We start from the raw sequence: 115,343 nt of genomic DNA, 5'->3' as shown, positions 1-115,343 counted from the left end.
GGCAGCTTCTCCGGCTTCTGCCGAGGTGAGACATCCTTTAAAGGAATCAAGGGCAATCACTATCTTTTTCATAAATGCGGTCTTTTATAATTTCGTCATGCTTCGGATGACAAGTTGTACAATTACAAAGGTATATACAAAATTTCATTTCTTTTTCATGCAAGCATGAAAGTTCTCTCTTCGGTTTGCATTATCTTTGCAGCATGAGCGAAGATACGTATAAAACCATCGTTGCCCCTTCCGAGGGCATTTACACTGAAAAGCGCAGCAAGTTCATTGCTATTGCCCTGCCGGTGCGTACAGTAGAGGAGGTGAAGGCGCATCTGGAAACTTACCAGAAGAAATACTACGACGCCCGCCACGTGTGCTATGCCTACATGTTGGGCCATGAGCGGAAGGACTTCCGTGCCAACGACAACGGCGAACCATCGGGTACGGCAGGCAAGCCGATTCTGGGACAAATCAATTCCAACGAACTGACGGATATTCTCGTCATCGTAGTGCGCTACTTCGGCGGTATCAAGTTGGGTACGAGCGGACTGATTGTAGCCTATAAGGCTGCCGCTGCCGAAGCCATTGCCGCTGCCACCATCATTGAAAAGACGGTAGATGAGGCGGTGACTTTCCTCTTCGAATACCCCTTCATGAACGATGTGATGCGGGTGGTGAAGGAGGAGGAGCCGGAAATTCAGGAACAGTCGTATGATATGGACTGCCGTATGACGCTCCGCATTCGTCAGTCCATGATGCCGAAGTTGCGGGCACGGTTGGAGAAAGTAGAAACATTAAGGTTTGAATAATACAACAAATGGGATAAGAGCCCCTTTTAATAGGGAAGTTGTTCGTTTCCTTTAACGGAACAAGTTGTTTTCCTATGAGGAACAGACTGTTTTCTTTGCGGAAACGGCATCACTCCTTATGAAAGGCTGACTCCCTCCTTTAAACAAAAGAAAATTTATGGCATTTAGTGCAACAAAAAGAGAACTGGGCGAGCTCTACACTTTCTTTCGCCTGCTGGCGGATGGCGCTGTGTCACCGGGCACACCGAAAGCTGAAAAAGACGAAACCCTGCGCTGGCCCGTTGCCTTGATACAGAGGGAAGAGCATGACGGTACGCGCCGTTACTATATCGAAGCGCAGGAAGTACGCGTTGTCAGCGGAACTACCGGGAAGGACGGTTCGTTTGTTCCGGGCGAGAAGGAGGAACTGCGTTTCCCCCGCGAAGACTTTAGTGATGCGGCAGAGTTGGTTCTGCATCTGCTGAAGAACGTTTCGGGCGAGGAAGTGGAAGTGACTGAAGGCTTGGAAGCCTTTCTGGATGCAGTCAATATCTTCGACCTGGAAGCAAAGACGGAGGACCGTACCGATTTCTCCGTAGCTTTCTGGTATCCCGAAGCTCCGCTAACGGGCTTCAATGTCCGTTGTCGTCTCGCCCCGATGAATCCGTTGCTGGACGGAGGGCGTACGGCGAATCTGAAGCTGGAGCAAAGCGGTGTCAAGTTTGCCGTGCCCACGGTGAACAAGGTGAATGCCCTGCCGGAATCTCCTACGGAAGTGGCAGAACGCATGATGATGATTGAGCGACTGGGCGGCGTGCTGAAGTATGCCGACGTTGCCGACCGCGTGTTCCGCTGCAACTTGCTGATGATAGACCTCCACTTCCCCCGTATGCTTGCCGAGATGGTACGCTTGATGCACTTGGACGGCATCACCCGCATCAGCGAATTGACGGAGCGCATCAAGGAGATGAATCCGTTGAAGATAAAGGACGAGTTGATAAACAAGCACCGCTTCTACGAGTTCAAGATGAAGCAGTTCCTGCTGGCACTTGCCCTCGGCATGCGCCCTGCCAAAATTTATAACGGTACGGACTCTGCCGTCGAAGGCATCTTCCTGACGGACGGCAGCGGGCAGGTACTTTGCTACCACAAATCCCGTCCGCAGGTCTTTGCAGATTTCCTCTATCAGAATACGCGTTTGGAGAAAGGTGCCGTAGAGAAAGATAAATACGGCTTCTTGGAGCGCGAGAACGGCGTCTGGTACTTCAAGCTGAATGTAAAGATTGGGCTGGTGAAACGGTGAAACAGCCCCACTGAACACGTACTGATGTGCATTATCAACTATCAATTCTCAAATAAACAAATGAACGAGACATTACAAACCATCAAGGCACGCCGCAGCGTCCGTGCCTATACGGAACAGCAAGTTTCCGCAGAAGATTTGAACCTTATCCTTGAGGCGGCTACCTATGCTCCCAGTGGTATGCATTTGGAGACGTGGCACTTTACCGCCATCCAGAATAAGGAGGTGCTGGAAGAGCTGAACGATAAAATCAAAGGTGCCTTTGCCAAGAATGACGACCTCCATACACGGGAGCGTGGACACAGCCAGACTTATTGTTGCTACTATCATGCCCCCACGTTGGTCATTGTCTCCAATGAGCCGGACAAGTGGTGGGCCGGTATGGATTGTGCCTGCGCCTTGGAGAACATTTTCCTTGCCGCCAAGTCCCTCGGCATCGGTTCCTGCTGGATTAACCAGTTGGGGCAGACCTGCGACGACCCCGATGTCCGCGCTTTCTTGACAAAGCTGGGTGTACCCGAGAGCCATAAGGTATATGGCTGCGCAGCCCTGGGATATGCTCCCGCCGATGCTCCGGTGAAGGAGAAAAAGGTGAAGGAAGGTACGGTGACCATCATCCGCTAAACAGAGATACCCGCAGGAGAGGTGGCGGTCAGGTAATTAATCATACATGAAGCAAAATAACGTATAATTCCGCCACTCTCCGTTGGGCTTCCTCTTCACAGAGGAAATGGGTTATCGCTGCATATTGATGATGCCGCTGTCCGTATCACTGTTGTTCAGCCCCTTGTTGCCTGCCTTGTGCTTGCGTCCGAACTCGAATGTATAACCCACGCGCAGCACGACCATCTGTCCCGTCTCCCTGACGAATGTCTCGGAACGGAAAGGAGCCACTTTGCTGATTCTTTCTTTTCCCACTTTATAGTTATTGGTGAAAGGAAACATAATACCGATTCCCGCCTGAAGGTTACGCCGGGTGTACATTGCCATGAATGCCGTCTGGTTTTCGTTCTTCTTGATGGTTTCGCCGAAGAAATTGTTCTGCACTTTCCGGAACTGCCCGAGCAGCGAGAAGTCTTTATATTGCACTTGTGCCATCACGCTGTAATAGAATTCATCGTACATATGGCTATAGTTCAGGCCTTCCGACCAACTGCGCGTATATCCTCCCGAAGCATAAAGCGTCAGGAAATCTTTCAGTCCGAACAGTGTAGCGCCATTTATGCCGGCCATCAGTTCCGTATTCAGGCTTTGGAACGACCGCTGGTTTTCATCCTTCAGTATCAGTTTGCCGTCCTCCACGAAGATGCTTTCCATGATGGGATTGTCATAATACTGGTGGCGTACGCTCAGATTGGCATTGAACTGCTTCTTCGAATAGCTGTAAGACAAGGAGTTCGTGAACTGTTGATACGTTTTCAGCAACGGGTTTCCGCGGACTATCTGTATCGTGTCCATCGCCTGCTCCACATCAGTCAGCGAGCCGAGCGACGGTATGGCAGGACTGATGTTGAACCGGTAGCGCAGGAATCCCGCCTTCTTCAGATTATAGCTCAACCGCACGGTGGGCGTGAAGGTATAGTAGGCATGGTCTTCCTCACTCTCCTTGAACCAGGCGCGCGTCATGCCTACGCTGCCCGCATAGCTGAAGTCCTTTACCTTGCCCTGCACCTCGAAGAAAGCGGATGTCTGCGACTGGTCCATCTTCGAAGTGGTAGGGTTGGAACCTTTATACTCATTCTCTGTCCGCATCTGATAGTGGCGGGCACCGCCGCTCAGCTTCACCTCCTTGAAGCTCTTTTCATAAATGGCTTCGCCGATGACGGAGCGCTTGTCGCCGTCCACTAATGTCTGGATGTCCGCCAGCGGTACGTTCTCGTCCTTGTACTCTTTGTATTTCCGGTTGTTCTTGGTATGGATGAGCGTTCCCGTCACATTCATCTGGATGCTCTGCTGATGGGGCAGGGTATGCTGGAAGTAAAGGTCGAGCGCCGGAGAGTAGCTGGATGTGTGGTTGTTGACGTACGAATAGATGGACTCCGTGCTGCCCACTGCCCACATCTTGTTGAGTTCATTCTGGTAGGGGGCATTGCTGAGGTTGTTACGGAAAATGGCATTGAATACATATTTGTCCGCTTTCGTCAGATTGTACGTCAGATTCAGGTTGTTGATGAAGCTCAGGGAGGGAGACTCGTCTTCGATGCCTTCCTTGATGCGGTCGATGGTACGGTCGCCCAGATAGAAGGTTTCATGGGATTCGAGGCGGCTGTGATACTTGCCGTTCTTGTTGAAGTAGTCGATGCCCCATTCGGAGTTCTTGTAATTGAACTTCGCGCTCAGGAAATTCTCTCCCCATAGGGTGTGGGGCGAATCGGAGAGTTGGAAGTTCACAACACCGCCCGTTTCGCGGCGGCGCAGGATAATGTTGACTACGGCGCCCAGTTCATCGTCTCCGTACTGCTTGCCGGGGTCTTCGATGAACTCCACACGCAGTACGTCTTTGGCTCTGACGGCCGCTATCTCCTTGTCTGTCACTTTAATGCCGTTGATACGGGTTTGTACGGACCCGCCACCGCTGACGCTCATGCTGTTGCTCAGATTGTCCACTTGCAGACGGGCAATGCCGAGATTGTTCAGCAGGTCGTAGGCACCGAACGAGCGTTTCAGCTGGCTTTCGGAAGGCAGGATGATTTGCCGGTCTACCCGCTGCAGCACATTGCTGGCGGATACCGTCACTTCACCGAGGCTTACGGCATCTTCCTGCAACTGTACATCGCCCAGGTCGAGGCTTTTATTCAGTTTCAGCAGTATGTTTTCACTTTGGAGGCCGATGAAGGAGATGGAAAGGCGGTAATCGCCTGCCTTGATTTTAGGGAGGGCGAACTTGCCTTGTGCATCCGAGGTTACTCCGGTCACCAAAGTAGAGTCTATGGTCCATAATGACACATTGGCGGCTATAACTGCTTCTTGCGAGGCGTCCGTGACGCGTCCTTTGATGGAGAGGCTCTGTGCCTGCGTACTGAGTACGGAGAGGGCAAGCAATAGTAAAAAAAGTTGGGTTTTCATAATCGTTTGTATTAGTCTGTTACTGTTGGATAGGGATGTAAAAGTCACTCTTCCCGCTAAGGGAAGATGCTGAAGCTTGTATGTCAGTTGTTTATACTTTCCTCGTCTGTCCGATGAAAGTCAGGAATGCATGAAGGAATAAATCTCGTACATCAGTGTCGAAACTTTGACAATCGTAAGTCCGAAGAGGAGTCCGAAGGTAATCCATAATGCAGTCTTTGCGTATCTCTTCATGAACCGTCTTTTTTAAGTTTGTTATATCGTTCTGTTATTTCTTCTATACTGATGCCGAGTAGCTCCATGCTGCGGAACATGTCGGCAAGCTGGTTGTCAAAAAACTCTTTCTTCTGTATTCGCATCACTTTCTTCACCGCATCTTTGGAGAGGTAGAACCCCATTCCCCGTTCCGGGTAGATGATGTCCTCCGTCTGGAGGTATTCATAGGCCTTCAGCACGGTGCGCGAGTTCACTGCCAGTTGTGTGGAGAGCTCCCTCACGGATACCACCCGCTCTTCTGCCCGCCATTCGCGGGTGAGAATCTTGCTGAAACAGAAGTCTACAATCTGCTGGTATATCGGCTTGTTGGTCTTGAAGTCCATAGGCTACAGTTGTTTTTCTTTGAGCAGGAAGTAGCTCGATACCCATGAACCGAGCAGCACACTGATGGGAGCCGCATAATTGCAGAAAGTCACGATGGCTTGTGCACCGGCCGACAACGGATAGTTGGTGTTGGGCCATGTGGCAATGTTGTCTATCCAGTATCCGTCCGCTCTGGCTTCGGGCATGAGGGAGGCCACAAAAGTTACAATTCCTATGCAGACGGCAATGGAGCCTACAAAGATGGTAAAGCTTTTCAGCAGGACTTGCCGGCTGAAGGCGAAGTAGCCGATGAAGGCGGAAGCATGCAGGATTACATAGGTCAGTATCTGGGTGTTGTGTATCCGGAACATCGTGATGTGCGTTGCAAAATACTGCAGGAACTCGCTGCCGCTTAAGGACAGCAGACCTTTGAGGCAGGCTATCAGTAGACCGCAGAATAGGGGAAGCAGCAGCAGGTATTTTATCCAGACATGCAGGAACTTCTCGAATGCCGATGCCGGCAGCAGTATATCGAGAGTGGAGCTGCGTTTGCTGAAATTTGTTTCCAGCAGGCAGGGGGCCATGAGGATAAACCATAGTACGTAGCGGGAGAATTCGGTGGCAGAGGTATGTTTGCCGTAGTAACTTCCACCGCGGTTTATGTCGTAGAGGATGCACAGGATGCAGATGAACGATACGACGGCTGCCGACCAAAGCAGGTGCCTGCCGGTCTCATTCCTTTTATATTGTTCCAGTAGCAGGAAGCGTTTCAGATTAAAAGTTGCGTTCATAGTTCTGTTTGTATGATGGATTTTCATTGAAACATGCTCTTTATCTTTTCCGGTTGTTGCAGCACCGCTTTATACAGCAGTTCGATGTCCGGTGTGTTCTCTTCTCCGTCCTCGTTGGGGAGAATGGAGAAATGGCCCGACAAGTCTTGTTCGCTGTAGATGCTTTCTGCCGGCAGGATGTCCGTACGGGCAAAGAGAAGCCGGTTACTGATTTCGTCCAGCGAACGGTTCAGTAATATTTCGCCTTTGCCAAGGATGACGAGATGGTCCAGCAGATTCTCGAAGTCGTGCGCCTGATGGGTGGAGATGAGCAGCGTGCTTTCATCGTCCATGCTGCGGCTGATGATACGTTTCAAGGCTTGGCGGGAGGTGATGTCCAGCCCGTTTGTCGGTTCGTCGAGCAGGATGTATGGAGTATGCAGGGCAAAGGCGTATGCCAGCATTGCCTTCTTCTGTTGTCCGTAGGAGATGGAAGAGAGTTTTTGTTTCCGGTTGATTTTCAGCTCTTCCAGGTTCAGCTTGAATTCTTCCTGATTGAAATGTGGATAGAATACGGAATGGCGTGCAGCGAAGCTGGCGATGCTTTCGGTAGGCATCTGCAACTCTTCGGGCAGGAAGAAGTAACGGGCCAACCCTTCGGACTGTCTCTCTGCCGTGTTTCTTCCGTCTATGCTGCACTTTCCGTTTTTGGGAAAGAGTAGTCCGCAGATGAGATGCATCAGCGTCGTTTTGCCTACGCCGTTTTCTCCCAGAAGTCCATATATACCGTTTCCTATTTCCAAAGATATGTTGTTGAAAATAAGTGGATTGGACTTGTATCCGTAGCTTGTGTTCTCTATCGTTATCATAACTTTATTAGTGTTGTACCGATGTACAACACTGCAAACGTAGGGTAAGTTATGGAGAAAAGCAAGGGAAAGAGATACTTATTAACTTCTTTTAGCGGTTGTGCGCTTGCCGTTTGCTTACAGCATCTTCACCAGTATGTCCCATACAGCCACCATGTGGCAGGCTGAACCGCCCAATACAAAGAAATGGAAAACCGAATGCATGTACCGTGCCTTGCGCAAGGAGTAGAAAGCAGCTCCCGTGATGTAGCATACTCCTTCGGCAATAATCCAGTAGCAGGCTGTAGGGGAGAGGGCGAAAAGCTGCTTGAATACTACCAGTACGGACAGTCCCATCAGGATGTAACACACTGTTTCCACGTAACTGTGCTCCTCCATCTTGCGGAAGCTGACAACAGTGCCGATGATGGCGCATAGCCAGACGAAGCCGAACAGTCCCCAGCCCCAACCGCCGTCCTCTCTCAATGCAATGAGTGTGATGGGGGAGTAACTGCCTGCAATGTGCCAATAGATGGCTGCATGGTCCCAATGCCGCAAGCGTCGTTTCCACGGATTATGATGTTTCAGGGAGTGGTAGAGTGTGGAGGCAAGATAGGAGCCGCCCATACCGAACAGATAGAGCCATACGCCGCATGCTGCCCAAAGATTCTGTGCCTGGTAGCATTTTATCAGGAATAGTGTACTTACAATTACTCCCATGGCAATGCCGATGCCATGGGAGATGGAATTGATGGTTTCTTCTTTTTTACTATAAAATAGTCCGTTACGCTTTCTTTTCATCAGTCGAAGCATCCATAGCATGTGGGCAACAGTTTACGGTCTCCCAACGTGTTGTCTACACGTGCCACGTTCACCCAGAACTTGTTTTCGCGCACGCTTTCTATCGGGTAGGCTGCCTTTTGGCGGGTATAGCTGTGCTTCCACGTGTCGGCTACCACTTCGTATTCGGGATGCGGGGCATTCACCAGCACGTTGTCCGTCTTGTCGGCTTCGCCGTTCTTCACTTCTTGAATCTCGTCCCAGATGGTCAGCATCACCTGCACGAAGTTATCCAGTTCGGCAAGGCTTTCGCTCTCCGTCGGTTCAATCATCAGTGTGCCGTGTACCGGGAAGGAGAGGGTGGGGGCATGATAGCCGTAGTCCATCAGACGTTTGGCGATGTCGTTTTCACTGATGCCCGTCTCTTCGTGCACCTTGCGGCATTCCAATATCATTTCGTGTCCCACGAAGCCGGTAGCACCGCGGTAAACAATGCCGTACGTATCCTTGAGGCAGGCTGCCAGATAGTTGGCGCTGAGGATAGCTATCTTCGTGGCACGCGTCAGCCCTTCTGTTCCCATCATGCGGATATAGCCGTAAGTAATGGGGAGGATACCTGCGCTGCCGAAGGGAGCTCCGGACACCTGGTTTGCTGCATTGCCGAACAATTTGTGTCCCGGAAGGAACGGAACCAGATGCTCTGCCACGCAGATGGGACCTACGCCCGGTCCGCCGCCACCGTGAGGAGAGGCGAACGTTTTGTGCAGATTCAAGTGGCAGACGTCCGCACCGATAAAGCCGGGATTCGTCAAGCCCACTTGGGCATTCATATTGGCGCCGTCCATATATACCTGCGCACCGCAGGCATGTATGATGTGGCAGATTTCCACTATTTCCGTTTCAAAGATACCGTGTGTGGAAGGGTAGGTAATCATCAAGGCGGCGAGGTCATCCTTGTTTTCTTCCGCTTTGGCACGCAAGTCGGCCATATCCACATTGCCTTGTGCGTCGCAGGCGCAGGTCACGGTGGTGAAGCCAGCTTGGATGGCGGATGCCGGGTTGGTGCCGTGTGCGGATGCCGGTATCAGCACCTTGTTGCGGTGTCCTTGCCCGATGCTTTCCAGATAGGCGCGGATGACGCGGAGTCCGGCATATTCGCCTGCCGCACCGGAGTTTGGTTGCAGGCTGACGCCGGCAAAGCCGGTAATTATTTTCAGCTCTTCACTGAGGTTGCTTATCAGTTCGCGGTAACCTTCGGCCTGGTCTTCGGGCACCAGGGGATGCATGTTCATGAATTCCGGACGGCTGAGCGGCAGCATCTCTGCGGCGGCATTCAGTTTCATGGTGCACGAGCCGAGGGAAATCATGGAGTGTGCCAGTGAGATGTCCTTACGATCGAGGCGCTTGATGTAGCGCATCATCTCCGTTTCCGTATGGTATTTGTTGAATACTTCGTGTGTCAGATAGGCACTTTGGCGCTTCATCTCCGCGCTGATGCTACTTGCCATGGGTACGTCGCTTGTCTTTTCCCAATCCCTTCCGGCGGCAATGGCAAAGATGGAGAGCAGTACATTGACGGCAGCTATATCCGTAGTTTCGTCAATGCTCATGCCTACATCTCCATTCTTGAAATAACGCAGGTTCACTTCCTTGCTTAGAGCGATGGTACGTATCTGCTGTGCCGAAATGGTGTCGGGTAGTGCAAAGCGGAGCGTGTCGAAATATTGTGCATTGACCTGCTTGTACCCCAGTCTGTTGATGCTCTTTTCCAGGAATACGGCAATGCTGTGGATGCGTTCCGCAATGGTGCGGATACCTTCCGGACCATGATATACGGCATAAAAGCCTGCCATTGTAGCCAGCAGTGCCTGCGCGGTACAGATGTTGGAAGTCGCCTTTTCACGCTTGATGTGCTGCTCGCGGGTTTGCAGCGCCATGCGGTAGCACAGCTTGCCGTATTTGTCTTTCGACCAGCCGATGATGCGTCCCGGCATATTGCGCTTGTACTCGTCACGGGTGGCAAAGTAGGCTGCCGACGGCCCTCCATAGAACATCGGGGTACCGAGCCGTTGTGTGGTTCCGAAGACGATGTCGGCTCCCCATTCTCCCGGAGGGGTGAGCAGGGTGAGGCTCAGTATGTCGGCTGCAACGGCCACTTTGCAGTTGGCCGCATGGGCTTTTTCCACGAAGGCGCGATAATCTTCCACGTTGCCGGCGGCGTTGGGATATTGCAGTACGCAGGCGAAGATGTCCGGCGTGAATTCCATTTCATGGTATTTTCCTATACGCAGCTCGATACCTTGCGGAATGGCGCGAGTAGTCATTACCGCCAGTGTCTGCGGGAAGACGGCTTCGTCTACAAATACCACGTTGGCACCCGATTTCTGCATGTCGCGCGGACGCAGGGCGTACATCATCGTCACGGCTTCGGCTGCGGCAGTCGCTTCGTCCAGCAGGGAGCAGTTGGCAAGGGGCATGCCGGTGAGGTCACATACGGCAGTCTGGAAGTTCATTAGGGCTTCCAGGCGTCCTTGTGAGACTTCGGTCTGATAGGGGGTATAGGAAGTGTACCAAACGGGGTTCTCGAATACATTCCGTTGGATAACGGCAGGAGTGATGGTATTGTACCATCCCATACCGATATAGGTTGTGTAAAGTTTGTTTTTGGCAGCCAGTCCTGCAATGTGCTGTCCGAATTCGTACTCCGTCATTGTCTTGGGCAGAGCCAGCGGTTCTTTCAGGCGGATGTTGGCAGGAATGGTTTTATCAATCAGCTCGTCCAGGCTTTTCACTCCTATTTTTTGGAGCATCTTCTCCTCGTCTTTTTCGCTGATGCCGATGTGGCGGTAGGCCAATAGGTCGTTTTTCATGGCTGTAATGATTTAAAAGTTTGCTGTATATTTACCGGAAGAACGGATTCTCCGCTTTTTCTATTCCTATGGTAGTCGGTGCTCCGTGTCCGGGATAGACAATCGTGTCGTTGGGCAGGATGAACAGACGGCTGCAAATATGCTCTATCAGTTCGTCGAAGTTGCCGCCGGCAAGGTCGGCACGGCCGATGCTGCCTTGAAACAGCACATCCCCCGAAAACATGCAGTGGTCTGCCGCGCAATAGTACACCAGGCTGCCCGGCGAGTGTCCCGGCACATGGATGGCTTCCAGTTTCGTATTGCCGAAGGTGATGATGTCTCCATCGTGCAGATAAGTGCCCAGGGGCACGGGGGCTTCCTGCAGTTGGAAGCCGAACATGCGGCTTTGTTTCGGCGCTTCGTCAATCCAGAACTCATCGGCCTGGTTGGCTTCGGCCTTCAGACCGAACTCTTTCAGCATGAAAGGATTGCCGAAGATATGGTCCAGATGCAGATGGGTATTCAGCAGATGTTTCACATTCAGCCCATTCTTGGTGATGAAGTTTTTCAAGGCCTGCTTTTCTTCTTCATAAAAACAGCCCGGGTCAATGACGACCGCTTCATTGGTTTCGTCCCAAAGCACATAACAGTTCTCCGGGAACATATTAAACTCAAATCTCTTTATTTTCATATTATGTATTTAGATTTATCCCCCTACATATACTACTTTCTTTGTCTCGAAGAACTCCTCTTCAAAGAACTCCTTCAGGTCCCACAGCGTAGTCTTGTTCTTGACGGGCATGGTTTCGTTTCCCAATTCGCCCCCCTTGAGGCAAATCAGTCCGTTGGGCAATGCATTCTGCTGTTTGGAGGAGATGTTCTTGCGGATAATCTTCAGTAGGTCTGTCAGTGGCATCACGGCACGGCTCACCACAAAGTCGAACTTCCCTTTTTCCTCTTCTGCGCGGGCATGGCGGAAGGTGACGTTTTTCAGCCCGATGCTGTTGGCTATTTCGGAGGCTACGCGTACTTTCTTTCCGATGCTGTCCACCAGATGGAATTGTACTTCGGGGAAAAGGATGGCAAGCGGGATTCCCGGAAAGCCTCCTCCCGTGCCGAGGTCCATAATTTGTGTCCCCGGTCTGAACCTGATTACCTTGGCTATGCCCAGAGAGTGCAGCACATGGTGTTCGTACAAGTTCTCTATATCTTTGCGTGAAATGACATTAATCTTAGAGTTCCAGTCCAGATAGAGGTCGTAGAGTGCGGCAAACTGCCGTTTCTGTTCTTCCGTCAGGTCCGGGAAATATTTGAGTATTAAATCCATTGTGAATTTTATGTTGATAGACAATTGATTACAGTTCCTATTCGCCGTCTGTTTTTATAGCGCTGCTTAATACAATGAATTTACCGTTCATCAGAGGGGCTATGTCCTCATAAGACAACGTGATTTTGGTTGCTCCCATTACGTATGGGGCAATTTCATATACATTATAATAGAAGGTGATTCCCGTTGGGTCCAGGTAGAAATTCTCGATAGGCTCCAGGTCACCGGTGGTGGCGTAGCCCATGTCCTCCAGCTCTTGGCGGGTGCTGACGTTGTTGTCTGCCATCAGCTGTTTCCAAAGCAAGTCGGTCAGCGCTTCCTTATAGTCGCCTTCAAAGAGGTCGTCCAGGCGGATGGGGCTTAGGGTCTTTAGGTCGAGGTTGAGGAAGGTGGACATATAGATGCCGTGTGCGCCGCCGGTATATTCGTTGTAATCTATACGGTAGGTCAGTACTAAGGTATTGCACAACTGCACATGGCTTTCGATTCCTTTATAATAGGAATACCAGGCTCCTATGCTCTGCTCGTCCTGCTTGTCCTCCTCGTCTTTCTTGTACATCGGCTCCAGGTCATTGCGGTAGTCGCCGACATATTTCTCCGTATATTTCTTGACAGCTTCTTCGGGTGTCATCGCCATGTACTTGTCGCCGAAGCAGGCAGAGAGGAAGAAGGTGTTCAGACTGTCTTTCAGCCTTACGTCGGATGACTGGCTGGCGTAGGCAACGTTGAGGATGAGGTTGCAGGCCGGCTTGGCTGTGTCTCCGAAGAGATGTACGGTTTCGTTTACTTGTATACTGTCGAACTCCAACGCGTATGCGTTTTTGTTCACGGTGTTACCGCAGGAAAAGAAAAAGCCGCTTGCCGCAAGCAGAAGGACAAGTAGGCTGACAGTTTGCTTTTTCATATTGAGTTTCGTTTATAAATCAACATATCAATCAAAAAACTTTATCGACAAATATAGAACTTATTAACGAACTGCACACATAAAAAAGGAAAAATTAATTCCGGCAAACGGTTAAAACTTTCTATCTTTGCAGCGCTTATGAAGGAACTCCGTTACATACTGGCTGTACTCTTTTCCTCCCTTATCATTATAAGCGGAGTGGGGATTTCTGTAGTTCAGTATTGCTGTGCCGGATGCGAGACGACACAAAGTTGCTGCACCTCCGGCTGTTCCAAATGCCATAATGCACATCGTGCCTCACGGCAAACATGCAAGGATACCGGCTGTACAGCCGTCTACTACAAGGTGGATTTCGTGAAGCATGCACACGAGTCTGTTTCGTTCGTGCCATTCCTTACACTGTTTTGCGAGCAACTGCCGCTGTTTGATCACTCCTTGCCGCAGGTGGCTTGTACTCCGAGAGTTGTTTCAGGAGCACCGCCATATGTCGTCGGCTCGCGTCATTATCTGGCGCTCTATTCCACGCTTCTCATTTAGTGTTGTTTTATACGGGGCAATGACATGAATTGTCCGGAGGGAACTGTTTGTTTTTTAATCACTTCTTTAAGTATAAAACAGAAATGAAATATAGTTTGATAGCCATTCTTCTGTTCTCTTTCACCGCCTTGCAGGCGCAGGTAAAGGGAACGGTAAAGGATAATTTGGGCGACCCGATTGCGGGTGCCAACCTCTTCTGGCAGAGAACCACCCAAGGTACCACCACTTCGGCGGACGGTACTTTCTCCTTGTCCAAACCCAATGACAAGCATATGCTTGTAGTCAGCTTTATCGGTTTTGAGAACGATACGATACACGTCAGTAACCGCAATGAGACGCTCGACATTGTCTTGCGCGAAGGGGTGGAACTGAGCGAGGTGAATGTGGTCAGCCGTAAGTTGGGCACCATGAAGCTGCGCAACAGTGTGATGAATGAAGATATGATAAGTAGCGCCGAGTTGAGTCGTGCCGCCTGCTGTAACCTGGGAGAGAGTTTTGTGACCAATCCCTCGGTGGACGTCACCTACTCTGACGCCGCCACCGGTGCCAAGCAAATCAAGCTTCTCGGCTTGTCCGGTACGTATGTGCAAATGATGACGGAGAATATCCCCAACTACCGCGGCTCTGCCGCCCCCTACGGACTGGGTTATGTACCCGGGCCATGGATGCAGAGTATTCAGGTGAGCAAGGGCAGTTCGTCCGTGAAGAACGGCTATGAGGCCATCACGGGACAAATTAATGTGGAATTCAAGAAACCCCAGTTGCCCGAGGCCGATTGGTTCTCCGCCAACCTCTTTGCCAGCAGCACCAACCGCTACGAAGCCAATGCCGATGCCACGGTGAAACTCTCCAAACGTTGGAGCACCTCTTTGCTGGCGCATTACGAGAATGAGACCAAAGCTCACGACAGCAACGACGACGGCTTTGCCGACATCCCCCGTGTGGAGCAGTACAACCTCTGGAACCGCTGGGCATACATGGGCGACCGCTACGTCTTCCAGGCAGGCATCAAAGTGCTTACGGAAGACCGCAACAGCGGGCAAGTCAGCCATGGCAAAACGTCCCTGGCAGACCCTTATAAGATAAGTATAGGTACCGACCGCTACGAAGCCTTCACCAAGAACGCCTATATATTCAATAAGGAGAAGAACACCAACCTGGCATTGATCCTTTCCGGCTCCCTGCACAAGCAGGATGCCTTGTACGGACGGAAAATCTACGATGTGGACCAGCACAACGCTTATGCCTCCTTGCTGTTCGAGACGGAACTGACCAAGCGTCAAAGCCTTTCTGCCGGACTGAGCTTCAACTATGACTCCTACGACCAGCACTATCGCCTGGACAATGACGCCGCACAGCCTTTGACGAAGAAATTCACCAAAGAAGCCGTCCCCGGCGCCTACGTGCAGTACACCTACAACTGGGACGATAAACTGGTGCTGATGGGTGGTATCCGCGGCGACCATAGCAGTGAGTACGGCTATTTCGTCACTCCGCGTTTCCATGTGAAGTACAATCCCAACGAGTATGTACATTTCCGTCTTTCGGCAGGAAAGGGATACCGCACAAACCATGTGCTGGCCGAGAATAACTACCTGCTGGCAAGCAGCCGCCGGATAGACATCGCCAAACGTCTTGACCAGGATGAGGCCTGGAACTATGGCGCAAGCGCTTCCGCCTATATTCCCTTGTTCGGCAAAACCTTGAACCTGAATGCGGAATACTATTACACGGATTTCCGCAAGCAGGTGGTGGTGGATATGGATACGGACCCGCATGCCGTTCTGTTCTACAACCTTTACGGCCGTTCCTATTCGCAGGTAGTGCAGGTGGAGGCAAGCTATCCGTTCTTCCCGGGTTTCACCTTTACCGCGGCTTACCGTTGGACGGATGCCAAAACGAATTACAACGGAGAGCTGATGGAGAAACCCCTTACCAGCAAGTATAAAGGTTTGCTGACGGCTTCTTATCAGACACCTTTGGGATTGTGGCAGTTTGATGTGACTTTGCAACTGAACGGTGGCGGGCGCATGCCGGCTCCATACGAACTGACAGACGGCAACTGGTCGTGGGAAAGGCGCTATGGCGGCTTCGAGCAGTTGAGTGCCCAGGTGACGCGCTATTTCCGTCGCTGGTCTATATACGTCGGTGGCGAGAACCTGACAAACTTCAAGCAGAAAAACCCCATCATTGATGCTTCCAATCCCTGGGGAAGCAACTTTGACGCTACGATGGTGTGGGGACCGATGCATGGGGCAAAAGCCTATGTAGGTGTCCGTTTTAACTTGCCGAGAATATAATATTATTTATTAAATCAATAGCGAAACAATGAAAACAAGAAGATTTTTAATGACTTTGGCAGTTGTACTCTTCTGTGCATCTGCCGCAATGGCGAAAGACATCCGTACAGCCGTGTTCAAGGTAGCACAGATGAAGTGTGAGAACTGTGTAAGGAAGATAAACAATAACATCCGTTTTGAGAAGGGACTGAAGGACTTCCACACAGACCTGAAGACAAAGACGGTAACCATCACGTATGATGCCGACAAGACCAATGTGGAAAAGTTGAAAGAAGGTTTCCAAAAGTTCCATTATGAAGCGGAGTTTGTCAAGGAAACCAAGCAGGACGATAAGAAGTAATTGAACAAACTGCTCATTCCAGTTGTTGCTTTATTAAAGCGGAACAACAACCATCTAAAAAATAAATCGAATGAGCAATATAATTACTAAGGCACATCCCGTGCCGGATATGCACAGCACGGGATTGCGCGTCGTCGGTGCATGGCTTTTTGCCATCGTACTGATACTGTTTTCTACAGTCTTTGTGCATGTACCCTATACCCGTGAAATACAGATGGTACTGGCAATTCCGGTACTGCTGTTTTTCGGCGCTCCTTTTTATGCCGGTGCCTGGAAGGGAACCCGGTCGGGCCGCAACAATATAGACCGTCTGGTGGCGCTTACCACCTCTGTGGCTTTTCTGTTCAGTGTGTTCAACACTTTCTTCCCGGATTATTGGCTGGGCATCGGGCTGGAACCGCATGTCTATTATGGGGTTGCCGCCGTCATCATCGCTTTTTCCCTGACTGGCGAGTTTATGGAGGAACGTGCCCGGCGAAATGTGTCGGCGGCTATCTGCCGGTTGGGAGGCTGGCAGCATAACGCAGCCCGCGTACTGCCGGAGAAGCAACGCATTGACGACCGCGTTGCCGAGCTTTTTGTCCCGGTCATTCTCATCATTTCCCTGCTGACCTTTTTTATATGGGTGTTCTTCGGAGGCATAGATGTAGTGTCACACGGTCTGTTTGCCGCTTTGTCCGTATTGGTGGTGGCTTGTCCGTGTGCGGTAGGGCTGGCCACTCCAGTAGCTTTGGCGGCGGGCCTTAATAAAGCTGCCCGCAATCATATCCTTATCAGGGACACTTCCGCTTTAGAGCAGATGCGCAATGTGGATGTGGTGGTATTCGACAAGACCGGGACCTTGACAGAAGGACATCCTACGGTAATAGGCTGGCTGTGGGCGCAAGGGCAGGAGGAGCATTATAAAGATGTACTGCTTGCTGCCGAGTCTACTTCGGACCATCCTCTGGCAGAAGCAATCGTTACGGCCCTGGAAGGGGAGGAGCAGGTTATCCCTGCCCACCTGGACGGTTTTGAAAACATTACCGGAAAAGGTGTCAGAGTGGTCTATCAGGGTGCGGAATATTGGGTAGGAAGCCATAAACTGCTGAAAGATTATCAAGCCAATTTGTCGGATATCCTGGCCGATATGCTGACACAATATGAATCGGACGGAAACAGTATTGTCTACTTTGGGCGTGAGAACGATTTACTTGCCGTTATTGCCATCAAGGACCAGTTGCGGGTGACTTCTATGGAAGCTATCCGGGAACTGCGTATCCAGGACATCGAGATATGCATGCTTACGGGAGACGGTGAGCGTACAGCTTCTTCCGTGGCCGGCAGTTTGGGTATCATGCGTTTTGTGGCTGATGCCATGCCCGACGACAAAGAGGATTTCATCCATAAGCTGCAGCTTCAGGGTAAAACGGTCGCCATGGTAGGTGACGGCGTGAACGATGCGCAAGCCTTGAGCTGTGCTGATGTAAGCATTGCCATGGGAAAGGGGACCGATACGTTGATGGACACCGCCATGATTACTCTCAGGACTTCAGACCTGCTGCTGTTGCCCAAAGTTTTCCGGTTGTCTCGCCAGACTGTGAGCCTCATGTACCGGAATCTGTTCTGGGCTTTCATCTATAATACAGTGGGTATCTTTGTCGCGGCCGGAGTACTCTATCCCGTCTATGACATCCTGCTGAGTCCTGCGCTGGCAGGTGCTGCCATGGCTCTTTCCTGTGTATCCGTGGCTTTGAGCAGCCTTCGTCTGAGTTCCAGGTTCTGACGGCTGTATTCTCAGCTGTTCCTATACTCCAGCGGACTCATGCCCATGTGCCTCTTGAAGTATTTTCCAAAGAAGGAAGCACTGGGGAAGTTCAGGGAATAGGCAATCTCCTGAATGGTCATGTTGGTTGATTTCAGCTTGGCTTTCACGTCTACGATGACGACGTGGGCGATGATGTCCAATACATTTCTGCCGGTCACCTGCCTCACGGTGGTGCTGAGGTGTTGCAGGGAGATGCCCAGTTTGTCGGCATAGAATTGCGCGCGGCGTTCGCGGGTATAGTTTTCGATGACGAGCTGCACCAGTTCGCGGCATATTTCCTCTTTCCGGCTCTTGTTCCCTTTTTGCATCTGCGGACGGTGGCAATACATTCTGTCTATGCCGCTGAGGAGCAAGTTCAATGTGCTTTGAGCCATTTTTGTATCGGGAGGATAGGGACCGGTCGTGATGCGTGCCCATAAGGCAAAATAGTCCTTGAAATAGGAGGCGACGGTAGGGTTGACAGCCAGTACCGGATACTCCAGTATGTTGGAGAAGGAGCTCAATGTAGACTGGATGAGGTTGACTCCATTGAGGCAATGGGAAGAAAACCCCACGAATCCCAGGCACACTTTTTCCTTTTGTTCGTAAAACTGTATGATGGTTCCGGGAAGCAGGGTGATAAAATCCCCTTGCTTGATTTCCGTATCCATCAAGTTGATGGATACCGTGATGGAACCTTCTATGCATAGTGCAAAGATGCATGCTTTCAGGCGGCACGACTGTTTGTATATGTTTAGAATGTCTTCCGTTACTTCAGTCCATGCAATCATGTCTACTGGCAGGTCGACTTGAGGAAATTCCATACGCTTTGTCGTTTAGAGTTCGCACAAAGGTAATTCTTTTCCGGGAAAAAGTAACGGAAGACATTCTGTTTTTAAAATGAAATGTTCTTTTTTTAAAATGTAACGTCCATCTTTACGACGAAAGTACGTGGCGCGCCCACTGCCATGGGACGATAGCTGTACTCCTTGTTCAGCAGGTTGTTTATCATGAACTGGAAAGCTACTTCCTTGGTGGCTTTCACCCCGAAGCGCATGTCCACTGTGGCATAGTCCGTATTATGCTTTTTCCAATAGGATGCCAGGGTTTCCCCGTTGGACGAGCCGAAGAGGATGCCGCGCACGTAGTCCAGCAGGTCAGGTTCACTTTTGCTGCGTTCGTCCAGCATAATATAGTCCACGGCAAGTATCTTGCTTTTCCAGTTTACGTTGGCACCTATGTTGATGCGTTTCCACTGAAAGTCCAGCGTGGCCTTGAAACTGTGTTTCGGACGATATTTCAAGTACTTGCCGTCATTGCTTTTCTCCTTCATCTGAAGCGGGTCGGTATAGGTGTTCTCCAGGGCATTGCGTTTCTTGTAGTCGGCATCCCTCGGTTCGGTATATACATATCCCAGGTTATAGAGCAGCTTGGCGTTTTTGTTGAAGGTGTACATGCCGTTGGTGCTGATTTCCATTCCATAAATCTGTGCTTTGGACACGTTGTGGAACTGTGCCCCGATGCCGAAACCCTTGCCGTTCTTCAGCATTTGTATGGCGTCTGTAACGCTGTTTATCATGCTCAGGTCCGCATTGTTGAATAGGCCGAACTGGAATTCCACCATATCCTTGTATTGGGTATAGAAAGCGGCGACATCTGCAAATCCTTGTAAATTGCCTGCCTTGTACCCTTGCTTGAATCCCAGCTCGGCATTGAATCCTTTTTCCGGCTGTACGTTGTAGTTGGGATATACACCTACACCTCCGATGTCTTTGCGAAGGTATTTCTCGGTGATGGAGGGATTACGGTAACCCTGGCCGAAGCTGGTACGCAGGAAGCTGTAATCGGCTAGCTGGTAGTTCAGCCCGGCACGGAACACGGGGCGGAAAGGAATCTTGCTCCCGAAAACCTTTGTGTCGGCTTCCCGGTAGTGCTTGTCTATCCGGTAGTATTCGGCACGTACACCGGCCGATACGCTGAGGCGGTCCCAGAAGCGCTGGTCGTATTGCATATAGGCGGCAACATTGTCACTTTGATGTACTTCTTCCGTTTCGCCGGAGAAGGTGCGGATATGTTCGTAAGTCAGACCCGTGGTGATTTGTGCGCCGCCGTCCCATTTCTTGTTGAACTGATAGTCCAGATAATAGTCGTAATTCTTGTCCGTCCGTGTTGGTGATTGATTGCGCTTCGGATTGAGTACACCGGATAGCCAGGGAACCAGGTCGCTGGGTAGTTTCCCTTCAAGCAGTCCTCCCATGTCAGACGGCAGGCCGTTGCTCATTACCCAGGAGATGAGGTCGCAATAGTCGGCAGTGGTGGCATTGGGGAATATGTTGTCCAGAGAGCCGAAGACACCGTCCATCAAATCACTCAGCTTGTTGCTTCCCAGCCATTTGATAACTCCGGTCATCAGTGGCTGGAGGGCTGTGTAGTCTCCATTGGCAATGTTCTGGATGACTTGTGCGTCGGTGCCCATGTTGCCCAGAATATCCGTAATGGAGGCGGATTGTGTAGGGCGTACCACATTGTCCGCACTGTAGTAGAAACGGCCCTTTACTTTGTGTGAAGTACCTCTTTCAGGATTGGTGAAGTTGAAGAAAGGGTCAATGCGGAAGTTGTTGGACTCACGTCCCATATTAGTAAAGGGAGAGGGGCGGTAGGCCTCGCCGGGCGAGCGCCAGATGAAGAAATCCCCGTACTTGTTGGAAAGGAAATCCACGTTGAAACCGTAGTTCATCAGTTTCATACCCATATCCGGCTGATAGTAGGTGAGGTTTCCGTTGATGTGGAAACGTTTGTTGTAACCTTGTTGGCGGTAGCCCTCGTCGGTAAAGAGATTCAGTCCGCCGCTGACGTCAAAGTTACCGATGCGGCGGGAGTGGGTGAGGTCGAAACCTTCGTAGAGCGGATTGCGTACACCGCTGAAAAGGCTGTTGCGCAACAAGGGCTTTACCGGATATTTGTCCTCTTTCCAGAAAGATTTGTCACTCCATTGGTAATCGCTGTTGTCGGGGTCGTCATAGATTCCTACATAGGCACTGAAACGGGTCTGAGGGGTCAGTCCCGGCCGTGCGGTGCGTATGTTGATGATGCCGTTCAGGGCCGACGAACCATAGAGCACGCTGGAGGCTCCTTTGATGACCTCTACCTGCTGCACATTTTCCAGAGGTACGCTGTTCCAGTTGATGACTCCGTTTTGGGGGCTGAGCACGCTCATCCCGTCTACCAGTACCAGGCTGCGGGCACCTACGCTGTAAGTCCAGCCGCCACCGCCTCGAATGCTGGGTTGCTTGTCGATGATATCCACCCCCGGAATGGTCTGCAGTGTCGAGGTGATGTCTGTGGGAGCCTGGCGGGCAATGTCACTGGCCTTTATCAAATCCATGGAGACCGTCACATCGCTCAGCTTCTGTTCAAACCGTCCGGCCGAGACCACGACATCTTCCAGCAGGTTGGTGCTTTCCTTCATGTACACGTCTTTCTGCATAATGTCTCCTTTGCTGATGACGATGGGCATTGGCACATCCTCATATCCCACGTAGCTGAATACCAAATCTACACCTCCCGCCGGCAGGTGTACTTCGTATGCACCGTTTATGTCGGTCACTACGCCTTGCGTGTCTTTCAGCTTGTAGGTGACCGATGCCCCTGCAAGCGGTTCATTGGTCGTTGCATCATATACGTGCCCCTTCAATATCTGTGCAGATATGGAAAAGCTGAACAGTAACGCTGCGAATAGCGTTATTAGAATTCTTTTTTTCATAAGTCTGTCTTTTTGTGAATAGTTATATCAGAATGTTTGCAAAGTACGTGAGATATTATCAGATTATCAAGGTGTATTTTTATGAATTGATGCTACATATTTAAGATAAATTCGGGGAGTGAATTCAAAAAAGTGCTATATTTGCTTGCATGAAACTGGAAATATCAGATTGGGACATGATTCCTTATGCCGGAGCATGGAGCCGGCAGACGGAATGGTTTGACGCACTTGTACACGCCAAGCAGGCAGGAGAGTGCTATGTCAATCATATTGTGCTCTGCGAGCATCCCCATGTCTATACATTGGGGCGTAGCGGAAAAGAAGGGAATATGTTGCTGGGAGAAGAACAACTGCGCAGGATAGGGGCTACGCTCTATCATATTGACCGTGGCGGAGACATTACGTATCATGGCCCGGGACAGTTGGTCTGCTATCCTATTCTGAACCTTGACGACTTTTCTTTGGGGTTGAAGGAGTATGTGCATCTGCTGGAAGAGGCGGTAATCCGTGTTTGTGCTTCGTTTGGCATCGCGGCCGGACGCCTGGAGAAGGCAACGGGCGTATGGCTGGAGGGCGATACTTCCCGTGCCCGTAAGATTTGTGCCATCGGCGTGCGCAGCAGCCATTTTGTCACCATGCATGGATTGGCACTGAATGTGAATACCGATTTACGTTATTTCAGCTATATCAATCCCTGCGGATTCATAGACAAGGGTGTCACTTCTTTGCAGAAAGAGCTGGGACACGAGGTGCCGATGGAAGAGGTGAAGGAGTGTCTTTGCAAGGAGCTGGTAAATCTTTTGTCATGAACTACCTGGCACATATATTCCTTTCCGGTTCGAACAGAAAAGTACAGTTGGGCAATTTTGTAGGCGATGCCGTAAAGGGAAGCTCCTATAAGAATTATCCGCCGGATATAGCCAAGGGTATTCAGCTTCACCGCGCTATTGACGACTATACCGACCGTCATCCGGCTGTCTGCGAGGTGGTACATAGGCTTCAACCTGAATTCGGACGCTATTCGGGGGTATTGCTGGATATTTATTTCGATTATTTGCTGGCTTCCCGTTTCGAGTCGTTCTCCGGAGTTTCCTTGAGGAGGTATACCCGGACTTTCTATCTTTCCCTCCTCATCAATTACCGCTATCTTCCGGTACGGTTCAAACGTTTCATCTGGCATTTTATCCTGACCGACCGTTTGCGGAAATACGCCACTCTGAACGGAATAAGAGAGTCTTTGAACATCATGGTGGAATATCATCATATTGATATATCCGTAGACAAGGCTATTCGTTACCTTGAAGAGCACGATGAGGAACTGTTTGCTGTGTTCCAGCCATTTTTTATTGAATTGCAGAGGTTTTGCACTGAATACCGGCATAATTATAAGGTACAGTTTTAAGGACGAAGAAGAAATTCATATCGTGTCGGCAAGGAATTAATTTCCTGCCGGCACGATATTTGTTTTTTGTATCACACGTTATTGATTTCCTGCATGACATGTTATTGATAGCTTGTGCCCTGTGGAATCAGCTTCCCGTACTCCGCTTCTCTCTTGCCAGTACCGAGATGATGTACCCTCCCTTGCTGTTCACCTTGCTCCAGTTCGTCCCATTGAATATTTTCCAGACGTAGTTTCCCAGCCTGCCGTAGTCCGATAACTTCAGTATCTTCCTGATTTCCTCCCGGTCGGTGATGTAGAGCTTTTCCAGATTCAGCATGAGGCATTCCAGGTTGTGCGTATTCCTGTTGTAGGCATATCCGGGAATGTCCAGATCAGGATTCCCCTGCGCTCCTCCGCTTTCCCCCGGGGGAGTAAGAGGGGGAAGTGCTTTACTTTCTTTTGCTTTACTTTCTTCTACTTTGCTTTGTTTGGAATTGTATGCATTTTCGGGGAAAATGTCCGCATCCTGCGTACAATTTTCCCGTTTTTGCGTACAAGTCTCGTCCTTGTCCGGTTTATCTTCCTCCGTCTCTACCAGCAGATAGGGTAGGGTGGTGAGGTCCCTTTTTCTTCTTTTGGTGGCTTCCAGCCATATTTTCTGTATCTCGGTAGAGGTCAGCACCCCTTGCTCCTTATAGGTTTTGGGGTCGAAAAAGGCTTTCTCCACCAGGATGTCCACGATTCCCTGCATCTCCTGCTCGTTGATGTCCTTTCCCGCCTTGTTTGTGAACAGTGTGCATTGCTCCGCGTTCCATTTCAGGTAATATCCGTTTTCCTTGTGTATCTTGCACAGCAGTTTCATTACCGCCGCCGTTCCTTTCAGTCCGAACCTGGCTTCCACCAGTTCCACTGCTATCTCTTCGAATAGATTTACTTTGAGGGGGAAGTATAGCATTCCCCCGTACATCATGGCCATTGTTTTTAGTGTTTAATGATTAGTGATTAATGGTTAATGGTTAGCATATGGGGCTCCATTCGAGGAAGTTTTCCAGCTGGAAGGTTTTCCATGCCTGCAGTTCCACGTCCCAAAAGGCTATGGTGCTTGTCACTCTTGTGATGTCATAATCTCTTCTGAAGTCTGCCTTGTAGGGCAGTAAGGTGGCTTTCGCCAGCCTGAATGTCCCGTCCTGCTTGTGGTAGGCTATGAGTGCGTGGCCGTATTGCATGTGGTCTATCAGGCTTTCTATCCGTCGGGCCATCCATGTGGCGCATGTTTCCGTGTAGTTCTTTTCCAGCATGATACGTATTTTCCATAGGTTTCTCAGTGCTTCGTGAAGTGAAGCGTTCTTTGTCGACTTTCTCATCTTGTTGTCTTTAAAATTAATAATTGTATTAGTTTGGCAGGAGGTACGCTTGTATATAAAAAAAGATGCCGCATTCGTTGAGAAAGCGGCATCTATAGGCGGTGTGGCTTCATCCTTACCAAAGTGGCGGCAAAGATAAGTGGTTTATTCCTTAAGTTGTTTATATTTAATTATTGTCAATAAGTTTCGTGGTTTCTGCCCTTTTTTGTTTTATTCCCTATATCTTTCCTGCTACCTTCATTTCCCGCCACACTTCACCGAACTCTTGTATTATAGTGTTTTCTGACAGTCTTTTATAGTCTGGCGTTCTAAAGTCGAAATGTGAGTATGCCCATTGTGCCAATGCCTTGTTGCTTGTCGGCTTTTCTTCTATAAAGTATCTTGATTTTTTCCATAGGATGATGTCTTTAATGACTTCTTTCCTATATTGTGGCAGTATTCCTATAACCTCCCCGCTTGAGGGACGTCCTACTCCTGCTTTAGGAGCTGATATGCCGTGCTTTACATCCGTTTTAAGGGTGTCTCTTTTTGTTTTTTTTCCTTACTTTGGAGTGTTTCTTTTGCCTTCATTTTCTAATGTTTTTGGGTTAATAATTAAAATTACTGTAGTTTGTAAAATAAATGCAAAGGTATATCAAGTTTTTTGTTTTTGTGGAGTAAGGATGGAGATAAAAAGCTGGGTTTTATCTTTATGATGGGTTAATGCGTTGATATATAAATGGAAATGACTTTGATTTGGAAGTGTTTTTTAAACGTTCGTTTAATGGACGCAAAGATAAGACTGTTTTTTATATCCTCAAAATGTTTAATAAAAATATTTTGGAAAACCCATCGTATATCAGTTTAATCTACAGTAATTCAGTATATTAAGTATCTTATTTAATATTTAAAATTTCCATTCCCTTTTATTAACTCATTCCCTATTTCATTTCCTGAAATTTGACGTCCATTAAACGAACGTTTAAAAAACGCTTTTTGTTTGTAATCCGTTCGTTTATAGTCTCTTACCAGAAGGTAATGACGAACTGCAAAAAAACTGTTGGCAAGAAGGGCACAATGCTTGCTGTATTTTACATAAGGTGCTCGCAAATGATTGGATACCAGGTATATACCGAGGGTTCAAAGCCCTAGAGGAACACTCTTTTGTGAACAAAACAACGAAAATGGAAACGGATAACGAGGTTGAAGTCTGGCATGCCATGCGTGCCACATACCGCAGAGAGCTTGATGCGGTGCATCTTCTCGAGAAGGAGAACCTCGGCTGTTTTGTCCCCATGCAATATAAGGTAAGTATCCGTAAGGGTAAGAAAGTCCGTACTTTGGTTCCCGTCATCCGTAATCTGGTTTTTGTCCATGCACGTCCTTCCGACGTACAGCGTGTTAAGTCTCAAATTACTTATTTGCAATATATAACCGATACTCGCAGTGGTCAGAAGATAATTATTCCCGACCATGAGATGCAGCGCTTCGTCGCCGTTGCCGGAACCTATAACGACCATTTGCTTTATTTCCAGCCCGAAGAGTTGAATCTGTCGAAAGGAACTAGAGTCCGTATTACGGGTGGTGACTTTGCAGGTCAGGAGGGTATTTTTCTGAAAGTAAAGGGTGCACGTGACCGTCGTGTGGTTATAGAGATACAAGGTGTCATTGCTGTTGCCATGGCTACCATCCATCCGGACCTTATAGAAGTGATCGGCTGAATTATAATTCATAATTTACAACTCATAGTTTACAATTCATAATTCAAAAAATGTCCTCCTCCCTTTTCGAAGAAGCAATTAATCTCCAGCGTGCTGCGCACGAACTGATGTATTTAGGTATGGACGGTAGTCCTATCTATAGTGATGACCTTTCCCGCCGCAACGGTGAGGTTTACCGCTTGACTGCGGCTTTGTATGGTTCCAGTGCTCGAGGTACTACTACGGAAGGACAGGCAAACGTCTGTCTTGCTCTCTTGATGGGTTATAACGCATCGTTCATTGACCATGGCGAGAAGCAGGATCACCTCCAGGAGATATTAAACCGTTGTTGGAATCTCCTTGATACCCTTCCCGCTTCGCTGTTGAAACTCCGTCTGCTTACTGCCTGTTATGGAGAAGTGTTCGATGAGCTCCTGGTCGACGAAGCCCGGAAGATTATTTCTTCCTGGGACTCCGCATCGCTCACTGCCGAACAGCAGGAAGCTGTCGAGGAATTCCGGAATGTAGTTGACAATCCCTATCCGTGGGAATATCTTGAGGACTAAAACAGGTGAAAGTTTTCTCGCAAGGCAAAAAAAAATGGAGTGGAGAATGTAAGAGACACGGGAAAAGTTAAAGACATATAGAGCTAAACATACAAGTGATATATTCATGTAATGAGTGAAAAGGATTCCACGCATTGTATTACGAAAAATAGCCTCCAGAGAAACGGATTATATGGCATTTCTGCCAATGAATATAGTAAAATAACTTATTATTTGATTAAAAATATAACTCAAAGTGGGTTATCCCCCCTTTAGTAGATGCCCAATATCTATTGAATATCCGGGAAGCGTGGTACTAACTCTTTCATTACTACGCGAAGTAATAAATATAAATCACCTTTGGTTCCACCTTCCCGGATTAGTTTGATTTTTTCAGTGTGTGACATATAAGAATCTAACAAACATTAAATTATGCGTCGAATCTTATTTCTGATTTTATGTCTTTTTATTTTCTTCGGTTCTGCCTATGCCCAGCGCATGTCCGACGAGCAAGTGGTTGAATATGTGAAACAAGCACAGGCAGCCGGAAAATCTCAGAAGCAGATGACTGCCGAACTGTTGCGCCGTGGTGTGACCCGCGAACAGGTGCTCCGCATCAAGGATAAATATGAGAACTCGGGTGTTGCTGTCCCGGGTTCCGAAGCTCCCTCACAGATGCGCAAGCGTTCGGTTGCTGTGGGAGAATCCTACGAGGCTGCCGAACTGGATGACCAGAAAGCGGTTGTTGATGAGAGACTTGAAAGCCAGTCCGCCCCTGAGGCTGCCGGCATACAGATTTTCGGTCATAATCTGTTCCAGAACCGTAATCTCTCCTTTGAACCTAGTGTGAATCTGGCTACTCCGGCAAATTATCGGCTGGGGCCCGGTGACGAGGTGATCATAGATATTTGGGGAGCTTCCGAGAATACCATCCGCCAGACCATCAGTCCCGAGGGTAGTATCCAGGTGAAAGATCTCGGTCCCGTTTATCTGAACGGCATGACTGTTAAAGAAGCCAACGCTTATCTGCAACGGGAACTGTCCAAGATCTATTCCGGTATCGGAGGGGGGGATCCCAATTCACAGATCCGTCTGACTTTAGGCGATATACGTACCATTCAGATTCATATTATGGGTGAGGTCACGGTGCCGGGTACTTATACACTTTCGGCCTTTTCTACGGTTTTCCATGCCTTGTACCGTGCCGGTGGTGTGAATAATATCGGTAGCTTGCGTGACATCCGTCTGGTTCGTAACGGAGAGACGATAGAGCATTTGGACGTCTATGAGTTCATCATGCAGGGCAAGATGAATGACGATGTCCGTCTGCAGGAGGGCGATGTGATTATCGTGAGTCCCTACCAGTCGTTGGTCGAGATAGTAGGTAAGGTGAAACGTCCCATGTATTATGAAATGAAGCCTGCCGAGACGGTTGCTTCCTTACTGAAGTATGCGGGTGGCTTTATGGGAGATGCCTATAAGAAGGCTGTACGCATCATCCGTAAAAGCGGACGTGAACATCAAGTATATAATGTGGATGAGATGGACTATTCCGTATTCCGTTTAGACGACGGTGACTTAATGACGGTTGACGCCGTACTCGACCGTTTTGAGAACAAGGTTGAGGTCAGTGGTGCCGTCTATCGTCCGGGGCTTTATCAGTTGGACGGTGAGGTGAATACGGTGAAGCAGCTGATAAAGAAGGCTGAGGGACTCCGGGGAGATGCTTTCCTTGCCCGGGTCCTTCTGGACCGTGAGCGTGAAGATCTTACGCACGAAATGGTTGCCGTTGATCTGGAGGGTATTATGAACGGTACGGTTTCTGATATACCCCTTCAGAAGAACGATCATCTGTATGTTCCCGGTATCCACGACCTGAAGGAGAGCGAGACGGTCTCCATTTATGGTGAGGTGCTCAATCCCGGTACTTTCCTATACTCCGACAACTTAACGATAGAGGATATGATTGTCCAGGCGGGAGGTCTTACTGAGGCTGCCGCCACTACCTGTGTGAGCGTGACGCGCCGCATCAAGGATCCCAAGAGTACTGCCTACAGCAGCAAGCTTGCGGAGACATTCACCTTTGACATCAAGGACGGTCTTCTGACGGGTGCCGGTAGTTTCTACCTGCAACCTTTCGATGTAGTCCAGGTTCGTCGCAGTCCTGCCTACCAAGTTCAGCGCATGGTGACGGTTGCGGGTGAGGTGCTTTTCAGCGGCAGCTATTCGTTGTTGAAAAAGAATGAACGTCTGAGTGATGTGATAGGTCGTGCAGGCGGAATTACTCCGGCGGCATATATAAAGGGGGGACGTTTGATTCGCAAGCGCAATGATGAGGAACGTCGGCGTGAGACGGATGTGCTTCGCATGGCACAGGGCGGTGAAGGTTCCGATAGCATTGCAGTGAACAAGCTTGCCATCTCTGAGACTTACGCAGTAGGCATCGATATGGAAAAGGCTCTGTTTAATCCGGGAAGTGACTATGATATTGTCCTGCGTGAGGGAGATATCGTTTATATTCCTGAATACGTCAATACGGTGAAGATCAGCGGTTCAGTGATGTATCCTAATACAGTAACCTGGGAGAAAGATGCCAAGCTGAAACATTATATCAATATGGCAGGTGGTTATGGCGAAAATGCGAAAAAGAAGAAAGCATACATCATTTATCTGAATGGTACGGTAGCCCGTGCTAAGAAGAGTGACAGTGATTTAATCCAGCCGGGTTGTGAGATTGTGGTTCCCACGAAGTCTGAGAGGAAGCGTCTCCAGCTTTCCGAGATTATGGGTATGAGCTCCATGACTGCGACGATTGCGGCGATGGTGGCTACGTTGACTAATGCTTTTAAATAAGAAACAAGTGGAAGATATAAAAAGAAAGGATGCTGATATGAATGACGGACAACAGAATAAACATCCACAGGAAGAGGAGATTGATTTGCTTGAGCTTGCTTTGAAGGTCTGGGCAGAGCGCAGGTGGATATTGAAGTGTTGCGGCTATGCAGTGATTGTGGGACTGGTGATTGCTTTTAGTATTCCCAAGGAATATACAGCAAGTGTAATGATTGCTCCGGAAGCTTCTGATAATAAGGGAGGAAGCCTTTCCTCACTGGCAAGTTTGGCAGGCATTAGTCTGAATACATCTTCTGGGTCTGATGCGATTTATCCTGATTTATATCCGGATATTGTGAGTTCCACTCCTTTTGTGACAGGGTTGTTTGATGTCCCTATCCGGGATATGGATGGGGAGATAAACACCACACTTTATGATTATATGGACGAATACCAGCGTGTGCCATGGTGGTCGTATATCATATCTGCCCCATTCAAGGCTTTAGGCTGGATTGTTTCTCTGTTTAAGGAATCAGAAGAAGAGGTGGAAAAATTAGATCCTTTTCAGCTGACAAAAGAGCAGACTGATATTGTGAAAGCACTGAGTGATCATATAGGTGTTTCGGTAGATAAAAAGACCGGGGTTACTACAATTTCTGTCACGATGCAGGATCCCCGTATTTCAGCATGTCTGACAGATACTGTTGTAAATAGGTTGCAGTCTTACATTATTGATTATCGTACTAATAAAGCCCGTAAGGATTTTCATTTTCAAGAAAAGCTTTTTGAACGTAAGAAGAAAGAATATGAGATGGCGCAGGAGAATTATGCCAAGTTTGCCGATGCCAACAAAAATATCATCCTCCAGAGTTATCGTGCCGAACAAGTGCGTCTAGAAAATGAGATGAATCTTGCTTATCAAGTCTATACATCCGTTGCACAGCAATTGCAGATAGCAGAGGCAAAGGTGCAGGAGATAACCCCTGTTTATACAATTGTTGAGCCTGCTACTATTCCTGTAAAGGCGTCAAAACCGAGTAAGGCTATGATTCTGATAGGAGTCATTTTTCTGACAGGGATGGGATGTATTGGCTGGATTCTTATGGGAAAGGATTTGTTGTATAGCATGAGGAAGAAAAATATTCCGAAGGTTTAAGGTGATAATTCTGTCTATTGCATGCAGGGATCTTTGAGAGATAAGACCGCCCGTGGAGTAGGGTGGAGTTTTATTGACAACATAGCCAACTCGGGCATAACCTTTCTGGTAGGGCTTGTCTTGGCACGTTTATTGACACCGGAAGAGTATGGGGTTATGGCCATGATTGCTATTTTTATAGCGGTGTCCGATTCGATTATAGACAGTGGCTTTTCCAATGCGTTGATACGTAAGGTGGATATTGAACGTATTGATTATAATACTGTCTTCTATTTTAATCTTATAGTTAGTATTTCACTCTATATTCTTTTATTTTTTGTTTCTCCTGCTATTAGCGCTTTTTTCAGAGAGCCTGTTTTGGTTGATGTTATGAGGGTCATAGGTTTTGTGCTGATTGTAAATGCATTGGCTATTATTCCCCGTACCATATTTATTCGGAATATAAACTTTAAGACACAAACTAAAGTTTCTTTGATAGCTTCCATCAGTAGTGGTGTTGTCGGCATAGGGATGGCTTTATCTGGAATGGGAGTCTGGAGTTTGGTTGGACAGCAATTGTCCCGTCAGCTGTTGAATACGGTTTTTTTGTGGGGGTATTGTAAGTGGAAGCCTGTTTTTGAGTTTTCTGCCAAGAGTTTCAAGGAAATGTTTGGTTTTGGTTCCAAACTACTTGTTTCCGGATTGTTGGATACTATTTATAAGGATATTTATTATTTGGTCATAGGTCGTTTCTTTACTTCATTTGTATTGGGGCAATATACCCGGGCCAAACAATTTAATACTATATTTTCTAGTAATCTGACCACTGTTGTCCAACGGGTCAGCTATCCTGTGCTTAGTTCCATTCAAAATGAGCCGGAGCGTTTGTGCGGAGCTTATAGGAAAGTCATAAAATCAACGATGTTGGTGACGTTTGCATGTATGCTTGGATTAGCAGCGATGGCAAAGCCGTTAATTATAATTCTTATAGGAGAGAAGTGGCTACCTGCTGCTGGCTATTTGCAGATTATTTGCTTTTCGGGCATGCTTTATCCGCTTCATGCCATCAATCTGAATATCCTGAAAGTCAAAGGGCGTTCGGATTTATTCTTGAAATTGGAAATAATAAAAAAGATTCTTGCCATAGGTCCTATTGCATTGGGGGTATTTGGGGGGATAGAATGTATGTTGTGGGGTAGTGTACTTAATTCTTTTGTTGCTTATTTCTTGAATAGTTATTATTCTGCCGATTTGATAAACTATCCTACTGTGAAACAGATAAAGGACATACTACCTACATTTTGTGTATCTATAGCTGTGGCTGCTGCCATGTGGGGATTGTCTTTTTTTAGATTGTCCGTTTACCTGCTTCTTCCTTTACAATTACTGTTAGGAGTTTCTCTTGCTTATCTGGTTTATGAAAGGACTGCTCTTCCGGAATATCTTGAATTAAGACAAGTGACTCTTTCTCTCTTAAAGCGGAAATCATATACTTAAATAAAAATGGAAAATAAAGTTATTACAGTAACTTCTCCGTTACTTCCTTCCTTGGAAGATTTTATACCTTATTTGGAAGATATTTGGAATCGTAAGTGGTTGACAAATAATGGGTATTATCATAAAGAACTGGAAAAAGCCTTGTGTGAGTATTTGAAAGTACCTTATGTCAGTCTTTTTACAAATGGTACATTACCTTTGATATGTGCATTGCAGGCATTGCGCATTACCGGTGAAGTAATTACTACTCCTTATAGTTTTGTGGCTACTACACATTCCTTGTGGTGGAACGGCATCAAGCCTGTGTTTGTGGATATCGACCCTGTCACTTGTAATATTGATCCGGATAAAATAGAGGCTGCCATTACTCCAAAAACTACGGCTATAATGCCTGTCCATGTTTATGGTAAGCCTTGTGATACGTCACGTATTCAAGAAATAGCTGACAAATATGGATTGAAAGTAATTTATGATGCTGCCCATGCCTTCGGAGTAGAAGTGAACGGTAAGTCTATTTTGGAGGCCGGTGATATGTCCACTTTAAGTTTTCACGCAACAAAAGTTTATAATACCATTGAAGGTGGTGCTTTGATATGCAAAGATGAAAAAACGAAAAGGCGTATCGACTATTTGAAGAATTTTGGTTTTGCAGATGAAACTACGATTGTGGCTCCTGGCATAAATGGCAAGATGGATGAAGTGCGCAGTGCCTATGGTTTGCTAAATCTGAAGCAGGTGGATGCAGCTATTGAATCTCGCCATCGGACAGCTGTAAAATACCGTGAAGCATTACGTGGTGTGGAGGGTATCAGTTTTATGGAGGATATGCCTGGCGTACGTCATAACTATTCCTATTTTCCGATTTTTATTGATGCGGAAAAATATGGAATGACACGTGATGAACTCTATTTCAAGATGAAAGGACAGAATGTGTTGGGACGTCGTTATTTCTATCCTTTGATTAGTGAATTTTCTGCTTATCGCGGACTGGAATCTGCTCAACCCGAAAATTTACCGGTTGCCTCTAAAGTAGCCGATAGTGTGATTTGCTTGCCGATGTATCATAATCTGAATGATTCAGATATCCAAAGAACTTTAGAGTTAATTGTGAGGTAAAAAATGAAACAGAAGAAACTCATGCTTTTAGGAGGTATTCGTTACCTTCTTCCCGTGATAGATGCAGCTCATAAACAAGGCTATTATGTGATTACAGCGGATTATTTGCCCGATAATATTGCACATAGATATAGTGATGAATACGTAAATGTGAGTATTGTTGATAAAGAGGCAGTATTGAAGGTTGCGTGTGAGAAAGAAATAGATGGTATTATGTCGTTTGGTGTTGATCCTGGAGTTGTGGCGGCTTCTTATGTGCAGAACAAAATGTCTCTTCCTTCTTTTGGTCCGTACGAATCTGTAGAGATTCTTCAGAATAAAGATAAGTTCAGAGAGTTTTTAGCTATTCATGGATTTAATGTACCTTGGAGTTTGGCTTTTTCCTCTTTAGAGGATGCTTTGTCGGATCTTGCTATATTTTCTTACCCTCTTATAGTAAAGCCTACAGATTCAGCAGGTTCTAAGGGGGTGACTCGTGTAGATAAAGAAAAGAATTTGAAAGAAGCTTTATTGCATGCTTTTGCCCATTCAATCAAGAATAAAATCATTGTAGAACAGTTTATAGAGAAAGAAGGTTGTTCTTCGGACAGCGATTGTTTTTCAATAAACGGAGAACTTAAGTTTGTCTCATTTTCTGCCCAGCGTTTTGATGAGTATGCGGCAAGTACATTCGTTCCAGCTGCATACTCATGGCCTTCTACTATGACTATACAGCAAGAGTCAGAACTTAGTTTTGAACTACAACGATTGCTTAAACTTTTGAATATGAATACTTCTGTGTATAATATAGAAACACGGATTGGTGTGGATGGCAAGCCTTATATTATGGAAGTTTCTCCACGTGGAGGAGGTAATCGGCTTTCAGAAATGATTCGTTATGCTACAGGAGTGGATCTTATTACTGCTGCTGTGTGTGCCTCAGTAGGAGATACTATTGGAGAAATAAAGCAAAAAACTTACCAAGGATATTGGGCAGAAATTGTACTTCATGCTGATAATGCAGGGCGTTTTATGGGGCTTGAAATATCAAAGAGCTTTTCGGCAGAAATTGTTGAAGAAGATTTGTGGGTAGAGGTCGGGGATGAAGTAGAGAGCTTTGAAGGAGCGAACAATGCTATAGGAATGTTGATTTTGAAATTTGATTCTTTGAAAGAATTGGAACATGCTTTGGCTACACAACGTCAATGGTTGAAGGTGAATGTGAGATAATGGAAGCAATAGGGGGATACTTTGAGTTGGAATTACATAAAGGAGAGGAGTATCATAAAGATGCTATTTCACTGAATACAGCTCGTAACTGTTTTGAATATATATTATTAGCTCGTAATTACAAAAAAGTTTATATACCTTATTATACATGTGAAGTGATGTTGCAACCTTTGGAGAAACATCATATTTCTTACGAGTTTTATTCTATAAATGAGTTGTTGGAACCTATTGGTATAACAAAACTACTTCCGGAAGAAGCATTTCTTTATACCAACTATTTTGGATTAAAGCAGAGTTGTGTGGAAAAGTTGGTTACCATTTATGGGACACAACTGATTGTTGATAATGCACAAGCATTTTTTGCTTCTCGTATAGATGGTATAGACACTTTTTATTCTCCTCGAAAATTCTTAGGAGTATCTGACGGAGGATATTTATACACAGACTGTTGCTTAAACCGAGATATTACTTATCATTATTCTTATATGCGGATGCAGCATTTGTTACAACGGATTGATGAAGGAGCTGAGCAGGGTTATATTTCTTTTAGATATAATGATGATGCTCTTGATTATATTCCAATTTCTAAAATGTCACGATTGACTTGTAACATTTTATGTGGAATAGATTATGAACATATAAAGAAGAAACGAATAGATAATTTCAATATTCTTCATGAGGCTCTATTAAGGAACAATTTACTGAATATAGATTCTTTGGACTTGTTTGAATGTCCTATGGTTTATCCTTATTATGTGGATGATAAAACATTACGTAAAAAATTAATAGATAACAGAATATATATAGCTACATATTGGCCGAATGTTTTGAAATGGTGTTCGGAAGATATGTTGGAATATGAATTGACTAATAATATAATAGCATTGCCTATAGATCAAAGATATGGAAGAGAGGAAATGGATTATATAATAAAACTTTTAGCTTGATGGGAAATAGTATTTTTTTGAGGGGGTTTGAGATAGAAGATGCTCTTCTTATCAATAAGTGGAGAAATGATTTTGAAATCCAGAAATTAGTTTCCACTTCGTTTAAATATGTTTCATTGGAAATTGAAAAGGAGTGGGTTAAATCAAAAATGATGGATAACCGAAAAGATATTTATTTAGCTATTTGTTTGAATGACGATAGCCGGAAGATGGTAGGATATGTCTCGGTCAATAATATAGATTATCTCAACCGTACAGCCGTGGGTGGGGGGATAGTAATAGACCCTCTTTATCAAGATGGTATCATTAGGTATGAGGTAGGAATGCTTATCCGAGAATTGGTGTTTAATCATCTTAATATCAATCGCTACGAAGGTAAATGTTTATCAGAACATATTGCTTCAAGAGTAATTATGGAAGCTAGTGGATATAAGTTGGAAGGAATATATCGTGAAGCCATCTATAAGGATGGGAAGTACCATGATCAGTGTGTATATTCTCTTTTGAGGGCAGACTATGAGGAATGGATGGAGCGTGGCGATTATTCATTGTCCGTATTTGCCAAGAAGGTGAGACATTTAAGGAATAGTTATGCTGCGAGTAGGCTGTAAAACGATATTATTTATTTTTGTCTTGTTGGAATGTGCATTTTCTGGTGTAGCTTCTGATAATGAGAATCATTCATCTCTTGAGGCTCAGATAGAGGCCATTTTTAACAAGATGAAAATGACAGGTCTGGGAATTGCGGTTGTCAAAGGAGATTCTATTGTTTATGTTCATTCTTGGGGATATAAAGAAGTACCAACAGTTAACAATCAAGGAATACTTTTGAAGAATGATGACCTATTTCGTATTGCTTCTGTATCAAAAACCTTTGTGGCTACCACCATATTGCAACTTGTAGAAGAAGGTGTTTTGAACTTGGATGATGATGTTCAGAAATTTCTCAAATTCCCTTTGCGAAATCCTTCCTATAGAGATAAGCCCATAACTGTAAGGATGTTGCTTACTCACACATCAAGCATTAATGATTCACAACGTTGGTGGTCGCTTGACATAATCAATCCTATTATTTCTGACAACTATGCTAAGTGCTTTTCTGAAACTAAACCTGGTATGGAGTACAAATATTGCAATTACAATTATTTGCTACTCGGTGCGGTGATAGAGGGGGCTACTGGAAATAGATTTGACACTGAGATTGATAGTAGAATAATGAAGCCGCTTGATATTCAAGGTGGTTTTAATTGCAATTTGTTAGATTCAACCAAGTTTGTTAGGCTCTATCGTTATAATAAGGAATCGGGGGCGTTTAGAGAGGACGATGAAGCCTATCGTCCTTATAGATATCAAATTCAGACTCATTATACATTAGGTAAATCTATAGGGTTGGTTTATCCCGATTCTGGTATGAAAATAACTACTACAGATTTGGCCAAGTATATGATGATGCACATGAAAGGTGGTACTCTTAGGCAGGCTACCATACTGTCATTAAGAAGTGAAATGATGATGCGTGAGAATTATGTAGGAAAGAACAATTACGGTTTTGCATTTCGGCAGTATCGTGGTTTAGTTCCCAATACAACATTGTACGGACAGACTGGGGGCGGATTTGGACTGAAAAGTGCAATGATATTCGACCCTAAGCATCAAATGGGCTTTGTCATTATATGCAGCGGTAGTGCATCAGAATATATTGATGGGTATAACGATATACATAAGCCGTTAATCAAACTACTATACAATTATTTTTCTGAGAATGACTGAATTCCTGTACGAAAGTAAAGTAGCTATTACAAAGCCAAAATTTGACATCTTTGTGTTGGCTTTTGCCGTGCTGTTGCTGATGTTCAAGTCTCAACGTATTCTGTGGGTAAGACCAATACCCGAGATTATTATTGTTGTTTTTGGCATAGCTGTTTTTTTGTTTCACTTAAGATTGTATGTCAATCATTTTAGATATACATATATTAGTGTATTTCATAGTATGGCTTTGCTTCTTTTCTTGTTCGCATATGAAACTTTGTGCGTATCCGACTTGAATCCGATAGCTATCCTAGCTTCTATGTCAACGCTGTTTTGTACCGAAATACTGATACTTATTCCTGTTCAGTTCAAAAGGCAGATACTAAACTTTGTCATAAAGGTGATTCAGTTTTGTGTAGGTATTTCATTGGTCGGTTGGATATTGTTCTTGTTGAAGTTTCCATTGCCTCATTATACGGATGCTTCAGACCCATATTACTATCACACTATCTATTATTTATTCAATCTGAATGGTGATCCAGACCTACAACTTGTACCCCGCTTTGCCGGATTTTTTTTAGAACCAGGACATTTGGGCACGATGTGTGTGTTCTTACTTTGTATAAACCGCTTTCGTTTGCGTGAATTTGGAAATAAAATCTTGCTGGCAGGGGTGTTGTTCTCTTTGTCACTTGCAGCGTATGGTTTGTTGGTCGGGGCAGTGATAATATATTTCATCCAAATGAGAAAAATTATTTGGATTATTGTATTTGGAAGTCTTTTTGCTACAGTTGGTATAATATCTTATTTCTACAATAATGGAGATAACGTACTTTATCAGATGATTTTCCATCGTATAGAGTTTGAAGATGGTGAGATGGTGGGTAATAATAGAACATCCATGTACTTCGATGCGGAATTTGACAAATACCTATCTAGTAGTAAAGTGTGGACGGGTATGGGAAGAGACGCATTTGGTAGTGAGAAAAATGCCAATCAAAACATTACGATTGGATGTGCTGGTTACAAACGATATTTCTTTATCCGAGGGGTATTGGGTACAGTGTTGTTACTGCTGTTTCTGGTGGCTTATTATTGGAATTATCGCTCTATTTGGACTTTGGGCTTCTTGATAGTATTCATCGTAGGTAACTTAATCCGTGATTATCCTTTGAAACCAATATGGCTCTACCTTTTTATATTGAGTTTACCCATTTTGAAGTTAGAAAACAAATAAATTATGTCGGCTTTACATATAGGTTTTGACCATAACTTTATAGAACATTCAAGGCGTGTGTTTGAGGAGTATTATCCCAATACGAATACTTTCGTTATCCTAAAGAAAACAGGCGCATTGAGAATAATCAAACATCCAGAGAATTTTGTTATATTGAATCTTTATGATGAACGAAACTTTGGGAAACTTTGGAAGCTATGCGTTGACAATGATATTGATAAGATAGTGTTTCATGGGTGTTCGATTAAGTTTGCATCAATCTTGAAATTCCTCCAGACGAAAAGAAAGTTTACTGTGTACTGGCTGTTCTGGGGATATGAACTTTATCAGACGTTGGGGTATGAAAAGAACTATAAATTATTGGATGAACCTTTTTCGCCTTTTAAAATATCTTCTTATTATGTGCCCAATGCATGTAGTAAGCTCATTCGTAAGTTGTGTAGACGTTATTTGCCGTCAGTAGTGATGGAAATGCTTCCTCATATAGATTATTTCTGTTTTTGGTTTAAGGATGATTATGATTTGTTGAAGAAATACTTTAATGTTCCTATAAAGTATAAGTTATTTGCTTACTCAGCCAGTAAGCGAGGAGAAGCACCACCTTATCTTTTTGACCTGAAAGATAGGCAGACTGCAACAATAATGGTAAACCATCAGGCTTCAGCTTTCGGTAATCATAAAACTGTATTTCGTAGGCTTAAAGAGCTTAATTGCACCAAGCAATACGATGTGATAGTACCATTATCTTATGGTAGTAGTTGGGTGAAACGGGGTGTCGTTAAGATGGGTGATAAGTTGTTTGGAAATTCATTTTCTCCGATAACTACTTATTTACCGAAGGAAGAGTATTTCAGATTACTTGAAAAAGTGGATGTTGCCATCTTCGGACAGCGACGTCAAGAGGCATCAGGTAATATTATCCAGCTATTGAGAAATGGCGTGAAAGTTTTTTTGCGAAATGATAATATGTTGCTTAATTACTACAGAGCAAGGGGCTATATAATTTTCTCATTCGAAGATGATTTGATAGATGAGTATTCATTGCGGTCTTTGTCTATTTTAGAGAAAGAACACAATAGGCAGTGTTATATGGATACTCGGCTCTACTATGATGATTTTATGCCCACATTTTTTGATTGATATAATGAAGAATTTAGTAATAATCGGTGCTGGTGGTATGGGACGCACCATTTTTGACGTAGCTCGTGAGAGTATAGGTTATGGCATAGAGTATACTATCAAGGGATTCATAGACGACAACTTATCTGCACTGGATGGTTTTGAGGATTATCCTCCTATGTTGGGGACAATATCCCATTATTTGCCCGAAGTGGATGATGTCTTTACGTTCTCTATTGGTGGCGAATCAAGAAGGGTTTGTATTGAGTACTTGATGGAACGGAATGCCAAGTTTATCAATATCGTTCACAGTACAGCTCGAATAGGGTCAAATGTTCGCATGGGCGAAGGTAATGTGATAGGTGCTTTTACCTCTTTGGGAGCTGATTGTAGCATAGGTAGTTACAACATGATTCAATCGTACACAGTGATAGGGCATGATGCTAAGATTGGTGATTTTAACAGAATAGATACTCATGTTACTTGTGTCGGAGGAATTCAAATAGGAAACGAGACAACAATTCATACTTCTGCGGTCATTAATCATAAAGTGATAGTCGAAGATAATGTCCATGTAGGTGCATGTAGTTTTGTTATTAGAAGAGTTAAAGCTGGTACAACCGTATTCGGTAATCCTGCTAAGAAATTAGTTTAAATATATATAGTTATGGAAATCAAAGATTTTATTGAAAATTTTGCGGAACAGTTTGATGATACAACAGTTGAAATGTTGGGTGCTGGAACTAAGTTTAGAGAACTGGATGAATGGTCTTCATTAATTGCTTTGTCAGTCATTGCAATGGTGGATGAGGTTTATGGGATAACCATAAATGGTGAGGATATTCGTAGTTCTCAAACTATCAGTGATTTGTTTAACAGAATAATGGATAAAAAGTAGATGTATAATCCTTTCTCTTTGAGAGGCAAGACAATACTTGTAACAGGTGCTTCATCTGGTATTGGACGTGCTACTGCTATAGAATGTTCAAGATTGGGGGCTGCGTTGGTTTTAACCGGTCGAAATGAGAAAGCCTTACAAGAAACCAAGGAACAATTGGCAGATTTAGGCAATGGTCATTCTATTCTTGTTGCTGATTTGACGAATGAAGAAGCTTGTGAAGATTTGGTTTCTCGGCTTCCTTTGTTGGACGGGTTTGTCAGTAATGCCGGAATAGGAAAGATGCTTCCTTTACAATTTTATTCTTTGGAGGTATTAGATGAGGTGTTTCGGATAAATTGTTTTTCTCCAATGCTTTTATTAAAACTGTTGGTGAAGAGAAAGAGGCTTAAAAATAATTCTTCTGTGGTGTTTACTGCTTCAATTTCTGGTTACAATAATGTTGCTCCAGCTAATGGTATTTATGGAACTTCTAAAAGTGCATTGAGTGCTTATATGAAATATGCAGCTTTAGAGTTGGCTGGAAAGGGGATTCGATGTAATGCTGTACATCCTGGAAGAATAAATACCCCTTTGATATCCAATCGGATGTTGACAGAAGAAGATGTAGCCAAAGATGTAGAACAATATCCTTTGAAACGTTACGGAGAACCAAGTGAGGTGGCTTATGCCATCATCTATTTGTTGTCGGATGCCGCATCATGGGTTACCGGAACTAATCTGGTAATCGATGGTGGGCGTAGCCTGAAATGATTGATATGGAAAGATTTTTAGAGAATAAGGTATGTATCATTACCGGTGCTGCACAAGGCATTGGTAAATCGATAGCCGAACGTTTTGCTTCGGATGGTGCTTTGGTTTATGCCTGTGACCGTGTAGAGGGAGTTATGGATGAATGGGCGAAAGCTTGTTCGGAGAAATACGGCACACGTGTGTGTCCTTTGTATTTTGACGTGACTGATGCTGTGGCTGTAAAATCAGCCTTTATGTCTGTATTCAAGCAGGAAAGACGGATTGATGTATTGGTGAACAATGCGGGTGTTGTGTTCAACAAGAAGATCGGCATGATACTTCGTCCGGAGACCGAGCTTATGTTTAGGGTGAATGTCATAGCTGTGATAGAAATGGTACAGCTGGTTTCCCGGCTGATGGCCAGAGGACATGGCGGCTCCATTGTGAATATAGCTTCGGTGACAGCTGTACTCGGCTCTCCCGGCCAGTCTGCCTATTCAGCAACCAAGGGGGCGATCATAGCTTTCACCAAGTCTGCTGCCAAGGAACTGGCATCTCAAGGAATCCGTGTGAATGCGGTGGCTCCGGGCATTGTAAAGACGGAGCGTTTTTCCGAACTTTACGAAGAGAGCGGTGAGAAAATTGACAACCGTATCCAGAGAATCGCATTGGGTCGTTTGGGGACTCCCTTGGACGTGGCCAATGCCTGTGCCTTTCTGGCATCAGACCGTTCATCCTATATATCGGGACAGATATTGGGGGTTGACGGTTGCGCTTCCATTTAAGATAAAAATAAGATGATATTAAGTTTGAACGAGCGACCACAAGAGGCGGTTGCCACAATAGATGCTTCGGGGGCTGTCTTGAAGTACGGGGAGTTGTCGGCATTTTCGGAGAAAATCGGTGCTTTACTTCCTCAGCGTTCCCTGTTGTTCTTGTTGACAGAAAATAATGTTGGTGGGATAGCATGGAGTATCGGTAGCATTAATTCCGGTAATGTCCCCTTGATATTGAATGCTCATATTGAGGAAGGGCTTTTTCATAATTTGTTTGAGATTTACCGTCCTCCTTATGTGTGTGTACCATCATCGATGGCAGACACACTGCAATATGAGTCTGTGTATGAGTATTATGGCTATACTTTACTATGTACCGGAATGGAACCATGTAGGGTACATGATGACTTGTCCCATCTGCTGCCGACTTCCGGCTCTACGGGAAGTCCCAAATTGGTTCGTCATAAATATGAGAATATAGAGGCGGCAGCCCTGAATATCTCCACTTTCTTTGGACTGACCTCCGCTGACCGTCCATTGCTGGTGCTGCCATTGTATTATACAATGGGGCTGTCCGTAGTATTTAGCCACCTATATGTGGGTGCCACTATATTGATAACCCACCAAAGCATGACGGACAAGGCTTTCTGGAGTTTCATGAAGGAACAGCGGGCCACCAGTTTTACAGGAGTGCCCTACAGCTTTGAAATTTTGAATCTGATGCGTTTCTTCCGTATGGATTTGCCTGATTTGTCTTTGCTTACTCAGGGTGGCGGTAAGATGCCTCGCCAGCTGAATCTGAAGTTTGCTGAATATTGCCGTGATACTGGCAAACGCTGGATAGCTACTTACGGCCAGTCTGAAGGTACTGCCCGCATGGCCTATCTTCCTGCTGAATATGCAATATCCAAGTGCGGAAGTATAGGCTGGGCAGTTCCCAATGCGGAACTGTCCTTGATAGATAGTGACGGAAATGTGATAGAAGGTTCTCACACGGAAGGTGAAATGTGCTATCGTGGCAGGAATGTGACAATGGGATATGCCTGCAGTCGGGAAGATTTGCTGCTGGGCGATGAACGTAATGGCTTTATGCGTACCGGTGACTTGGCTTACAGGGATGAGGACGGTTGTTATTACATTGTGGGGCGTATGGGACGTTTTTTGAAGCTGTTTGGCATGCGCATCGGTCTGGATGAGTGCGAGCAGATAATCAAAGGGAAATATCCGATAGAGTGTGCTTGTGTGGGTACAGACGATAAGATGACCGTCTATTTGACCGATGAAAAACATGCGGTGGCTGTAAAGGAGATACTGGTTGAAAAGACCAAACTGGTAGCCTCGGCTTTTGAGGTAAAAGTGATTGCTGACATACCTAAGAATGAGGCGGGAAAAATATTGTATAGTAAGTTGAATTCATAAAAAAGATAGGAACGATGACGAATATTGAAAAGTATAATGACGCTTTTGTAGAAGTGTTTGGGGTGGATAGTGCAGTGTTGAACGATAGTTTTTCAAAAGACAGTGTGGAATCCTGGGATTCTGTTCACCAACTGAATATAATCGCATTGCTGGAAGAGTCCTTTGACGTAATGTTTGACCCAGAGGATATCATGGAATTTACTTCCTATGGAAAGGGACGTGAGATATTGAAAAAATACGAAGTTGAACTTTAAGGGTCAAGATAATGGCAAGATGGGAAATTAAGAATGTCGGCATGAAGGGAGTGGCTATGACCGTTCCGGAGAATGTGGTAAAAACTTCCGAACTGGGACTTCTTTCCCAAGAGGAAGCTGATGTATTCGATAATACAGTCGGTATAAAAGAAAGGCATATCGCTCCGGACACAATGTGCGCCTCGGATATGTGCCAGGCTGCTGCCGAGAAACTGCTTGAAGAGCTGGGTTGGGAGAAGGACAGTATTGATGTATTGTTGTTTGAGTCTGTTACGGGTGATTATCGTACTCCTCCTACTTCCTGCATATTGCAAGACAGGCTTGGCTTGTCGGAAAATTGTTTCTGTATGGATATTCCAATGGGTTGTTGTGGGTGTATGTATGCCATAACAGTTGCCGGTAACCTGTTGACGGCAGGTAATGTAAAACGTGCCTTGTTGCTTGTAGGTGATACGGCTTTGCGGATGGGGTCCATGAAAGACAAAAGCCGTGTACCTTTATTCGGTGACTGCGGTACAGCCATAGCTTTGGAATATGATGAGACTGCCAGTGATATTGTGGTTGATTTTCATACTTATGGCAAGGGATATGAAGCTTTGATGACCCCTCATGGTGGTTTCCGCCATCCGGCTACACCTGCTTCCTTTGAATATGAAGATTTTGGCAATGGCATTGTGCGTGCTCCCATTCATACATTGATAAATGGAATGAATGTCTTTTCTTTCGCGATATCCCGTCCTCCTAAATCCGTCGAGGCCTTTTTGGATGATTATAAAATTAATCGTGAAACGGATATAGACTATTTCTTGATTCACCAGGCGAACAAGATGATTGTGGATCGTATTGTGAAGAAGTTGAAGTTGCCCAAAGAGAAGGTTCCTTATAACCTGGAGGAGTTTGGAAACTTGGGTGGAGCTTCTATTCCTTCATTAATGGTGAGCCGCTTGCGTGAACGGCTGATGCAGGAAGAGACTACCTTGTTGATGTCCTCTTTTGGGCTTGGATTAAGCTGGGGGACAATGTGGATGAAGACGAAACCTATGATTGTGCCTGATATAATTGGGTTATAGTATGAATATTTTGATTGTTGGTGGTGGACTCCAAGCATTATCTGTAGCCCGCTCTTTAAAAAAAGAAAGGTATAGTGTCATTGCCTTGTTGCATAGAGGAGATATTTCGACAAAATCAAAATATATAGATAAACTTTATACTATTGATATAACTCCAACACACAAAGAGGAGTATTTGTCTTCTGTACATCGTGTTTTGCAAGTACATGCTATTTCTGTAATTATTCCTTTAAGTGATGTAACTGCTGAGTTTTTAAGTATAAATAAAGTGGAATTAGAACATGAATACCATCTTAAGTGCGCAATCCCTAATTATGATATTTTTCAAAAGGCAAATGATAAGTGGCAACTTTTAGCTTTATGTAAGGAAAATTTTATTCCTCATCCTCAAACACAGTTGTTGACCTCAAGTAACTTACAGGAAGCGGCAGATGCCATAGGATTTCCAGCTTTGATAAAACCTAATATTTCAGTGGGAGCAAGAGGTATTACAATGGTCTATTCTTTGTCTGATTTACAAGATAAGTATGATGGAATATTAAGAAAATACGGTGAATGTACTCTACAGGAATACATTGATAATTCTGGTGCACCCTATTATAATGTGATGATGTACAGAAATGCAAAAGGGAATATAATCAACACTGTGATTATAGAGATTATCAGATATTATCCAATAAAAGGAGGAAGTAGCTCTTTTTGCAGGACTGTAGAATCGAAAGAACTATCTGAAATTTGTACGAAGACATTGGAGGTTTTGAATTGGACAGGTTTTGCCGATTTTGATATTTTGCAAACTAAAGATGGAGATTTCAAGATTATAGAGATTAATCCTCGTGTTCCTGCTTCTATTCGTGCAGCAGAAGTTTCAGGTATTAATTTCCCGGCTTTGATAGTCAATGATATGCTGGGTATAAAAATCTCCCCTTATGCTTATGTTCCTAATAAGCAATTACGATATTTAGGACTTGATATTATGTGGTTTATATCATCAAATAGACGTTTTTCTTGTATTCCTTCTTGGTTCATATTCTTTTCCCGGAATTTGTATTATCAAGAAAGTGGGGCAATCTTTTTTTCTCTTTTTTCCGGTTTGAAAAAGATGTGCTCTTCTTCTTTTCGTAAATCAAAAGCAGGTATATAATATGGAAATCATTCCTTATACTCCCGATTTATATGAACAACTAATGTTGTTTCTTATTGAGAGTTTTCCTAATAGGGACAAAAGGTATTTTGATTGGTGGTTAAAGCAATATTCGTGTGAAAAAAATCTTTTGAACCGTACTTTTCTAGTAGAAGATAAAGGTAAGATAATAGCTTGCACTACTGCTAATTGGAATGAGATAAAGATACATGGTAAAAAGCAAGATTTTTATTGGGAAGGTAATACCATTGTTTTGAAAGCTTATCGCGGTAAAGGAGTGGGGCGAATGATTTATGAACAAATGGGGAGGTTTTCGGATAGATGTGTAGTTGGTCTTACTGATGCCGCATACAATATACAGCCTAAGATTATTCCTTGTTTTCGGCCTATTAATCCGGTTTATGTGTATTTATCTGTAAACCGTTTCTTCTTAAACAGTTTGTATAGGAGGTGTTTACACTACAGACGAGGAATAGAGGATGTGTTTTATCCACTGAAAATGGCGGTAAGAGGCATGATGTTTTATCGAATAGATAAATTGGAACAAATGTCTTTTACTTCTGACGGCTTCTGGCAAAATGATGATATTGAAATAACACGTGATAAATCATTCTTTGAAAAGCGCTTTTTTAATATTTATAAAAAGTATGTTGTTTATGAAGGCCATTTGTGTGGAAATTTAGTTTGCTACTTTGTGGTACGTTTGGCACACTATAAAGGATTTGATGTAATTTCATTAGTTGACTTTCGATATAGAAAAAAGGACTATATGAGTAGCATAGATAAGGCTGTTTCTGAAATTGCTAAAATAAACCATATCGGCTTTTATTTAACATTGTCCTCATTGAAGAGAAAAGTATTTAACTTCTTTCCTGTTATATTGCGGACAAGTAAAAAATTATACGGTGGCACTACTATCCCACATATAAATAAAGAGTGCCCTTTGTTGATTACATCTGCAGATTCAGATTTGGATTTTGTATATTATTTATGAAAATATTGACTTTTGATACCGAGGAGTGGTATATTGAGAAACATTTTAAGGGAGGGAGAAAAGAAAAATATCGGCAGTATGACGAATTGCTGGATTGGATTTTGAATACTCTCGAAAAGAATAATACCAAAGCGACCTTCTTTTGTGTAGGACAATTGGCAGTTGAGTTTCCTGATGTATTGAAAAAAATAGCGAATGCAGGACATGAAATAGGAAGTCATTCAAATAAGCATTTGTGGGTAAATAAAATGACTCGACAAGAATTTGCCGAAGACACACGTATTGCAATAGGAGAGATAGAAAATCTTATAGGGAGGAAAGTAAAAAGTTTTCGTGCCCCTGCATTTTCCATAGGGAAAAACAACGACTGGGCTTTTGATGTATTGGCGGAAAACGGTATAGAATATGACTGCTCTATATTTCCGGCCAATCGCGACTTAGGGGGATTTCCTCATTTTACTTCATCCATACCTGCGCTAATAAAGAAAGGAGTATATACAATAAAGGAATTTCCTATTTGTCCAGTTACACTAATGGGTAAGAGTGTAACTTTTTCAGGAGGAGGATATTTTAGGCTAGTTCCATTATGGTTACAGAAAAACTTTATTGAACGTATGGATTATGTGATGTTTTATTTTCATATCAATGATTTGATAGAGCAAAATTCAAAGTTTATGACTAAGGCAGAATTTGAGGAGTACTTTAAGGAAGTTGGAACATTAAAAAATCGTATAATTCGTTATGCTAAGGCAAATATAGGTAAAGGAGGGGCTTTGAATAAATTAGAAGTCCTGCTGCAAACTTATGTTTTTTGCAATGTAGGGCAGGCTGCAAAGGAAATCAATTGGAGTAAACAACCGTTAATAGAATTATAGGCTTATGTATAAAAGAGGATTAAAGCGTGGGTTAGACTTTGTAATTGTTTTTATAGTTCTGTTGGTTATCTGGCCCATATTACTTCTTCTGATAATTTTCCTCCATTTCACCAATAAGGGTGCCGGTGTCTTTTTCACCCAGGATCGCCCTGGAAAAAATGCTCGGATATTCAAAGCCATAAAGTTTAAGACAATGACAGATGAGCGGGATTCTGGAGGAAACTTGTTGCCGGATGCTGAACGCCTGACAAAGATTGGTAAAATAGTCCGTTCTCTTTCCATAGATGAATTGCCACAATTAATTAATGTATTAAAGGGGGATATGGCATTGGTTGGCCCCCGTCCTTTATTGCCGAAGTATCTTCCTTTATATTCAGAGAAACAGTTCCGTCGCCATGAAGTACGTCCGGGAATTACGGGGTGGGCACAGGTAAACGGACGGAATGATATCAGTTGGAAACGTAAGTTTGAACTGGATGTGTGGTACGTGGATCATATTTCTTTCTGGCTGGACGTGAAGATTATTCTGCTAACCATAAAGAAAGTGTTCGTTAGAGAAGGGATCAATAAGGAAGGTAATGCTACCACCGAGGCTTTCAACGGTCATAACTGAAATGAACATCCATCAGATTGTCAATTCTGTTTTCACCTCCAATACTTATATACTGTCTGTTGAGGGGAAAGATGGGCATGTATTGATAGATATTGGGGATATTGCTCCTATAAAGCAGTGTGTTCAGGAAAAGTGCGGAACGGTACAAGCCTTGTTTCTGACTCATACTCATTACGACCATATTTATGGTATAAAAGATTTATTACGATTGTATCCTGATTGCACAGTTTACACTTCCTCTTTCGGTAAGGAGGCTTTAGGTTCGGATAAACTTAATTTTTCCCGTTATCACAATGATCCTGTAATATGGATGGGAGATAATGTGACGGTTTTACATGAGAATGATAAAGTGGAAATATTTCCGGGAATTTTCGTGGAAGTGTTTAAAACTCCCGGACATGATAAAAGCTGCCTTACCTATAAAGTCGAGAACAATGTTTTCTCGGGTGATTCATATATCCCGGGTGTTAAAGTCATTGCCTCATTCCCTAATAGCGATAGGGAAGATGCACGGATCTCGAAAGAACGTATCATGGAATTAACAAAGGATTGCAGTCTGTATCCCGGTCATGGAAACATTTATGAGTAAATTATTCCGATATCTGGAAAGGATTTATAAAGCCGTTTCCTTTCTTTTTATTCCCCACTATGTGAGGAATCCGAAGTCTGATCATTAAATAATCACATATATATTTATGGATAAAACCATTTATCTCTGCCTTGCCCATATGAGCGAGGAGGGTATTGAACAGAAATATGTAAAAGAAGCCTTCGATACGAACTGGGTGGTTCCTCTCGGTCCTAATGTGAATGCTTTTGAAGAGGATTTGAAACGTTTTGTAGGCGAAGGCAAGGAAGTGGTGGCACTTTCGGCCGGTACGGCGGCAGTACATTTGGCTCTGTTGGCTTGCGGAGTGGGACAGGGTGACGAAGTGATTGTACAAAGCTTCACATTCTGTGCGTCTTCGCATCCGGTCACTTATCTGGGGGCTGTTCCGGTATTTGTGGATTCTGAGAAAGAAACTTGGAACATGTCTCCGGAACTGTTGGAAGAAGCCATCAAGGACCGCATTGCCAAGACTGGAAAAAAGCCAAAAGCTATTGTTCCTGTGGCATTGTACGGCATGCCCTATGACTGTACACGTATCATGGAGATAGCCGATAGGTATGCTATTCCAGTGGTGGAAGATGCTGCCGAAGGTTTTGGCTCCCGTTTTAAGGGACAGGTACTGGGGACGTTCGGCAAGTTCGGGGTGCTGAGCTTTAACGGTAACAAGATGATTACTACCAGTGGCGGTGGTGCGTTGATTTGTAAAGATGCCGAAAGCAAGAATCAAATCATGTGGTATGCCACGCAGGCTCGTGAGGCTTATCCTTATTACCAGCACGAGGCGATAGGGTATAACTATCGCATGAGTAATATATGTGCAGGTATTGGTCGTGGTCAAATGACCGTTGCCGATAAGCATATTGCACATCACCGACATGTGCAGGCTCTCTATAAGGAACTGCTTAAGGATGTGGAGGGGGTATTGCTGCATGAAGCTCCTTCGGCTGATTATGACTCTAATTTCTGGCTTTGTACAATCACTCTGGATTCTTCACTTCGCATCAAAGGGCAGGAAAATGCTTATAAGGATGTTGTCAGGACTGCCGTAGGTGGTGCTGCAGGTGTGATTCATGCCGTAGATTGTGCTACAACAGATTGCCAGCCCAACGAGAATGTGGAGGCTTTGCGTGCTTTTATGCTTGGCAAAAAAATAGAGGCGCGCCCGGTTTGGAAACCGATGCACAAGCAGCCAGTCTATAAGGATACTCCGGCTTATATCAATGGGGTATCCGAAGCTATTTTTAAAATCGGTATGTGTCTTCCTGCCGGGCCGTGGGTGACTGATGAAGATGTATATTATATCGTGGAGTGTATAAAAGAGGCCATAGTAAAATAATAGATGAAAATACAGCTTTTTTTAACTACGACCTTGACAACGCTGTCGGTTGCCAATACGTTTGTCAATGCGGATTTCATCTATACCGTTGTCTGTTCCGTTCTAGTCTTCTGCTTCTTCAATTTCTGCAAGCGTGCCAAATATTCACCGCCTGATGCTTCATGAGAATATCGGACTACCGCATCGCAAACATCTTATCAGATTATGGCGAATGAGCTGAAGATTCCCCATGTCATAGTATCTTTGACCTATATGGCAGTACAGGCAATCATCATCGTAGGATATATAATGTGTTTGGATTCAGGTTACTGGTATCTGCTATGTACCATCCTCTTGTTAAGTCTTATTTATGTCTGTTTCATGAAGAGGTATTTTGGATTACATCAATCAATTTGAAATAAGCTTTCCTTTTCTTGATGATTGTAGGAATTAATATTATCTTTGTCATTGAAAGGAGAAAGTAATATGGATACTTCTATTAATTTGTCAGATAATTATTTGGATAAATTATTGTCACTAAGTGATGAGATGAAATTGCGCATTATAAATAAACTGTCGGAAAGTTTATTAAATAATGGCAGTAGGCGGCATGTACATGTTGGAAAAGTGAAGACTGAGAAAAATGATTTTGTGTTGCCCAAGGATATTCAGGAATTAATAGGTATAGCTTCGGGGATAGAAGATGCAGAAGATGAACGTCTTAATTATCTATTGAACAAATGATAAAAGCTTTTATTGATACAAATGTCTTAATAGACTTGTTATTGGAAAGAGACGGATGTCAAGATGCTGCCACTATTCTGTTGTGTCAAAAAGAGCAGAAATGTTCTTTGTTTTTGTCATCATTGACTATGGCAAATATTGCATATATTCTTAGAAAGAAATTTAAAGGAATAGCACTATATAATGCTTTAAATAAACTGAAGACATTCTTTTCTGTTGTTAGTTTGACAGCTGATAATGTTGAATCGGCTCTAATGTTACAAGCTACTGACTTTGAAGATGCATTGCAATATTTTTCTGCAGCCAATATACAAGCTGATGTTATTGTGACAAGGAATGAAAAGGATTTTTATTTTTCACAAATAAGTATTACGTCTCCTAAATCTTTTCTTGAAAGCATATCTTGATTAAGTTGGCTTACTTGAACTGATAACTTGTAAATCAATACTTTATGAACTTATCTCAGAAAACAGCTTCAGCGAGGCTGTTTTCTTTGTTTACAGGCAAATATATCCTCACCTTTGCATTGTTGAACAACAAAACGAGATGAAAAACCATGTTGAATTAAAAATGTAAAAAGGAGAAAGAAAGTATGCCTTTATTTTATTATGCAAGACAGTCGTCTCTGGCGACGAAAGAGGGTGCCAAACTTTGGCATCTGAGTTTGAAGAAAGTGGGAAGAGCCGTAGATGCACAACAATTGGCTGAGGTGATTGCCGAGAAGTCTTCCCTGACTCCGGGTGACGTACATAATGTAATCCGTAACCTGATGACGGTAATGAGGAGCCAGTTGCTGAACAGCCGTACGGTGCGTCTGGATGGCCTGGGCACATTCACCATGAAGGCCCGTACGCGAGGTAAGGGAGTGGCAAAATCTGAAGACGTGAATCCCAATCAGGTGACTGCTCTACGCTGCCAGTTTACTCCGGAATACACGCGCCCGGCTGCTATCGGCACTACGCGTGCCCTGATTCAGGGTGTGGAGTTTGAGAAATGGACGGGAGTGGTGACTGACGGTAAGGATGATGCCGGTGATGGTGGCAATTCCGGTGGTGGTTCTGACGGTGACCAAGGCGAGAACCCATTAGGATAAGATGTATTTACTAATTTAGAAAGATTAAAACTATGAAAAAGAACGTTTGGGACAAGATTTTGAAGGTAGTGATAGCTGTTGCTTCTGCCATATTGGGAGCTTTAGGTGCCAATGCAATGAATGTATAAATTGTAGATTCATGTAGTAATATTAGGAGAAAGGCGGTGAAGGAAAAGCACTTCATCGCCTTTTTGTTATTTTCTTCATTTATAATTCCCTGCCAACCAAAAAATCTTATTACCTTTGCAGGTCACTTTTGGAAACAATAAAAATATAATGATATGAATATCTCTTATAATTGGTTGAAAGAGTATGTCGATTTCGATTTGACACCGGATGAAGTTGCTGCGGCACTGACCTCCATCGGACTGGAAACGGGAAGTGTGGAAGAGGTGCAAACCATTAAAGGCGGACTGGAAGGACTGGTCATCGGCGAAGTGCTGACATGCGAAGCTCATCCTAACTCAGACCATATGCACGTCACTACGGTGAACCTGGGACAAGGTGAACCCGTGCAGATTGTATGCGGCGCTCCGAATGTAGCTGCCGGACAGAAAGTGGTAGTAGCCACGTTGGGTACAAAACTGTATGACGGTGACGAATGCTTTACCATCAAGAAATCAAAGCTGCGTGGCGTGGAATCTGTCGGCATGATTTGTGCTGAGGATGAAATCGGTATCGGTACGGACCACGCAGGCATCATCGTACTGCCGGAGACAGCTGTTCCGGGTACGCTTGCCAAGGACTACTATAACATCAAGAGCGATTACGTGCTGGAAGTGGACATCACTCCCAACCGTGCCGATGCTTGCTCACATTATGGGGTGGCACGCGACTTGTATGCCTACTTGATACAGAACGGTAAGCCGGCTACTTTAAAGAAACCTTCGGTAGACGCTTTTGCGGTAGAAAATCACGACTTGGATATTAAAGTAACTGTAGAGAACAGCGAGGCATGTCCCCGATATGCCGGCGTTACGGTGAAAGGGGTTACAGTGAAAGAAAGCCCCGAATGGTTGCAGAACAAGTTGCGTATTATCGGCCTGCGTCCTATCAATAATGTGGTGGATATTACCAACTATATCGTCCATGCTTTCGGCCAGCCGCTGCACTGCTTCGATGCGGATAAGATTAAAGGCGGTGAGGTGATTGTAAAGACCATGCCGGAAGGTACTCCGTTTGTAACTCTTGATGGCGTGGAGCGTAAATTGAACGAACGCGACCTGATGATTTGCAACAAGGAAGAGGCGATGTGTATTGCCGGTGTGTTCGGCGGTCTGGATTCCGGTTCTACGGAAACCACCAAGGATGTGTTCCTTGAAAGTGCTTACTTCCATCCCACATGGGTGCGCAAGACAGCCCGTCGTCATGGATTGAACACAGATGCTTCTTTCCGTTTTGAAAGAGGTATTGACCCGAATGCCACTATTTACTGCCTGAAGCTGGCAGCTTTGATGGTAAAGGAACTTGCCGGAGGTACCATTTCTTCTGAAATAAAAGATGTGTGCGCCGCTCCTGCCAAGGATTTCCGTGTGGAACTTGCCTATGAGAAAGTGAACTCACTGATTGGTAAAGTTATTCCGGTGGATACCATCAAGAGCATCGTGACAAGTCTGGAAATGAAGATTGTAGACAAGACAGCCGAAGGGCTTACACTGGATGTTCCTCCTTACCGTGTGGACGTGCAGCGCGATTGCGATGTAATAGAGGATATTCTGCGTATCTACGGATATAATAATGTGGAGATTCCGACTACCTTGAAGTCTTGTCTGACTACCAAGGGTGAATATGATAAATCCAACAAACTGCAGAACCTGGTTGCCGAGCAGCTGGTGGGCTGTGGTTTCAATGAGATTCTGAACAACTCGTTGACGCGTGCCGCTTACTATGACAACTTGGAGTCTTATCCGTCGAAGAATCTGGTAATGTTGCTGAATCCGTTGAGTGCAGACTTGAATGCCATGCGTCAGACACTGCTTTTCGGTGGATTGGAAAGCATCTCGCACAACGCCAACCGTAAGAATGCAGACCTGAAATTCTTTGAATTCGGTAATTGTTATCACTTCAACGAAGAAAAGAAGAATCCGGAAAAGGTGCTTGCCGCTTATTCCGAAGACTATCATCTTGGTTTGTGGGTGACTGGCAAGAGGGTTGTAAACTCATGGGCTCATCCGGATGAGAACAGCTCGGTATATGAGCTGAAGGCATACGTTGAGAATGTCTTTGCCAGATTGGGGCTGCACATGCATGATTTGGTTGTCGGCAATCTGACTGATGACATCTATGCTGCCGGTTTATCCGTACAGACAAGGGGTGGAAAGCGGTTGGCTACTTTCGGTATTGTAACAAAGAAGCTGCTGAAGGCATTCGATATTGACAACGAGGTTTACTATGCCGATTTCAACTGGAAAGAATTGTTGAAGGCCATCCGCAATGTGAAGGTGAGCTATACGGAAATCTCCAAGTTCCCTGCCGTGAAACGCGACTTGGCATTACTGCTCGACAAGAAAGTGCAGTTTGCGGAAATTGAGAAGATTGCCTACGAGACGGAGAAAAAGCTGCTGAAGGAGGTTTCTCTCTTCGACGTTTACGAGGGTAAGAATCTGGAAGCCGGTAAGAAGAGTTACGCGGTGAGCTTCCTGCTGCAGGATGAGAATGCCACGTTGAACGATAAGCAGATTGACAAGATTATGTCCAAACTAGTGAAGAACCTGGAGGACAAATTGAATGCCAAGCTGCGTTGATTCATTATTCAGAATTTATAATTCATAATTTAAAATACAGTTCCAATGGGAAGAGCGTTTGAATATAGAAAAGCTGCCAAATTGAAAAGATGGGGTCACATGGCAAAGACCTTTACAAGACTGGGTAAACAAATTGCTATTGCGGTGAAGGCCGGCGGTCCGGAACCGGAAAACAACCCGACACTGCGTTCGGTAATCGCTACTTGTAAGCGTGAAAACATGCCGAAGGATAATATTGAACGTGCTATCAAGAATGCGATGGGTAAGGACCAGAGCGACTATAAGGGTATGACTTATGAAGGATACGGTCCTCACGGTGTAGCTGTTTTTGTGGATACACTGACCGATAATACTACCCGTACAGTAGCCGATGTGCGTTCCGTGTTCAACAAGTTCGGCGGTAACTTGGGAACAATGGGTTCACTGGCTTTCTTGTTTGACCACAAGTGCGTGTTCACTTTCAAGAAGAAAGACGGTATCGATATGGAAGAACTCATTCTTGACTTGATAGACTATGACGTAGAGGAAGACTACGAAGAGGATGAAGAAGAAGGTACTATCACTATTTATGGTGACCCGAAAAGCTATGCAGCTATCCAGAAACATTTGGAAGAGTGCGGTTTTGAAGATGTCGGCGGTGAGTTTACCTATATCCCGAACGATATGAAGGATGTGACTCCCGAGCAACGCGAAACCATCGACAAAATGATAGAGCGTCTCGAAGAGTTTGATGATGTACAGACGGTTTATACTAACATGAAACCGGAAGAAGGCGGAGAATAATGACATATACATACAAGACGCAAGGTACGTGTAGCAGTAACATCGAACTGGATGTGGAAGATGGTATTGTGAAAGAAGTGGCATTTTGGGGTGGATGTAATGGAAACCTGCAAGGACTTTCACGTTTGGTGAAAGGCATGCCGGTAGATGCGGTGATTGCCCGTTTGGAAGGAATTCGCTGCGGAAGACGTTCCACTTCCTGCCCCGACCAATTGTGCAAGGCATTGCACGAGATGGGGTATTGAGCCTCCTGCTTGAAAGAATGGATGAGAGCCCCTGACATTGAAAGATGCCAGGGGCTTTTTTTGAACCTAACATGGAGGTATTTGTTATTATTTGAGTATTTTTACACTCTTAATTGAACAGACACAATGAAGAATATTTTTAAAGACTTGAAACGGAGAGACCACAAACGCTATCTGGGCGGTCTGGACGTTTTTAAATATATAGGTCCCGGACTGCTGGTGACTGTGGGCTTTATTGACCCGGGGAACTGGGCATCTAATTTTGCGGCAGGGTCTGAATTTGGCTATTCATTGCTGTGGGTCGTGACTTTATCCACTATCATGTTGATTGTATTGCAGCATAATGTGGCGCATCTGGGAATTGTAACCGGCTTGTGCTTGTCCGAAGCCGCTACCAAATATACTCCTTCCTGGGTGTCGCGTCCCATATTGGGTACAGCAGTGCTGGCTTCCATCTCGACTTCGCTGGCAGAGATATTGGGAGGTGCCATCGCTTTGCAGATGCTGTTTGACATTCCCATCATATGGGGCTCTGTCTTGACTACCGTATTTGTAGTCGTCATGCTTTTCACTAATTCCTACAAGAAGATAGAACGTTCCATCATTGCTTTTGTTTCGGTCATCGGGCTCTCCTTTATCTATGAGCTGTTTCTGGTGAAGATAGATTGGCCGCTGGCCGCACAAGGGTGGGTGACACCTTCGTTCCCGCATGGGAGTATGCTGATTATCATGAGTGTGCTCGGTGCGGTGGTGATGCCGCATAATCTGTTTCTGCACTCGGAAGTGATACAGAGCCATGAATATAATAAGAAAGATGATGCGTCCATCCGCAAGGTGTTGAAATATGAATTGTTCGACACGCTGTTCTCTATGATTGTGGGATGGGCCATCAACAGTGCCATGATACTGCTGGCTGCGGCAACTTTCTTTAAAAGCGGTATTCAGGTGGAAGAGTTGCAGCAGGCCAAATCCTTGCTGGAGCCGTTGCTGGGGAACAGTGCTGCCGTGGTTTTTGCATTGGCATTACTGATGGCGGGTATATCTTCCACGATAACCAGCGGTATGGCGGCAGGTTCTATCTTTGCCGGTATTTTCGGAGAATCCTATCATATCAAAGACAGTCACTCGCAGGTGGGGGTGATTCTGTCGCTGGGTATTGCACTGCTGCTGATTTTCTTTATCGGAGACCCGTTCAAAGGACTGCTGATTTCACAGATGATACTGAGCATCCAGCTGCCGTTTACGGTTTTCCTGCAAGTGGGACTGACTTCTTCACGCAAAGTGATGGGGCAGTATGTAAACAGCAAATGGAGTACATTTGTACTTTATGCCATTGCTGCGGTGGTCACTGTGCTGAATATCATGCTGCTGGTATCCGAGTTGACATCTTGAATAATTCATTTCTAAGAAATCAAATAAGTATGAAGATTATTACATATAACGTAAATGGGCTACGGGCTGCCGTGACAAAAGGTTTTCCCGAGTGGCTGGCACAAGAGCAGCCGGATGTGCTTTGTTTGCAGGAAACAAAGCTGCAACCGGAACAGTATCCGGCAGAGGCGCTGGATGCTTTGGGGTATAAGCATTACCTATATTCTGCACAGAAGAAGGGGTATAGCGGAGTCGCTATTCTGAGCAAGCAAGAACCGGACCATGTGGAATATGGTATGGGTATTGAAGAATACGATAACGAAGGGCGCTTTATCCGTGCCGACTTCGGCGATGTGTCCGTTGTGAGTGTTTATCATCCTTCCGGTACCAGCGGTGATGAACGCCAGGCCTTTAAGATGGTCTGGTTGGAGAAATTCCAGGAATATGTATTGGAGCTGGAACGTACGCGTCCTAAACTCATTCTTTGCGGCGATTATAATATCTGCCATGAGGCAATAGACATTCACGACCCTATCAGGAATGCCACCAACAGTGGCTTCCTGCCTGAAGAGCGGGAGTGGATGACGCGCTTTCTCAATGCGGGATTCATAGATTCCTTCCGTTGGCTTCATCCCGACAAGCAGGAATATACGTGGTGGAGCTATCGCTTTAATTCACGTGCCAAGAACAAAGGGTGGCGCATTGATTATTGCATGGTGAGTGAACCGGTGCGTCCGATGTTGAAGGAGGCGAGAATATTGGGTGACGTTGTTCATTCGGACCATTGTCCGATGTTGTTGGAAATTACAGAATAATGATGATGGAAACAAAAGACAGAATCGAAAAAGCTGTGGAGCTTTTCAAGAGTGGCTATAACTGTTCGCAATCGGTAGTGGGAGCTTTTGCAGATATGTATGGTTTTACAGAAGAGCAGGCTTTCCGGATGTCCGCCTCTTTTGGTGGTGGCATAGGTCGTATGAGGCAGACATGCGGTGCTGCATGCGGCATGTTCCTATTGGCCGGATTGGAAAAAGGAGCTGTGGAAGGCAAGGACCGTGAAGGTAAGGCGGCAAACTATGCGTTGGTGCAGGAGCTGGCTGCTGAGTTCAAGAAACGAAACGGCTCTTTGATATGTGCTGAATTGTTGGGGTTGAGAAAACCGGAAGGTTCGTCCGTTCCGGAAGCCCGTACCGAGCAGTATTATGCTAAACGCCCGTGTGCCAGGATGGTAGAGGTAGCTGCCCAAATTTGGACCGAATACCTGGAAAAAATGTCCTCAAAGTAAGAAAAAAGAACTTTTTTACCCCTTAGTAAGAAAAAAAGTGCCTAATAACGTGTTGTATAACATAAATATACCTATCTTTGCAGCGATATAAAAACACCGACATCTCTATCTTTGGAGATGAGGATAACGTTTAACTAAAAGCAAATAGAAATGTTAAAAGAAAAAGCTGGTAATGTTGCAGGACAGATTTGGACTGCACTGAATGGCACAGATGGCTTGACTCACAAGCAAATCAAGAAAGCAACTAAACTGATCGACAAGGACTTCTTCCTGGGATTGGGCTGGTTGTTAAGAGAAGACAAGGTCTCTACTTCTGAAGTGGAAGGCGAATTGTTTGTAAAGCTGAACTAAGCGAGGAATTGATTGGAATGTTATAAAAAGATGCGTTGGTACATGAATATGTTATCAACGCATTTTTTTTATTTGCTCTGTTTTCACTATCTTTGCGCACCCAATTAATAGATAGTTATTGACAATGAAGAATATACGAAATTTTTGCATTATTGCCCATATCGACCACGGTAAATCAACTTTGGCAGACCGTCTGCTGGAATTTACCAATACTATACAAGTAACTAACGGACAGATGCTGGATGACATGGACCTTGAGAAGGAAAGAGGTATCACCATCAAGAGCCATGCCATACAAATGGAGTATACCTATAAAGGTGAAAAGTATATTCTGAACTTGATAGACACTCCGGGACACGTGGACTTCTCGTACGAGGTGTCACGTTCCATTGCCGCTTGTGAAGGAGCCTTGCTTATTGTAGATGCTTCGCAAGGAGTGCAGGCGCAGACCATTTCAAACCTCTATATGGCGATTGAGCATGATTTGGAGATTATTCCCGTCATCAACAAATGTGACATGGCAAGCGCCATGCCCGAGGAAGTGGAGGACGAAATCGTCGAACTGTTGGGCTGCAAGCGTGATGAAATTATCCGTGCTTCTGGCAAAACAGGCATGGGAGTGGAAGAGATTCTGGCTGCGGTCATTGAGCGTATCCCTCACCCGGAGGGTGACGAGGAAGCTCCGTTGCAGGCGTTGATTTTCGATTCTGTCTTCAATTCTTTCCGTGGTATCATTGCATATTTCAAGATAGTGAACGGTGTGATTCGTAAAGGGGATAAAGTGAAATTCTTCAATACAGGCAAGGAATATGATGCGGATGAAATCGGAGTGCTCAAAATGGAAATGATGCCACGTCCGGAGTTGCGTACGGGGGATGTGGGCTATATCATCTCGGGTATCAAAACCTCTAAGGAAGTGAAAGTAGGTGATACGATTACGCATATTGCCCGTCCTTGCGAAGAGGCCATCGCCGGTTTTGAGGAGGTAAAGCCGATGGTTTTTGCTGGTGTGTACCCCATCGAGGCAGAAGATTTTGAGGACTTGCGTTCTTCTTTGGAGAAGTTGCAGTTGAATGATGCTTCGCTGACTTTCCAGCCTGAGTCTTCATTGGCTTTGGGCTTTGGTTTCCGTTGCGGTTTCCTTGGGCTGCTCCATATGGAGATTGTGCAGGAACGCCTTGACCGTGAATTTGACATGAACGTTATCACCACCGTGCCCAACGTTTCCTACAATATCTATGACAAGCAGGGAAATATGACTGAAGTGCATAACCCCGGCAGCATGCCCGACCCTACCATGATAGACCGTATTGAGGAGCCTTATATCCGCGCCTCGGTGATTACCACTACTGATTACATCGGCCCTATCATGACTCTTTGTCTGGGCAAGCGTGGCGAGCTGGTGAAGCAGGAATATATTTCAGGTAACCGCGTAGAAATATACTATGACATGCCTCTTGGCGAAATAGTTATCGATTTCTATGATAAATTGAAGAGTATCTCTAAGGGATATGCCTCTTTTGACTATCATCCCAACGGTTTTCGTCCTTCCAAACTGGTGAAGCTGGATATTTTGCTGAACGGTGAGCCGGTGGATGCTCTTTCTACCTTGACACACTTTGACAATGCCTACGAATTGGGACGCCGGATGTGCGAGAAGTTGAAAGACCTGATTCCGAGACAGCAGTTCGATATCGCCATTCAGGCTGCTATCGGTGCCAAGATTATTTCCCGGGAAACGATTAAGGCTGTGCGTAAGGACGTAACGGCCAAATGTTATGGAGGTGACGTGAGCCGTAAACGAAAATTGCTTGAGAAACAGAAGAGAGGTAAGAAGCGTATGAAACAGATTGGTAATGTGGAGGTACCTCAGAAAGCGTTCCTGGCAGTCTTGAAGCTGGATTGATGTCGAAAGGATGAAATCTTAAATCAAATATACTTCTTTATGATTATTTTACGTACTGTGAAAAACTTCTCGTCGCTGAATATAGCGGCGAGCATCTTGCTGTTTTTGATGGCTATTTTGGCGGCCGTTATTGCTAATTCGCCGATGGCTCCGCTGTATCAGGGCTTTCTTTTGCAGGAACTGCATCTGCGTATCGGAGACTTCAACTTGTTCTCCCATGGCGGTCATCCGTTGAAAATGATTGAGTTTATAAACGACTGCCTGATGACTGTTTTCTTTCTGGCTGTGGGGTTGGAGATAAAGCGGGAACTGCTGGTGGGTGAACTTTCTTCCTTTCGTAAAGCCTCTTTACCTTTTGTAGCGGCGTGTGGCGGTATGCTGGTGCCGGTCATTGTCTATTCACTTCTGGTCGTTCAGGGCACTCCGGAAACGCGCGGCATGGCTATACCGATGGCTACGGATATTGCTTTTTCATTGGGGGTACTCAGTCTGCTGGGTAAGCGGGTGCCTCTGAGTCTGAAAATTTTTCTGACGGCATTTGCAGTAGTTGATGATATTGGCGGTATTCTGGTTATTGCCATTTTCTATAGTTCCGAAGTGGCATACGGATATCTTATTGTAGCTGCTGTCCTTTATTTCTTCCTTTACTATATGGGGAAATTCGGTATGACACAGAAGATATTCTTCCTGCTTATCGGGGTAATTATTTGGTATTTGTTCCTTCAGTCGGGCATTCACAGCACTATTTCCGGAGTGATACTGGCCTTTGTAATACCGGCCCGTCCCCGTTTGGATGCCGGGAAATACATTAAACGCATCCGCGACATTATCGGTGATTTTCCGGTTACCAAATCAGATAATATTATATTGACCAATGAGCAGATTGCCACTCTAAAACAAGTGGAGCGCGCTTCTGATCATGTAATTAGTCCTTTGCAATCCCTGGAAGACAATTTGCATGGTGCGGTAAACTTTGTGATACTGCCGCTCTTTGCCTTTGCCAATGCCGGTGTGGTGTTCAGTGGAGGCGGTGGCGTTGTTGGAGCTGTTAGTATAGCGGTGGCTGCAGGATTGCTTCTTGGCAAGTTTATCGGTATTTTTCTGTTTACCTGGCTGGCGGTCAAGAGTGGTTTGTCCTCAATGCCTCCGGGAATGAATTGGAGAAGTGTTGCCGGAGTATCCTTGTTGGGGGGGATTGGTTTTACGGTATCTTTATTTATAGCCAACCTTTCTTTTGCAGGAGAATATCCGGATCTGCTGAACCAGGCGAAGTTTGGTGTATTGCTGGGAACGATTGTTGCCGGTATGTTGGGATATATGGTACTGAATGCGGTGTTGCCGAAGGTCAAGGACAAATAGACCTCCACTTTGGAATACTGGACGAAGAATCGGTTCTTTAGGGATATTCGGTAAATCCTCTGAAAGATAAGTTGGGATGTGTCAATGATTTAAGAAAACGTATTCTTTGTTACAGAAACAGAAGAAATAGTCCATTATTCTTAAAAAACATTCGTATCTTTGCTGGTACAAGTCGAAAAGGACCTTCCGGATATGAAGCACATAAAGGCAGTTGCCGGATACATATTGATTCTTTCTCTCTGCCTCGTGTGTGCACACCCTGCCCATGCGGAGACACGGCGTATTGCGCTGATACACTCTTTCGAGCCGGGCTATCCGCCTGCTGCGAAGGCTCTGGAACTGTTGCAAAAAGAGTTCAGCCTTCTCGGCTTGGACTGCGATGTACGCGAATACTATCTGGACTGCGACCGCTACATGGAGGAGGCAGAAAACCTCCGTATGGCCGGTTTCGTGGACGACCTCTCTGCCTGGGGAGCCGAGTTGATAGCCGTGCTCGACGACCAGGCTGCCTATGCGCTGATGGCATGCAGACACCCGTTGGCGCATGAAATACCCGTTGTGTTCAGCGGTGTGAACTATCCCAACATATCTCTGCTCCTGCAATACCCCAACATCACGGGCTATGCCGACACGCCCGATTACTTGCGTACCATACGCATGATAGAGAGTATCATGGGAAAGTCGCGCATCTGCCTGATGAACGGACAAGTGTTTCTGGACCGCAAGATATGGCATGCGTTGAATGAGCAGTGTCGTGGGCAGGGGTTCGCCATCGTGACCTCTACCGAGGGTGCTTACTTTGCCGGTTCCTCCTATCACCGTGTGCGCGAGAGGGAGACTATCAGCCCTATACTGAAACGGCAGAACATAGACGTGTTGCTGGACACCACGAAGATTGTGCGCATGACGAGCGACTCCATAGCGATACGCCATCTGATGTGGCTGGGACGCGGCGACAATACGTTGCTGCTCTACACCAAGCGAGACTATACCACCAAGCGTGTGGGCATGCTCTTCGACAATCCCACGTTTCAGACCATCAACGAGGGCTTCGGCTTTGCCGACTACTTGCTGGGAGGATATTTCACTCCACTGGAAAGCCAGATAAGATACATGGCGACCGGTATCAAGGAACGCCTCGAAGGGCGGATGCCCCGGCAGCAGGTGACGGAATGCGCCAAGCAGTACGTGCTGAACTGGCATGTGCTGCAGAAGTATGGCATCCCGCTCGAGAGCATTCCGGCAGAGTACACTGTGATGTATATCCCTTTTTCGGAGCGCTACCGCTATCCTATACTTATCGGTTCCATCTTGGGCGCAGTCTTCGTGCTGACGGTGATAGTCTTGCTCTCCTTCAGCCTGCTGCGCGAACGCAGACGCAAGCGTGAGGCACTGCGAAACCTCCTCTACGAGCATGAGACCCTCTGCCTGGCCATCGAAGGAAATTCTACCTACGCCTGGCGACTGGAGGGAGATTCCGTGTCCTGCGACTCGCAGTTCTGCGAGCTTATTCACCACCGCTCCGGTCGTCTTCTGCTCAATGAAATCACTCCCTACATCCATCCCGGCGACTTACCCGTTTTCCGCAAGAACATAGCGTCAAGGCACGAACGTACGCACCACAAGGGACAGTACCGCTGTAACTTCACCGGCGAGTTCCAGTGGTGGGAGTTCAGCTACAATACCATCCACACCCCCGGACACGCACCCATCATAGCCGGACTGCTGCAGAACATCCAGGAACTGAAAGACCACGAGCAGGAGCTGATAGAATCCCGCGAGCTTGCGGAGCAAGCCGAACTGAAACAGTCGTTCCTCAATAACATGAGTCACGAAATACGCACTCCGCTCAATGCCATTGTCGGCTTCTCGGACATGCTGGCTAACGAGCCGGAGTTCTCCGACGAAGAGCGGCAGGAGTTTGTGGACATTATCAACACCAATACCAAACTGCTGCTGAAACTGGTGGGCGATGTGCTGGAACTGTCGCGCATCGAGTCGGGTAACCTCTCGTTCATCTTTCAGCGGGAGAGTGTGCGCCAGCTGCTCGATGACGTCTATCAGACGCATAGCCTGCTTATCCAGCCGCCGTTGCAGTTCCTCAAGGATTTCCCTCCCGAAGATGTGCAGGTGAATGTAGATCCCATGCGACTGACACAGGTACTCACCAACTTCCTGAACAATGCCAACAAGTTTACGAAAGAAGGCAGCATCCAGCTGGGGTATTGTTGTCCGTCCGGCATGAGCGAGGTACATCTTTATGTGGAAGATACCGGCATAGGCATTCCGCACAGCGAGCAGAAGATGATTTTTGAGCGTTTCTACAAGCGTAGCGAGTTTTCCCAAGGCGTCGGGCTAGGCTTGTCCATCTGTGTGCTCATCGTCGAAAAGATGGGAGGACGCATCGAACTCCGCTCCGAGGAAGGTCGTGGAAGCCGTTTCACGGTGGTGCTGCCTTGTATTGAATAAATCCTTAAAAAAATGTAATCATATTGTAATGTTCTTATATATAATTTTGCGTATCTTTGCCAGTGTTTTAAGAAATATAACGTTTTAGGAACTAATTTAAAAGACATTATGTTAAAGAGAGTAAGAATTGCACTGACAGCGTTACTGCTACTGGCTGCCGTAGGTGTAAATGCGCAGGTCACCACCGCCTCTATGGCAGGTAAGGTGACGGATGCAAGTAATGAGCCCATTATCGGCGCCACTGTACAGGCTGTTCATCAGCCTTCCGGTTCGCGCTACGGAACCGTGACCAACGTCGATGGACGCTATTCTATCCAGGGTATGCGCACTGGTGGTCCCTACCGGGTGGAGATTTCCTATATCGGCTATCAGACGGTTATTTATAAGGACATCACCCTTCAGCTGGGTGAGGTATACAACCTGAACGTAGAGATGAGTGAATCTTCCGAGTTGCTGAACGAAGTGATTGTGACGGCTGCCAAGACCAAGTTCACTGCTGAAAAGACGGGTGCCACTACCAACATCTCTTCTGCACAGATAACGCAGCTTCCCACCGTGAACCGCAGCATCAGTGACATTGCCCGCCTTTCTCCCTATGCCAACGGCATGAGTTTTGCCGGCGGTGACGGACGTTCCACGAACTTCACTATCGACGGTGCCAACTTCAACAATAACTTCGGACTTAGTTCCAACCTCCCCGGCGGCGGCAACCCCATCTCCATGGATGCCATCGAAGAGGTGCAGGTAGTGGTGGCTCCCTTCGACGTGCGCCAGACGAACTTCATAGGCGGCGGCATCAACGCCATTACCAAGAGTGGTACGAACACGTTCAGAGGTACTGCCTATACCTATTACCGCAACCAGGACATGCGCGGTAACCGCATCAACGGCGAGGACCTGGGAGCACGTTCCGACGAGTCCAAGACTACCTACGGCTTCACGCTGGGCGGTCCTATCATCAAGAACAAACTGTTCTTCTTCGTAAACTACGAAAAGGAGAAGACTCCGGGAGAGGTTATAAAGTATCGCGCGCGTGAGGACGGTGAAGAGGCAAAAGGTATGGTGTCCCGTACGCTGAAGTCGGATATGGAGAAGGTGTACAACCATCTGAAGGACAAGTACGGCTACGACGCAGGCTCTTACACAAGTTTTCCTGCTGACGAGGAGAACACCAAGATTCTGGCCCGCATCGACTGGAACATCACGGACCGCCATCGCTTGAGCCTCCGCTACAACAATACGAAGAATACGGCTTGGAATGCCCCGAACGGTAACTCTTCCGATACGGGATATCGCTTGAACAATACTTATCGCGTAGGTACGCAGTCTATGGCGTTTGCCAACAGCATGTATTCCATGGACAACAAGGTGCAGTCTTGGGCGACAGATTTGAACAGCCGCTTCACCGATAAGATTTCCAATCAGTTGCTGTTCACCTACACCAATATAGAGGACATGCGCGGCACCAATTCTTCTCCTTTCCCCTTCATCGACATCATGGCAGGCAAGGACGAGAATGGAAACCAGATTCTGGAACCGTACATGAGCGCCGGTTACGAGTTGTTCACCTACAACAACGGTGTGAAGAACAAGATTACGAACATTACCGATAACTTCACCTTCTTCACCGGTAACCACAAGCTGACGGCAGGTCTTAGCTATGAGCACCAGTTTGCCAACAACGCCTATATGCGTAACGGTACGGGATATTACCGCTATAACAGTCTGGAAGATTTCCTGAGTGGCGCAGCTCCCGAATCATTCGCTTTGACTTATGGCTTCAACGGTGTGGCCAACCCCAATGCTCAGGTTACCTTCAACCAGCTTGGTTTCTATGCCCAGGATGAATGGAACCTCGGCAACAGTCTGAAACTGACCTACGGTATCCGTTTCGACAACTTGATGTTCGACAACGACGACCTCCAGAGAAACGATGCCATCTATGAGCTTGACTTCGACGGGCAGCACATCGACACTGGCAAGTGGCCGGATTCCAGATGGCAGATTTCTCCCCGTATAGGTTTCGTTTGGGACGTGTTCAAGGACAAGTCGCTGAAAGTACGTGGAGGTACGGGTGTGTTTACCGGACGTCTGCCGTTGGTTTTCTTCACCAATATGCCGACCAATGCTTCTATGGTACAGAACTCCGTTACCTTTAAGACCCAATATGACAATGGAAAGGTGGTGGGCCATGATTCCCGTCTGGACCAGTTGGCAGGCGGCATGATTACGGACATGAACCAGATAATCGACAAGTTCAACCTCCCCACCACGATTGAGAAACACGTGGCGGGAAGCAAGATTTCCGGTGTGGCTCAGGACTTCAAGATGCCGCAGGTGTGGAAGTCGTCTATCGCGGTGGACTATCAGGTACCCGTATCTTTCCCCTTGACCGTGACGGGAGAGTTCATGTTCACGAAGAATGTGAATGCCGTTACCATCAACAACATCAATATCAAGAACCCCGACGAATGGAAGTACAATAAGCTGACCACCGTCAAGGGCGCTGATGGAAAAGACGTGACAACTACGGAACTGTTGCATACGGGTATGCAACGTTTCAATGGTGCGGATAACCGCATGGTGTACTCTTATTCTCTTTATGACAACCCCGACAAGAATGTGAAATATGCAGGCGACTTCGTGCATTACAATGGCAAGAATGCCGTGGTACTCGACAATACATCCAAAGGCTACGGCTATACGGCAAACATCACGGTGAATGCCCAGCCGGTGGATGACTTGATGCTGATGCTGGCCTATACGCACACGGAGTCCAAAGAAGTTTCCGGTCTTCCGGGCAGCGACCCTATCTCCACTTGGCAGGGATTGAACACGATTGATGGTTCCAATTATGTGGATGCACAACGGTCACAGTATGTGGTTCCCGATAAGGTGATTGCTTCTGTGGGCTACTACATCCCCTTCAGACACAAAGGCCTGCTTCGCGGCACACACCTGAATCTGTTCTATTCCGGCTATTCTTCCGGCGGTTACAGCTTCTGCTACACCAACGACATGAACGGCGATGGTATCAACAACGACTTGATGTACATTCCGAAGGACGATAGTGAAATCAACTTCAAGACAGAGGAAGACCGCGTTGCCTTCTGGAAATTCGTAGAGCAGGATTCGTACTTGAAGAATCACAAAGGACAGTATGCCGAGGCTTATGCTGCCCGCGCTCCGTGGGTGCACCGCTTTGACTTCCGTCTGCTGGAGGATTTCGAATTCAAGATTGGCAAGACCAAGCATTGCTTCCAGTTGAGTTTTGACATCATGAACGTGGGTAACCTCATCAACTCCAAATGGGGTATCTCCAAGACCAATACCGTTTCCAACAGCAACCGAATCCTGAAGTATGAAGGGGTGAAGAGCGCCACTGACCTGACTCCGGTATTCTCCATGTATAAGGTGAACGGTGAATATCCTACCAAGACTTACGACACCTATCAGAACTACAGCGAATGCTGGAAGTTGCAAGTCGGTATCCGTTACGTGTTCAACTAATCGGGTGCAGATAACCTCCGTTGAATGGCAGAATATGATAAGGCAAGGGCTGTTCCGGGATTTCCGGGACAGCCCTTATTATTTTTGGCTTTCTTTACTTTATTGTATTTCAACCTCCATAATCACTGGATTGTGGTCGCTGCACAAATCCAGGTCCGGAGAGTAGTATTCGATACCCTTCAAGCTAGGGGAGTGGAAGATGTAATCAATACGCAACATGCGTTTGGCATAGCGGTAGGTGTACATGTATCCGTTTCCGGCAGTGCGGAATCCGTCTTTGAGGGTTTTCCTCAAATGATGGTAGGTGTAGGAGGAAGGTATTGAGTTGAAGTCGCCGCATAGCAGCACGGGATAGGGGCTGGTCTTAGCGTAGTGGCTGATGACGTAAGTCTGCGTGGCCCGCTTCATGAAGTTTTCGTGCAGGGTGCCTGCGGCATCTTTGGCTGCCTGGACTTCGCGGCGGGTGTCGTCGGTGGCCAGCTCGCGTTCCCACTTCCTGCGCTTCTGGCTAACGCTGGTGGTCTGCAGGTGGTTGTTTATCAGACGTATGGTATCCGTACCCATCACTACATCGCACATCATGCTACAGTTGGAGCTGTGCTGGTAAGTGATGAAACGGTGGTTCGCCAATGGATAGCGGCTGAATACGGCGATAGGCAGTACGCCCTTGACGGAGTCTTCAGAAGGGATGAGCGCGTGTGACCAATGCGAGAGTACGCGCCGTATGCTGTCTGTGGGGAAATCGCTGTTGTCTCCGAACTCCTGGAAGCACAGCACATCCACGCCTTCCTGCTGCATGTACCGGGCTATCTCCTTGCAGGAATAACCGGTAATCTCACCTCCGAAGTTGTGTATGTTGTAGGTGGCTATCTTCAGATACTTGCCTGCCGGGGTTTTGTCTTTCGGCAGGTGGAGCTGGAAGACAGACGTCAGATATCCCCAGTTGCAGAAGAATGCCACCAGCGGAACCAGTGCCCAGCGCTTACGGGCCAATGCCCAGCAGAGTGCCGTTATCAGATTGACAATCAGGAGTACGGGCACTGCCAGCCCCAGTAATGGCATGATGACGGAATCGACCGGAGCTACATTTCCTGAGAAGGCTGCCATTATGGTGATGGTGGCCAAGACGAATGTCGCTGCTATCAGACAGATGTAGAACAGACCTTTTACGGCGGACTTTCCCATGTTGTTTGCTTATTTATTCACTACGTTCACCGGCTTGCCGTCTTGGTAGGCCTTGATGTTCTCGAGCATAATCTGCATGAGGCGTTCGCGCGCGGCGGTGCTTGCCCAGGCAATGTGCGGAGTGATGTAGCAGTTGCGGGCGGAGAGCAACGGATTGTCGGCACGGGGAGGTTCTTGCGAGAGTACGTCTACGCCGGCGGCATAGATGGTACCGTTGTTAAGTGCGTCGGCAAGGTCTTGTTCGTTGATGAGCGGGCCGCGTCCGGTATTGATGAGAATGGCGGTGGGCTTCATCAACCGAAGCCGTTCTGCATTCACCATCTCGCGGGTGGAGTCGGTGAGGGGACAGTGCAGACTGATGATGTCACATTCGCGGAACAACTCGTCCAGCTCCATCTTGCGGATTTCGGGAGGAAGCTGGAAGTTGGTCTTGGAGGTGTAGGCACATACCTTCATACCGAAGCCGATGGCGATGCGGGCGGTGGTGAAGCCGGTGTGGCCCAGGCCTACGATTCCAAGCTTCTTTTCGCGCAGTTCGATGAGAGGCGTGTCCCAGAAGCAGAAGTCCTTGCTTGCTGTCCAGCGGCCCCGGTGCACCTCTTCAGAGTGGTGTTGCACTTGCTGGGTGATGTTCAGAATATGGGCAAAGACCATCTGGGCAACGGAGTCGGTGCTGTAGGCGGGAATATTGGTGACAATGATGCCGCGTTCTTTGGCAGCGGCGGTGTCTACGATGTTGTATCCGGTAGCCAGCACACCGATGTATTTCAGTTCGGGCAGTGCCGCCATGTGCTCGGCGGTGAGCACGGTTTTGTTGGTCAGCAGGATTTCTGCACCAGCGGCGCGTTCCAATACTTCCGCAGGGGCGGTGCGGTCGTAGATGGTGCACTCGCCCAAGGCTTGCAATTCGTCCCAGCAAAGGTCACCGGGGTTGGCGGCATAGCCGTCTAATACTACTATATTCATGGAGTTATGAGTTATAAGTTATTTGTTGTGGGGATTTTCTGTATCCGACTTTTAATCTCTAACTTTTAATTTTTAATTTTAATTGATAGTTTACCATTTCTTTTCCTCTCCCCAGAGTTGCTGCATCCGTTCCTTGTGCTTCTGCTCGGCAGGGTTGAGTTGTGGCTCCCAGATACGGCGGTCTTTCAATTCGTCGGGCAGGAATTGCTGCTTGACGAAGTTGCCGGGGTAGTCGTGGGCGTACTTGTACTTCTCGCCGTAGCCCAACTGCTTCATCAGCTTGGTGGGCGCATTGCGCAGGTGCAGGGGGACGGGGAGGTTGCCCGTTTCGCGTACCAGTTCCAGGGCATTGTTGATGGCCATATAGGCTGAATTACTCTTGGGGCTGGTGGCAAGGTATATGGTGGCTTCTGCCAGGGGGATACGTCCTTCGGGCCATCCCACTTTCATCAACGTGTCGAAGCAGGCGTTGGCAAGCAGCAGCGCGTTGGGGTTGGCCAGTCCGATGTCTTCGGAAGCGGAGATGACGAGGCGGCGAGCTATGAAGGCAGGGTCTTCACCGCCTTCTACCATGCGTGCCAGCCAGTAAATGGCGCCATCCGGGTCGCTGCCGCGAATGGATTTGATGAAGGCGGAGATGATGTCGTAGTGCATCTCGCCATCCTTATCGTAAGCAAGAGGGTTCTGTTGAAGGCGTTCGGTCACCATGTCATCCGTGATGAGGACAGGGTCGGTGGCTTCGGAATCTATCACCAGTTCGAGGATGTTGAGCAGCTTGCGGGCGTCTCCTCCGCTGAAGCGGAGCATGGCAGTGGTTTCTTTCAGTTCTATTTTCCGTTCCTTCAGCACGGTGTCCGTGGTGATGGCGCGTTGCAGCAGTTCCAGCAGGTCGTCCTTCTCCAGTGACTTCAGGGTATAGAGCTGGCAGCGGGATAGTAGCGGGCGGATGACCTCGAACGAAGGGTTCTCCGTGGTGGCGCCTATCAGCGTCACGGTGCCTTGCTCCACGGCTCCCAACAGCGAGTCTTGCTGCGACTTGCTGAAACGGTGTATCTCGTCGATGAAGAGGATGGGACTGGCTTGCGAGAAGAAGCGGTTGCTCTTGGCACGCTCTATCACGTCGCGTACATCCTTCACACCGCTGGTCACGGCACTAAGTGTATAGAAAGGGGTTTCCAGCTTGTTGGCGATAATCTGTGCCAGGGTTGTCTTTCCCACTCCCGGAGGGCCCCATAAGATAAACGAAGAGATACGTCCTGCATCAATCATCTTACGCAGCACTGCACCCGGTCCCACTAAATGTTTCTGACCGATATATTCATCTAATGTTCTTGGTCTAAGCCGTTCTGCTAATGGTTGCATAGTATGTAACTCTTAAAAAATCATTAATATCATGAAGCGTATACCGCCCTTCTTCACTCCCGGTATATCCGTATAGGTCAGTCGGCGTACATATTCTATGTGGAGCAGCTTGAAGATATTGTAGATACCTACACTGGCTTCCACATAGGGAGTCTTGCCCATGACGTGGCTGGTGGGTACACCGTCGCGCATGGGGAAGAGGAACAAGTCGGGATTGTTGCTCTTGTATGGGTTGTTCTTGTCCGTCAGCGTGCCCCACAGACCACGGATGCGGAACATCTCGCGCCACTTCAGCTTCTTGATGAGCGGGATGCGGTTGAAGAGTTTTCCGTTCATGTCGTAGCTTAGGTTGAGGGAGGCGTAACGGTCGTTCAGGAACTCCATGTTGTTGATGAGGTTGAAGGACTCGTTGTTCTGCGTAATGTACGAGAGGTTCGCCATCGGTAGGTTCAGCAGGGGGAAGGGAACGGTGTTCCATTGCGCACCGGCACGTGCCGTTACGTCCAGCTTGCCCCACGAGCCGAGCCAGAAGCGCTTCCGGATGCTGGCTTCCGTCAAGTTGAAGTTGTACTCTCCACCCAGCACGCCCTTGAATCCGGCGGTGTGGGAGAGGGTGAAGGTGGGCGCATCCAACGATACGGGCACGCGGCGCTGTTTGGTGTTGACGAAGGTTTCACCAGGAGCGTAACGCAGGGTCACACCCAGCTCGGTAGTGGTGATGTCGTGCACCAGCGTATTCTTTTCATCCCACTGTCCGGGTGTTTCTCCGTTGTTCTTCCAGTATTGCAGTTGCCCCGCAGGCTGGTCGTTGCGGTGGCGTGCCATGGCCTGTACGGAGAAGCCGGTATTGGTCTCCAGCTCGTAGGTCAGCGTGGCGTCGCGCATGTAGGACATTTGGTCTACCGTAGTCCATTTCCAACCGACAAACAAGTTGTCCTTGTCCGTGGCGAGGTACTTGTCCATGGGAGACATCACGTCGTAGGTGTACTTGAAGGCGATGTAGTGCTTCGGGAACTCCCACAATACGTATTCTCGTTTGTTGAAGGAATAGGCCACCTGCCCGGAGTAGAACCATTTCTTGTCCTTGGTTCCGTAGGCACCGTAACCGCTTAGGCTCCAATGCGGGTCGAGGTTACCGGTCGTCATGCCGCTCAGACGGAAGCGCGTGCCGTTGACGTAGTTGCTGGTTATCATTGTATTGATAGGGCCGAAGTCGAACTTGCTGGGATGGTTCTTGCTGCCCGTCTCCACGAAGTTCTCAATCAAGGCTTTCGCCCCGAAGATGACGTACTTGAAGCCGGGAATCTGTTCGATGCGGTTCATGAATACGTCCATCGTGCTCTCCTTCTTGGTGAGGGGCACTTGGCGCACTTTCGCCCAATACTCGTCGCTCTTGGCAAGCATGTTCGCCTCCTTGATGACATTTCCTTTCAGGCGGAAGAGGCGGGGTTCTATCTCCGTGAACTGATAGTCGCTGTATTTGGTGGTCCGTTGCACTTCCAGGCCTTGGATGCCTTTCACAAAGTGCAGTTCCACGGTCATGTCGTCATCGGTCAGCACCCAGTTTCCGTCGGGCAGTTGTTCGAACTGCTGCACGATGTCGAGGTTTTCCACGAAGTTGACACCCGTCTTCTTGGGCAGGTTCATGGTACATTTCTTCACGGCATAGGTGGAGTCCTTCACCACGTAGAGGTGCCCCGTGAAACCGAAGTCCTGTGGGTTCTGGGGAACGAAGGTGAGGTGCACGCACTCCTGCCTATCCACCATGAGCGTGTCCATCAAGTAGTATTTGTAGAAGCTGATGGCTCCGCGGCCGATGGGGCTGACGAAGCGGCGTTGCAGCAGGCGGATGTCGTCGTCATAGATGTTGATGTCGGAAAATACGTCCGTAAGGATGGTCCCCAGCATGTCTCCGGTGTTGAAGAACTCTTCGATACCGGTGGAGTTCATACCTTCGATGATGGTCTTTTCGCTTTTGGGGCTTTTACGGAAAATGGTCTTGCTGGCCGTCTCCTTGATGGAGATGGGTAGAATCATTTTGTTGGTCTTGGGTGATACCTCCACCTGGTCTTTGAAGAAGGAGAATTTCTTGTAGATGCCTTTTTCCATTTTGTCAGGGGTGACGTCGTTGAGCGACATCTTCATCTTTTCGTACTTCTGGTACTGGTAGTAGTCGTTCTCTTCCAGTTTCAGCGCCTTCTTGTTCTCGATGACCTTCTTCATGAACTCCACGGCGGGGTTGTTCTTGCGGGAATATTTCTCCTTTTGGGGCTTCACCACGACCTCGGAGAGCATGATGTCATCCGATTGCAGTTTGACGTTCAGCACCCGGGTGCCGGGTTTCAGTTTTACTTTCTTGGTGATATAGCCTACGGCGGAGAACGTCAGCTCATCCCAGCCTTTGCGGGTTTCCACCTGGTATTCACCGTTTGCGTTGGAGATGCCGCCTACACCTTTCCCTTCATACTGTACGGTGATGTACATCAGCGGTTCGTTCGTGAGGGAGTCTGTGATGACACCCTTTATCTGGGCGGATGCGCTGATGGAGACGAACAGTGACAGCAGGAAAAGGGCGTAAATTGTATATCTTTGCTTCATAAGTTACAGATAATTCGGGCGCAAAGTTAACAAATTAAGGTTAATCAAGAAGCAAATATAGACTAAAGAAACGGGAGATATGGTTAAATGAACGTGAAAGTCGTATGTCTTGTTTACCGGATACAGATAAAAAACGTACAGAAGCCTTATAGAAAAGTTGCCGGATATAAAGGATAAAGTTGCACAACGTATGGATAAAGTTCTATCCCAAGCCTTGGGATAGAAAGACCCAAGCTTGGGATAAGCGTCCGTAGGTTTGGGATAGACGTTTGCAAGCTTGGGATAGAGTTTATGGAGGATTATGAATTGTTGCCGTTCAGTAGTGTCTGTACGATGCGTTCCGCCGTTCGTCCGTCCCAGCGGTCGGGCAGGGTGGTGTGCTTCCATTCTCCGTGCAGCAGCTTGTCGAGCGAGGCGGAGAGAGCGAAGGAATTTTCGCCTACCAGCTCGTTGGTACCGATGCGCCAGGTTTCGGGATGCTCGGCATAGGTATTGAGGGTGATGCAGGGGACGTCGAGGAAGGTAGCTTCTTCGGCGATGTTTCCCGAGTCGGTGACGATGCCCCGTGCCTGGTTGATGAGGAATCCGAAGTGCAGGTAACTCTGCGGAGGCAGGATGTGCAGGTTGGGAGCATTCACTTCCAGCGACTTCACCGCCTTTTGCACGTAGGGGTGTAGCGGGGCGACGATAGGCATGCCGCCGGCCTTCTCGATGACGGTCTGGAGCAGGGAGTGCAGTACGGCTTTCTTCTCCAGCAGGTCGCGGCGGTTGAGGGTGAGCAGCAGGTAGTTCCCTTTCCGCAGGCCGAGGCTGGAGAACCACATGGGCTGCACCAGGCGGTGGCGGTTGAAACGGATGGTGTCAATCAGTATGTTGCCCACGTAGTGGATATATTCGGGTATCATGCCCTCCTGGTTGAGGTTGCGGTTGGCCACCATGCCGGCGGTGAAGAGATAGTCGGAAATGGCGTCCACGATGGTGCGGTTCACCTCGCGGGGCATGTTCATGTCGAAAGAGCGTGTGCCGGCTATGACGTGCGCCACCTTCAGTCCGCGCTTCTTGGCGACGATGGAGCAGCTCATAGTGGCGGTCATGTCATCTACCACCAGTACGACTTGTGCCGGATGCCCGTCCAACTCCCGCTCGAAGGCGAGCATGATGGAGGCTGCCACCTGCGAGTGGTTGTGTCCGGTGACACCGAGGTAGGCATCCGGTTTCCTCATGGAAAGGTCGGAGAAGAGCGAGGCATCCAGGCTGGTGTCATCCTGCGGACCGGTGTAGACGATGCGGTAGGAGATGTTCTTTCCTGCCTCTCTGGCGGCGTCGATGGCGCGGCAGATGGGGGCTATTTTCATGAAGTTGGGGCGTGCGCCCGATACGATTGTTATTCTCATTGTCGTAGTTGGTGAAAAATGATACGACAAAAATACGTTTTCTTAGGGAAATTATTTGTTACTTTGCCTATTATTTTGAGTACTTCTTGAAAATAGCAGTGTTTTAATTATTCATTCTTAATTTCAGTATGACAATGCCAACATTTGTTCAGATACTCGATTTCATTGGCACATTTGCCTTTGCCATCAGTGGCATACGCCTGGCCTCGGCCAAGCGGTTCGACTGGTTTGGAGCGTATGTGGTGGGTTTTGTGACGGCCATTGGCGGCGGTACGATACGCGACCTGTTGCTGGACGTCACCCCGGGCTGGATGACGGATCCCATTTACTTGATTTGTACCGGACTGGCCTTGTTGTGGGTCATCCTCTTCGGTAAACATCTCATCCATCTGCACAATACGTTCTTCATATTCGACAGTATCGGCCTGGCACTGTTCACGGTGGTCGGCGTGGGCAAGAGCATCGCGCTGGGCTATCCCTTCTGGGTGGCCATCATTATGGGCAGCATCACCGGGGCTGCGGGAGGTGTGATACGTGACGTATTCATCAACGAAATTCCGCTGATATTCCGGAAGGAGATTTATGCGATGGCTTGTGTGGTGGGAGGAACCTTCTACTGGATGTGCCATCTTCTGGGGATGGAGTCTTTCGTGTGTCAGATTGTGGGCGGTGTGACGGTGTTCGTTACCCGCATACTGGCGGTGAAGTATAGGATTTGCCTGCCTATCCTTTCGGGCAATGAAGAGGAGCAGGAAGGGTAGTCCGTTATCCGTTGCCTGAGAACCTCCGGGATTCTCCGGTGAAATTCCGGGCAATGTGCAAAAGAACTTCAGGTGTTAAAAATAAGATTCCCCGGCATTTGCAACCGAAATGTCGGGGAATCTTTCATATTCCTCGTTCCCTTGATAAGGGGGAAGGAGGATGGGATTGCTAAAGGGATAAAACAAGGTTAGAACAATGCATCCTTCGTGTTGAAAAGTTTGCGTTCGTTCAGTTTCACTACCTTGCCGAATTTTTCCAGTCGCTTCAGGTCAATGTTCTTTGGGTTGCCCATGATGGAAATGCAGTAAGGTTTGTCTTTGATGTTCTCTTCGTAGAATTTCACGATGTCGTCAAAGGTCAGTGCATCTACTTTCGGCAGGTTTTCCTTTGCTGGGTCGTCTGTGTAGCCTCTGTAGCCCAAGTCTACCAGTTCCATGGCTTTGTTGCGGAAGCTGGGGTGACTGGTCAGCATGGCTTGGCGGAGGTAGCTCTTGATGTTGTCGATACGTTCCGGATTTTTCGGCATGTCGTTGACGAGACCCATCAGTACGTCCAATGCATCGTTTGCCTTGTCGTTCTGGGTACCGATGTAGCCGCGCAGATAGCTTGCTTTTCCGGCTATGCCTTGCGTGCCGACGAATGCGTAGGCTGTATAGGCCATGGAGCGTTTTTCGCGGATTTCGTTCAGAACGATGCCGGTGAAGTCAAGACCGAAGTATTGGTTGAATGCGCTACGCAGCACGTCGTCCTTTTTGTCAGCCTTCTGCATCGGGATGTAGAGGTGGATTTGGGCTTGTTCTGCATCGTTGTTAGGCAGGAAGTAGACGGTGTTTTCGGTCACCGGCATCATGTCCTTTGCCTGTGGGGAGTTGGACGGGCGTTCGTTGGCCACCAATGGGAGGTTCTTGCTCAGGATATCGTATACTTGGTCGAAGGGGAGTGTTCCGGTGAAGAACACCTTTGCCTCGTAGTTGGAGGCGCGGTTGATGTCGCCCGTCAGTTCTGAAATCTGTAATTCGTAAATCTCCTTGTCGGTCAGTTCCTTGATGTAGTCTGATTTCTCTCCGTAGAGCATGTACTGCCGCAGTGCTTCGTTCAGGATGCTGACGTTGTCTTTGCGCTGCTGGCGCATACCCATTGCCGAACCTTTCAGACGTGCCAGTTGCTTTTCGTCCAGTTTTGGCATCAAAATCTGGCGTGAAAGTAGCTGACAGGCTTGCGGCAGGGTGGCTTCGTAGCCCTCCATGATGATGTAGAGGTTGTCGTCATCGGCTGTCACGTGGCAGGTTGCGTTCAGCTTGCTGAGTTCTTCTTTCAACTCTTGCGGTTCGTAGGCCCCCATGATGCCTGCGTTGTTCATCAACTGGGCGGCATAGCCAAGTTTTGGGAATTCGCGTTCACCGGCTCCGTATTGTACAACCAACTGGAATACGTTATTCTCCTTGTTGGGTGTGTAGTACATCTTTGAACGGTCGTTCAGTTGCTTGATTTGCACTTCGCCGTAGTCTGCGAATTTCTCCTCCATCTGTCCGATGGGCAGGTTTTTGAATTGTGTTGCATAGAGCGATTCTTTTCCTATCGGAGGTTCTACGGGTTTGTAACCCGGCTTCTCAATCTTGGCGTTCTTGTCAGGCTTTCCTTTTTCGATATATAGGGCCAGGTAATTGTCTGACAGATATTTCTTGGCTACTCGCTTGATGTCGTCAGTGGTGATGGCCATAATCTTGTCCTTGTAATTGAGTATGTCGCCCAAGTCCTGCTCGTTGTAGAAGGCGTTCATCAGTATCATGGCCTTGTCCTCGTTCGACTCCATTTCCAGGTCGAACTGGCGGCATTTCTCGGCTTTGATGGCATCAATTTTCCAGTCCTCGAATTCTCCGTTGGCGATTTGCTGGATGGCTTTCAAGGCTTTCTTTTCGGCGCTCTTGGTAGACTCGAAACGGCGCTGGTTTTCGTCGTAGAGTGGAATGGCCGCTACGATGGCGCGTCCTTGTTCGCGGAAAGTACGGGTGTAGGCTCCGGCGCTGGTCAGTTCACCGTCCAGTACCAGCTTGTCCATAGTTCCGGTCTGACTGTTGTTGTTCAGCAGTGCCAGGGCGATGTCCAGAGCGTCTTCGTCGGGATGTCCGGCAGGTACTCCATTGAATACCATTGCCACTTGCGGGTAGAATCCTACTTTAGCCGAATACTGTTTGCGGCCCTTTATTTCGAGGTTCTGGTAGACCTTGCGCTCGGGTGCGGGCTTAGCAGCCAGACGTCCAAAGGCGGCATTGATGCGTCCGCTGATTTGTTGGGCTTTGATGTTTCCTACGAGTACCAGTACCATGTTTTCGGGGACATACCATTGTTCGTAAAATTCAATCAGCTTGCTCAAGCGGGGATTCTTCAGATGTTCGGGCAGGCCGATGATGGAACGGGAGTAAGGATGTCCCTCAAAAGCTTTCTCCATCACGAACTGGTTCTGTGCACGTCCCTGGTCATCTTGTGAACGGTTATATTCTTCGTACACGTTTTCCAGCTCCGACTGGAAGGAACGGAATACGGGATGCAGGAAACGTTGTGAGGAGATTTCCAGCCATTTGTTTATCTGATAGGCAGGGAAGGAGCTGTGATAGAAGGTCCAGTCATAGTAGGTGCCTGCATTCACCCCTTTGGCACCCATGCTTTCCATCAGGTTGGAGTATTCGTTGGGAAGTCCCAATTTTCCAGCTTTGACGGTCAGCTCATTGATTTCCTTGCTGATGGCTTCTTTTTTTGCCGGGTCGGCTTCTTCGGCCATCTGGTCGTACTTGGCGATGATTTCCTTGTAGATCGGTTCTTCTTCCGTCCAGTTCAGCGCGCCTATCTTGTCTGTTCCTTTAAACATGACGTGCTCCAGGTAGTGTGCAAGTCCCGTGTACTCTTCGGGGTCGTTGATGGAACCGGCACGTACGCCTACCAGTCCGAACACGTCCGATTTGGATTCATCTTCCCATATATATACGGAAAGACCGTTCTTCAGCTTGAACGCCTTCAGTCCTTGTCCGAAGGAGGGCAGGGAAATGATAAGGGTAGTCAGCAGAAGAAGTGACTTAAATTGAAATGATTTCATAAAATAAAGTGTTTTTATGTAATAAAAGTGTTTTCCTATATGTAGGCAAAGCTATAAAAAAATCACGTAACATTTACGAAATCTTCGGAAAAATGATGGTTTTCAGCATATAATATCACCCGTAAACTATCAGAGAGGGGGGTGTAAACTGTCAAATGATAGTTTTCACCCCTAATAAAAACCGTATTCCGTCCCCCGGGGCTTCAAATTTTCCTTATACTTGCAATCGTAAAACCTAAACCATTATTAACTATTTAAAAATTGAGCAAAGTATGAATACTTACAGTTTTAGAAAAGATTTGCTTGCAGTGCAAGAAGAACTGCTTCGCTTTGCATACAAGTTGACAGCCGACCGGGAAGAAGCGAATGATTTGTTGCAAGAGACATCTCTCAAGGCTTTGGATAACGAAGACAAATTTGAACCCGACACCAATTTCAGAGGTTGGATGTATACCATTATGCGCAACATCTTTATCAATAATTACCGGAAAATAGTTCGCGAACAGACTTTTGTGGACCAGACGGACAATCAGTATCACCTCAGCATGCCCCAGGACTCTGGTTTTGCCAGTACCGAGGGTGCCTACGACCTGAAAGAAATGCATCGCATCGTCAATGCCCTTCCACGCGACTATAAAGTCCCTTTCTCCATGCATGTGTCCGGTTTCAAGTACCGCGAGATTGCCGAACGCCTCGGCCTTCCGCTCGGAACGGTGAAAAGCCGCATCTTCTTTACGCGCCAGAAGTTGCAGGATGAATTGAAAGATTTCATCTGATAATAATTTGATAGTAGCAATATGATATATAACATATTGCTTATGATGAATTTTTAAGGGTTATTCTTGACTATATGTCAGAATAATCCTTTATATTTGTATATGTTAAGTTAACCGAAGGAAAATCTCTTATTATTGACTATGATGAAAAAGGAAATTAAATTCAGTCTTGTTTACCGGGACATGTGGCAGTCGTCCGGTAAGTATCAACCCCGGGTAGACCAGTTGGTACGTATTGCTCCGTTGATAGTTGAAATGGGTTGTTTTGCACGCGTTGAAACAAACGGAGGAGCTTTTGAGCAGGTAAACCTTCTGTATGGTGAAAATCCCAACAAGGCTGTACGCGCCTTTACCGCACCTTTTAGGGAAGCAGGCATACAGACGCATATGCTCGACCGCGGGCTAAATGCACTGCGCATGTATCCCGTTCCGGCAGATGTGCGCCGGCTGATGTACAAGGTGAAGCATGCCCAGGGTGTGGACATTACCCGTATCTTCTGCGGATTGAACGAGACGCGGAATATAATTCCTTCTATCAAATATGCTCTGGAAGCGGGCATGATACCGCAGGCTACGCTCTGCATCACGTATTCTCCCGTCCATACGGTGGAATACTATGCCAGTATTGCCGACCGGTTGATTGAAGCCGGGGCACCTGAAATCTGCTTGAAGGATATGGCGGGCATCGGACGTCCGGGTATGCTGGGACAGCTTGTCAGAACCATTAAGGAGAAGCACCCCGATGTGCTGATACAATACCACGGGCATAGCGGTCCCGGACTTTCCATGGCTTCCATTCTCGAAGTCTGTGAGAACGGTGCCGACATCATCGATGTGGCGATGGAACCCATGTCGTGGGGCAAGGTTCATCCGGACATCATCTCCGTGCAGGCCATGCTGAAAGACCTGGGTTTCCAAGTGCCCGACATAAACATGAAAGCCTACATGAAAGCCCGTGCCATGACGCAGGAGTTCATTGACGAGTTCTTGGGTTATTTCATGGACCCCACCAATAAACATATGTCCTCACTCTTGCTGAAGTGCGGTTTGCCGGGTGGCATGATGGGCTCCATGATGGCCGACTTGAAGGGAGTGCATTCCGGCATCAACATGATACTGCGCGGTAAGAACGAGCCGGAACTCAGTCTGGACGACCTGCTCGTCATGCTGTTCGACGAAGTGGAATATGTATGGCCCAAGCTGGGTTATCCTCCTTTGGTGACTCCTTTCAGCCAGTATGTGAAGAATGTGGCTTTGATGAACCTCATGCAGCAGGTAAAGGGAGAGGAGCGTTGGACGATGATAGACAACCATACGTGGGACATGATTTTGGGCAAGAGCGGACGCCTCCCCGGTACTTTAGCGCCCGAGATAGTGGAACTGGCCAAGTCCAAAGGCTTTGAATTCGTGGATACGGACCCGCAGCTGAACTACCCGGATGCTCTGGATACATACCGGAAAGAGATGGACGAAAACGGTTGGGAATATGGCGATGATGACGAGGAACTCTTCGAGCTTGCCATGCACGACCGGCAGTATCGCGACTATAAATCCGGCGTTGCCAAGAAACGTTTTGAGGATGACCTGCAGCGTGCCAAGGATGCGGCGATGGCCAAAAACGGATACTCGGAAGAGGAAATCAAGAAGCTGAAGCGTGCCAAGGCAGACCCGATAATCGCGCCTTCCAAGGGGCAAGTGCTTTGGGAGGTTTCCGTCGAAGGTCCTTCTTCTGCTCCTTTCATCGGACGCAAGTACCAGCATGATGAGGTGTTCTGCTACATCTCTACGCCGTGGGGCGAATACGAGAAGATATGGACCGGATTTACCGGACGTGTGGTGGAAGTCTGTGCCAAGCAAGGGGATGTGGTCAATAAAGGGGATGTGATTGCTTATATCCAGCGAAGTGATATTTTTGCATAAAGTGGAGGATGACTGTTTTTCAGTCATCCTTTATCATCCAGCCATTTCTTGATGGTTTCCTTCAGCACTTCTTGAGTGAAGGGTTTGGTAAGGAAGTCGTTGCAACCTGCTTCCAGGGCAGCTTGCTTGTCGTGCTCGTAGGCATAGGCCGTAAGGGCGATGATGGGGATGTCCGGTACCAGTTCACGGATGATGCGAGTGGCGTCGATTCCGCCAAGGTTGGGCATTTTCATGTCCATCAAGATGAGGTCGGGGTGGACTTCCTCGAACATCGTTACGGCTTCCATGCCGTCTTTGGCATGTTTCAGCCGATAGAGTCGGCCTAAAATGGCGTTAATTAGGATGAAGTTGCTTTCTGTATCTTCGGCAATCAGGATGGTCTTGGAAGGAGGGGTAGGGAGTGCTCCGACCTCTTCATTCTTCGGGGAATCTCCGGGGGCTGCATTTTTGCCCCTCTGCTCTGTGGAGTGTGTCTCTGCTGTCGTTTCCTGGTTGTCCTCTTCTTTCTTTTCCGCCTCTGTTTTGCTGGTGGATTCCAGCGGGAGAACAAAAGTAAATGTGGTGCCTTTACCCACCTCTGAAGTGACGGATATGTTGCCACCCAGACGTTCGATGATGGTTTTGCAGATAGAAAGTCCCAATCCGGTGCCCTGGGCAAAGTTGTTCACCTTGACGAAACGTTCGAATACCCGGTCCACCTTGTCCGGTGCAATGCCCATACCCGTATCGGTGACGTGGAATGCTACATACTTGCCTTCCTGGCGATACCCGTAACTGATGTGCCCGGTGGTGGTGAACTTGAAGGCATTGCCTATCAGATTGGAAATGACCTGGAAAATCCGGTTCTTGTCTCCGTCAATCACGATATTCTCGTCAGAGGGTTCGTATATCAGTTCCACTCCTTCGGGACAGCGGAAAATATGTGCGTCGTGTATCTCCTTGCAGAGTGGATGGAGGCGTACGGGCGTGATGGTGAACTCCACGATGCCCGATTCTATTTTTGATAAGTCGAGGATTTCGTTAATGAGCTGGAGCAGGCGTTCGTTGTTCGATTCCACTATTTCGTAATAGCCTAGCCGTTCTTCCTCGTCGGTACTTTCGGCAATAATTCGTGAGAAGCCTACAATGGCATTGAGCGGTGTGCGTATCTCGTGGCTCATGTTGGCGAGAAAGGCAGATTTGAGCCGGTCGGAGGTCTCGGCTTTCTCCTTGGCTACGAGCAGTTCCCGTTTCATCTGTTCCATTTCCGTGATGTCCCATTCGATGTTCAGCAGGATGGGGGAGAAGTCGTTGCTTTCAATCTTCATCTTCCGTTTGTCCAGATAGATGGGATTTCCGTTTCCGTCGCGTTCTTCCGCAATCCAGTGCATCTCTTTGCCGGTTCTGGCTATTTCGATGTCTTGCGCCCTCTTTTCCTGGGCAGTATCCAGGGGATAAAAGTCAAAGTCATCCTTTTCCAATGCCTCTTGTATGGGGATTTCGCGGTTATATGATTCGCGGTTGCGGTAGAGGTATTTGAAGTTGTTGTTGATGTCCTTCACAACAATGCCTGCCGGGAGGTTTTCGATGATTTTGTCCAAAATCTGGTTGAACTGTTTGATTTGCTGCTCATGCCGGATGCGTGTCGATACGTCTCTTCCGAATGTCCAGATGGTTCCTTCCCCTTTGTCGCTTGTCACCCAATAAGCGTTTCCTTCAATGGCGAGTACTTCCGGACGCTTGGGCAGCGGATGGTAGACGATGTATCCGTGGTTCGTCTCTCCACGTTTGACACGGTTGGCAAACTCTTTCCAGGATGTTTCATCCCTGCCGTATGAGGGCAGGTCGTATATCTTCATCCGGGTGAGGTCTTGGCCATTACCGATGCCATGCCGTTCCTTGAAGCAACGGTTGCAGAATATCAGCGTGCCGTCTTCGTGTGCCGAATAAATGTCCTCGGTGGAGTTGTTGATGGCATGTGTCAGCAGATTGATGTCGTTGCGCCGTTTCTGTATGTCGGTAATGTTCTGTATGTATCCTTCTATAGTGACATTCCCGTCTTTCTGCCGTTCGCGGGCAAACGCTTTGAGGCGGATATAGAAAATGTTTCCTTTGAGGAAGATGCGGTAGTCCACGCTGTTTTCCATCTTGCCTTTCAGATTCTCTTTCATCCAGCCGGTAAAGCTTTTCCGGTCTTCAGGAAGGATAAGTTCCAGATAATTGTCCATATTGATGTGCTGCACCTCTTCCGAACACATGATACCCGTATGACCTGCATAACAGAATATGCGGGTCTGGGTATCGTATTGCCAGTTTCCGATGAGGGCGGCCTTTTGTATTTCGTTGAGCTCGTGGTTTTTCTTTTCGAGTTCCAGTTTGCGCTGGCTGCGTTCTGTGATGTCGCGGTACTGGCAGAGGACCATGCCGTCGTACGGGTACATGATGCATTTAAAGTAATAGGTAGTGTGACCCAGTGTCATTTCGTAATTATGGACTGAACGTACCTTTTGCGTCAGTACCTTCTTGAACTCCGGATATACTTGGTAGTAAGTGGACGGCGGTATCAGTTGGAACAGATTCTTGCCCAGCAGCTTTTCTTCCTTCATGAACCAAAGGTTTACATTGTGCACTGCGATGTCCATGCAAATGCCGTCCCGGTTCAGAAGGAGCATGGTATCTGACGTCAGCTTCAACAGTCTCTCGGCGTTTTCAGCTTGTTTCAAAATGTTTTTCATTCTTATAGTATTAGTTTCATGCCCTTCTGGCCTTCTCCCATGCGCCGCTTGCATTGCCTTTGCGTTTGCACAGGTAGTTGAATCCTCGTATGACGTTGACGTTCATGAAGAGGAAATAGTAGGGGATGAAAAGTATTTTGTTTTTTATATGCTTCGTTGAAAGGTAATGCCCCCAACTTCCCATGAGGTAGAAAAGAGTTTGTAACAGCCAGATGACGGCATACAGTAATGGCGTGCTTGTCGTAAAGATGAGAATTGTGTTGAGGGGAAGCAGTAGAAACAATAGGATAGGAGTGAGCGACCAGCGCAGCACCCGGTGGGAAATATATTGGAAACAGAATGTGCCGTAACGGAACGGGTTGAGCAGCGGACGCAGCCGCCAGATGGACTGCAAGCCGCCGGCAGCGATGCGCACCTTGCGCTTTTCTTCCTCGCGCATGTCTGCCGAGCCGCTTTCTACGGCATAGGCATTGGCGCAATAGGCAATGGCGTGTCCCTGCATGACGATGCGCAGGGAGAGTATGAAGTCGTCGAGCAGCGTGTCTGTCCGCATTTCCTCGAACAGCTCGCGGCGCATGGCAAACAACTCACCCGCTGCGCCTACTGCCGAATAGAGGCGTGCGTCGAGCGCTTTGAGGGTGGATTCGTATTTCCAGTATAGTCCTTCTCCCCCCGAGGCAGCATTGTCCTTGCTTTGCACGGCGATACGTTTTTCGCCTGCCACGCATCCCACTTTAGGGTCGGTGAAGGCGTGCACTATCTCCCGCAGGGCTTCGCGGTTGAGGTGAGTATTGGCATCGGTGAACACGACAAGGGGCGTTTCTACGAAATGTATACCGCGGTTCAGGGCGGCTGTCTTGCCTTGGCGTTGGGGTTGGTGGAGGACGGTGGCTTGCGGCCAGTGAGAGAGGCGTTCGTTGGTATGGTCGTTGCTGCCGTCGGTCACCCAGAGGATGTGTAGCTTGTCGGTGGGATAGTCCAGCTCCAGGCAGTTGCGCATCTTTTCGTCCACTACATCTTCTTCGTTGTAGGCGGCGATAAACAGCGTCAATGGGGGCAAAGCATCGTCGGCAGGCATCGGACGGGGCGTAGGCTTGCGGAAACATTCTTTTATCTTGACCAGGATATATAATAGTATACCATAACCTATATAGGTATAGAACACTATGAATAAACTTATCCAGAAGAGTACTTCAAGGGCTTTCATGTATCCGCTCGTTTGCTTTCTTTTTTGATAAAAAGAAATGTGATTGCCAAAAGTATGGATAATCTTTTACCGATGCAAGAAAAATAAAAGAAAAATAAAATGTTTGTTTCTCAAGGTGTTCCGATGTTATAAGGAAGTGGGCTTCCTATAGAGGTGAGCTTGAATAACCTTGTGAGTGAGAGGCGATTAAAGGCTTTCAATCATCATTCTCCATAGGAAAGGGATGGGCAGGTAGGCAGGGCGTTACTCAAAACGCTTCTGTCATATTGAAGTAAAACAACATCTGGTTGTTTACCGTGTTTTTGCCTAAATCCAGGCGGACGTTCATGCGTGGCTGTACCTCAATGCGTAGACCTACACCATAGTTGGGCAGTACACCCTCTATCTTGCCGGGAGTGGGGCCCATGAAGCCGCAGCCGGTCCAGGCTACAAAACCTATGTGGTTGAGCATCCGCTTCACCCAAGTGCTGCGGTCGGTATTGAGCATCTGTCTGTACTCTGCCATGACCACATGCGAGGACTTGTCGCGATATTGCCCCATGTAGTAGCCGCGCAGGTCGAAAGGCGTTCCGGTGAGGGCATATTGCGTCAGAGGGACGTCACCGAACACGTTCTTGGTCTGTGCCGTCCACGCGAGCACCCTGCGCTTGCCCAGTGACTTGTATTGGCGGTAGTCTATCTCTAGGCGGTAGAAGGTCTGGTCGCTGCCGATGAACTTGGCGTACATCATGCCGCGGAAATCCAGATACATACCACGGTAGGCGTTGGCAGGGACGTCACGGCTGTCGTATGTCAGCAGGAAACCGAGGCCGGAGTTGAAGTTGTTATAGCCATTAGCCGTACCGCCTGCCTCTTTGTACGAGGGTTCGTCCACCAAGAACTTGCCGGGCTCCGTCAAGTGGTCGTAATTGATGTCGATTTGAGGTCCGGCAAAGATATTGCTGTTGCCCAGTCGGAAAAGGAACCAGGGGTTGATTTGCACGCCGCTGTACCGGTATTTGCTGGTACTGTCGCTTCGTACATAATCTTTATTGGTATTATAGCCGATGCCGTAAAAGTTTTCTTCCGTATTTTTATAGCTGAACTTTCCGAAGATACGGAAACGGTCGCCCTTAAAGAAGAGTTGCGGTTTGGAGAAGAGATTGATGCCACCGTTGAACATGAAGGCGATGGCCATGGGCACTACGGAGCGCAGCTGCGTGGTGTCGCTGGGGTTCATACGGAAGGTCATTAGGGCGCTTCCTCCCAGCACGGCACCGAAGTCGGGGGTGTAGCTGGGTCCGCCCAGAATATTGTAATGCAGATTCCGACGCGCTACCTTTTGCTTGCGTAGTTCTTTTTTGGTCAGTGCAGGAACGCTGTCGTTTGTGGCGGCCGCAGTCTGTTCCTGGGCATAAAAGGTGGTGGCGAACAGCACCAGTGCGATAATGCTTAGTATATATCTTTTCATGTCGTACGAAATGTGGGTGCAAAGGAAACTATTTTATCCCGAATAGTTTTCACTGTAATAGATAATAAATCTAAAGATGTCACTAAAATTATCAAAAAAGACATTACTTTTGTCTGCTTCACGAAGCAAGACATCAATAACTAAAAACACATAATCTGAATGAAGAAACGATTTTTATCTGTAATTGTTCTGAGTGCCGCACTGTTCTCTGTGCAGGCACAAGAGGGAAAAGGGGGTGTCAGCCCCGAAATGCTTGGACAAATCAAGCAAAGTTATCAAGGCACGGCTGCCGACAAGGCGCTCCGCAATGCCATAGGCAATAATGACATCCGTAAACTGGCACTCAACCAGGAGAATATGCAGGGCATGGATACCCACTTCTCCATCAAGGTAGAATCCAAAGGCATCACCGACCAGAAGTCGTCTGGCCGCTGCTGGCTGTTTACGGGGCTGAATGTGATGCGTGCCAAGACTCTTGCCGAATACGGTTTCCAGTCTTTCGAGTTCTCCGAAGTCTATCCCTTCTTCTGGGACCAGTTGGAGAAGGCAAACCTCTTCTTGCAAGGCATCATCGACACCTCCAAGAGTCCCCTGACTGATAAGACCGTAGAATGGCTCTTCCAGCATCCGCTGAGCGATGGGGGTACCTTTACCGGTGTGGCCGACATTGTTTCCAAATACGGCCTTGTTCCCAAAGATGCCATGCCCGAAACAAACAGCAGTGAAAATACCTCCCGCATGGCCAACCTCATCTCTCTGAAGCTGAAAGAGTATGGTCTGCAACTGCGTGACATGGCTGCCGCCGGTGCCAAGCCCGAAGCTCTGGAGAAGGAGAAAACTACGATGCTCGGAACCATCTACCGCATGCTGGTGCTGAACCTCGGTGTACCTCCCACGGAGTTCGACTATGTCCGCCACGATGCCAAGGGTAATCCTGTGGAGACAGAGCATCACACTCCCATGTCTTTCCTTGAGAAATATGGAGACAAACAACTGCTGACCAACTACGTAATGCTGATGAACGACCCCAGTCGCGAGTATTACAAGTGCTATGAAATAGACTATGACCGCCACCGTTACGACGGCAAGAACTGGACTTATGTCAACCTGCCCGTAGAGGACATCAAAGAGATGGCCATTGCCTCCTTGAAGGACAGCACCATGATGTACTTCTCTTGCGATGTGGGCAAGTTCCTGAACTCCGAACGCGGTCTGCTCGATGTGAAAAACTATGACTACGAATCACTGATGGGCACCACCTTCGGGATGGACAAGAAGCAACGTATCCAGACTTTCTCCAGTGGCTCTTCCCACGCCATGACCTTGATGGCCGTTGACTTGAACAAAGACGGAAAGCCCGTAAAATGGATGGTAGAGAACAGTTGGGGAGCCGCTTCCGGTTATCAGGGACATCTCATCATGACCGACGAGTGGTTCAATGAATACATGTTCCGTCTGGTAGTGGAGACAAAGTATGTTCCCGCCAAAGTGATGGAACTGTTTAAACAAAAGCCCGTCTGCCTGCCGGCATGGGACCCGATGTTCGCTGAAGAAAAGTGATGATAAGGATTAGGGGTTAGGGATTAAGGATTAAGGATTAGTGGGCTGCACTATGATTCCGCAGGGTATTAATCCCTAATTCTTAACCCCTAATCCTTGTTCTCGTGTTCGTTAACGAAAGGGATTACGGAAATTTCTCCGTAATTCCTTTCTTTTTTACTCTTTATTCACGTTCTTTTTTGCTACTTTTGCGGCAAATTAATGAAACCATTATTTTAAATAAACGCATGGCAAATGTAATTAAGTTACGTAAAGGCCTTGACATCAACCTGAAAGGCGCTGCTGCCCAGGAACTTGTGTCTGTTAAGGAACCGGGATTCTATTCGCTGGTTCCCGATGACTATACAGGCATCACTCCGAAAGTGGTGGTCAAAGAGCAGGAATATGTGATGGCCGGGGGACCCTTGTTTATCGACAAGAATCATCCTGAATTGAAATTTGTTTCGCCCGTTAGCGGCGTAGTGACAAGCGTGGAGCGTGGTGCACGCCGCAAGGTGCTGAACATCGTCGTAGAGGCTGCCACTGAGCAAGACTATGAGGAATTCGGCAAGATGGACCCGTCCAAGATGAGCGGCCAGCAAGTAAAAGAAGCTCTTTTGCAAGCAGGTATGTTCGCTTTCATCCGCCAACGTCCGTACGACGTTATCGCTGATCCGACGGTAACTCCGAAAGCTATCTTCATTTCGGCTTTCGACAGCAATCCGCTGGCTCCCGATTTTGAATTCGCGCTGAAGGGAGAAGAAGCAAACTTCCAGACGGGACTCGACGCTTTGTCAAAGATGGCAAAGACGTATCTGGGTATTAGTGTAAAACAAAAGTCTGCTGCTCTTGTGCAGGCAAAGAACGTTACCGTAACAGCTTTTGACGGACCACATCCGGCAGGCAACGTGGGTGTACAGATTAACCACATCTCTCCGGTAGTGAAGAGTGAAACGGTCTGGACCATCAGTGCCGAAGCCGTACTCTTCATCGGACGTCTGATGAATACCGGTCGTGTGGACATGACCCGTACGGTGGCTGTAACGGGTTCCGAAGTGTTGAAACCCGCTTATTGCAAGCTGAAAGTCGGCGCTCTGTTGACGAACGTTTTCAAAGGTAACGTGACTACCGACAAAGACCTCCGCTACATCAGCGGCAACGTGCTGACCGGTAAGAAAGTTTCTCCGAACGGCTTCCTCGGCTCTTTCGACAGCCAATTGACCGTTATTCCCGAAGGAGATGAAATCCATGAAATGTTGGGTTGGATTATGCCGCGTTTCAATCAGTTCAGCGTCAACCGCTCTTACTTCAGCTGGTTGATGGGCAAGAAGGAATATGTGATAGATGCCCGTATCAAGGGTGGTGAACGTCACATGATTATGTCCAACGAATACGACCGCGTATTTCCGATGGACATCTTCCCCGAATACTTGGTGAAAGCAATCATTGCAGGTGACATCGACCGTATGGAGGCTCTGGGCATCTACGAAGTAGCTCCCGAAGACTTCGCTCTCTGCGAATTCGTATGTTCTTCCAAAGTGGAAGTGCAGCGCATCGTACGTGCAGGGCTCGATATGCTTCGTGCCGAAATGGCATAATCGGGGCGTATGGCAAATCGTAAATTGTAAATCGTAAAATCGTAAATATATTAATGAAAGCGTTAAGAAATTATCTCGACAAGATAAAGCCGAACTTTGAGGAAGGCGGCAAATTCCACGCATTTCGTTCGGTGTTTGATGGCTTCGAAACATTCCTGTTCGTGCCCAATGCCACTTCGAAATCGGGAACGCATATTCACGACTCCATTGACAGCAAACGCATCATGTCGATGGTGGTCATTGCGTTAGTACCGGCGCTGCTGTTCGGTATGTATAACGTAGGTTACCAGCATTTCCACGCTACCGGTGCTGCCGGAGGCTTCTGGGAAATGTTCATCTACGGTTTTCTGGCTGTATTGCCAAAAATCATTGTATCTTATGTAGTAGGTCTCGGCATTGAGTTCGTAGTGGCTCAGTGGAAGAAGGAGGAGATTCAGGAAGGCTTCTTGGTTTCCGGTATCTTGATTCCGATGATTGTTCCGGTAGACTGCCCGTTGTGGATTCTGGCGGTGGCTACTGCATTCTCTGTAATTTTTGCTAAGGAAGTATTCGGTGGTACGGGTATGAACGTGTTCAACGTAGCTTTGATTACCCGTGCATTCTTATTCTTCGCCTATCCTACGAAGATGTCCGGTGATGCCGTTTGGGTATCGGGCGACAGTATCTTCGGTCTGGGACAGTCGGTAGATGGTCTGACGGTAGCTACTCCGTTGGGTGCAGCCGCTACCTCGGGCGCCGTTCCGGAGTTCTCCTGGGACATGGTGACCGGCCTTATTCCGGGTTCTATCGGTGAGACAAGCGTTATCGCCATCGCTCTGGGTGCCATTCTGCTGTTGTGGACGGGCATTGCAAGCTGGAAAACGATGTTCTCCGTATTCGTAGGCGGTGCCTTCATGGCATGGGTGTTCAATGCAATCGGTCCCGACACTCCGATGGCACAGATGCCTTGGTACGAACACCTCGTGCTGGGCGGTTTCTGCTTCGGTGCCGTGTTCATGGCTACCGACCCCGTTACATCGGCACGTACAGAGACTGGTAAGTACATCTTCGGATTCCTGATTGGTGCCATGGCTATCATTATCCGTGTGCTCAATCCCGGTTACCCCGAAGGTATGATGCTTGCCATCCTGCTGATGAATATCTTCGCTCCGCTGATTGACTACTGTGTGGTACAGGGTAACATCAGCCGTCGCGAAAAACGTGCAATCAAGTCTAACAATTAAATACCGGAAAAGAAATGAATACCAATAGTAATAGTTATACTATCATTTATGCTTCGGTAATGGTTGTTATCGTTGCATTCCTGCTGGCATTCGTAAGTTCTTCCTTGCGCGAGACGCAGAACAAGAATGTGGAACTTGACACGAAGAAGCAGATTCTTGCTGCACTCAACATCAAGGACGTGAAGGATGCCGAAGCTGAATATAATAAATATGTAAAGGGCGATATGCTGATGAACGTTGACGGTACTCTGACAGAGAATACCGGTGCATTTGCTACCGCTTACGAGAAGGAAGCCAAAGAAAATAACCGTCTGCACGTATTCGTGGCAGAGGTTGACGGTGAGAAGAAATATGTATTTCCCGTTTACGGTGCCGGTCTTTGGGGCGCTATTTGGGGATATGTTGCACTGAACAGCGACAAGGATACCGTTTACGGTGTTTACTTCTCCCATGCCAGTGAGACTCCGGGTCTGGGTGCCGAAATTGCCAGTGCGCACTTCCAGGGAGAGTTCCCCGGCAAGAAAACGTTGGAGAACGGTGAGGTAGTCCTCGGTGTTGTGAAGAACGGCAAGGTAGAGAAACCTGACTATCAGGTGGACGGCATTTCCGGTGGTACCATCACTTCTGTAGGTGTGGATGCCATGTTGAAGGCTTGTCTGAGCAGCTACAAGAACTTTTTAACTAATAATAATGAGGAGGAATAAGAATATGGGACAATTGTTTTCAAAGAAGAATAAAGAAGTATTCTCTACTCCGCTGGGACTGAACAACCCCGTTACCGTGCAGGTATTGGGTATCTGTTCTGCTTTGGCTGTTACTGCCAAACTGGAGCCTGCCATTGTGATGGGTCTTTCAGTGACGGTGATTACAGCATTCTCCAATGTAGTGATTTCACTGCTGCGCAAGACGATACCCAACCGTATCCGTATCATCGTTCAGCTGGTGGTTGTTGCCGCGTTGGTAACTATTGTAAGTGAGATTCTGAAAGCTTTTGCTTACGATGTAAGTGTGCAGCTTTCTGTATATGTAGGTCTGATTATTACCAACTGTATCCTGATGGGACGCTTGGAAGCATTTGCCATGCAGAACGGTCCCTGGGAATCTTTCCTTGACGGTGTGGGTAATGGTTTGGGATATGCCAAGATTCTGGTAATCGTAGCCTTCTTCCGCGAGCTTCTGGGTTCGGGAACGCTGCTCGGTTTCAACATCTTGAACTATGAACCTCTGCAGAAGTTGGGCTATGTGAACAACGGCTTGATGCTGATGCCGCCAATGGCGTTGATTCTCTGCGCTTGCATCATCTGGTATCAGCGTGCACGTCACAAAGAATTGCAGGAAAAGCAGTAATAAATAAATGAAGAATGAAAAATGAAAGAATGAAAAATGGGCTGCTCTGCTGCAGTACAAGTTCTCATTGCTTTAATTCTTTAATTCTTTAATTCTTAATTTATCGAAGAGATATGGAACATTTAATAAGTTTATTCGTCCGCTCTATCTTTGTGGACAACATGATATTCGCGTTCTTCCTCGGTATGTGTTCTTACCTTGCCGTATCGAAGAATGTGAAGACTGCCGTGGGACTGGGTATCGCCGTAACTTTCGTGTTGGTAGTTACGCTTCCGGTCAACTATTTATTGCAGACCAAGGTGCTGGCTGCCAACGCAATCATTGAAGGCGTTGACCTCAGCTTCCTGAGCTTTATTCTTTTCATTGCTGTAATCGCAGCTATCGTTCAGTTGGTGGAAATGATTGTAGAGCGTTTCAGCCCTTCGCTGTATGCCTCACTGGGTATCTTCCTGCCGCTGATTGCTGTAAACTGTGCCATTATGGGTGCTTCTCTTTTCATGCAGCAGCGCATCACGTTGGGCGAGAGTGACCCGAAATTCATCGGTGGCATTGCTGATGCTGTCTCTTATGCGTTGGGCTCCGGTATCGGTTGGTTGCTGGCTATCGTAGGCTTGGCTGCCATCCGTGAGAAAATGGCCTATTCTGACGTTCCGGCTCCACTGAAAGGACTGGGCATCACGTTTATCACTGTAGGTCTGATGGCAATGGCATTTATGTGTTTCTCTGGTTTGAACATCTAAAAGAAAGGAATAAAACAATGGATATGAATATGATATTAGCAAGCATTGGAGTATTCCTCGTGGTTGTCATCCTGCTTGTTGTTATCCTGCTGGTTGCCAAGAATTTCTTGGTGCCTTCGGGTAATGTAAAACTGACTATCAATGGCGACAAGGAACTGGACGTAGCTTCCGGTTCTACATTGCTGAATACGCTGTCTGTAAACGGTGTGTTCCTTTCCTCCGCTTGCGGTGGTAAAGGTTCCTGCGGACAGTGCAAATGCCAGGTAATGGAAGGTGGGGGTGAAATCTTGCCTTCTGAGACTCCGCACTTCAGCCGTAAGCAAATACAAGATCACTGGCGTCTGGGTTGCCAGGTGAAAGTGAAAGGCGATATGGCCATCAAGGTTCCCGAAAGCGTACTGGGCGTAAAAGAGTGGGAGTGCGAGGTTATCTCCAACAAGAATGTGGCTACGTTCATCAAAGAGTTCATCGTTGCATTGCCCAAAGGCGAGCACATGGATTTCGTTCCGGGTTCTTATGCGCAGATTAAGATTCCTAAATATTCGATGGATTATGATAAGGACATCGACAAGAGCCTTATCGGTGATGAGTATCTGCCTGCATGGGAGAAATTCGGTCTGCTGGGCTTGAAGTGCCGCAATGACGAAGAAACCATCCGTGCCTATTCTATGGCCAACTATCCTGCCGAAGGCGACCGCATTATGCTGACGGTACGTATCGCCACGCCTCCGTTCAAGCCGAAAGACCAGGGCCCGGGCTTCATGGATGTAATGCCGGGTATCGCTTCTTCTTATATCTTTACCCTGAAACCGGGTGATAAGGTAACCATGAGTGGCCCTTACGGAGACTTCCATCCGATATTCGACTCCAAGAAGGAGATGATGTGGGTCGGCGGTGGTGCCGGTATGGCTCCGTTGCGTGCACAGATTATGCATATGACGAAGACACTGCACACTACAGATCGCGTGATGAATTACTTCTACGGTGCACGTGCATTGAATGAAGTGTTCTATCTGGAAGACTTCCTGCAGATTGAAAAGGATTTCCCCAACTTCAAGTTCCATCTTGCACTGGACCGTCCCGATCCGGCAGCCGATGCAGCGGGCGTGAAGTACACTCCGGGCTTCGTACACAACGTAATTTACGAGACTTACTTGAAAGACCACGAAGCTCCCGAAGACATCGAATACTACATGTGTGGTCCCGGCCCGATGTCGAAGGCTGTTGAGAAGATGCTCGACGACCTCGGCGTTCCGGCTCAGAACCTGATGTTCGATAACTTTGGCGGATAATCTTCCTTGTCCGTCTTGAGATAAAAAAACTCCGGCTTGTCCTTCAGGGCTTTGCCGGAGTTTTTTGTTCGGGGCATTTCCTCTCTATTGAAAGAAAGTGGAGTGGATTCTTCGTCGCTTTTTCTTTATTCCTTGATATGAATCGGTGCATTTGCCAGAATGGCTGTTACTTCTCCGGTGGTAATTCCTGTTGACACAGACCTCGTATGAATGGTTCTTGGTGAAGGAGAATGCGGTCTTTCAGAGTTTTCATGTTGGATGTTTTATTGAATGTTATCGTTTTCCTCTTCTGTTTCTTCTTGAATGGTATCTTTGGGCAGAAATCTTGGAGAAATGCGTTTCTTGGGAGTGAGGCTCATGCCTTTCAGCATTTCGGCCTGGCGTACTACACTGCCGTTACCGTCCGAGAGCTGGTTGAAGGCTTTGTCGTAATCCCTTTGCAGGCTGGCCAGCCGGTCGCCGATACCGAGGAAGGTGTCGGTAAAGCCTGCAATCTTTTCATATAAGATGGTGCCGCGCTTGATGATGGCCTGCACATTCTTTACCTGGTTCTCCTTCTTCCAAAGGTCGAGCGAGAGGCGCAGGGCGCTAATCAGGTTGGTGGGGCTCATTAGTACCACCTTTTTGTTGTAGGCATATTCCCAGAGGTGGGCATCGCTTTGGATGGCGAGGAGGTAGGCACCTTCGGTGGGGATGAACATCATAACGAAATCCGGTGATTGGGCGTCGTAATGCGAGTAGTCTTTATGGCTGAGCTCGTCGATGTGGGAGCGGACAGATTGCAGGTGTGCTTTCAGGAAGTGTGCCTGCTCCTCCTTGCTTTCGGCAGAGGTGTAGGCAGCATAGGCAGTCAGCGACACTTTGGAGTCGATAATCATTTCCCGTTCGTCGGGGTATTTCACGATGATGTCGGGCTGCATCTTCTGCCCGCTTTCCTCGTTGATGATGGCTTCGCCCCGTTCGTCTTTTAGAAACTCCTGGCGGAAGTAGTGTTCGCCTTCAATCAGTCCGGAGGCTTGCAACAAACGTTCCAGAATCATTTCGCCCCAGTTGCCTTGCATTTTGGAGTCTCCTTTCAGGGCACGGGTCAGGTTGTTGGCATCTTCGCTGAGGCGGTTGTTCAGTTCCACCAGTTCCTTGATGCGTTCACCCAGCGAGAAGCGTTCTTTGGCTTCGGTGCTGTATACTTGTTCCACCTTTTGGCGGAAGTCCTTCAGGTTATCGCCCAGCGGACGGAGCAGATTGCCCAGGTGTTCGGTATTCAGCCTGGTAAAGTCTTCGGCTTTGCTCTGGAAGATACGGTTGGAGAGATTCTCGAACTCGGTGTTCATGCGCTTGTGCAACGCTTCGGCTTCTTCCTTCTGCAGCTTCAATAATTCTATTTCCTTCTTTGTCCCGCTGATTTCTGCCCTCAGTGCGGCAGACTTGCGGTCTGCCGCCAGATAGCCGACTACGGTTCCGATGATTATCCCTATAATCAGTAATACTATCTCCATAAGTGTTTTGAAGTGTCCGCCTTATTGTGTCAATATTTCGTTTCCGTCTTCAGTAATCAGGATTTGGCTTTCCCATTGGGCAGAAGGCAGTCCGTCGTCTGTGCAGACGGTCCATCCGTCGGCTTCGTCGATAAAGACTTCGTAGCTTCCCATGTTAATCATCGGTTCGATGGTGAACGTCATGCCCGGCACTATCAGCATGCCCGTACCACGTTTGCCGAAGTGTTCCACATCCGGTTCTTCGTGGAACTTGACGCCGCAGCCATGTCCGCAGAGGTCGCGTACCACGCTGTATCCGTTCTTTTCCGCATGCTCCTGGATGGCGGCGCCTACGTCACCGAGGCGTGCCCAGGGCTGTGCGGTCTGTATGCCTATGTCACGGCATTCTTTGGTGACCTGTACCAGTCTCTGCATGTCGGGGCTGACTTCGCCAATCATGAACATGCGTGATGCGTCGGCAAAGTAACCTTTGTAAATGGTGGATACATCGACATTTACAATATCACCGCTTTTCAGGAATTCCCTGGTGCTGGGAATGCCGTGGCACACTACATCGTTGATGCTGGTGCACACACTTTTTGGGAAGCCTTCGTACATGAAGGGGGCGGGGATGGCGTCGTGGTCTGTGGTGAAGCAATACACCATATGGTCAATTTCAGCTGTGGACATGCCTTCGCGAATGTTCTCGGAGAGATAATCCAGCAGGGCCGTGTTGATTTTGGCGCTTGCACGGATACCGGCTAACTGCTCCTCGGTACGGAGTGCGCTTCGCATCGGCAGTTTATATCCTTCTTTCTTATAATGTTGAATTTTGGCTTCTACTTCGTCGGAATAGTTTTTAGGAGTAAACCGGGCTCCTTTCATGAACTTTTTCATTGTCTTTTCTTTTTTATGAGACTGCAAAAATACACAATAATGCAGGTGCTTGTACTATCAAGAGCCGAAAAAACATTCGTTTTCTTTATCCCGATGCCAGCTTAGAGGGTATTCACCACTTCTATTTCGCTTCTTGAACTGTCTATCCTCCGTACTTGTATCTGGGTCTTTATGCGCTCTTTCAGTCCTTCCACGTGACTGATGATGCCTACCTTCTTGCCGCCCATCTGGTGCAGTTTTTCCAATGTGTCCATAACGGTGTTCAGGTAGTCGCTGCTCAGTGTGCCGAAACCTTCGTCGATGAACAGTGTGTCTACCGAGAGGCTCTGGCGGCTGAGGGAAGAAAGTCCGAGGGCAAGTGACAGAGATACTAGGAAGCTTTCGCCGCCCGATAAGGTGCATGCCGGACGTGCCGCACCTCCTTGATGGAAGTCGCGCAGCAGGATGGTGAGCGAACCGGCCTGGCATTCCAGTTCGTAGCGGTCGGTCAAGCGTTGCAGATAGAAATTGGCGCCTGCCAGCAGTTCTTTCAAGACGAAGCTTTGGGCGATGTTGCGGAAATTTTTTCCCCGTTCGTCACCGAAGTGGCGGCAGAGGCGATCCCACTTCAGATACTCTTCGCGCAGCCGGTCGGCACGTTCCTTTTCTTCCTTTATCCGGTCGATGTTGCGAGTGTTTTCTTCCAGGCGTAACTTCTGCTGGCCGATGGATTGGTTGCCGGCGGTTATCTTTTCTTCGAGATTTGCGATGAGTGCATCCAGGGTTTCGAAGTTCTCGTTTTCTTCTATTTCGGGCTTCCGGCCGATGTGCTCTTCCATTTGTTCGGTGGCCAGATGAAAGGCGGTCGATGCAGCTACTTCTTCCTCTTTAAGTGTCTGCAATGAGGCACGTAATGCTTCTATTCGGGAGCCGGACCAAGCGGATAGGACGGTGATACGCTCCTCGTCGAGAGTGGGGTTAGCGGCATAGAACCCGGTTAAATCCTTTTGCAGCCTTGCCATTTGGTCTGCGGTGGAGGATATGCTTTGTTTCAGTCCGCTTGCTTGTGTATTCAGATTATTCCAGGCAATCCCCAGGTCCTTGATTTCCATTTCCTGTGTTGCTGCAGGTGCGTTGCGCCAGTCGGGGAATGCGGCATCGATGCTTTCCTTGTTGATGTTTATCCCTTCCAGCTCTTTGTGGATAAGGGCAATGGCGGATTTCAGTTCTCTTTGTTTTTCCTGCGCCAGCCGGTAGTTGCGCGTAGCTTGCGTCAGGCGGTCAATAAAGGAGAGGGGGGAGTTTTCCCATTCCGTGCTCCATCCCTCCCAGAGGATGAGGGGAGTGACGCGGTTCATGGTGGCACGTATGTTCTCCTTTTCGTTGGCGGCGAGCGACTCGTAATTGACGATGCTGTTTTTCAGCTCATTCAGCACTTTGTCGGCAGAGTTGAAGGCTTGGCGTGCAGCGTCCACGCTTTTCTGGCATTCGTCCTTTTGCCGTTGCAGAGCTATGATTTGTGCGCTGAGCTTTTGAACTTCCGTGAGCTTTTCGTTCAGTTTGTCTGCTTCCAGCTTGTTCTCTTCCAGTAGCTTCTTCAGGGTTTCGCCGGTGGTTGTGGAGAGGCCAACGCCGTTGCATTGGGCGCATTTGGCCTGTGCGTCAGTGTGGGCAAGGTTGTAGCTCCGGAGCGCTCTTGCTGTGGACTGACGGGCATTCTCTGCCAGCGTTCCGTAGGTATTGGATTCTGTCCGGTTGTTGTTCAATGCCTGCTCGGTTTCCTTGTATTCTTTCTCTTTTGTTTCCAGGGAGGTGCGTATGGGAGCAAGGACAGACTGGAAATCTTCATCTTTGCAAAGCGATTTTATTTCTTGTCCGCACACGGGGCAAGTATCCCCGACGACAAGCCGGGAGCGTGTTTCCTTTGCCCACTCTTCTACGGCTTCCTTTTGCTTGTCGTAGAGGGTGCGGATGTCATCATAACTTGTTTTCTTGCTGTCGAATGCCGTTTGCAGGAGGACGTATTGCTTTTGGCACGCCTCCACTTTGGCGTTCAAAGCCTTTTCGTTTTCCTTCGCCTCGTTCAGTGTCCTTTCCGTTTCAGCCAGTAAAGACAAGGCGCTCAATGCTTGCAGCAGGTTCTCCCGTCCGGCATCGAGTTTGTTTTTCTTGTCTTGCAGGGCAGGGCGGTCCATGGTTTCAAGCTGCTTGTTCCGGAGGTTTATTTCGTTTTGCAATGTATGGTTCTCTTGTTCTTTCCGGGTGAGGGCAGCTTCCTTGTCGGTACGCTCCTTGACTTTTACGGGTTGTTGCGCGGCAAGTCTTTCAAGGTGCGCGTTGTAGGTGCCGATGCGTGTTTGGGCATCGAGTGCGGATTTTAGGCCGGTAATGATGGATTGGCTTTGCTCGAACATGGGCAGTAAGGGCGAATGCTCTTGCAAGTACTTCTCGGCACGATGCAGCTTGTCTTCTTGCTCTTTCAGGAAACCGCATAGCCACTTGCTTCCTCCGTCCAGCCGGGCAAAGGATGCTCTCAGTATCCCGGCTTGTGCATAGTTCTGTTGTTGTTGCTGTTGCTGCTGTTTCAAGGTAGAGAGCCAGTTGCGGGCATCGGCGGTGGCGTTCCATTCCTTAATCAGCAGTTCTTTCTGTTTGAATTCGTCCGATTGCAGTTGCGCTTGCTTCCCTTCCCACATCTTCTTTTGCTGTTCACGGGTGAGGAGGAGTTCGGAGTATTTTTTCAGCCAGTCCCTTTTTGCGAGGGCGGTGGTTTTCTGCTCATTGGCTTCCTTGACTCCGGCATTTTGCGTGGCTATGGCTTCCTTGATTGTGGAGACTTCTTCTTCTGCCAGGATGTGGATGCCTTCCAGCTTCCGGTTCTGGTTTTCGTATTCCGTCCGTCTTTCCTTGGTGGCGGCATATATTTCGGCACCTATTTCGGAGTAGATACTTGTACCGGTCAGCTTTTCCAGAATATCCGATTTTTCGCTTTCCTTGCTTTGCAGGAACTTGGTGAAGTCGCCTTGCGCCAGCATGGTGGTGCGGCAGAATTGTTCGAAGGTCAACCCCACTGCAGCTTGTATTTCTGCCTTTATCTCATTCTTTTTGTTGAGCTGTGCGCCGCTTTTCTTGTTTTCCAGTGTCCAGCGCACATCTTGCACGGCTCCTGAAATCTTGCGGTGTGCCCGTGCCACGTACCATCGGGCGGTGTAGGGCGTTTCGTTCGAGCCGGTAAACTCCAGCTCCGTCCATGCTTCACTGGTGTTACGGCGCATCAGTTGCCTGCTGTCGTTGATGGCAACATCTTCCTTTTTGGCAGAGAAAGTCTGGCTCAGGTCTTTGTATTTTTCGTTCTCGGCATGGTCCATGCGGGGCGTTTCGTTGTAGAGTGCCAGGCAGATGGCGTCGAGAATGGTTGTCTTCCCTGCACCCGTCTCACCGCAGATAAGGAAAAGGGATTCCTCGCTTAGCGGTCCGTTCTCAAAGTCGATGACGGCATCTTCTATGGAGGCAAGGTTCTTTATGGTGAGTTTCTGGAGTTTCATGTTCCGGACAAATGATTAGGAGTTGTTCTTGCTTTTCACTTTTTGCATGACAGTCTCCATCAGCTGGCAAAGTTCTGGGTCCATCTCTTCTCCTTCGGTTTCGCGGTAGTAGAGTCTGGCTATTTCCAGGGGAGACATTTCCTGCATCTCTTGGATGGAGATAGGCTTGCTCTCGTCAGTGTCGGCCTGCCGCTCTCGGGTAGTCTTGATGTAGCAATATTTGCATGCCTTGCCTTTGGCGGCGTTCGAGGCTTTTTCGTTGCAGTCGGGGGGCAGGTAGCCTTTTGTCAGCACATTCAGACGGAGGTATGCAGGTTTCTCTTCCGGATATTCTTCCAGCAGTTTCAAGGCGTCTTCGAAAGGTGTCGGGTCATGGGGAAGTGTGACGAGCGGAATCGGATTTTCAATTTCCCTTGTACTGATTTGTGGCTCTGCCCCTTTCTCCAACTCGATGATGGAGACGGAGTGCGGATAGGTTTCGTCGAAGCTGACGGGGAGGGGAGTGCCGCAATAGCGTGCGTGGTGATGACTGCCTTTGATGTCCTGAGGGCAATGGATGTGTCCGAGTGCCAGGTAGTCGTACCCTTCTCCCATAGCGCTGAGGGGAACATACTCTATTCCGCCGATACTCTCATCGTGCCCGCTACGGTCGCTGCCTTCAATGGAGAGATGGGCCATGAGGACGACGGGAAGCTGTGCCGTATTCCGTTTCTTCACTTCGTCCAGCAGTGCTTGGAAGAAGCGTGCCTGCCGTTGGTCGCGCGGTGTTTCAGTGTCCAGCAGGGGGAAGTTTTGCGGATAGACGTGGGGCACGGCAATGACGTAGCCTTTTGTCTTTTTTTCATTGTTTATCTCGATGATGTGCTTGTCCAAATTCACTTCCTCGGCTGTACGTTCGATGTTTCCCACAACGTTCAAGCCGAAGTGCTGCCAGAGGTTGCTGTCTATCTCCAATTTGGAGCTGCTGTCGTGGTTTCCGGCGGTGACTACGATGGTCATTTCGGGGCAGGCTTGGTGAATGTTCAGCATGGCGTCGGTGTACATCTTCTGCGTGGCGGCAGCGGGAGAGGAGTAGTGGTAGATATCTCCGCTTACCACCATGGCGTCGGGCTGCTCTTCGGTTACTATGCGGGTGAGTTGCCGTAGGAAGGCCTGCTGTTCGACGGTGCGGTCGTAGTTGTAGAGGGTGTGTCCCAGGTGCCAGTCGCTGGTATGTAGTATCTTCATTGTTTTTGTTACTTCAATGGATGTGGGTTATGGTTTCCTTAGAATATAAATCTTGTGTGTTCCTCGTCCTTTGTAGTCGATGCCCGATTCGGGATTGGCTATCCATTCGCGCAACTCGCGGGAGGCGGCGGACTTCAATAAGCCGGTCAGTTGGCAATAGTCGGCTTGGGTCATGAAGCTGTTCTTTTCCAGGTATTTTTTTGCCCGTTCCAGCCGTTCCTGCGGAGAAAACACTTGTGAGGAGCGTTGGAATTTGTCGGTGGAACGTTTCAGGTGGCAATGGCGAGCGGTACGGTACAGTAGTTCTTTGTCCACCTTGAAATGTATGTCCTTCAGGCAGATGCTGACGGCGTTTCGCTTGGTGTCTCCTTCTTCGCCCGTCTCCCGTTCACGGTCTTGCCGCAGACCGAGGGCAGGGGTGAATACTCCTAAGTTGTCAATCTTCACGGAGTAACCTTGCCCCATTTGGTAGGCTATTTCGTCGGTGATGGCTTGCATCAGTCCGATGATGTCTCCTCGTGTGAAGGATGAGGCGTATGCTATCTTTTCGGTGATGGTTTCCAAGTTCACCTGCCCGTATAGTTTCATTCGTGGGTAGAGGATGCGTTTGCCGTCTTCTCCCGGCAGGTTCAGTTCCTGCATGTTGTATTCTGCCATGATGGTAGCGTTGTTATGAGGTTCGTTTGTTTATTGGGGCTTACAGAGTTTGTCCCAAGGTTGCGGATGTGTATGCCAAGGTTGGGGATTTCTATCCCAAGGCTTGGGATAGAAATCCCCAAGGGCGAAGGTAATTCTTTATCTCTATACTTGCAAACTTTACTATTAGTAGTTAGGAAGTTTTTTATTGGTAGTCGGGAAGTTTTTTGTTATAGGTTTGAGAGAGGAATTGAAAAAAACGTTATCTTTGTTACATAAGAGAAGTGCATGAATGATGAACAAAACTAAAATTAAGCGATATATGAAATATTATCCGGACTTATTATTGTTGTTTACCTTATTGTCCGTTACCACAATGATTAAAGCACAAATATCGATAAGACCTTATAGCGAATGGGAAGCAACCCAGTTTGTTGCAGTGAACGGACATCAGCCCGAAGACTATGTAACGCCAGATAATAATTGGGAAATACTATACAATTTACGGACTCCACGTACTCAAGCCGAACTTCGTGAAATGGGTATTAAATGCTCTGATAGCCAATTATTGTTATTGGAAGTAGGTGGACTTGTCAGTAAAACAAAAGGAAAATGGAAAGCTACTATACCCATTCTCGACAAAGAACAGACCAATTCTCTAAGAAGCTTAAGTAAGGAGATTGCTGAATCCATGTATGTCAAAACAAAGGCAGACTTTATATCATTGGCACAAACTATCAGTGAAATGGGATTCAAGAACAATGTACTCTCACTTGTTTTTTCATACCTTCTGGATGGAAAAATGTGGACAAAGTTAGTCTTGTTTGAGGATGTTGACAATTATACAAGCTGGAGTGGCTGTTACTGGGTATTATACGAATCAAGAAATGGCTTTGCATGCGGTACGAATGGTTTCGGAGAACAGAATTTGATTTTGACTTACATCAATAGCGGCATTGCTCCTGACAACGACATTATGGACCATTGTGCTGATGAAATAGCACAGTTCGGAAAAGTAACAGATGCCAAACTCGTTTCTCAGTTAAAACCTTATGGGCTGGTAGATGATAATGGAGATGTATTATTTCCTATTATAAAGAAACGGCAAGACCGCTTTCATCAAATAACTGAAAAATTGGTAAACTCTATCAGTGCGGAACTAAAGAATAATTGTGGCTCCTTAGCAAGCCAATATGGTATTGACAATGAAAAAGTGGCAATGGTGATGCTGTACCATGAAGTCATGTGGGATTTGGTAGATAATCTGATTCAAGATAGGATAATCTTCACTCCAGCTATTTTCAAAGATGAAGAATCGAATAAAGAACGATTGAATGAAGTCGTTTTCTTCATAGAAGGAGGATTAATGCAATAATAATTCGATAGAGAAAAGGACATTTGACTTTGAAGAGTTTTCTGTAAATGTATTTCAAGTGCATAGAAAATAGCCAATTAAAAATAAAGAATTATGTACGAATGGGCCAATGAAATGAACTGTGCCGTAACTGTATGCGACACAAAGGGAATCATCCTATATATGAACGAGAAAGCATGCCGTACGTTTGCCAAACACGGTGACCTGATAGGCAAGAATCTCTTTGATTGCCACAACCCGCAATCGCAAGCCAAGATACGCGAACTGCTGGAAACGGGGGGAGTGAATGCCTACACCATTGAGAAGAACGGCGTTAAGAAAATGATTTATCAGACAGCATGGAAGCAGGACGGAGTGGTCGGTGGTCTGGTGGAGATTTCGATGGAAATACCCGGAGAGATGCCACACTATATGAGAAAATAACAAAATGATATATGATATGAAAACACTTTCTAATTCAGAACTGACAATTAAAGTCTCCCCGCATGGGGCCGAGTTATGCAGTATCTTGCGTGATGGAAAAGAATATCTTTGGCAGGCAGACCCTGCTTTCTGGAAACGGCATTCTCCGGTGCTTTTTCCCATTGTAGGCAGCGTTTGGGAGAATGAATACCGTCACGAAGGTGTTTCCTATGCATTGACGCAACACGGTTTTGCCCGCGATATGGATTTTGAATTGATATTTGAACAGGAAGATGAGGTACGCTATCGACTGGTTGACAGTGAGGAAACACGCAAGAAATATCCTTTCCCGTTTTGCCTTGAGATAGGCTATCGGATAGAGGGAAAGAAGATTGAGGTGCTTTGGAAAGTCATCAATACCGGAACATGCGAAATGCACTTCCAGATAGGAGCCCATCCGGCTTTCTATTACCCGGACTATGATACGGAGACAACGGACCGTGGATATTTCGGCTTTGATAAGACGGAAGGTTTGCACTATATCCTTATCTCCGAGAAAGGATGTGCCGCTCCGGATAAGGAATATTTGCTTGAGTTGACAGATGGCCTGCTGCCTTTGGACATCCACTCCTTTGATAAAGATGCCCTGATTCTGGAAAACAGTCAAGTGAAAGAAGTTACATTATATAATAAGGAGAAGAAACCCTATCTCAGTCTGTATTTCGACACTCCGGTGGTGGGGTTGTGGTCGCCTCCGGCCAAGAATGCTCCGTTTGTCTGCATCGAGCCGTGGTACGGGCGTTGTGACCGTGCCCATTATAAGGATGAATATAAGGATAAGGACTGGATGCAGCACTTGGCGCCGGGAGAAGTCTTTAATGGTGGGTATACAATTGATATAAGATAAAAAATGAAGAAGGATACTGAAAATAATTCGGTATCCTTTTTATTTGGAGAATGCAATGTCATTATCTTTGCGCCCGGTAAAAAATATAGGTTGTTTTTTAAGGTATGAAGAAGAGTCTTATTGCATTGGCGTTCGGTACATTGGGGCTGGGGATTGCCGAATTTACGATGATGGGTATTTTGCCCTATGTGGCTACTGATTTGGGAATCAGCATTCCCGTGGCCGGTCATTTCATTTCTGCGTATGCGTTGGGTGTTTGTTTTGGTGCGCCCATGCTGCTCCTGGCCCGTAAACGCCCGTTGAAGCAGATTCTGCTGGTCTTGATGTCATTAATGATTGTGGGTAATATTTGTGCGTCTATGGCACCCAATTATTGGGTCTTGCTGTTGGGACGTTTTGTTTCCGGGCTTCCTCATGGCGCTTATTTTGGAGTAGCTTCCATTGTTGCGGGAAAATTGGCTGATAAAGGGAGAAGCTCGGAGGCGGTTTCAATTATGATAGCGGGAATGACTGTGGCCAATCTGTTTGGGGTGCCGTTGGGTACTTCGTTGAGCCATACACTGTCTTGGCGTGCCACGTTTCTGCTGGTAGGTGCCTGGGGATTGATAACACTGTACTACATTTGGCGTTGGGTACCGCAGGTCGAAGGACTGAAAGACACGGGATTTAAAGGACAGTTCCGTTTTTTGAAAAAGCCGGCGCCGTGGCTCATATTGGGAGCTACAGCTTTGGGCAACGGTGGTGTATTCTGCTGGTATAGCTATATCACTCCGTTGCTGACTGAGGTTTCCGGTTTTAGTGCGGACAGCATTACGGCACTGATGGTACTGGCAGGATTCGGAATGGTTGTCGGCAATCTGGTCAGTGGGCGCATGTCCGACCGGTACACTCCGGGGAAGGTCGGCACGGTGGTGCAAGGGATGATATGTGTTATTTTATTATTGATATTTTTACTCTCTCCCCATCCGTGGTGTTCGGCAATATTGATGACGCTTTGTACGGCAGGTTTGTTTGCCGTCTCCAGTCCGGAGCAGGTGTTGATGATTCGTGTGGCTCCTGGAGGAGAAATGTTGGGAGGCGCTTGTGTGCAGATGGCTTTCAATTTTGGGAATGCTATCGGAGCCTATATCGGAGGCCTTGCCTTGAGTGGAGGATACCGTTATCCTGCATTGGCAGGCGTGCCGTTTGCACTGATGGGATTTATTTTATTCCTTGTCTTCTACAAGAAATTTCAGGCGAAGTATTAAGTGTTTCATTTTTTTTGTGTATGTTTGTCCGCAAGTATTAACTAAACTCGATAACTTATGAAGACTTTGAATTATGTGAAGATATTGCTGTTGTGTGTATTTACGATTGGGCTGGCGTCTTGTGGGGATGATGTGTATTATACTATGCAGAATAGTGACGACAAATTGTGTGGAAAGACGTGGATAGAAGAATATCAGACGGAAAACAAAGATGGAGTTGAAGTGTTATGCAGTCATCAGCTGAAGTTTGCCAAAGTTGATAATTCTGGACAGGAAATTTGGGAGTATTATCGCGGAGGCGAGTCCCGTCCCTATGAAACGACTTCACGTACTTTTACTTGGAAATGGATGGATAAGTCTATGGAGGGGTTGACTCTGAATTATGGTGCCGGTGAAATCAAGTACTTTGATAATGTATGGGTGCGCGAACATTATTTATCCGGTAAACTGGATGGAGTGGTTGTTATGATGGTAGATGCTAATTATAAATAAAGTATGGCTTATGAATAATATGTTGAAATACACAAAAATGTTATTGTTGTTTGTCCTTGTATTAGGATTGACATCATGTGATAGTGAGGAAGAAACGGAATATAATCTGCCCGGTGAATGGTATACATCTGAAGAAATAGATTTCGGGGCATATACTTGGGGTAGGGGGACGATTATGACCTTTAACGCGCGCAACCAAGGTACTATTGGTTCATATGGCGACCCGAATTATTTGCTTTTCAGATGGAATTGGGTTAGTGGGGCTTACAATCTGATGGAATTGGAATTCTATGATGGTGGCAGCATGGCTTACATTGAAGGAGCCATGGCTGATTCTTATTCTTTCAGTGGTACTTGGTATAATAGCTGGAGGGAATATCAAGATAATATTCACGGACAGCCTTTTCGTATGCGTCGGCAATGACGACATGCTTATCAATAAAAAACGGAGCAAATCAATTGCTCCGTTTTTTATTGTATGTCAGCTTTTTACTTATTCTTCAAAACCAATTTCTTGAACTCTCCCGGATAAGGTGTTTCAAACCGCATCAGCTCTCCCGTGACGGGATGATAGAAACAGAGTTTGAAAGCATGCAGGGCCAAGCGTCCGATAGGATTTACGTCTTCCAGTCCATAGCGTCCGTCGCCGATAATGGGATGCCCCAAATCCTGCATGTGTACACGTATCTGGTTTTTTCGTCCCGTTTCCAGGTTCAGTTCAACGAGAGAGTATCCATTGGCTCGTTTGATGGTACGGTAATGCGTAATGGATTCTTGTCCCCCGTCATCTGTCGGACTTGAATATACATACAGCTTGCGGTCTGTCAACCAAGAAACCACGGTTCCTGCATCTTTTTCCATCTCGCCGACCACTACGGCTACGTATCGCCGGTCTGTTACAATGTCATGCCAGTTATCGCGTAGTGTACGTTGGGTCTTCTCGTCTTTGGCAAACATCATCAAGCCGGAGGTGTCACGGTCCAGGCGGTGCACGATGTGTACACGGTGCTGCTTGCCCGAGCGTTGCACGTATTCATTCAAGATGGTATAGGCGGTACGTTCCTTTTGCCGGTCAGTGTTGACGGACAGCAAACCCTGCATCTTCTCTATCACGATGATATAGGCATCCTCGTATACAATCTTCATCAGTTTATGGTTGAACTCTTTACGTCCCTTCTCACGGCTGATTTGTACTTTCATACCCGGTTTCAGGGGAAAATTGTATTGTGTAGTGATAACGCTGTCCACATATATAATGCGTTTGCTTAGCAATGATTTCAGCTTGGTGCGGCTGGCGTCCGGCATTTTAGCTGCCAGAAACTCCATGAGCTCCATCGGTTCCTTCACCATGTAGTCCGTATATTGTGTGCGGGCTCTTGCTGTAATTTTTTCTTTTGCCACGACTGGTTTTAATTTACGATTAGACAATTTACAATTTACGATTGAAAACTACTTGTACTTTCAATCTTTTAATTCCAATAATACTACGTTTTCCACATGGTGGGTGTGCGGGAACATGTCTACCGGTTGAACGGCCTTCACTTTATATTTCGCATCGAGCAGTTGCAGGTCGCGCGCCTGCGTAGCCGGATTACAGCTGACGTATACGATGCGTTTGGGTTCGGCAAACAGAATGACATCCACTACATCCTGGTGCATTCCGGCACGGGGAGGGTCGGTGATGATGACATCGGGACGGCCGTATTGGTTGATGAAGTCTTGTGTCAGCATGTCTTTCATATCTCCGGCAAAGAACAATGTATTTTTAATTCCGTTAATCTCGGCATTGACCTTGGCGTCTTCAATGGCTTCGGGCACATATTCTATGCCGATTACCTGGCGTGCGTGCTTGGATACGAAATTGGCAATGGTACCCGTGCCGGTATAAAGGTCATAAACAAGCTCGTTACCGGTCAGTCCGGCAAAGTTGCGCGCTACTTTGTAGAGGTTGTAGGCTTGTTCGGAGTTGGTTTGATAGAAAGATTTGGGACCTACCTTGAAGCGCAGTCCCTCCATTTCCTCGAAGATGTGGTCTTTCCCCTTGAAGGTGTGTACCTCGAGGTCGGTGATGGTATCGTTGCACTTATTATTAATAATGTATAGCAGGGAAGTGATTTCGGGGAATGTATCTGCTATGTATTGCAGCATTTGCTTGAACAGAGCCATTTCCTCCTCTTTCTCTATCTTGCAGATGAGGATTACCATCAGTTCGCCGGTGGTAGAGGTACGCACAATCATATTGCGTAGCATTCCTTCATGCGTACGCAGGTTGATGAAGGAATAGTTGTGCTGGTAGGCATAGTCGCGTACCGCATTGCGGATGCGGTTGGATATATCGTCCTGCAACCAGCACTTCTCTATGGCAAGCACTTTATCGAAAGCATTGGGAATATGGAAGCCTACGGCATTCATCTGTTCGTACACTACATTCTGCTGAACCTCTTCTGTCGTCAGCCAACGTTTGTTGGAAAAAGTGTACTCCAGTTTATTCCGGTAGAACTGAGTTTTTTCTGAACCTAATATCGGAGAGATTTCCGGCAATTCGATTTTGCCGATGCGGGTGAGGTTGTCCGTTACTTGTTTTTGCTTATACTTGATTTGCTCGGAATAGGGGAGAACCTGCCATTTACAACCGCCGCATACACCATAATGTTGGCAGAATGGAACTGCCCGTACTGCCGAATATTCATGGAATTTCACAGCCTCGGCTTCAGCATAATGATGCTTTTTTCTCTTAATTTGCAGGTCAACTACATCGCCGGGGACGACATATGGTACGAAAATCACCAAATCATTGACTTTTGCGATGGCTTTTCCTTCGGCAGCCACATCCGTAATTGTCACCTTCTCCAGTAGGGGAAGTTCTTTTCTCTTTCTTGCCACTTTTACACCAATCTAATAAATTCTTCGGCAAAAATAGACATTTTTTCGGGATTTCTCTCTATGAAATGAAATATTAAAGATTGCAATGTCGAAATTGCATTTTAGCATAAAGTTTTTTCTGAAAAAGTTTTCTAGTCTGCGAAATATACTTAGATTTGCGAACAGAAAAGAGAAATCACTATCAAAAACTTTAAATTTATATTATGGACAAAAAAAGAGTTTATACCTTTGGTAACGGCCAGGCAGAAGGAAAGGCCGATATGAGAAACCTTTTGGGTGGGAAAGGTGCCAACCTTGCAGAAATGAACCTTATAGGGGTTCCGGTTCCTCCGGGCTTTACAATAACGACAGAAGTTTGTACGGAATATTATGAAATGGGGCAGGATAAAGTCGTTGCTCTGTTGAAGAACGAAGTTGAACAGGCCATTGCCCATGTGGAGACGCTGATGCGTTCCAAATTCGGTGATGTGGAGAATCCGTTGCTGGTTTCCGTTCGTTCGGGTGCACGCGCTTCCATGCCGGGCATGATGGACACTATCCTGAATCTTGGCTTGAATGACGAAGTGGTGGAAGGCCTGACGCGCAAGACGGGCAATGCACGCTTTGCATGGGACTCTTACCGTCGTTTCGTGCAGATGTATGGCGACGTGGTGCTGGGTATGAAGCCGGTGAACAAGGAAGATGTAGACCCGTTCGAGGCTATTATAGAAGATGTGAAACATGCTAAAGGCGTGAAGCTGGATAACGAGCTTGAGGTGGAAGACCTTAAGGAACTCGTGAAGAAGTTCAAGGCTGCGGTGAAAGAACAAACCGGAAAAGACTTCCCGACTTGTGCCTACGAGCAGTTGTGGGGTGCCGTTTGTGCCGTATTCAACTCCTGGATGAACGAACGCGCCATCTTGTATCGTAAGATGGAGGGAATTCCTGACGAATGGGGTACTGCCGTAAGCGTTCAGGCTATGGTATTCGGTAATATGGGCGAGAGCTCTGCTACGGGTGTTTGCTTCAGCCGCGATGCTGCTACCGGTGAGGACCTTTTCAATGGCGAGTATTTGATTAATGCACAAGGTGAAGACGTGGTTGCCGGTATCCGTACTCCGCAACAGATTACAAAAATCGGTTCTCAACGTTGGGCTGAATTAGCCGGTGTAAGCGAAGAAGAACGTGTCAGCAAATATCCTTCCATGGAGGAGGCTATGCCGGAAATCTATAAGGAACTGGATGCTTTGCAGACAAAACTCGAAAATCACTACCGTGATATGCAGGATATGGAGTTTACAGTACAAGAGGGTAAACTCTGGTTCCTCCAGACCCGTAACGGTAAGCGTACCGGAGCCGCTATGGTGAAGATTGCCATGGACTTGCTCCATCAAGGTATGATTGACGAAAAGACTGCATTGATGCGTTGTGAGCCCAATAAGTTGGACGAACTGCTCCACCCGGTATTTGATAAGACAGCTCTGAAACAAGCTAAGGTGTTGACTCGTGGTCTTCCCGCTTCTCCGGGTGCCGCTACGGGACAAATCGTATTCTTTGCCGATGATGCTGCCGAATGGCATGCTGCCGGCAAGCGTGTGGTGATGGTACGTATCGAGACTTCTCCGGAAGATTTGGCAGGTATGGCAGTTGCCGAAGGTATCCTGACTGCCCGCGGTGGTATGACTTCGCATGCGGCAGTGGTTGCTCGTGGTATGGGTAAGTGCTGTGTGTCTGGTGCAGGTGCCTTGAACATCGACTACAAGGCGCGTACAGTGGAAGTGGATGGTGTACTGTTGAAAGAAGGTGACTATATCTCCTTGAACGGAAGCACCGGTGAAGTATATAAAGACAAGGTGGAGACAAAAGCGGCTGAGCTGTCCGGTGACTTTGCGGAACTGATGGATTTAGCAGACAAATATACGAAGCTGCAGGTTCGTACCAATGCGGATACTCCTCACGATGCAGAAGTGGCACGCAATTTTGGTGCGGTGGGTATCGGCCTTTGCCGTACGGAACACATGTTCTTCGAAGGCGAGAAGATTAAAGCCATGCGCGAGATGATTCTGGCAGAAAACGCCGAAGGACGTCGCAAGGCTCTGGCTAAGATTCTTCCTTACCAGCAAGCTGACTTCAAGGGCATCTTCAAAGCAATGGCCGGTTGTCCGGTGACTGTACGTCTGCTCGACCCTCCTTTGCATGAGTTTGTTCCCCATGACCTGAAGGGACAGCAGGAAATGGCAGATACGATGGGCGTAAGCCTCCAGTATATCCAGCAACGTGTTGAGGCACTTTGTGAGCATAATCCGATGTTGGGTCATCGTGGTTGCCGTTTGGGAAATACATATCCTGAAATTACACAGATGCAGACGCGTGCCATCCTGGGTGCTGCTTTGGAATTGAAGAAGGAAGGTGTTGAAACCCATCCTGAAATCATGGTGCCTCTGACCGGTATCTTGTATGAGTTCAAGCAGCAGGAAGAAGTGATTCGTGCTGAGGCTGCCCAGTTGTTTGAAGAAGTGGGTGACAGCATCGACTTCAAGGTAGGTACAATGATTGAGATTCCGCGTGCCGCCTTGACTGCCGACCGCATTGCTTCCTCTGCCGAGTTCTTCTCATTCGGTACGAACGACTTGACTCAGATGACATTTGGTTATTCACGCGACGATATCGCTTCCTTCCTCCCGATTTATCTGGAGAAGAAGATTCTGAAAGTAGACCCGTTCCAGGTACTCGACCAGAATGGTGTAGGACAGTTGGTGCGCATGGCTACTGAAAAGGGACGTGCTATCCGTCCGGATTTGAAGTGCGGTATCTGCGGCGAACATGGCGGTGAGCCTTCTTCTGTGAAGTTCTGCCACAAAGTTGGCTTGAATTATGTCAGCTGTTCTCCGTTCCGTGTGCCTATTGCACGTCTGGCTGCGGCGCAGGCTGCCATTGAAGGCTGATTTCAATAATACTGAATAATGACATTTATGGGCTGCATGCTTTACTTGGTAATGGCATGCGGCCTATTTTGTTGGAAAAAACTGTAGTTTCTATTAATTTATTTGTATTTTCTTTAGTATATTTGCTTCCCATAATTTTATAGTTTCCAATAAGCAAGCAAAAAACGATGATATTGACAATTACGGCAGCATACGATGTTTGGACGAATGACTTCTATCAGAATAATGAAGCATTGGTATATAGTTTTGGGATAATTGTCATTCTGCTTTTGGTCATCATGATAATCATTTCCATCAGCAAGAGCAAAAGGTTGAAGACGTTGCAGCGCATCAATGAGGTTGCCGAAGAATCCAACCAGCTGAAGAATGCTTTCATCGCTAATATGACTCACGAAATTCGTACTCCTTTGAATGCCATTGTAGGCTTTACAACTATGCTTGCCGAAATGGATGATCTGGACAGAGAAACCCGTATGGCTTTTCTGAAGGAGATTAATGATAACAAGGACTCGCTGCTGCAACTGGTCAATGACTTGCTGGACTATTCGAAGATTGAGGCAAATACTCTGGAATATAACGATGGAGAAGTGGATGTAAACGCGCTGATTGATGAAGTCTGTACGACGGAGAATATGCGCTCGCATCCCACGGGCATTCAGGTGGAGTTTGTAGAACGGTTGCCTCAATGCCGTTTGGTGGTGGACCGCGTGCGTTTTGCCCAAGTCATAGGTAACTTGGTGAGGAACGCCTTGAAGTTTACGGAGATGGGCAGTGTGAAAATCGGTTGCAGGAGATTGAGCAACCATAACTTCTATTTTTATGTGGCAGATACAGGCTGTGGTATCGATGAAGTGGGAAGACATGCCATCTTTGAACGGTTTGTGAAGATGAACTACAATATCAAAGGTACGGGGTTGGGGCTTTCCATCACCAAATCTATTGTGGAGCACTATGGGGGAGGTATCGGTGTGGAGTCTAAGAAAGGGGAAGGCTCCACCTTCTATTTCACGTTGCCTGCCGGTATTGAATACAAAGAGTACGGTAAATTTTGATTTGCCAGTCCAAGAAGGCTCAATCAGCCATTTTCTTCAACTTCTTGAAGTGGCGGATTACTTCCAGATAATCGCGGTCGGTGCAGGCATTGAATTTATTCCATAAGTCACCCATTACAACGGCACCACCGAATCCGTAATCCTTAATCTCCAGTATGTTGTCGGGAGTAATGCCTCCCAAAGCCATGACTCTACTGTCTATGACCTTACTTTTTCCTGCTTGCCGCAACTCTTCGGCTGTGAAGCCGGACGTGACTCCGGACTTTGTGATGCAATTATATATCGGGCTTAGGAACAGATAGTCATAGAAATGCTTCTTGTTCTGCACTTCGTCCAGTGAATGGCAGGTGCAACTGATGTGGCCCGAATAGTCGTGGGGCTCTTTGGGATTGCGGGTGTTTAGATGAATCCCCATCAGGCTGAACTCTTCCTGCAGGTAGAAGTGCTCATGGGTAATGATGCGCTTATGGTATTTTTCGGGTATCAGCGTTAAAAGCCGTTCTGAATACATGGCGGGAGTTTCCGGCTTCCTCAGATGTAGAATATCCAGCCCCTCTTCGAATAGTGCCGTGATAATCTTGTCTTCTTCCACAAAAAATGTGGGTGCTGTTACTACGATGAGTTTCATTTCTTTTGTTTAACTTTTAAGTTTAGCAAAGTTAATGAATACTTATGGTAGAAGCCAAAGAATTTCTTTAAAATATGTTAGATGGCTATTTTAAACAAGAAAACGCATTCTTGAACCTTAGTTGCTCAAGAATGCGTCATTAACATGTTTAGTGGGACCTTGTTACTTATTTCAGTCTTTTACCTACTACATCCCAGTCGATGATG

Annotated in this window: 99 protein-coding genes and 1 pseudogene (2 of these 100 only partly in view); 68 read left to right on the top strand and 32 right to left on the bottom strand. The window is 47.1% G+C overall.

Going from position 1 to position 115,343, the window contains the following annotated elements; translation table 11 throughout:
* Window positions 1–72: the beginning of a glycerate kinase gene (locus tag DXD65_RS01495; protein WP_087332576.1), read on the bottom strand. 1,080 nt of this gene lie to the left of the window's left edge; only the first 72 of its 1,152 coding nucleotides appear in the window; the start codon lies at window positions 70–72; the stop codon falls past the left edge of the window.
* 131 nt (window positions 73–203) lie between these two features.
* On the opposite strand from DXD65_RS01495, the gene DXD65_RS01490 reads away from it, so the two are divergent.
* The 3 genes from DXD65_RS01490 (at window position 204) to DXD65_RS01480 (ending at window position 2,706) form a co-directional block, all read left to right on the top strand.
* A complete protein-coding gene (locus DXD65_RS01490; RefSeq protein WP_035457915.1) occupies window positions 204–800 on the top strand; it encodes an IMPACT family protein in 597 nt (198 codons plus the stop codon).
* A gap of 157 nt (window positions 801–957) precedes the next feature.
* Entirely contained in the window at window positions 958–2,082 is a 1,125-nt protein-coding gene (locus DXD65_RS01485; protein ID WP_117866116.1) for an HpaII family restriction endonuclease, read from the top strand.
* A gap of 60 nt (window positions 2,083–2,142) precedes the next feature.
* The gene (locus DXD65_RS01480) at window positions 2,143–2,706 is read left to right on the top strand and encodes a nitroreductase family protein (RefSeq protein WP_117887329.1); all 564 of its coding nucleotides are present in this window, start codon (window positions 2,143–2,145) and stop codon (window positions 2,704–2,706) included.
* 111 nt (window positions 2,707–2,817) lie between these two features.
* On the opposite strand, the gene DXD65_RS01475 is transcribed toward DXD65_RS01480, so the two are convergent.
* From DXD65_RS01475 to DXD65_RS01435, 9 genes are all read right to left on the bottom strand, one after another.
* Window positions 2,818–5,148 carry a TonB-dependent receptor gene (locus tag DXD65_RS01475; protein ID WP_117887299.1) on the bottom strand — a complete coding sequence of 777 codons (2,331 nt, stop codon included), beginning with the start codon at window positions 5,146–5,148 and terminating at the stop codon, window positions 2,818–2,820.
* A gap of 230 nt (window positions 5,149–5,378) precedes the next feature.
* A complete protein-coding gene (locus tag DXD65_RS01470) occupies window positions 5,379–5,747 on the bottom strand; it encodes a GntR family transcriptional regulator (protein WP_009036896.1) in 369 nt (122 codons plus the stop codon).
* Between the two features lie 3 nt (window positions 5,748–5,750).
* Window positions 5,751–6,545, bottom strand: coding sequence for a hypothetical protein (locus DXD65_RS01465; RefSeq protein ID WP_117887298.1), 795 nt, complete (start codon window positions 6,543–6,545; stop codon window positions 5,751–5,753).
* Window positions 6,542–7,366, bottom strand: coding sequence for an ABC transporter ATP-binding protein (locus DXD65_RS01460; protein WP_117887297.1), 825 nt, complete (start codon window positions 7,364–7,366; stop codon window positions 6,542–6,544). The genes DXD65_RS01465 and DXD65_RS01460 overlap by 4 nt, the downstream gene beginning before the upstream one ends.
* Window positions 7,367–7,483: 117 nt before the next feature.
* A complete protein-coding gene (gene trhA, locus DXD65_RS01455) occupies window positions 7,484–8,146 on the bottom strand; it encodes a PAQR family membrane homeostasis protein TrhA (protein ID WP_230372703.1) in 663 nt (220 codons plus the stop codon).
* Complete coding sequence (gene gcvP, locus DXD65_RS01450) at window positions 8,146–10,995, bottom strand: aminomethyl-transferring glycine dehydrogenase (protein WP_117887296.1); 2,850 nt, start codon at window positions 10,993–10,995, stop codon at window positions 8,146–8,148. The genes trhA and gcvP overlap by 1 nt, the downstream gene beginning before the upstream one ends.
* 31 nt (window positions 10,996–11,026) lie before the next feature.
* A complete protein-coding gene (locus tag DXD65_RS01445) occupies window positions 11,027–11,665 on the bottom strand; it encodes an MBL fold metallo-hydrolase (RefSeq protein WP_035448216.1) in 639 nt (212 codons plus the stop codon).
* Window positions 11,666–11,680: 15 nt separating this feature from the next.
* Window positions 11,681–12,301, bottom strand: coding sequence for a 16S rRNA (guanine(527)-N(7))-methyltransferase RsmG (gene rsmG / locus DXD65_RS01440; protein ID WP_009036902.1), 621 nt, complete (start codon window positions 12,299–12,301; stop codon window positions 11,681–11,683).
* A 37-nt stretch (window positions 12,302–12,338) separates the two neighbouring features.
* Window positions 12,339–13,205, bottom strand: coding sequence for a DUF3298 and DUF4163 domain-containing protein (locus tag DXD65_RS01435; protein WP_035448218.1), 867 nt, complete (start codon window positions 13,203–13,205; stop codon window positions 12,339–12,341).
* 138 nt (window positions 13,206–13,343) lie between these two features.
* On the opposite strand from DXD65_RS01435, the gene DXD65_RS01430 reads away from it, so the two are divergent.
* From DXD65_RS01430 to DXD65_RS01415, 4 genes are all read left to right on the top strand, one after another.
* Complete coding sequence (locus DXD65_RS01430) at window positions 13,344–13,742, top strand: hypothetical protein (RefSeq protein WP_034532772.1); 399 nt, start codon at window positions 13,344–13,346, stop codon at window positions 13,740–13,742.
* Between the two features lie 83 nt (window positions 13,743–13,825).
* The gene (locus tag DXD65_RS01425; RefSeq protein ID WP_035448220.1) at window positions 13,826–16,042 is read left to right on the top strand and encodes a TonB-dependent receptor; all 2,217 of its coding nucleotides are present in this window, start codon (window positions 13,826–13,828) and stop codon (window positions 16,040–16,042) included.
* 28 nt (window positions 16,043–16,070) lie between these two features.
* Window positions 16,071–16,382 carry a heavy-metal-associated domain-containing protein gene (locus tag DXD65_RS01420; RefSeq protein WP_035457917.1) on the top strand — a complete coding sequence of 104 codons (312 nt, stop codon included), beginning with the start codon at window positions 16,071–16,073 and terminating at the stop codon, window positions 16,380–16,382.
* 70 nt (window positions 16,383–16,452) lie between these two features.
* Entirely contained in the window at window positions 16,453–18,147 is a 1,695-nt protein-coding gene (locus DXD65_RS01415; RefSeq protein WP_117887295.1) for a heavy metal translocating P-type ATPase, read from the top strand.
* Window positions 18,148–18,158: 11 nt separating this feature from the next.
* Here DXD65_RS01415 and DXD65_RS01410 read toward each other — a convergent pair whose 3' ends face one another.
* Together DXD65_RS01410 and DXD65_RS01405 are read right to left on the bottom strand one after the other, a co-directional pair.
* Window positions 18,159–18,992, bottom strand: a complete 834-nt coding sequence (locus tag DXD65_RS01410; RefSeq protein WP_005836344.1) for a helix-turn-helix domain-containing protein — start codon at window positions 18,990–18,992, stop codon at window positions 18,159–18,161.
* Between the two features lie 92 nt (window positions 18,993–19,084).
* Complete coding sequence (locus DXD65_RS01405) at window positions 19,085–21,931, bottom strand: TonB-dependent receptor (RefSeq protein ID WP_057253295.1); 2,847 nt, start codon at window positions 21,929–21,931, stop codon at window positions 19,085–19,087.
* 137 nt (window positions 21,932–22,068) lie between these two features.
* On the opposite strand from DXD65_RS01405, the gene lipB reads away from it, so the two are divergent.
* On the top strand, window positions 22,069–22,740 hold the full coding sequence (lipB, locus tag DXD65_RS01400) for a lipoyl(octanoyl) transferase LipB (RefSeq protein WP_255420172.1): 672 nt from the start codon (window positions 22,069–22,071) through the stop codon (window positions 22,738–22,740).
* Window positions 22,737–23,333, top strand: coding sequence for an ACP phosphodiesterase (locus DXD65_RS01395; RefSeq protein WP_057097939.1), 597 nt, complete (start codon window positions 22,737–22,739; stop codon window positions 23,331–23,333). The genes lipB and DXD65_RS01395 overlap by 4 nt, the downstream gene beginning before the upstream one ends.
* A gap of 127 nt (window positions 23,334–23,460) precedes the next feature.
* Here the strand turns inward: DXD65_RS01395 and DXD65_RS01390 are convergent, their stop codons facing one another.
* Together DXD65_RS01390 and DXD65_RS01385 are read right to left on the bottom strand one after the other, a co-directional pair.
* Window positions 23,461–24,291: a DUF4373 domain-containing protein gene (locus DXD65_RS01390; RefSeq protein ID WP_057097938.1), complete on the bottom strand. Its 831-nt coding sequence runs from the start codon at window positions 24,289–24,291 to the stop codon at window positions 23,461–23,463.
* Between the two features lie 40 nt (window positions 24,292–24,331).
* Window positions 24,332–24,679 (bottom strand): SH3 beta-barrel fold-containing protein, encoded by a 348-nt coding sequence (locus DXD65_RS01385; protein ID WP_022401485.1) that lies wholly within the window; start codon window positions 24,677–24,679, stop codon window positions 24,332–24,334.
* 1,163 nt (window positions 24,680–25,842) lie between these two features.
* On the opposite strand from DXD65_RS01385, the gene DXD65_RS01380 reads away from it, so the two are divergent.
* The 41 genes and pseudogenes from DXD65_RS01380 to DXD65_RS01185 all read left to right on the top strand — a co-directional run bounded on the left by DXD65_RS01380 (window position 25,843) and on the right by DXD65_RS01185 (window position 68,304).
* Window positions 25,843–26,379 carry a UpxY family transcription antiterminator gene (locus tag DXD65_RS01380; RefSeq protein WP_035448230.1) on the top strand — a complete coding sequence of 179 codons (537 nt, stop codon included), beginning with the start codon at window positions 25,843–25,845 and terminating at the stop codon, window positions 26,377–26,379.
* A 50-nt stretch (window positions 26,380–26,429) separates the two neighbouring features.
* Window positions 26,430–26,924: a UpxZ family transcription anti-terminator antagonist gene (locus tag DXD65_RS01375; RefSeq protein ID WP_117887294.1), complete on the top strand. Its 495-nt coding sequence runs from the start codon at window positions 26,430–26,432 to the stop codon at window positions 26,922–26,924.
* A 411-nt stretch (window positions 26,925–27,335) separates the two neighbouring features.
* On the top strand, window positions 27,336–29,756 hold the full coding sequence (locus DXD65_RS01370; RefSeq protein WP_035448233.1) for an SLBB domain-containing protein: 2,421 nt from the start codon (window positions 27,336–27,338) through the stop codon (window positions 29,754–29,756).
* 37 nt (window positions 29,757–29,793) lie between these two features.
* Window positions 29,794–30,891, top strand: a complete 1,098-nt coding sequence (locus DXD65_RS01365) for a Wzz/FepE/Etk N-terminal domain-containing protein (protein WP_035449233.1) — start codon at window positions 29,794–29,796, stop codon at window positions 30,889–30,891.
* A 21-nt stretch (window positions 30,892–30,912) separates the two neighbouring features.
* Window positions 30,913–32,367 carry a lipopolysaccharide biosynthesis protein gene (locus DXD65_RS01360; RefSeq protein WP_035448235.1) on the top strand — a complete coding sequence of 485 codons (1,455 nt, stop codon included), beginning with the start codon at window positions 30,913–30,915 and terminating at the stop codon, window positions 32,365–32,367.
* 6 nt (window positions 32,368–32,373) lie between these two features.
* Window positions 32,374–33,483, top strand: coding sequence for a DegT/DnrJ/EryC1/StrS family aminotransferase (locus DXD65_RS01355; protein ID WP_035448237.1), 1,110 nt, complete (start codon window positions 32,374–32,376; stop codon window positions 33,481–33,483).
* Between the two features lie 3 nt (window positions 33,484–33,486).
* Window positions 33,487–34,692, top strand: a complete 1,206-nt coding sequence (locus tag DXD65_RS01350; protein ID WP_035448239.1) for an acetyl-CoA carboxylase biotin carboxylase subunit family protein — start codon at window positions 33,487–33,489, stop codon at window positions 34,690–34,692.
* Complete coding sequence (locus DXD65_RS01345) at window positions 34,668–35,639, top strand: hypothetical protein (protein WP_229075291.1); 972 nt, start codon at window positions 34,668–34,670, stop codon at window positions 35,637–35,639. Before DXD65_RS01350 ends, DXD65_RS01345 begins: the two co-directional genes overlap by 25 nt.
* On the top strand, window positions 35,639–36,250 hold the full coding sequence (locus tag DXD65_RS01340) for a GNAT family N-acetyltransferase (RefSeq protein ID WP_035448240.1): 612 nt from the start codon (window positions 35,639–35,641) through the stop codon (window positions 36,248–36,250). The genes DXD65_RS01345 and DXD65_RS01340 overlap by 1 nt, the downstream gene beginning before the upstream one ends.
* Entirely contained in the window at window positions 36,231–37,409 is a 1,179-nt protein-coding gene (locus tag DXD65_RS01335; RefSeq protein WP_051642920.1) for a serine hydrolase domain-containing protein, read from the top strand. The genes DXD65_RS01340 and DXD65_RS01335 overlap by 20 nt, the downstream gene beginning before the upstream one ends.
* Window positions 37,402–38,625, top strand: coding sequence for a hypothetical protein (locus DXD65_RS01330; RefSeq protein WP_035448242.1), 1,224 nt, complete (start codon window positions 37,402–37,404; stop codon window positions 38,623–38,625). Before DXD65_RS01335 ends, DXD65_RS01330 begins: the two co-directional genes overlap by 8 nt.
* A 3-nt stretch (window positions 38,626–38,628) precedes the next feature.
* On the top strand, window positions 38,629–39,765 hold the full coding sequence (locus DXD65_RS01325; protein WP_035448244.1) for a TDP-N-acetylfucosamine:lipid II N-acetylfucosaminyltransferase: 1,137 nt from the start codon (window positions 38,629–38,631) through the stop codon (window positions 39,763–39,765).
* Window positions 39,766–39,769: 4 nt separating this feature from the next.
* The gene (locus tag DXD65_RS01320) at window positions 39,770–40,399 is read left to right on the top strand and encodes an acetyltransferase (protein ID WP_035449239.1); all 630 of its coding nucleotides are present in this window, start codon (window positions 39,770–39,772) and stop codon (window positions 40,397–40,399) included.
* A gap of 12 nt (window positions 40,400–40,411) precedes the next feature.
* Entirely contained in the window at window positions 40,412–40,642 is a 231-nt protein-coding gene (locus DXD65_RS01315; protein ID WP_035448246.1) for a hypothetical protein, read from the top strand.
* On the top strand, window positions 40,643–41,395 hold the full coding sequence (locus DXD65_RS01310; protein WP_035448248.1) for an SDR family NAD(P)-dependent oxidoreductase: 753 nt from the start codon (window positions 40,643–40,645) through the stop codon (window positions 41,393–41,395).
* 5 nt (window positions 41,396–41,400) lie between these two features.
* On the top strand, window positions 41,401–42,159 hold the full coding sequence (locus DXD65_RS01305) for an SDR family NAD(P)-dependent oxidoreductase (protein WP_035449241.1): 759 nt from the start codon (window positions 41,401–41,403) through the stop codon (window positions 42,157–42,159).
* Between the two features lie 12 nt (window positions 42,160–42,171).
* The gene (locus DXD65_RS01300; protein ID WP_035448250.1) at window positions 42,172–43,569 is read left to right on the top strand and encodes an AMP-binding protein; all 1,398 of its coding nucleotides are present in this window, start codon (window positions 42,172–42,174) and stop codon (window positions 43,567–43,569) included.
* A gap of 14 nt (window positions 43,570–43,583) precedes the next feature.
* On the top strand, window positions 43,584–43,823 hold the full coding sequence (locus DXD65_RS01295) for an acyl carrier protein (protein ID WP_009126887.1): 240 nt from the start codon (window positions 43,584–43,586) through the stop codon (window positions 43,821–43,823).
* A gap of 11 nt (window positions 43,824–43,834) precedes the next feature.
* The gene (locus DXD65_RS01290) at window positions 43,835–44,893 is read left to right on the top strand and encodes a ketoacyl-ACP synthase III (RefSeq protein WP_117887293.1); all 1,059 of its coding nucleotides are present in this window, start codon (window positions 43,835–43,837) and stop codon (window positions 44,891–44,893) included.
* A gap of 1 nt (window position 44,894) precedes the next feature.
* On the top strand, window positions 44,895–46,037 hold the full coding sequence (locus DXD65_RS01285) for an ATP-grasp domain-containing protein (RefSeq protein ID WP_016273551.1): 1,143 nt from the start codon (window positions 44,895–44,897) through the stop codon (window positions 46,035–46,037).
* Window position 46,038: 1 nt separating this feature from the next.
* Window positions 46,039–47,031, top strand: coding sequence for a GNAT family N-acetyltransferase (locus DXD65_RS01280; RefSeq protein ID WP_117748864.1), 993 nt, complete (start codon window positions 46,039–46,041; stop codon window positions 47,029–47,031).
* Window positions 47,028–47,906, top strand: a complete 879-nt coding sequence (locus tag DXD65_RS01275) for a polysaccharide deacetylase family protein (protein WP_016273553.1) — start codon at window positions 47,028–47,030, stop codon at window positions 47,904–47,906. The genes DXD65_RS01280 and DXD65_RS01275 overlap by 4 nt, the downstream gene beginning before the upstream one ends.
* Window positions 47,907–47,910: 4 nt before the next feature.
* Window positions 47,911–48,519, top strand: a complete 609-nt coding sequence (locus DXD65_RS01270) for a sugar transferase (protein WP_016273554.1) — start codon at window positions 47,911–47,913, stop codon at window positions 48,517–48,519.
* A gap of 1 nt (window position 48,520) precedes the next feature.
* On the top strand, window positions 48,521–49,108 hold the full coding sequence (locus tag DXD65_RS01265) for an MBL fold metallo-hydrolase (RefSeq protein ID WP_057098094.1): 588 nt from the start codon (window positions 48,521–48,523) through the stop codon (window positions 49,106–49,108).
* A 106-nt stretch (window positions 49,109–49,214) separates the two neighbouring features.
* On the top strand, window positions 49,215–50,465 hold the full coding sequence (locus DXD65_RS01260) for a DegT/DnrJ/EryC1/StrS family aminotransferase (protein ID WP_044469038.1): 1,251 nt from the start codon (window positions 49,215–49,217) through the stop codon (window positions 50,463–50,465).
* Between the two features lie 57 nt (window positions 50,466–50,522).
* A pseudogene (locus tag DXD65_RS01255) lies at window positions 50,523–50,861 on the top strand (UDP-GlcNAc--UDP-phosphate GlcNAc-1-phosphate transferase); the annotation flags it as partial.
* Between the two features lie 69 nt (window positions 50,862–50,930).
* On the top strand, window positions 50,931–51,188 hold the full coding sequence (locus tag DXD65_RS01250; RefSeq protein ID WP_035448265.1) for a hypothetical protein: 258 nt from the start codon (window positions 50,931–50,933) through the stop codon (window positions 51,186–51,188).
* On the top strand, window positions 51,185–51,595 hold the full coding sequence (locus DXD65_RS01245) for a type II toxin-antitoxin system VapC family toxin (protein ID WP_035448267.1): 411 nt from the start codon (window positions 51,185–51,187) through the stop codon (window positions 51,593–51,595). Before DXD65_RS01250 ends, DXD65_RS01245 begins: the two co-directional genes overlap by 4 nt.
* 185 nt (window positions 51,596–51,780) lie before the next feature.
* Complete coding sequence (locus DXD65_RS01240) at window positions 51,781–52,281, top strand: HU family DNA-binding protein (protein WP_035448274.1); 501 nt, start codon at window positions 51,781–51,783, stop codon at window positions 52,279–52,281.
* A gap of 32 nt (window positions 52,282–52,313) precedes the next feature.
* Window positions 52,314–52,409: a smalltalk protein gene (locus tag DXD65_RS20945; RefSeq protein WP_005828262.1), complete on the top strand. Its 96-nt coding sequence runs from the start codon at window positions 52,314–52,316 to the stop codon at window positions 52,407–52,409.
* A 153-nt stretch (window positions 52,410–52,562) separates the two neighbouring features.
* Window positions 52,563–55,025: a phenylalanine--tRNA ligase subunit beta gene (gene pheT, locus DXD65_RS01235; protein WP_117589452.1), complete on the top strand. Its 2,463-nt coding sequence runs from the start codon at window positions 52,563–52,565 to the stop codon at window positions 55,023–55,025.
* 45 nt (window positions 55,026–55,070) lie between these two features.
* Complete coding sequence (locus DXD65_RS01230) at window positions 55,071–55,808, top strand: YebC/PmpR family DNA-binding transcriptional regulator (protein WP_005828265.1); 738 nt, start codon at window positions 55,071–55,073, stop codon at window positions 55,806–55,808.
* On the top strand, window positions 55,808–56,053 hold the full coding sequence (locus DXD65_RS01225) for a TIGR03905 family TSCPD domain-containing protein (RefSeq protein ID WP_005828266.1): 246 nt from the start codon (window positions 55,808–55,810) through the stop codon (window positions 56,051–56,053). Before DXD65_RS01230 ends, DXD65_RS01225 begins: the two co-directional genes overlap by 1 nt.
* 126 nt (window positions 56,054–56,179) lie before the next feature.
* A complete protein-coding gene (locus tag DXD65_RS01220; RefSeq protein WP_057259189.1) occupies window positions 56,180–57,445 on the top strand; it encodes an Nramp family divalent metal transporter in 1,266 nt (421 codons plus the stop codon).
* A 29-nt stretch (window positions 57,446–57,474) separates the two neighbouring features.
* The gene (locus DXD65_RS01215) at window positions 57,475–58,239 is read left to right on the top strand and encodes an exodeoxyribonuclease III (protein WP_005828268.1); all 765 of its coding nucleotides are present in this window, start codon (window positions 57,475–57,477) and stop codon (window positions 58,237–58,239) included.
* Window positions 58,239–58,709 carry a C-GCAxxG-C-C family protein gene (locus tag DXD65_RS01210; protein WP_034528735.1) on the top strand — a complete coding sequence of 157 codons (471 nt, stop codon included), beginning with the start codon at window positions 58,239–58,241 and terminating at the stop codon, window positions 58,707–58,709. The genes DXD65_RS01215 and DXD65_RS01210 overlap by 1 nt, the downstream gene beginning before the upstream one ends.
* Window positions 58,710–58,859: 150 nt before the next feature.
* Window positions 58,860–59,060 carry a winged helix-turn-helix domain-containing protein gene (locus tag DXD65_RS01205; RefSeq protein ID WP_005828272.1) on the top strand — a complete coding sequence of 67 codons (201 nt, stop codon included), beginning with the start codon at window positions 58,860–58,862 and terminating at the stop codon, window positions 59,058–59,060.
* A gap of 124 nt (window positions 59,061–59,184) precedes the next feature.
* Complete coding sequence (lepA, locus tag DXD65_RS01200; RefSeq protein WP_005828274.1) at window positions 59,185–60,966, top strand: translation elongation factor 4; 1,782 nt, start codon at window positions 59,185–59,187, stop codon at window positions 60,964–60,966.
* A 39-nt stretch (window positions 60,967–61,005) separates the two neighbouring features.
* Window positions 61,006–62,325 carry a Na+/H+ antiporter NhaA gene (nhaA, locus tag DXD65_RS01195; RefSeq protein ID WP_008663230.1) on the top strand — a complete coding sequence of 440 codons (1,320 nt, stop codon included), beginning with the start codon at window positions 61,006–61,008 and terminating at the stop codon, window positions 62,323–62,325.
* Window positions 62,326–62,517: 192 nt separating this feature from the next.
* Window positions 62,518–64,794: a sensor histidine kinase gene (locus DXD65_RS01190; RefSeq protein ID WP_117887328.1), complete on the top strand. Its 2,277-nt coding sequence runs from the start codon at window positions 62,518–62,520 to the stop codon at window positions 64,792–64,794.
* A gap of 108 nt (window positions 64,795–64,902) precedes the next feature.
* The gene (locus tag DXD65_RS01185; RefSeq protein ID WP_005828280.1) at window positions 64,903–68,304 is read left to right on the top strand and encodes a TonB-dependent receptor; all 3,402 of its coding nucleotides are present in this window, start codon (window positions 64,903–64,905) and stop codon (window positions 68,302–68,304) included.
* 99 nt (window positions 68,305–68,403) lie between these two features.
* Here DXD65_RS01185 and DXD65_RS01180 read toward each other — a convergent pair whose 3' ends face one another.
* From DXD65_RS01180 to DXD65_RS01160, 5 genes are all read right to left on the bottom strand, one after another.
* Entirely contained in the window at window positions 68,404–69,489 is a 1,086-nt protein-coding gene (locus DXD65_RS01180; RefSeq protein WP_005828281.1) for an endonuclease/exonuclease/phosphatase family protein, read from the bottom strand.
* 9 nt (window positions 69,490–69,498) lie between these two features.
* Complete coding sequence (locus tag DXD65_RS01175) at window positions 69,499–70,455, bottom strand: D-2-hydroxyacid dehydrogenase (protein ID WP_035448286.1); 957 nt, start codon at window positions 70,453–70,455, stop codon at window positions 69,499–69,501.
* 90 nt (window positions 70,456–70,545) lie between these two features.
* Window positions 70,546–71,817: a replication-associated recombination protein A gene (locus DXD65_RS01170; RefSeq protein ID WP_005828284.1), complete on the bottom strand. Its 1,272-nt coding sequence runs from the start codon at window positions 71,815–71,817 to the stop codon at window positions 70,546–70,548.
* A 12-nt stretch (window positions 71,818–71,829) separates the two neighbouring features.
* Window positions 71,830–74,415 (bottom strand): DUF5686 and carboxypeptidase-like regulatory domain-containing protein, encoded by a 2,586-nt coding sequence (locus DXD65_RS01165; RefSeq protein WP_035448288.1) that lies wholly within the window; start codon window positions 74,413–74,415, stop codon window positions 71,830–71,832.
* A 299-nt stretch (window positions 74,416–74,714) separates the two neighbouring features.
* A complete protein-coding gene (locus tag DXD65_RS01160; protein WP_022401058.1) occupies window positions 74,715–75,809 on the bottom strand; it encodes a UDP-N-acetyl glucosamine 2-epimerase in 1,095 nt (364 codons plus the stop codon).
* A 134-nt stretch (window positions 75,810–75,943) separates the two neighbouring features.
* Between DXD65_RS01160 and DXD65_RS01155 the strand changes: the two genes are divergently transcribed.
* On the top strand, window positions 75,944–76,570 hold the full coding sequence (locus DXD65_RS01155; RefSeq protein ID WP_005836440.1) for a trimeric intracellular cation channel family protein: 627 nt from the start codon (window positions 75,944–75,946) through the stop codon (window positions 76,568–76,570).
* 188 nt (window positions 76,571–76,758) lie between these two features.
* Here the strand turns inward: DXD65_RS01155 and DXD65_RS01150 are convergent, their stop codons facing one another.
* Window positions 76,759–79,662, bottom strand: a complete 2,904-nt coding sequence (locus DXD65_RS01150; RefSeq protein ID WP_117887292.1) for a M16 family metallopeptidase — start codon at window positions 79,660–79,662, stop codon at window positions 76,759–76,761.
* Window positions 79,663–79,934: 272 nt separating this feature from the next.
* Between DXD65_RS01150 and DXD65_RS01145 the strand changes: the two genes are divergently transcribed.
* On the top strand, window positions 79,935–80,438 hold the full coding sequence (locus DXD65_RS01145; RefSeq protein ID WP_005828302.1) for an RNA polymerase sigma factor: 504 nt from the start codon (window positions 79,935–79,937) through the stop codon (window positions 80,436–80,438).
* Between the two features lie 144 nt (window positions 80,439–80,582).
* A complete protein-coding gene (locus DXD65_RS01140; protein ID WP_025835515.1) occupies window positions 80,583–82,358 on the top strand; it encodes a biotin/lipoyl-binding protein in 1,776 nt (591 codons plus the stop codon).
* 23 nt (window positions 82,359–82,381) lie between these two features.
* Here DXD65_RS01140 and DXD65_RS01135 read toward each other — a convergent pair whose 3' ends face one another.
* The 3 genes from DXD65_RS01135 to DXD65_RS01125 all read right to left on the bottom strand — a co-directional run bounded on the left by DXD65_RS01135 (window position 82,382) and on the right by DXD65_RS01125 (window position 87,729).
* Window positions 82,382–85,072 (bottom strand): ATP-binding protein, encoded by a 2,691-nt coding sequence (locus DXD65_RS01135; RefSeq protein WP_117887291.1) that lies wholly within the window; start codon window positions 85,070–85,072, stop codon window positions 82,382–82,384.
* Window positions 85,073–85,088: 16 nt separating this feature from the next.
* The gene (locus DXD65_RS01130; RefSeq protein ID WP_009036947.1) at window positions 85,089–86,279 is read right to left on the bottom strand and encodes a glycosyltransferase family 2 protein; all 1,191 of its coding nucleotides are present in this window, start codon (window positions 86,277–86,279) and stop codon (window positions 85,089–85,091) included.
* Window positions 86,280–86,526: 247 nt separating this feature from the next.
* A complete protein-coding gene (locus DXD65_RS01125; RefSeq protein ID WP_005828308.1) occupies window positions 86,527–87,729 on the bottom strand; it encodes a BamA/TamA family outer membrane protein in 1,203 nt (400 codons plus the stop codon).
* Between the two features lie 159 nt (window positions 87,730–87,888).
* On the opposite strand from DXD65_RS01125, the gene DXD65_RS01120 reads away from it, so the two are divergent.
* The 7 genes from DXD65_RS01120 (at window position 87,889) to nqrF (ending at window position 95,468) form a co-directional block, all read left to right on the top strand.
* Window positions 87,889–89,289: a C1 family peptidase gene (locus DXD65_RS01120; RefSeq protein WP_117887290.1), complete on the top strand. Its 1,401-nt coding sequence runs from the start codon at window positions 87,889–87,891 to the stop codon at window positions 89,287–89,289.
* Window positions 89,290–89,516: 227 nt separating this feature from the next.
* A complete protein-coding gene (locus DXD65_RS01115) occupies window positions 89,517–90,866 on the top strand; it encodes a Na(+)-translocating NADH-quinone reductase subunit A (RefSeq protein ID WP_008663256.1) in 1,350 nt (449 codons plus the stop codon).
* 53 nt (window positions 90,867–90,919) lie between these two features.
* Complete coding sequence (locus tag DXD65_RS01110; protein ID WP_005828314.1) at window positions 90,920–92,089, top strand: NADH:ubiquinone reductase (Na(+)-transporting) subunit B; 1,170 nt, start codon at window positions 90,920–90,922, stop codon at window positions 92,087–92,089.
* Between the two features lie 14 nt (window positions 92,090–92,103).
* Complete coding sequence (locus DXD65_RS01105; RefSeq protein WP_044468080.1) at window positions 92,104–92,793, top strand: Na(+)-translocating NADH-quinone reductase subunit C; 690 nt, start codon at window positions 92,104–92,106, stop codon at window positions 92,791–92,793.
* Between the two features lie 4 nt (window positions 92,794–92,797).
* Entirely contained in the window at window positions 92,798–93,436 is a 639-nt protein-coding gene (locus DXD65_RS01100; protein ID WP_005836455.1) for an NADH:ubiquinone reductase (Na(+)-transporting) subunit D, read from the top strand.
* A 113-nt stretch (window positions 93,437–93,549) separates the two neighbouring features.
* Window positions 93,550–94,176, top strand: coding sequence for an NADH:ubiquinone reductase (Na(+)-transporting) subunit E (gene nqrE / locus DXD65_RS01095; protein WP_005828321.1), 627 nt, complete (start codon window positions 93,550–93,552; stop codon window positions 94,174–94,176).
* 17 nt (window positions 94,177–94,193) lie between these two features.
* Complete coding sequence (gene nqrF, locus DXD65_RS01090; protein WP_016272690.1) at window positions 94,194–95,468, top strand: NADH:ubiquinone reductase (Na(+)-transporting) subunit F; 1,275 nt, start codon at window positions 94,194–94,196, stop codon at window positions 95,466–95,468.
* 263 nt (window positions 95,469–95,731) lie between these two features.
* Here the strand turns inward: nqrF and DXD65_RS01085 are convergent, their stop codons facing one another.
* The 5 genes from DXD65_RS01085 to DXD65_RS01065 form a co-directional block, all read right to left on the bottom strand.
* Window positions 95,732–96,964 carry a DNA recombination protein RmuC gene (locus DXD65_RS01085; protein ID WP_009036948.1) on the bottom strand — a complete coding sequence of 411 codons (1,233 nt, stop codon included), beginning with the start codon at window positions 96,962–96,964 and terminating at the stop codon, window positions 95,732–95,734.
* Between the two features lie 21 nt (window positions 96,965–96,985).
* Window positions 96,986–97,840, bottom strand: coding sequence for a type I methionyl aminopeptidase (map, locus tag DXD65_RS01080; RefSeq protein ID WP_005836459.1), 855 nt, complete (start codon window positions 97,838–97,840; stop codon window positions 96,986–96,988).
* Window positions 97,841–97,941: 101 nt separating this feature from the next.
* Window positions 97,942–101,364: an AAA family ATPase gene (locus tag DXD65_RS01075; protein ID WP_117887289.1), complete on the bottom strand. Its 3,423-nt coding sequence runs from the start codon at window positions 101,362–101,364 to the stop codon at window positions 97,942–97,944.
* 15 nt (window positions 101,365–101,379) lie between these two features.
* Complete coding sequence (locus DXD65_RS01070; protein ID WP_008663270.1) at window positions 101,380–102,591, bottom strand: exonuclease SbcCD subunit D; 1,212 nt, start codon at window positions 102,589–102,591, stop codon at window positions 101,380–101,382.
* 27 nt (window positions 102,592–102,618) lie between these two features.
* Entirely contained in the window at window positions 102,619–103,248 is a 630-nt protein-coding gene (locus DXD65_RS01065; protein ID WP_005828335.1) for an HU family DNA-binding protein, read from the bottom strand.
* A gap of 271 nt (window positions 103,249–103,519) precedes the next feature.
* Between DXD65_RS01065 and DXD65_RS01060 the strand changes: the two genes are divergently transcribed.
* The 6 genes from DXD65_RS01060 (at window position 103,520) to DXD65_RS01035 (ending at window position 108,074) form a co-directional block, all read left to right on the top strand.
* The gene (locus tag DXD65_RS01060; RefSeq protein WP_117703952.1) at window positions 103,520–104,602 is read left to right on the top strand and encodes a hypothetical protein; all 1,083 of its coding nucleotides are present in this window, start codon (window positions 103,520–103,522) and stop codon (window positions 104,600–104,602) included.
* Between the two features lie 93 nt (window positions 104,603–104,695).
* Window positions 104,696–105,025: a PAS domain-containing protein gene (locus DXD65_RS01055; RefSeq protein ID WP_005828341.1), complete on the top strand. Its 330-nt coding sequence runs from the start codon at window positions 104,696–104,698 to the stop codon at window positions 105,023–105,025.
* Between the two features lie 16 nt (window positions 105,026–105,041).
* Entirely contained in the window at window positions 105,042–105,911 is an 870-nt protein-coding gene (locus tag DXD65_RS01050; protein ID WP_117887327.1) for an aldose 1-epimerase family protein, read from the top strand.
* 104 nt (window positions 105,912–106,015) lie between these two features.
* Window positions 106,016–107,158, top strand: a complete 1,143-nt coding sequence (gene araJ / locus DXD65_RS01045; protein ID WP_117887288.1) for an MFS transporter AraJ — start codon at window positions 106,016–106,018, stop codon at window positions 107,156–107,158.
* Window positions 107,159–107,215: 57 nt separating this feature from the next.
* The gene (locus DXD65_RS01040) at window positions 107,216–107,650 is read left to right on the top strand and encodes a hypothetical protein (protein WP_044468909.1); all 435 of its coding nucleotides are present in this window, start codon (window positions 107,216–107,218) and stop codon (window positions 107,648–107,650) included.
* A 10-nt stretch (window positions 107,651–107,660) separates the two neighbouring features.
* Window positions 107,661–108,074 carry a hypothetical protein gene (locus DXD65_RS01035; RefSeq protein WP_008663282.1) on the top strand — a complete coding sequence of 138 codons (414 nt, stop codon included), beginning with the start codon at window positions 107,661–107,663 and terminating at the stop codon, window positions 108,072–108,074.
* Between the two features lie 65 nt (window positions 108,075–108,139).
* Here DXD65_RS01035 and DXD65_RS01030 read toward each other — a convergent pair whose 3' ends face one another.
* Together DXD65_RS01030 and rlmD are read right to left on the bottom strand one after the other, a co-directional pair.
* Window positions 108,140–109,051, bottom strand: coding sequence for an RluA family pseudouridine synthase (locus DXD65_RS01030; protein WP_008663283.1), 912 nt, complete (start codon window positions 109,049–109,051; stop codon window positions 108,140–108,142).
* Between the two features lie 60 nt (window positions 109,052–109,111).
* The gene (gene rlmD / locus DXD65_RS01025) at window positions 109,112–110,533 is read right to left on the bottom strand and encodes a 23S rRNA (uracil(1939)-C(5))-methyltransferase RlmD (protein WP_008663284.1); all 1,422 of its coding nucleotides are present in this window, start codon (window positions 110,531–110,533) and stop codon (window positions 109,112–109,114) included.
* A gap of 203 nt (window positions 110,534–110,736) precedes the next feature.
* Here rlmD and ppdK point away from each other — a divergent pair, with 203 nt between their 5' ends.
* Both ppdK and DXD65_RS01015 read left to right on the top strand, forming a co-directional pair.
* Window positions 110,737–113,457, top strand: coding sequence for a pyruvate, phosphate dikinase (gene ppdK, locus DXD65_RS01020; protein ID WP_044468891.1), 2,721 nt, complete (start codon window positions 110,737–110,739; stop codon window positions 113,455–113,457).
* A 167-nt stretch (window positions 113,458–113,624) separates the two neighbouring features.
* Window positions 113,625–114,509, top strand: a complete 885-nt coding sequence (locus DXD65_RS01015; protein WP_005836513.1) for a sensor histidine kinase — start codon at window positions 113,625–113,627, stop codon at window positions 114,507–114,509.
* 19 nt (window positions 114,510–114,528) lie between these two features.
* On the opposite strand, the gene DXD65_RS01010 is transcribed toward DXD65_RS01015, so the two are convergent.
* Both DXD65_RS01010 and DXD65_RS01005 read right to left on the bottom strand, forming a co-directional pair.
* A complete protein-coding gene (locus DXD65_RS01010; protein WP_005836515.1) occupies window positions 114,529–115,137 on the bottom strand; it encodes a thiamine phosphate synthase in 609 nt (202 codons plus the stop codon).
* A 166-nt stretch (window positions 115,138–115,303) separates the two neighbouring features.
* A protein-coding gene (locus DXD65_RS01005) for a superoxide dismutase (protein WP_005828364.1) crosses the window boundary here: on the bottom strand, window positions 115,304–115,343 show its 3' end. It continues 581 nt past the right edge of the window; only the last 40 of its 621 coding nucleotides appear in the window; its start codon lies beyond the right edge, outside the window — the gene reads right to left on this strand; it ends in the stop codon at window positions 115,304–115,306.

The sequence above is a fragment of the Bacteroides sp. 4_1_36 genome (genome assembly GCF_003466325.1).
GTDB lineage: Bacteria > Bacteroidota > Bacteroidia > Bacteroidales > Bacteroidaceae > Bacteroides > Bacteroides uniformis.
This window is presented reverse-complemented; position numbering and strand designations above follow the sequence as displayed.

Excerpts from the sequence above, each read along its gene's own strand:
- DXD65_RS01050 (WP_117887327.1), top strand. The coding sequence starts at position 105,042 with ATGAAAACACTTTCTAATTCAGAACTGACAATTAAAGTCTCCCCGCAT.
- DXD65_RS01340 (WP_035448240.1), top strand. The coding sequence starts at position 35,639 with ATGGGAAATAGTATTTTTTTGAGGGGGTTTGAGATAGAAGATGCTCTT.
- DXD65_RS01010 (WP_005836515.1), bottom strand. The coding sequence starts at position 115,137 with ATGAAACTCATCGTAGTAACAGCACCCACATTTTTTGTGGAAGAAGAC.
- DXD65_RS01065 (WP_005828335.1), bottom strand. The coding sequence starts at position 103,248 with ATGGCAGAATACAACATGCAGGAACTGAACCTGCCGGGAGAAGACGGC.
- DXD65_RS01320 (WP_035449239.1), top strand. The coding sequence starts at position 39,770 with ATGAAGAATTTAGTAATAATCGGTGCTGGTGGTATGGGACGCACCATT.
- DXD65_RS01430 (WP_034532772.1), top strand. The coding sequence starts at position 13,344 with ATGAAGGAACTCCGTTACATACTGGCTGTACTCTTTTCCTCCCTTATC.
- DXD65_RS01110 (WP_005828314.1), top strand. The coding sequence starts at position 90,920 with ATGAAAGCGTTAAGAAATTATCTCGACAAGATAAAGCCGAACTTTGAG.
- DXD65_RS01295 (WP_009126887.1), top strand. The coding sequence starts at position 43,584 with ATGACGAATATTGAAAAGTATAATGACGCTTTTGTAGAAGTGTTTGGG.
- DXD65_RS01040 (WP_044468909.1), top strand. The coding sequence starts at position 107,216 with ATGAAGACTTTGAATTATGTGAAGATATTGCTGTTGTGTGTATTTACG.
- DXD65_RS01060 (WP_117703952.1), top strand. The coding sequence starts at position 103,520 with ATGATGAACAAAACTAAAATTAAGCGATATATGAAATATTATCCGGAC.
- DXD65_RS01125 (WP_005828308.1), bottom strand. The coding sequence starts at position 87,729 with ATGAAAAGATATATACTAAGCATTATCGCACTGGTGCTGTTCGCCACC.
- DXD65_RS01415 (WP_117887295.1), top strand. The coding sequence starts at position 16,453 with ATGAGCAATATAATTACTAAGGCACATCCCGTGCCGGATATGCACAGC.
- DXD65_RS01375 (WP_117887294.1), top strand. The coding sequence starts at position 26,430 with ATGTCCTCCTCCCTTTTCGAAGAAGCAATTAATCTCCAGCGTGCTGCG.
- DXD65_RS01250 (WP_035448265.1), top strand. The coding sequence starts at position 50,931 with ATGGATACTTCTATTAATTTGTCAGATAATTATTTGGATAAATTATTG.
- DXD65_RS01225 (WP_005828266.1), top strand. The coding sequence starts at position 55,808 with ATGACATATACATACAAGACGCAAGGTACGTGTAGCAGTAACATCGAA.
- DXD65_RS01465 (WP_117887298.1), bottom strand. The coding sequence starts at position 6,545 with ATGAAAATCCATCATACAAACAGAACTATGAACGCAACTTTTAATCTG.
- DXD65_RS01380 (WP_035448230.1), top strand. The coding sequence starts at position 25,843 with ATGGAAACGGATAACGAGGTTGAAGTCTGGCATGCCATGCGTGCCACA.
- DXD65_RS01480 (WP_117887329.1), top strand. The coding sequence starts at position 2,143 with ATGAACGAGACATTACAAACCATCAAGGCACGCCGCAGCGTCCGTGCC.
- DXD65_RS01035 (WP_008663282.1), top strand. The coding sequence starts at position 107,661 with ATGAATAATATGTTGAAATACACAAAAATGTTATTGTTGTTTGTCCTT.
- DXD65_RS01075 (WP_117887289.1), bottom strand. The coding sequence starts at position 101,364 with ATGAAACTCCAGAAACTCACCATAAAGAACCTTGCCTCCATAGAAGAT.
- DXD65_RS01425 (WP_035448220.1), top strand. The coding sequence starts at position 13,826 with ATGAAATATAGTTTGATAGCCATTCTTCTGTTCTCTTTCACCGCCTTG.
- DXD65_RS01470 (WP_009036896.1), bottom strand. The coding sequence starts at position 5,747 with ATGGACTTCAAGACCAACAAGCCGATATACCAGCAGATTGTAGACTTC.
- DXD65_RS01260 (WP_044469038.1), top strand. The coding sequence starts at position 49,215 with ATGGATAAAACCATTTATCTCTGCCTTGCCCATATGAGCGAGGAGGGT.
- DXD65_RS01175 (WP_035448286.1), bottom strand. The coding sequence starts at position 70,455 with ATGAATATAGTAGTATTAGACGGCTATGCCGCCAACCCCGGTGACCTT.
- DXD65_RS01155 (WP_005836440.1), top strand. The coding sequence starts at position 75,944 with ATGCCAACATTTGTTCAGATACTCGATTTCATTGGCACATTTGCCTTT.
- DXD65_RS01365 (WP_035449233.1), top strand. The coding sequence starts at position 29,794 with ATGAATGACGGACAACAGAATAAACATCCACAGGAAGAGGAGATTGAT.
- DXD65_RS01190 (WP_117887328.1), top strand. The coding sequence starts at position 62,518 with ATGAAGCACATAAAGGCAGTTGCCGGATACATATTGATTCTTTCTCTC.
- DXD65_RS01485 (WP_117866116.1), top strand. The coding sequence starts at position 958 with ATGGCATTTAGTGCAACAAAAAGAGAACTGGGCGAGCTCTACACTTTC.
- DXD65_RS01405 (WP_057253295.1), bottom strand. The coding sequence starts at position 21,931 with ATGAAAAAAAGAATTCTAATAACGCTATTCGCAGCGTTACTGTTCAGC.
- trhA (WP_230372703.1), bottom strand. The coding sequence starts at position 8,146 with ATGAAAAGAAAGCGTAACGGACTATTTTATAGTAAAAAAGAAGAAACC.
- DXD65_RS01460 (WP_117887297.1), bottom strand. The coding sequence starts at position 7,366 with ATGATAACGATAGAGAACACAAGCTACGGATACAAGTCCAATCCACTT.
- DXD65_RS01070 (WP_008663270.1), bottom strand. The coding sequence starts at position 102,591 with ATGAAGATACTACATACCAGCGACTGGCACCTGGGACACACCCTCTAC.
- DXD65_RS01385 (WP_022401485.1), bottom strand. The coding sequence starts at position 24,679 with ATGAGAAAGTCGACAAAGAACGCTTCACTTCACGAAGCACTGAGAAAC.
- pheT (WP_117589452.1), top strand. The coding sequence starts at position 52,563 with ATGAATATCTCTTATAATTGGTTGAAAGAGTATGTCGATTTCGATTTG.
- DXD65_RS01160 (WP_022401058.1), bottom strand. The coding sequence starts at position 75,809 with ATGAGAATAACAATCGTATCGGGCGCACGCCCCAACTTCATGAAAATA.
- rsmG (WP_009036902.1), bottom strand. The coding sequence starts at position 12,301 with ATGGATTTAATACTCAAATATTTCCCGGACCTGACGGAAGAACAGAAA.
- DXD65_RS01360 (WP_035448235.1), top strand. The coding sequence starts at position 30,913 with ATGCAGGGATCTTTGAGAGATAAGACCGCCCGTGGAGTAGGGTGGAGT.
- DXD65_RS01285 (WP_016273551.1), top strand. The coding sequence starts at position 44,895 with ATGAATATTTTGATTGTTGGTGGTGGACTCCAAGCATTATCTGTAGCC.
- DXD65_RS01355 (WP_035448237.1), top strand. The coding sequence starts at position 32,374 with ATGGAAAATAAAGTTATTACAGTAACTTCTCCGTTACTTCCTTCCTTG.
- DXD65_RS01275 (WP_016273553.1), top strand. The coding sequence starts at position 47,028 with ATGAAAATATTGACTTTTGATACCGAGGAGTGGTATATTGAGAAACAT.
- nqrE (WP_005828321.1), top strand. The coding sequence starts at position 93,550 with ATGGAACATTTAATAAGTTTATTCGTCCGCTCTATCTTTGTGGACAAC.
- DXD65_RS01145 (WP_005828302.1), top strand. The coding sequence starts at position 79,935 with ATGAATACTTACAGTTTTAGAAAAGATTTGCTTGCAGTGCAAGAAGAA.
- DXD65_RS01335 (WP_051642920.1), top strand. The coding sequence starts at position 36,231 with ATGCTGCGAGTAGGCTGTAAAACGATATTATTTATTTTTGTCTTGTTG.
- DXD65_RS01085 (WP_009036948.1), bottom strand. The coding sequence starts at position 96,964 with ATGGAGATAGTATTACTGATTATAGGGATAATCATCGGAACCGTAGTC.
- DXD65_RS01315 (WP_035448246.1), top strand. The coding sequence starts at position 40,412 with ATGGAAATCAAAGATTTTATTGAAAATTTTGCGGAACAGTTTGATGAT.
- DXD65_RS01395 (WP_057097939.1), top strand. The coding sequence starts at position 22,737 with ATGAACTACCTGGCACATATATTCCTTTCCGGTTCGAACAGAAAAGTA.
- DXD65_RS01100 (WP_005836455.1), top strand. The coding sequence starts at position 92,798 with ATGGGACAATTGTTTTCAAAGAAGAATAAAGAAGTATTCTCTACTCCG.
- DXD65_RS01215 (WP_005828268.1), top strand. The coding sequence starts at position 57,475 with ATGAAGATTATTACATATAACGTAAATGGGCTACGGGCTGCCGTGACA.
- DXD65_RS01180 (WP_005828281.1), bottom strand. The coding sequence starts at position 69,489 with ATGGGAAAGTCCGCCGTAAAAGGTCTGTTCTACATCTGTCTGATAGCA.
- ppdK (WP_044468891.1), top strand. The coding sequence starts at position 110,737 with ATGGACAAAAAAAGAGTTTATACCTTTGGTAACGGCCAGGCAGAAGGA.
- DXD65_RS01115 (WP_008663256.1), top strand. The coding sequence starts at position 89,517 with ATGGCAAATGTAATTAAGTTACGTAAAGGCCTTGACATCAACCTGAAA.
- DXD65_RS01245 (WP_035448267.1), top strand. The coding sequence starts at position 51,185 with ATGATAAAAGCTTTTATTGATACAAATGTCTTAATAGACTTGTTATTG.
- DXD65_RS01185 (WP_005828280.1), top strand. The coding sequence starts at position 64,903 with ATGTTAAAGAGAGTAAGAATTGCACTGACAGCGTTACTGCTACTGGCT.
- DXD65_RS01290 (WP_117887293.1), top strand. The coding sequence starts at position 43,835 with ATGGCAAGATGGGAAATTAAGAATGTCGGCATGAAGGGAGTGGCTATG.
- DXD65_RS01490 (WP_035457915.1), top strand. The coding sequence starts at position 204 with ATGAGCGAAGATACGTATAAAACCATCGTTGCCCCTTCCGAGGGCATT.
- DXD65_RS01210 (WP_034528735.1), top strand. The coding sequence starts at position 58,239 with ATGATGATGGAAACAAAAGACAGAATCGAAAAAGCTGTGGAGCTTTTC.
- map (WP_005836459.1), bottom strand. The coding sequence starts at position 97,840 with ATGAAAAAGTTCATGAAAGGAGCCCGGTTTACTCCTAAAAACTATTCC.
- DXD65_RS01230 (WP_005828265.1), top strand. The coding sequence starts at position 55,071 with ATGGGAAGAGCGTTTGAATATAGAAAAGCTGCCAAATTGAAAAGATGG.
- araJ (WP_117887288.1), top strand. The coding sequence starts at position 106,016 with ATGAAGAAGAGTCTTATTGCATTGGCGTTCGGTACATTGGGGCTGGGG.
- DXD65_RS01135 (WP_117887291.1), bottom strand. The coding sequence starts at position 85,072 with ATGAAAAACATTTTGAAACAAGCTGAAAACGCCGAGAGACTGTTGAAG.
- DXD65_RS01300 (WP_035448250.1), top strand. The coding sequence starts at position 42,172 with ATGATATTAAGTTTGAACGAGCGACCACAAGAGGCGGTTGCCACAATA.
- DXD65_RS01435 (WP_035448218.1), bottom strand. The coding sequence starts at position 13,205 with ATGAAAAAGCAAACTGTCAGCCTACTTGTCCTTCTGCTTGCGGCAAGC.
- DXD65_RS01170 (WP_005828284.1), bottom strand. The coding sequence starts at position 71,817 with ATGCAACCATTAGCAGAACGGCTTAGACCAAGAACATTAGATGAATAT.
- DXD65_RS01420 (WP_035457917.1), top strand. The coding sequence starts at position 16,071 with ATGAAAACAAGAAGATTTTTAATGACTTTGGCAGTTGTACTCTTCTGT.
- DXD65_RS01165 (WP_035448288.1), bottom strand. The coding sequence starts at position 74,415 with ATGAAGCAAAGATATACAATTTACGCCCTTTTCCTGCTGTCACTGTTC.
- DXD65_RS01105 (WP_044468080.1), top strand. The coding sequence starts at position 92,104 with ATGAATACCAATAGTAATAGTTATACTATCATTTATGCTTCGGTAATG.
- DXD65_RS01370 (WP_035448233.1), top strand. The coding sequence starts at position 27,336 with ATGCGTCGAATCTTATTTCTGATTTTATGTCTTTTTATTTTCTTCGGT.
- DXD65_RS01330 (WP_035448242.1), top strand. The coding sequence starts at position 37,402 with ATGACTGAATTCCTGTACGAAAGTAAAGTAGCTATTACAAAGCCAAAA.
- DXD65_RS01325 (WP_035448244.1), top strand. The coding sequence starts at position 38,629 with ATGTCGGCTTTACATATAGGTTTTGACCATAACTTTATAGAACATTCA.
- DXD65_RS01015 (WP_005836513.1), top strand. The coding sequence starts at position 113,625 with ATGATATTGACAATTACGGCAGCATACGATGTTTGGACGAATGACTTC.
- DXD65_RS01475 (WP_117887299.1), bottom strand. The coding sequence starts at position 5,148 with ATGAAAACCCAACTTTTTTTACTATTGCTTGCCCTCTCCGTACTCAGT.
- DXD65_RS01390 (WP_057097938.1), bottom strand. The coding sequence starts at position 24,291 with ATGGCCATGATGTACGGGGGAATGCTATACTTCCCCCTCAAAGTAAAT.
- DXD65_RS01140 (WP_025835515.1), top strand. The coding sequence starts at position 80,583 with ATGAAAAAGGAAATTAAATTCAGTCTTGTTTACCGGGACATGTGGCAG.
- DXD65_RS01055 (WP_005828341.1), top strand. The coding sequence starts at position 104,696 with ATGTACGAATGGGCCAATGAAATGAACTGTGCCGTAACTGTATGCGAC.
- DXD65_RS20945 (WP_005828262.1), top strand. The coding sequence starts at position 52,314 with ATGAAAAAGAACGTTTGGGACAAGATTTTGAAGGTAGTGATAGCTGTT.
- DXD65_RS01350 (WP_035448239.1), top strand. The coding sequence starts at position 33,487 with ATGAAACAGAAGAAACTCATGCTTTTAGGAGGTATTCGTTACCTTCTT.
- nqrF (WP_016272690.1), top strand. The coding sequence starts at position 94,194 with ATGGATATGAATATGATATTAGCAAGCATTGGAGTATTCCTCGTGGTT.
- DXD65_RS01205 (WP_005828272.1), top strand. The coding sequence starts at position 58,860 with ATGTTAAAAGAAAAAGCTGGTAATGTTGCAGGACAGATTTGGACTGCA.
- DXD65_RS01265 (WP_057098094.1), top strand. The coding sequence starts at position 48,521 with ATGAACATCCATCAGATTGTCAATTCTGTTTTCACCTCCAATACTTAT.
- DXD65_RS01345 (WP_229075291.1), top strand. The coding sequence starts at position 34,668 with ATGGTTGAAGGTGAATGTGAGATAATGGAAGCAATAGGGGGATACTTT.
- DXD65_RS01305 (WP_035449241.1), top strand. The coding sequence starts at position 41,401 with ATGGAAAGATTTTTAGAGAATAAGGTATGTATCATTACCGGTGCTGCA.
- DXD65_RS01270 (WP_016273554.1), top strand. The coding sequence starts at position 47,911 with ATGTATAAAAGAGGATTAAAGCGTGGGTTAGACTTTGTAATTGTTTTT.
- DXD65_RS01280 (WP_117748864.1), top strand. The coding sequence starts at position 46,039 with ATGGAAATCATTCCTTATACTCCCGATTTATATGAACAACTAATGTTG.
- DXD65_RS01130 (WP_009036947.1), bottom strand. The coding sequence starts at position 86,279 with ATGAAAGCCCTTGAAGTACTCTTCTGGATAAGTTTATTCATAGTGTTC.
- DXD65_RS01120 (WP_117887290.1), top strand. The coding sequence starts at position 87,889 with ATGAAGAAACGATTTTTATCTGTAATTGTTCTGAGTGCCGCACTGTTC.
- DXD65_RS01445 (WP_035448216.1), bottom strand. The coding sequence starts at position 11,665 with ATGAAAATAAAGAGATTTGAGTTTAATATGTTCCCGGAGAACTGTTAT.
- DXD65_RS01220 (WP_057259189.1), top strand. The coding sequence starts at position 56,180 with ATGAAGAATATTTTTAAAGACTTGAAACGGAGAGACCACAAACGCTAT.
- DXD65_RS01310 (WP_035448248.1), top strand. The coding sequence starts at position 40,643 with ATGTATAATCCTTTCTCTTTGAGAGGCAAGACAATACTTGTAACAGGT.
- lepA (WP_005828274.1), top strand. The coding sequence starts at position 59,185 with ATGAAGAATATACGAAATTTTTGCATTATTGCCCATATCGACCACGGT.
- DXD65_RS01240 (WP_035448274.1), top strand. The coding sequence starts at position 51,781 with ATGCCTTTATTTTATTATGCAAGACAGTCGTCTCTGGCGACGAAAGAG.
- nhaA (WP_008663230.1), top strand. The coding sequence starts at position 61,006 with ATGATTATTTTACGTACTGTGAAAAACTTCTCGTCGCTGAATATAGCG.
- DXD65_RS01150 (WP_117887292.1), bottom strand. The coding sequence starts at position 79,662 with ATGAAATCATTTCAATTTAAGTCACTTCTTCTGCTGACTACCCTTATC.
- gcvP (WP_117887296.1), bottom strand. The coding sequence starts at position 10,995 with ATGAAAAACGACCTATTGGCCTACCGCCACATCGGCATCAGCGAAAAA.
- DXD65_RS01410 (WP_005836344.1), bottom strand. The coding sequence starts at position 18,992 with ATGGAATTTCCTCAAGTCGACCTGCCAGTAGACATGATTGCATGGACT.